Source organism: Actinoplanes sandaracinus (assembly GCF_030009775.1).
In the GTDB taxonomy this organism is placed as follows: Bacteria; Actinomycetota; Actinomycetes; order Mycobacteriales; family Micromonosporaceae; genus Actinoplanes; species Actinoplanes sandaracinus.
The window spans coordinates 56,064-151,005 of record NZ_JASCTH010000010.1; the positions used below are offsets into that span (position 1 = coordinate 56,064).

At 70.9% G+C, this 94,942-nt stretch carries 87 protein-coding genes (1 of these 87 running past the window's edge); 44 read left to right on the plus strand and 43 right to left on the minus strand.

Annotated elements, in window-relative coordinates; translation table 11 throughout:
• From mptB to QLQ12_RS16685, 4 genes are all read left to right on the plus strand, one after another.
• Positions 1–461 carry the 3' end of a polyprenol phosphomannose-dependent alpha 1,6 mannosyltransferase MptB gene (gene mptB, locus QLQ12_RS16670; protein WP_282760913.1) on the plus strand. The gene continues 958 nt to the left of window position 1, outside the view, so 461 of the gene's 1,419 nt are visible here — the last part of the coding sequence; the start codon falls outside the window, past its left edge; it ends in the stop codon at positions 459–461.
• 147 nt (positions 462–608) lie between these two features.
• Positions 609–2,024, plus strand: coding sequence for a CotH kinase family protein (locus QLQ12_RS16675; RefSeq protein ID WP_282760915.1), 1,416 nt, complete (start codon positions 609–611; stop codon positions 2,022–2,024).
• A 36-nt stretch (positions 2,025–2,060) separates the two neighbouring features.
• Positions 2,061–2,858: a nucleotidyltransferase domain-containing protein gene (locus tag QLQ12_RS16680; protein ID WP_282760917.1), complete on the plus strand. Its 798-nt coding sequence runs from the start codon at positions 2,061–2,063 to the stop codon at positions 2,856–2,858.
• Positions 2,840–3,763, plus strand: coding sequence for an NAD(P)-dependent oxidoreductase (locus QLQ12_RS16685; protein WP_282760919.1), 924 nt, complete (start codon positions 2,840–2,842; stop codon positions 3,761–3,763). The genes QLQ12_RS16680 and QLQ12_RS16685 overlap by 19 nt, the downstream gene beginning before the upstream one ends.
• Here QLQ12_RS16685 and QLQ12_RS16690 read toward each other — a convergent pair.
• Positions 3,706–4,599 (minus strand): DMT family transporter, encoded by an 894-nt coding sequence (locus tag QLQ12_RS16690; RefSeq protein ID WP_282761237.1) that lies wholly within the window; start codon positions 4,597–4,599, stop codon positions 3,706–3,708. The two genes, QLQ12_RS16685 and QLQ12_RS16690, sit on opposite strands and share 58 nt — an antisense overlap.
• A gap of 75 nt (positions 4,600–4,674) precedes the next feature.
• On the opposite strand from QLQ12_RS16690, the gene QLQ12_RS16695 reads away from it, so the two are divergent.
• Positions 4,675–5,562 (plus strand): LysR family transcriptional regulator, encoded by an 888-nt coding sequence (locus QLQ12_RS16695; RefSeq protein WP_282760920.1) that lies wholly within the window; start codon positions 4,675–4,677, stop codon positions 5,560–5,562.
• A 107-nt stretch (positions 5,563–5,669) separates the two neighbouring features.
• Here the strand turns inward: QLQ12_RS16695 and QLQ12_RS16700 are convergent, their stop codons facing one another.
• The gene (locus QLQ12_RS16700; protein ID WP_282760922.1) at positions 5,670–6,578 is read right to left on the minus strand and encodes a LysR family transcriptional regulator; all 909 of its coding nucleotides are present in this window, start codon (positions 6,576–6,578) and stop codon (positions 5,670–5,672) included.
• Positions 6,579–6,649: 71 nt separating this feature from the next.
• On the opposite strand from QLQ12_RS16700, the gene QLQ12_RS16705 reads away from it, so the two are divergent.
• Positions 6,650–7,498 (plus strand): dihydrodipicolinate synthase family protein, encoded by an 849-nt coding sequence (locus QLQ12_RS16705; protein ID WP_282760924.1) that lies wholly within the window; start codon positions 6,650–6,652, stop codon positions 7,496–7,498.
• On the opposite strand, the gene QLQ12_RS16710 is transcribed toward QLQ12_RS16705, so the two are convergent.
• Positions 7,458–8,129 (minus strand): class I SAM-dependent methyltransferase, encoded by a 672-nt coding sequence (locus tag QLQ12_RS16710; protein WP_282760925.1) that lies wholly within the window; start codon positions 8,127–8,129, stop codon positions 7,458–7,460. The genes QLQ12_RS16705 and QLQ12_RS16710 overlap by 41 nt on opposite strands.
• Before the next feature lie 154 nt (positions 8,130–8,283).
• A complete protein-coding gene (locus QLQ12_RS16715) occupies positions 8,284–9,201 on the minus strand; it encodes a LysR family transcriptional regulator (RefSeq protein WP_282760926.1) in 918 nt (305 codons plus the stop codon).
• 72 nt (positions 9,202–9,273) lie between these two features.
• Here QLQ12_RS16715 and QLQ12_RS16720 point away from each other — a divergent pair, with 72 nt between their 5' ends.
• Positions 9,274–10,152 carry a DMT family transporter gene (locus QLQ12_RS16720; protein WP_282760928.1) on the plus strand — a complete coding sequence of 293 codons (879 nt, stop codon included), beginning with the start codon at positions 9,274–9,276 and terminating at the stop codon, positions 10,150–10,152.
• A 52-nt stretch (positions 10,153–10,204) separates the two neighbouring features.
• On the opposite strand, the gene QLQ12_RS16725 is transcribed toward QLQ12_RS16720, so the two are convergent.
• Complete coding sequence (locus QLQ12_RS16725; protein ID WP_282760929.1) at positions 10,205–11,926, minus strand: ABC transporter ATP-binding protein; 1,722 nt, start codon at positions 11,924–11,926, stop codon at positions 10,205–10,207.
• Between the two features lie 52 nt (positions 11,927–11,978).
• Between QLQ12_RS16725 and QLQ12_RS16730 the strand changes: the two genes are divergently transcribed.
• The gene (locus tag QLQ12_RS16730; RefSeq protein WP_282760930.1) at positions 11,979–12,533 is read left to right on the plus strand and encodes a TetR/AcrR family transcriptional regulator; all 555 of its coding nucleotides are present in this window, start codon (positions 11,979–11,981) and stop codon (positions 12,531–12,533) included.
• A 99-nt stretch (positions 12,534–12,632) separates the two neighbouring features.
• Here QLQ12_RS16730 and QLQ12_RS16735 read toward each other — a convergent pair whose 3' ends face one another.
• On the minus strand, positions 12,633–13,535 hold the full coding sequence (locus QLQ12_RS16735; protein WP_282760931.1) for an aminoglycoside phosphotransferase family protein: 903 nt from the start codon (positions 13,533–13,535) through the stop codon (positions 12,633–12,635).
• Between the two features lie 127 nt (positions 13,536–13,662).
• Here QLQ12_RS16735 and QLQ12_RS16740 point away from each other — a divergent pair, with 127 nt between their 5' ends.
• From QLQ12_RS16740 to QLQ12_RS16750, 3 genes are all read left to right on the plus strand, one after another.
• Entirely contained in the window at positions 13,663–14,808 is a 1,146-nt protein-coding gene (locus tag QLQ12_RS16740) for a sensor histidine kinase (protein ID WP_282760933.1), read from the plus strand.
• Positions 14,805–15,479 carry a response regulator gene (locus tag QLQ12_RS16745; RefSeq protein ID WP_282760935.1) on the plus strand — a complete coding sequence of 225 codons (675 nt, stop codon included), beginning with the start codon at positions 14,805–14,807 and terminating at the stop codon, positions 15,477–15,479. Before QLQ12_RS16740 ends, QLQ12_RS16745 begins: the two co-directional genes overlap by 4 nt.
• Before the next feature lie 76 nt (positions 15,480–15,555).
• A complete protein-coding gene (locus QLQ12_RS16750) occupies positions 15,556–16,908 on the plus strand; it encodes an alpha/beta hydrolase family protein (protein ID WP_282760936.1) in 1,353 nt (450 codons plus the stop codon).
• A gap of 643 nt (positions 16,909–17,551) precedes the next feature.
• Here QLQ12_RS16750 and QLQ12_RS16755 read toward each other — a convergent pair.
• The 3 genes from QLQ12_RS16755 to QLQ12_RS16765 form a co-directional block, all read right to left on the minus strand.
• The gene (locus tag QLQ12_RS16755; RefSeq protein ID WP_282760938.1) at positions 17,552–17,746 is read right to left on the minus strand and encodes a hypothetical protein; all 195 of its coding nucleotides are present in this window, start codon (positions 17,744–17,746) and stop codon (positions 17,552–17,554) included.
• Positions 17,747–17,800: 54 nt separating this feature from the next.
• Positions 17,801–19,375 carry an FMN-binding glutamate synthase family protein gene (locus QLQ12_RS16760; protein WP_282760939.1) on the minus strand — a complete coding sequence of 525 codons (1,575 nt, stop codon included), beginning with the start codon at positions 19,373–19,375 and terminating at the stop codon, positions 17,801–17,803.
• A 78-nt stretch (positions 19,376–19,453) separates the two neighbouring features.
• Positions 19,454–20,824: a SpoIIE family protein phosphatase gene (locus QLQ12_RS16765; RefSeq protein WP_282761239.1), complete on the minus strand. Its 1,371-nt coding sequence runs from the start codon at positions 20,822–20,824 to the stop codon at positions 19,454–19,456.
• Positions 20,825–20,956: 132 nt separating this feature from the next.
• On the opposite strand from QLQ12_RS16765, the gene QLQ12_RS16770 reads away from it, so the two are divergent.
• A complete protein-coding gene (locus tag QLQ12_RS16770) occupies positions 20,957–21,568 on the plus strand; it encodes a M23 family metallopeptidase (RefSeq protein WP_407651494.1) in 612 nt (203 codons plus the stop codon).
• 116 nt (positions 21,569–21,684) lie between these two features.
• Here the strand turns inward: QLQ12_RS16770 and QLQ12_RS16775 are convergent, their stop codons facing one another.
• The 3 genes from QLQ12_RS16775 to QLQ12_RS16785 form a co-directional block, all read right to left on the minus strand.
• Positions 21,685–22,077 carry a nuclear transport factor 2 family protein gene (locus QLQ12_RS16775; protein ID WP_282760941.1) on the minus strand — a complete coding sequence of 131 codons (393 nt, stop codon included), beginning with the start codon at positions 22,075–22,077 and terminating at the stop codon, positions 21,685–21,687.
• A 141-nt stretch (positions 22,078–22,218) separates the two neighbouring features.
• Positions 22,219–24,132 (minus strand): 5'-methylthioadenosine/S-adenosylhomocysteine nucleosidase family protein, encoded by a 1,914-nt coding sequence (locus QLQ12_RS16780; protein WP_282760944.1) that lies wholly within the window; start codon positions 24,130–24,132, stop codon positions 22,219–22,221.
• A 111-nt stretch (positions 24,133–24,243) separates the two neighbouring features.
• Positions 24,244–24,375 carry a hypothetical protein gene (locus tag QLQ12_RS16785; protein WP_282760945.1) on the minus strand — a complete coding sequence of 44 codons (132 nt, stop codon included), beginning with the start codon at positions 24,373–24,375 and terminating at the stop codon, positions 24,244–24,246.
• A 158-nt stretch (positions 24,376–24,533) separates the two neighbouring features.
• On the opposite strand from QLQ12_RS16785, the gene QLQ12_RS16790 reads away from it, so the two are divergent.
• The gene (locus tag QLQ12_RS16790; RefSeq protein ID WP_282760946.1) at positions 24,534–25,529 is read left to right on the plus strand and encodes a macro domain-containing protein; all 996 of its coding nucleotides are present in this window, start codon (positions 24,534–24,536) and stop codon (positions 25,527–25,529) included.
• Positions 25,530–25,587: 58 nt separating this feature from the next.
• On the opposite strand, the gene QLQ12_RS16795 is transcribed toward QLQ12_RS16790, so the two are convergent.
• Together QLQ12_RS16795 and QLQ12_RS16800 are read right to left on the minus strand one after the other, a co-directional pair.
• A complete protein-coding gene (locus QLQ12_RS16795) occupies positions 25,588–26,667 on the minus strand; it encodes a 5'-methylthioadenosine/S-adenosylhomocysteine nucleosidase family protein (RefSeq protein ID WP_282760948.1) in 1,080 nt (359 codons plus the stop codon).
• 3 nt (positions 26,668–26,670) lie between these two features.
• On the minus strand, positions 26,671–28,287 hold the full coding sequence (locus QLQ12_RS16800) for a hypothetical protein (protein WP_282760950.1): 1,617 nt from the start codon (positions 28,285–28,287) through the stop codon (positions 26,671–26,673).
• 344 nt (positions 28,288–28,631) lie between these two features.
• On the opposite strand from QLQ12_RS16800, the gene QLQ12_RS16805 reads away from it, so the two are divergent.
• A complete protein-coding gene (locus QLQ12_RS16805) occupies positions 28,632–29,687 on the plus strand; it encodes a macro domain-containing protein (RefSeq protein ID WP_282760951.1) in 1,056 nt (351 codons plus the stop codon).
• A gap of 93 nt (positions 29,688–29,780) precedes the next feature.
• On the opposite strand, the gene QLQ12_RS16810 is transcribed toward QLQ12_RS16805, so the two are convergent.
• Positions 29,781–30,392, minus strand: a complete 612-nt coding sequence (locus QLQ12_RS16810) for a TetR/AcrR family transcriptional regulator (RefSeq protein ID WP_282760953.1) — start codon at positions 30,390–30,392, stop codon at positions 29,781–29,783.
• 89 nt (positions 30,393–30,481) lie between these two features.
• On the opposite strand from QLQ12_RS16810, the gene QLQ12_RS16815 reads away from it, so the two are divergent.
• From QLQ12_RS16815 to QLQ12_RS16825, 3 genes are read left to right on the plus strand one after another with little or no spacing between them, the layout of a single operon-like run.
• The gene (locus tag QLQ12_RS16815; RefSeq protein WP_282760955.1) at positions 30,482–31,402 is read left to right on the plus strand and encodes a nitrilase-related carbon-nitrogen hydrolase; all 921 of its coding nucleotides are present in this window, start codon (positions 30,482–30,484) and stop codon (positions 31,400–31,402) included.
• Positions 31,399–32,391 carry an agmatine deiminase family protein gene (locus tag QLQ12_RS16820; protein ID WP_282760956.1) on the plus strand — a complete coding sequence of 331 codons (993 nt, stop codon included), beginning with the start codon at positions 31,399–31,401 and terminating at the stop codon, positions 32,389–32,391. The genes QLQ12_RS16815 and QLQ12_RS16820 overlap by 4 nt, the downstream gene beginning before the upstream one ends.
• Positions 32,388–33,740, plus strand: a complete 1,353-nt coding sequence (locus QLQ12_RS16825) for a flavin monoamine oxidase family protein (RefSeq protein WP_282760958.1) — start codon at positions 32,388–32,390, stop codon at positions 33,738–33,740. Before QLQ12_RS16820 ends, QLQ12_RS16825 begins: the two co-directional genes overlap by 4 nt.
• 48 nt (positions 33,741–33,788) lie before the next feature.
• Here the strand turns inward: QLQ12_RS16825 and QLQ12_RS16830 are convergent, their stop codons facing one another.
• The 3 genes from QLQ12_RS16830 to QLQ12_RS16840 all read right to left on the minus strand — a co-directional run bounded on the left by QLQ12_RS16830 (position 33,789) and on the right by QLQ12_RS16840 (position 37,141).
• The gene (locus tag QLQ12_RS16830) at positions 33,789–35,249 is read right to left on the minus strand and encodes a multicopper oxidase family protein (RefSeq protein WP_282760960.1); all 1,461 of its coding nucleotides are present in this window, start codon (positions 35,247–35,249) and stop codon (positions 33,789–33,791) included.
• A gap of 111 nt (positions 35,250–35,360) precedes the next feature.
• Positions 35,361–36,023, minus strand: coding sequence for a response regulator (locus tag QLQ12_RS16835; protein ID WP_282760962.1), 663 nt, complete (start codon positions 36,021–36,023; stop codon positions 35,361–35,363).
• Positions 36,020–37,141 (minus strand): sensor histidine kinase, encoded by a 1,122-nt coding sequence (locus QLQ12_RS16840; protein ID WP_282760964.1) that lies wholly within the window; start codon positions 37,139–37,141, stop codon positions 36,020–36,022. Before QLQ12_RS16840 ends, QLQ12_RS16835 begins: the two co-directional genes overlap by 4 nt.
• 76 nt (positions 37,142–37,217) lie before the next feature.
• Between QLQ12_RS16840 and QLQ12_RS16845 the strand changes: the two genes are divergently transcribed.
• On the plus strand, positions 37,218–37,847 hold the full coding sequence (locus tag QLQ12_RS16845; protein ID WP_282760966.1) for a TetR/AcrR family transcriptional regulator: 630 nt from the start codon (positions 37,218–37,220) through the stop codon (positions 37,845–37,847).
• Positions 37,848–37,944: 97 nt separating this feature from the next.
• Positions 37,945–38,223 (plus strand): hypothetical protein, encoded by a 279-nt coding sequence (locus tag QLQ12_RS16850; RefSeq protein ID WP_282760968.1) that lies wholly within the window; start codon positions 37,945–37,947, stop codon positions 38,221–38,223.
• On the opposite strand, the gene QLQ12_RS16855 is transcribed toward QLQ12_RS16850, so the two are convergent.
• The 3 genes from QLQ12_RS16855 to QLQ12_RS16865 form a co-directional block, all read right to left on the minus strand.
• Positions 38,212–39,291: a hemolysin family protein gene (locus QLQ12_RS16855; RefSeq protein WP_282760970.1), complete on the minus strand. Its 1,080-nt coding sequence runs from the start codon at positions 39,289–39,291 to the stop codon at positions 38,212–38,214. The genes QLQ12_RS16850 and QLQ12_RS16855 overlap by 12 nt on opposite strands.
• Entirely contained in the window at positions 39,288–40,631 is a 1,344-nt protein-coding gene (locus QLQ12_RS16860; RefSeq protein WP_282760972.1) for a hemolysin family protein, read from the minus strand. Before QLQ12_RS16860 ends, QLQ12_RS16855 begins: the two co-directional genes overlap by 4 nt.
• A 294-nt stretch (positions 40,632–40,925) precedes the next feature.
• Complete coding sequence (locus tag QLQ12_RS16865) at positions 40,926–41,561, minus strand: FMN-dependent NADH-azoreductase (protein WP_282760974.1); 636 nt, start codon at positions 41,559–41,561, stop codon at positions 40,926–40,928.
• Positions 41,562–41,648: 87 nt separating this feature from the next.
• On the opposite strand from QLQ12_RS16865, the gene QLQ12_RS16870 reads away from it, so the two are divergent.
• From QLQ12_RS16870 to QLQ12_RS16880, 3 genes are all read left to right on the plus strand, one after another.
• A complete protein-coding gene (locus QLQ12_RS16870; protein WP_282760975.1) occupies positions 41,649–42,134 on the plus strand; it encodes a MarR family winged helix-turn-helix transcriptional regulator in 486 nt (161 codons plus the stop codon).
• 522 nt (positions 42,135–42,656) lie between these two features.
• Positions 42,657–43,628 (plus strand): LacI family DNA-binding transcriptional regulator, encoded by a 972-nt coding sequence (locus QLQ12_RS16875; RefSeq protein WP_282760976.1) that lies wholly within the window; start codon positions 42,657–42,659, stop codon positions 43,626–43,628.
• A 194-nt stretch (positions 43,629–43,822) separates the two neighbouring features.
• The gene (locus tag QLQ12_RS16880) at positions 43,823–44,593 is read left to right on the plus strand and encodes a phosphotransferase (protein ID WP_282760978.1); all 771 of its coding nucleotides are present in this window, start codon (positions 43,823–43,825) and stop codon (positions 44,591–44,593) included.
• Positions 44,594–45,228: 635 nt separating this feature from the next.
• On the opposite strand, the gene QLQ12_RS16885 is transcribed toward QLQ12_RS16880, so the two are convergent.
• Positions 45,229–45,912 carry an ABC transporter permease gene (locus QLQ12_RS16885; protein ID WP_282760979.1) on the minus strand — a complete coding sequence of 228 codons (684 nt, stop codon included), beginning with the start codon at positions 45,910–45,912 and terminating at the stop codon, positions 45,229–45,231.
• 371 nt (positions 45,913–46,283) lie between these two features.
• Positions 46,284–47,027: an ABC transporter ATP-binding protein gene (locus tag QLQ12_RS16890; RefSeq protein ID WP_282760981.1), complete on the minus strand. Its 744-nt coding sequence runs from the start codon at positions 47,025–47,027 to the stop codon at positions 46,284–46,286.
• Positions 47,028–47,153: 126 nt separating this feature from the next.
• Between QLQ12_RS16890 and QLQ12_RS16895 the strand changes: the two genes are divergently transcribed.
• Both QLQ12_RS16895 and QLQ12_RS16900 read left to right on the plus strand, forming a co-directional pair.
• Positions 47,154–48,287 (plus strand): sensor histidine kinase, encoded by a 1,134-nt coding sequence (locus tag QLQ12_RS16895; protein WP_282760983.1) that lies wholly within the window; start codon positions 47,154–47,156, stop codon positions 48,285–48,287.
• Positions 48,260–48,886 (plus strand): response regulator transcription factor, encoded by a 627-nt coding sequence (locus QLQ12_RS16900; RefSeq protein WP_407651495.1) that lies wholly within the window; start codon positions 48,260–48,262, stop codon positions 48,884–48,886. Before QLQ12_RS16895 ends, QLQ12_RS16900 begins: the two co-directional genes overlap by 28 nt.
• Positions 48,887–49,505: 619 nt before the next feature.
• Here QLQ12_RS16900 and QLQ12_RS16905 read toward each other — a convergent pair.
• Entirely contained in the window at positions 49,506–49,997 is a 492-nt protein-coding gene (locus QLQ12_RS16905; protein WP_282760984.1) for a CAP domain-containing protein, read from the minus strand.
• A 432-nt stretch (positions 49,998–50,429) separates the two neighbouring features.
• On the opposite strand from QLQ12_RS16905, the gene QLQ12_RS16910 reads away from it, so the two are divergent.
• A complete protein-coding gene (locus QLQ12_RS16910; RefSeq protein ID WP_282760985.1) occupies positions 50,430–50,918 on the plus strand; it encodes an NUDIX domain-containing protein in 489 nt (162 codons plus the stop codon).
• A 265-nt stretch (positions 50,919–51,183) separates the two neighbouring features.
• Here the strand turns inward: QLQ12_RS16910 and QLQ12_RS16915 are convergent, their stop codons facing one another.
• The 3 genes from QLQ12_RS16915 to mmsA are packed head-to-tail and all read right to left on the minus strand — an operon-like array spanning position 51,184 to position 55,141.
• Positions 51,184–52,263, minus strand: a complete 1,080-nt coding sequence (locus QLQ12_RS16915) for a substrate-binding domain-containing protein (RefSeq protein WP_282760986.1) — start codon at positions 52,261–52,263, stop codon at positions 51,184–51,186.
• A 59-nt stretch (positions 52,264–52,322) separates the two neighbouring features.
• Positions 52,323–53,624, minus strand: a complete 1,302-nt coding sequence (gene mmsB / locus QLQ12_RS16920; RefSeq protein WP_282760987.1) for a multiple monosaccharide ABC transporter permease — start codon at positions 53,622–53,624, stop codon at positions 52,323–52,325.
• Positions 53,621–55,141, minus strand: a complete 1,521-nt coding sequence (gene mmsA / locus QLQ12_RS16925; protein ID WP_282761244.1) for a multiple monosaccharide ABC transporter ATP-binding protein — start codon at positions 55,139–55,141, stop codon at positions 53,621–53,623. The genes mmsB and mmsA overlap by 4 nt, the downstream gene beginning before the upstream one ends.
• A 603-nt stretch (positions 55,142–55,744) precedes the next feature.
• Between mmsA and QLQ12_RS16930 the strand changes: the two genes are divergently transcribed.
• Positions 55,745–56,923 carry a cytochrome P450 gene (locus QLQ12_RS16930; RefSeq protein ID WP_282760988.1) on the plus strand — a complete coding sequence of 393 codons (1,179 nt, stop codon included), beginning with the start codon at positions 55,745–55,747 and terminating at the stop codon, positions 56,921–56,923.
• Between the two features lie 592 nt (positions 56,924–57,515).
• The gene (locus QLQ12_RS16935; RefSeq protein ID WP_282760989.1) at positions 57,516–58,049 is read left to right on the plus strand and encodes a hypothetical protein; all 534 of its coding nucleotides are present in this window, start codon (positions 57,516–57,518) and stop codon (positions 58,047–58,049) included.
• A gap of 133 nt (positions 58,050–58,182) precedes the next feature.
• Here the strand turns inward: QLQ12_RS16935 and QLQ12_RS16940 are convergent, their stop codons facing one another.
• Complete coding sequence (locus QLQ12_RS16940; protein ID WP_282760991.1) at positions 58,183–58,704, minus strand: anthrone oxygenase family protein; 522 nt, start codon at positions 58,702–58,704, stop codon at positions 58,183–58,185.
• A 53-nt stretch (positions 58,705–58,757) separates the two neighbouring features.
• Here QLQ12_RS16940 and QLQ12_RS16945 point away from each other — a divergent pair, with 53 nt between their 5' ends.
• The 3 genes from QLQ12_RS16945 (at position 58,758) to QLQ12_RS16955 (ending at position 61,519) form a co-directional block, all read left to right on the plus strand.
• A complete protein-coding gene (locus tag QLQ12_RS16945; protein ID WP_282760993.1) occupies positions 58,758–59,333 on the plus strand; it encodes a hypothetical protein in 576 nt (191 codons plus the stop codon).
• 69 nt (positions 59,334–59,402) lie between these two features.
• Entirely contained in the window at positions 59,403–60,035 is a 633-nt protein-coding gene (locus QLQ12_RS16950) for a TetR/AcrR family transcriptional regulator (RefSeq protein ID WP_282760995.1), read from the plus strand.
• An 896-nt stretch (positions 60,036–60,931) separates the two neighbouring features.
• Positions 60,932–61,519: a hypothetical protein gene (locus tag QLQ12_RS16955; protein WP_282760996.1), complete on the plus strand. Its 588-nt coding sequence runs from the start codon at positions 60,932–60,934 to the stop codon at positions 61,517–61,519.
• Here the strand turns inward: QLQ12_RS16955 and QLQ12_RS16960 are convergent.
• Positions 61,503–62,096, minus strand: coding sequence for a TetR/AcrR family transcriptional regulator (locus tag QLQ12_RS16960; RefSeq protein ID WP_282760998.1), 594 nt, complete (start codon positions 62,094–62,096; stop codon positions 61,503–61,505). The two genes, QLQ12_RS16955 and QLQ12_RS16960, sit on opposite strands and share 17 nt — an antisense overlap.
• 19 nt (positions 62,097–62,115) lie before the next feature.
• Positions 62,116–62,967 (minus strand): oxidoreductase, encoded by an 852-nt coding sequence (locus QLQ12_RS16965; RefSeq protein WP_282761001.1) that lies wholly within the window; start codon positions 62,965–62,967, stop codon positions 62,116–62,118.
• Between the two features lie 356 nt (positions 62,968–63,323).
• Between QLQ12_RS16965 and QLQ12_RS16970 the strand changes: the two genes are divergently transcribed.
• Entirely contained in the window at positions 63,324–64,709 is a 1,386-nt protein-coding gene (locus tag QLQ12_RS16970) for an SGNH/GDSL hydrolase family protein (protein ID WP_282761002.1), read from the plus strand.
• 224 nt (positions 64,710–64,933) lie between these two features.
• Here QLQ12_RS16970 and QLQ12_RS16975 read toward each other — a convergent pair whose 3' ends face one another.
• Positions 64,934–65,599, minus strand: coding sequence for a CGNR zinc finger domain-containing protein (locus tag QLQ12_RS16975; protein WP_282761003.1), 666 nt, complete (start codon positions 65,597–65,599; stop codon positions 64,934–64,936).
• 62 nt (positions 65,600–65,661) lie between these two features.
• Between QLQ12_RS16975 and QLQ12_RS16980 the strand changes: the two genes are divergently transcribed.
• The gene (locus QLQ12_RS16980; protein ID WP_282761004.1) at positions 65,662–66,399 is read left to right on the plus strand and encodes a metallophosphoesterase; all 738 of its coding nucleotides are present in this window, start codon (positions 65,662–65,664) and stop codon (positions 66,397–66,399) included.
• Positions 66,396–67,016 (plus strand): LysE family translocator, encoded by a 621-nt coding sequence (locus QLQ12_RS16985; protein WP_282761005.1) that lies wholly within the window; start codon positions 66,396–66,398, stop codon positions 67,014–67,016. Before QLQ12_RS16980 ends, QLQ12_RS16985 begins: the two co-directional genes overlap by 4 nt.
• A gap of 71 nt (positions 67,017–67,087) precedes the next feature.
• Here QLQ12_RS16985 and QLQ12_RS16990 read toward each other — a convergent pair whose 3' ends face one another.
• From QLQ12_RS16990 to QLQ12_RS17000, 3 genes are all read right to left on the minus strand, one after another.
• Positions 67,088–67,576 carry an AAA family ATPase gene (locus tag QLQ12_RS16990; protein ID WP_282761006.1) on the minus strand — a complete coding sequence of 163 codons (489 nt, stop codon included), beginning with the start codon at positions 67,574–67,576 and terminating at the stop codon, positions 67,088–67,090.
• 228 nt (positions 67,577–67,804) lie between these two features.
• A complete protein-coding gene (locus QLQ12_RS16995; protein WP_282761008.1) occupies positions 67,805–68,110 on the minus strand; it encodes a hypothetical protein in 306 nt (101 codons plus the stop codon).
• 155 nt (positions 68,111–68,265) lie between these two features.
• Positions 68,266–69,120, minus strand: coding sequence for an EamA family transporter (locus QLQ12_RS17000; RefSeq protein WP_282761246.1), 855 nt, complete (start codon positions 69,118–69,120; stop codon positions 68,266–68,268).
• A 79-nt stretch (positions 69,121–69,199) separates the two neighbouring features.
• Between QLQ12_RS17000 and QLQ12_RS17005 the strand changes: the two genes are divergently transcribed.
• From QLQ12_RS17005 to QLQ12_RS17015, 3 genes are all read left to right on the plus strand, one after another.
• Entirely contained in the window at positions 69,200–70,057 is an 858-nt protein-coding gene (locus QLQ12_RS17005) for a LysR family transcriptional regulator (RefSeq protein WP_282761010.1), read from the plus strand.
• Positions 70,058–70,077: 20 nt separating this feature from the next.
• Positions 70,078–70,650 carry a chloramphenicol phosphotransferase CPT family protein gene (locus QLQ12_RS17010; protein ID WP_282761011.1) on the plus strand — a complete coding sequence of 191 codons (573 nt, stop codon included), beginning with the start codon at positions 70,078–70,080 and terminating at the stop codon, positions 70,648–70,650.
• 162 nt (positions 70,651–70,812) lie between these two features.
• A complete protein-coding gene (locus QLQ12_RS17015) occupies positions 70,813–71,775 on the plus strand; it encodes an ABC transporter substrate-binding protein (protein ID WP_282761013.1) in 963 nt (320 codons plus the stop codon).
• A gap of 78 nt (positions 71,776–71,853) precedes the next feature.
• Here QLQ12_RS17015 and QLQ12_RS17020 read toward each other — a convergent pair whose 3' ends face one another.
• Together QLQ12_RS17020 and QLQ12_RS17025 are read right to left on the minus strand one after the other, a co-directional pair.
• A complete protein-coding gene (locus tag QLQ12_RS17020; RefSeq protein ID WP_282761014.1) occupies positions 71,854–73,137 on the minus strand; it encodes an NAD(P)/FAD-dependent oxidoreductase in 1,284 nt (427 codons plus the stop codon).
• Positions 73,134–73,736, minus strand: coding sequence for a TetR/AcrR family transcriptional regulator (locus tag QLQ12_RS17025; RefSeq protein WP_282761016.1), 603 nt, complete (start codon positions 73,734–73,736; stop codon positions 73,134–73,136). Before QLQ12_RS17025 ends, QLQ12_RS17020 begins: the two co-directional genes overlap by 4 nt.
• A 70-nt stretch (positions 73,737–73,806) precedes the next feature.
• Between QLQ12_RS17025 and QLQ12_RS17030 the strand changes: the two genes are divergently transcribed.
• Positions 73,807–74,238, plus strand: coding sequence for an LIC_13387 family protein (locus QLQ12_RS17030; protein ID WP_282761018.1), 432 nt, complete (start codon positions 73,807–73,809; stop codon positions 74,236–74,238).
• Between the two features lie 182 nt (positions 74,239–74,420).
• Here the strand turns inward: QLQ12_RS17030 and QLQ12_RS17035 are convergent, their stop codons facing one another.
• The gene (locus QLQ12_RS17035; protein WP_282761019.1) at positions 74,421–75,983 is read right to left on the minus strand and encodes a pectate lyase family protein; all 1,563 of its coding nucleotides are present in this window, start codon (positions 75,981–75,983) and stop codon (positions 74,421–74,423) included.
• A 360-nt stretch (positions 75,984–76,343) separates the two neighbouring features.
• Positions 76,344–76,835: a CAP domain-containing protein gene (locus tag QLQ12_RS17040; RefSeq protein ID WP_282761021.1), complete on the minus strand. Its 492-nt coding sequence runs from the start codon at positions 76,833–76,835 to the stop codon at positions 76,344–76,346.
• A gap of 236 nt (positions 76,836–77,071) precedes the next feature.
• Here QLQ12_RS17040 and QLQ12_RS17045 point away from each other — a divergent pair, with 236 nt between their 5' ends.
• Positions 77,072–78,586, plus strand: a complete 1,515-nt coding sequence (locus QLQ12_RS17045; RefSeq protein ID WP_282761022.1) for a Re/Si-specific NAD(P)(+) transhydrogenase subunit alpha — start codon at positions 77,072–77,074, stop codon at positions 78,584–78,586.
• 4 nt (positions 78,587–78,590) lie between these two features.
• The gene (gene pntB, locus QLQ12_RS17050) at positions 78,591–80,030 is read left to right on the plus strand and encodes a Re/Si-specific NAD(P)(+) transhydrogenase subunit beta (RefSeq protein ID WP_282761024.1); all 1,440 of its coding nucleotides are present in this window, start codon (positions 78,591–78,593) and stop codon (positions 80,028–80,030) included.
• A gap of 59 nt (positions 80,031–80,089) precedes the next feature.
• Here the strand turns inward: pntB and QLQ12_RS17055 are convergent, their stop codons facing one another.
• Positions 80,090–80,581, minus strand: coding sequence for a CAP domain-containing protein (locus tag QLQ12_RS17055; protein WP_282761026.1), 492 nt, complete (start codon positions 80,579–80,581; stop codon positions 80,090–80,092).
• A gap of 297 nt (positions 80,582–80,878) precedes the next feature.
• Between QLQ12_RS17055 and QLQ12_RS17060 the strand changes: the two genes are divergently transcribed.
• Positions 80,879–82,729: an AAA family ATPase gene (locus QLQ12_RS17060; protein ID WP_282761028.1), complete on the plus strand. Its 1,851-nt coding sequence runs from the start codon at positions 80,879–80,881 to the stop codon at positions 82,727–82,729.
• A 153-nt stretch (positions 82,730–82,882) separates the two neighbouring features.
• Here QLQ12_RS17060 and QLQ12_RS17065 read toward each other — a convergent pair whose 3' ends face one another.
• Positions 82,883–83,992, minus strand: a complete 1,110-nt coding sequence (locus tag QLQ12_RS17065) for a hypothetical protein (protein ID WP_282761029.1) — start codon at positions 83,990–83,992, stop codon at positions 82,883–82,885.
• A gap of 894 nt (positions 83,993–84,886) precedes the next feature.
• On the opposite strand from QLQ12_RS17065, the gene QLQ12_RS17070 reads away from it, so the two are divergent.
• Positions 84,887–85,330 carry a PRC-barrel domain-containing protein gene (locus QLQ12_RS17070; RefSeq protein ID WP_282761031.1) on the plus strand — a complete coding sequence of 148 codons (444 nt, stop codon included), beginning with the start codon at positions 84,887–84,889 and terminating at the stop codon, positions 85,328–85,330.
• Between the two features lie 274 nt (positions 85,331–85,604).
• Here QLQ12_RS17070 and QLQ12_RS17075 read toward each other — a convergent pair whose 3' ends face one another.
• Positions 85,605–86,096 carry a hypothetical protein gene (locus QLQ12_RS17075; RefSeq protein ID WP_282761032.1) on the minus strand — a complete coding sequence of 164 codons (492 nt, stop codon included), beginning with the start codon at positions 86,094–86,096 and terminating at the stop codon, positions 85,605–85,607.
• Between the two features lie 334 nt (positions 86,097–86,430).
• Here QLQ12_RS17075 and QLQ12_RS17080 point away from each other — a divergent pair, with 334 nt between their 5' ends.
• Positions 86,431–87,405, plus strand: coding sequence for a S1 family peptidase (locus tag QLQ12_RS17080; RefSeq protein WP_282761034.1), 975 nt, complete (start codon positions 86,431–86,433; stop codon positions 87,403–87,405).
• A gap of 377 nt (positions 87,406–87,782) precedes the next feature.
• Positions 87,783–92,285, plus strand: a complete 4,503-nt coding sequence (locus QLQ12_RS17085; protein ID WP_282761036.1) for a glycoside hydrolase family 2 TIM barrel-domain containing protein — start codon at positions 87,783–87,785, stop codon at positions 92,283–92,285.
• A gap of 58 nt (positions 92,286–92,343) precedes the next feature.
• Here the strand turns inward: QLQ12_RS17085 and QLQ12_RS17090 are convergent, their stop codons facing one another.
• Positions 92,344–93,033, minus strand: coding sequence for an AbfB domain-containing protein (locus QLQ12_RS17090; protein WP_282761038.1), 690 nt, complete (start codon positions 93,031–93,033; stop codon positions 92,344–92,346).
• 116 nt (positions 93,034–93,149) lie between these two features.
• Positions 93,150–94,166, minus strand: coding sequence for a cation diffusion facilitator family transporter (locus QLQ12_RS17095; protein ID WP_282761040.1), 1,017 nt, complete (start codon positions 94,164–94,166; stop codon positions 93,150–93,152).
• A gap of 174 nt (positions 94,167–94,340) precedes the next feature.
• Between QLQ12_RS17095 and QLQ12_RS17100 the strand changes: the two genes are divergently transcribed.
• Positions 94,341–94,835: a lamin tail domain-containing protein gene (locus QLQ12_RS17100; protein ID WP_282761041.1), complete on the plus strand. Its 495-nt coding sequence runs from the start codon at positions 94,341–94,343 to the stop codon at positions 94,833–94,835.
• Positions 94,836–94,942: the final 107 nt, after the last annotated feature.

Below are 94,942 nucleotides of genomic sequence, written 5' to 3' on the forward strand. Positions count from 1 at the left end.
CCCCGCCGACCGCCGTCGGCATGACCCTCACCTATGCCGGGCAGCTCATCCATCCCGGCTTCGACGCGGTCCCGGCGGTGCGGGCGCTGGCGCTGGTGGCGCTCGCCGCCGTACTCCTCATGCTGGTGATCCGCGCCCTGCGCGCCGCGGACCGGGAGAAGTCGGCGCTGCAGGGCGCCGCGCTGGGGCTGGCCGCCTTCGTCGTGCTGTCGCCCGTCTTCCACGCGTGGTACGCCCTGTGGGCGCTGACGCTGCTCGCCGCCACCACGCTGCGCACGAACGCGTTCATGCTGATCAGCATCGCCGCGGCCTTCCTGGTCCTGCCGGACGGCGGCGGACTGCCCCGCTTCGTCAAGTTCCCCGGCGCCCCCCTGATGACCGTCTTCCTGGTGGTCCTGCTGGTCCGATACGTTCGGCGCCGCCGGGCCGAGGCCCACCCGCAACCCGCGACGGCCGCCTGAAGGCTCCGCCACGTGATCAGTCCCGGGCACGCGCGGTCCCAAGCGCGCCCGGACTGACAGGACAGGCACAGGTGGAGCACAAGGCGGTCCTCGGTAGCGGAGGTTCTCTGGGAGGAACCAGCCGCACCGCTACGAAGGGCCACCTCGATGCCTCCTCACACCCTGTCCCGCCGGTCGTTCGCAGCGGCGCTCGCCGGAACCCTCGGCGTGGCCGTCCTCGGCGCGTGCGGCAGCGACGGACCGTCCCCGGCCACCGGTCCGGCGACGGCGACGGCCGGCAGCGGGCTGTTCGACGCCAGCGTGGTGCACGACATCGACGTCACGTTCGCGCGGGCCCACTACGACGCGATGATCGACGCCTATCTCAAGGACGAGACGAAGAACTGGATCGAGGCGACGGTCACCGTCGACGGGACGACGTTCGAGAAGGCGGGGCTGCGGCTCAAGGGGAACTCGTCGCTGCGCGGGCTGACGAAGTCCGGCACGGCCGGCGCGGACCAGGGCGGTGGCGGGCCCGGTGGCGGCGGCCCGGGCGGCAGTGTCTCCGCCGAGAACCCGCAGGACCTGCCGTGGCTGGTGCGGCTCGACAAGTTCGTGGACGGGCAGGCGCTCGGCGGCTGGACCGAGTTCGTCGTCCGGTCGAACAACTCCGGCAGCGCCCTCAACGAGGCCGTCGCGCTGGAACTGCTCGGCCTCGCCGGGCTGGCCACCCAGAGATCCGTCTCGGCCCGGCTCGCCGTCAACGGCGGCGCCGAGGTGCTGCGCCTGGTCATCGAGAACCCGGGCGACAAGTGGGACGCCGACAACTTCAGCGCGGCCGGCATCCTCTACAAGGCCGAGGCCGGTGGCGACTACAGCTACCGGGGTGACGACGCCGCCGCGTACGAGGACGTCTTCGACCAGGAGACCGACACCGGCAATCCGAACCTGGCGCCGCTCACCGCGTTCCTCAAGTTCGTCAACGAGTCCGACGACGCCAGCTTCCGCGCCGACCTGGGCAGGCACCTGGACGTCGCGGCGTTCGCGAACTATCTGGCCGTCCAGGAGCTGGTCAAGAACTCCGACGACATCGACGGGCCGGGCAACAACTCCTACCTGCGCTACACCACCGGCGCCGGCCGGTTCACCGTCGTCGCCTGGGACCACAACCTCGCCTTCAGCAGCATGGGCGGACGCGGCGGCAACCGTGGCGCCGTGCCGGGCGGCGACAACGGCGGCGCCGTGCCGGGCGGCGGCGTCGCGCCGGGCGGCGGCGTCGCGCCGGGCGGCGGCGTCGCGCCGGGCGGCGGCGTCGCGCCGGGCGGCGGCGACATCGGCGGCCGGCCGAAAACCCGGATGGGCGGCCGCGCCAACATCCTCGTCGAGCGGTTCAACGCCGACACCACCTTCAAGGCGTCGTACGAGAAGGCGCTCACCGACCTCAGGGCCCGCCTCTACACCAGCGGCAAGGCGGCCGAGATCCTGCGGGCCCGGGCCGCCGTGCTGACCGCCCAGACGAGCGACCTGATCAGCGCCGACACCGTCGCCACGGAGTCCGCCGCCATCGAGGCCCACTTCGTCTGAGGCCGGCGTGGACCACCGTTGCTAGCGTCGGCGGGCATGACGCGGACGGACGTGGTGCAGGCGACGACCGGGCGGTACCTCGCCGCGATCGACGACGCCCTGCCCGGATTCGTGGAGATGCTGTTCGTGACGGGGTCGGCCGCCCTCGGCGCGTTCGAGCCGGGCGCCAGCGACATCGACACCATGATCGTGACCGCCCGGCCGCCCGGCCCGGCCGACCTCGCCGCCATGGCCGAGGTGCACGCGGCGATGCCGCGTCGCCCGCACTTCGACGGCGTCTACCTGGACCGGGACACGTTCCGCCGGCAGCCGGCCGACCAGCGGCCGACACCGTTCGTCGTGAACGGGGAGTTCCGGGCGGACCAGCCGTGCGGTGAGCTGCACCCGGTGCTGTGGCTGCTCCTGAGCCGTTACGGCAGGACGGTCCGCGGGCCCGCCGTCGCCGATCTCGGCCTGACCGTCGATGCCACGGCCCTGCGCCGGTACAACCTGGACAACCTGAAGACGTACTGGGCGCATCTCGCGGCCGAGGGCCGCCGGACCCTCGCCACGATGCCCGCCGAGGCGGCGGTGGACGCTGAACCTGTCGCCTGGGCGGTGCTCGGGCCGGCGCGACTGCATTTCACGCTGGCACACGAGGACATCGTCTCCAAGGCCGGGGCCGGCGAATACCTGGCCGACCACTTCCCGCGGTACGCCTGCTTGGCGGACCGCGCGGTGCGATCACGCCGGGGCGAGCAGGTCGCGTTCACCGTCGCCGACGGGCGGGCGGGCGCGGACTCCATCGACGCCGTGATCGAGGACGCCTGGCGCCGGTGGGGCCACCTCTGCTGAATTGGCCCGGAGCGGCGGGGCCGGCAGTCCGTAACGTCGCGGCCATGACCGTGGGATTCGTCGGGCTCGGCGTGATGGGACAGCCGATGGCCCTCAACCTGGCCCGAGCCGGGACCGAACTGATCGTCTGGAACCGCACACCCGAGCGGGCCGGGCCGCTGCGTGCCGCGGGAGCGACCGTGGCCGCCGATGTGGCGGGGGTGTTCGCCGAGGCGCAGACCGTCATCATGATGCTGGCGAACGACCAGGTCATCGACAGTGTCCTCGGGCGGGGGACCGACGGCTTCGCGAAGCTGGTGGCCGGGCGGAGGGTCGTGCACATGGGGACGACCGCGCCCGCGTACTCGGGCGGTCTCGCCGCTGATGTCACGGCCGCCGGTGGGTCGTACGCCGAAGCCCCGGTCTCGGGATCTCGCGGCCCGGCGGAGACGGGCGACCTGGTGGTGATGATCGCCGGCGGCGATCCCGGGCTGGAGGACCTGCTGCGGCCGATGTGCCGGGAGATCGTGCGGTGCGGCGCCGTGCCCGGGGCTCTGCTGATGAAGCTGGCGGTCAACACGTTCCTGATCAGCATGGTCACCGGGCTGGCCGAGGCGTTCCACTTCGCCGGGCGGCACGGCCTCGACCCGGGGACGCTGCTGACCGCCCTGGACGCCGGGCCGATGGCCAGCACCGTGTCCCGGGTGAAGGGGCGCAAGCTGCGCGACCAGGACTTCGAGGTGCAGGCCGCGCTCCGCGACGTGCTCTACAACAGCGAGCTCGTGGTGGACGCGGCGCGCCGGGCAGGGATCGCGTCGCCGCTGCTGGACGCGTGCCGGGAGCTGTACGCCGAGGCGGCCGCGGCGGGTTACAGCGGTGCGGACATGGCCGCGGTGGTGCGCGCCTTCGACGCCAGAAGCCGGTGATCGCGTTCCACCCGCCGGCCCCCGAACGTGCCGGCCAGCACGAGGGCGATTCCGGCGATCGCCAGGACGGTCAGGTGCTCGCCGCCGACGCCGACGCCGATCAGGACCGCCCACACCGGCTCGGTGCCGAGCAGCAGGCTGGCCCGCGCGGCGGACGTGCGGCGGATCGCCCACAGCTGCACCAGGAACGCGAACACGCTGCAGCCGAGCGCGAGATACAGCACGCCGAGCCATTCGGTGGCCCCGAAGGAGGCGGCCGTGGGCAGCAACGCCGGCCCCGCGGCGACCGTGAAGACGACGGTCCCGGTCACCAGTTGCAGCGTCGTCAGGGTGACGGTGTCGTGCTGCCGCGCCAGCCGTCCGGAGAGGGTGACGTGCGCGGCGCGGACCACGGCGGCGGCCAGCATGAGGGCGTCACCGGCCGACGGCGCGCGCAGCCCGGGCCCCGCCACCAGCAGCGCCACCCCGGCCGTCGCGACACCGGCGGCCAGGAAGAACCGTCCCGGCAGCCACCGGCGCCGGACCGCGCACTCCAGGATCGGGGTGAGCAGGATCGTCAGGCTGATCAGCACCCCGGCGTTGGTGGCGCTGGTGAGCGACACCCCGTACGTCTCCAGCACCAGCACCGACGCCTGCGTGCACCCGAGCAGGACGCCCACGCCGGTTTCCCGCCGGGTCGGCCGGCGGCGGACCATCAGCGGCAGCATGGCGGCGGTCGACACCAGATAGCGCAGCGCCAGCACCACCAGCACCCCGCCGGTCACCACCAGGGTCTTGGCCGCCAGATAGCTGCTGCCCCACACCAGGGCCACGGCCAGCAGCAGAAGGTCTCCCATCACACCGGGAAGCCTGCGGCCCGCCGATGCGGTAGACAAGACGCGTACCTCTGAACCGACGATGTAGTGGAGCTAATGGATCCGCATCACCTGAGACTGCTGCGTGAGCTCGGCGAGCGGGGCAGCGTCGCCGCGGTGGCCCACGCCCTGCACATCACGCCGTCGGCGGTGTCCCAGCAGTTGAACACACTGCAGCGCTCGGCCCGAGTGCCGTTGACCGAGCGCAGCGGCCGGCGGCTGGTGCTGACCGAGGCGGGCCGGGCCCTGGCGGCCGCCGCGGTGGAGGTGATGACCGCGCTGGACCGGGCGTCCCGGGCGGTCGGCGACTATCTCGACGATCCCGGCACGCCGGTCCGGGTGGCCGCGTTCCACAGCGCCGGCCTGACCTGGTTCGCGCCGTTGATCAACAAGCTGGCGGAGACCGGCGGGCCGCCGGTGCGCTGCGCCGACGAGGACGTGGCGCACGCCGACTTCCCCGCCCTGGTCGGCGACCACGATCTGGTGCTGGCGCACCGGCTCGCGCACAGCCCGCCGTGGCCGGCCGACCGGCTCGCCGTGGTGCCGCTGATCTGGGAACCGCTCTACGTCGCCATGCCGGCCGGCCATCCGCTCGCCGGGCGGGATCCGCTCACCGCCTCGGACGTGGCCGGGGCGCCGTGGATCAGCGTCCACCGGGGATTTCCGCTGGAGGGCGTGCTCACGGCGATCGCGGCGGCGGCCGGGCGGCCGTTGGACATCACGCACCGGATCAACGAGTTCACCGTGGCGGCGTCGGTGGTCGCGTCCGGGGCGGCGCTGGCGCTGCTGCCGGGACGGACCACCGTGCCGGACCCGAGGCTGGTGTTGCGGCCGCTCGCCGATCTGCCGGCCGGCCGTTACATCGACGTGCTGGCCCGGCCGGAGACCCTGCACCGGGCCGCGGTCCGGACCGTTCTGGAGACGCTGCGCACGATCGCCGGCTAGCCCACCGCCCGCCGGCATCTGTCGTGTCCGGCGCTCGCCGCGAGTGCCTGAGGCAGAAGGTAGGGGCCGCGCGTGTGTCTGTCGTCCGCCGTGATGAGGACGGCGTCTCACCCGCGGGACGGAGACGTGGTGGGGTCGGTCTGGGGGAGGGCGGACAGGAAGGCGGCGACGGCGGGATGGCCGGCGGCGCCCTGCCGGAAGGCGGCGCGGGTGCGGCGGCGGGTGGGCAGCGGCAGCAGCCGGACGCCCTCAGGGGTCCGGCCGGTGGCCAGTTGCGGGACCACCGCGACGCCCTGTCCGGCGGCGACCAGGGCGAGGACCGTGCCGAAGTCGTCGATCCGGTGCCGGGCCTTCGGGGTGAACCCGGACGAGCGGCAGATCTGCAGAGTGGCGGTGTGACAGAGCGTGCCGGGCGTGGCGAGGATCCAGTCCGCGTCCCGGAAGTCTCGCAGCGTGCCCGAGTCCCGCGGAGTGGTCGGAGCCGGCGATCCGACGGCCAGGTGTACCGCCTCGTCCAGCAGCGGCACGCTGTCCAAGCCCTGGTCGACGTCGAGCGGGACGACGTCGTAGTCCTGGATCAGGCCGACGTCGAGACGCCGGTCCAGCAGCGCGGCCGGGACCTCGGCCGGATCGAGTTCGGTGACCATCAGGTCCAGGGCGGCGTGCTGCTCACCCAGCGTCACCAGGGCGGGGGTGAGCAGGGTGCGGATCGCGGACGGGAACGCGCCGATGCGCAACTCGCCGGAGACGCCGGTGCGGACGGCGGCGAGCGCGGCGCCGGTGCGTTCCAGGGCGGCCAGGACCACCTCGGCGTGCTGCACCAGGAGCCGTCCGGCGGCGGTCAGGGCGACCCGGCGGCCGGTGCGTTCCAGCAGGGGCACGCCGGCCTCGCGCTCCAGCGCGGACAGTTGCTGGGAGACCGCCGACGGGGTGTACGTGTGTGCCGCCGCGACGGCGGCGATCGTCTGAAGGCGGGCCAGGTCGCACAGCAGGCGCAGGCGGCGGACGTCGAGCATCAGTTCAGCTTACGTGTCACGGTAGGAATGTGAACTGGACCTGATGCTCGGTGCGGCGCAGGCTGATGGGCATGACCTTGACCGGGATCTTCGTACCACTGATCACGCCCTTCGCCGCCGACGGCGCCGTGGCCCTCGACGTGCTGGCCCGCCTCGGCCACGAGGTCCTCGACGACGGCGCGGCCGGGCTGGTGGCCCTCGGCACGACCGGGGAGCCGGCCTCGCTGACACCCGCCGAGCAGGAGGCCGTCGTCGACGTGATCGCCGGCGTCAGCCGGGAACGCGGGACACCGCTGCTGGTCGGCGCACGGATGGACCTCGCCGCCCGGCCCGGCGTCACCGCCGCGCTCAGCCTGGTGCCGCCGTTCGTGCGGCCGGGCGAGGCCGGGGTGATCGCCCACTTCGAGACGCTGGCCGGAACGGTGCCGCTGGTGATCTACCACGTGCCGTACCGGACCGGGCAGGACCTGACGCCCGCCACGATCCGACGGCTGGCCGCCATCCCCGGCGTGATCGGCATGAAGTACGCCACCGGGTCGGTCGATGCCGGGACCGTCGACCTGCTCGGCGACCTGCCGGACGGGTTCGCGCTGCTCGGCGGGGACGATCCGGTGATCTCGCCGCTGCTCGCCCTCGGAGCGCCCGGCGGCATCTTGGCGTCGGCCCACCTGGAGACCCGGTCGTTCGCCGAGCTGGCGTCAGCCTGGCGGGCCGGGGACGCCGAACGGGCCCGGGCCCTCGGCAACCGGCTCGCGGGACTCTCCCGTGCCCTGTTCGCCGAGCCCAACCCCACCGTGATCAAGGCGGTGCTGCACGATCACGGCCGCATTCCCACGGCGGCGGTACGGCTGCCGCTCCTGCAGGCCGCGGCCGGGCGGCTCAGCGGGCTGACGCCGGGCCGAGCACCGACACCTCGGTGAGCTGCATGTCCTCGGCGGCGCCCAGCCCGAACACGCGGTAACTGGTCAGCACCTCCAACTGCCCGCCCGGAAGATGACCGCGGTCCGGGTCGCCGACCAGGAAATACGCGCCGCGGGCAGCGGCCCGGCGCAGGAAGCCCTGCATGCGTTCGGCCAGGCCGACGGCGTAGAAACCGTCGCCGACCAGGATCACCTCGGCGTCACCGCCGTCGCCGTCGAGGAGCTCGTCCTGGTCGAGCCGCACCGTGACCGCGTTGGCCTGGGCGTTCATCGTGACCGCCGCCAGCGCGTTCGGGTCGATGTCGTTCGCGGTCACCGACGTGGCGCCGGCCCGGGCCGCGGCGATGGCAGCCAGCCCGCAGCCGGAGGCGACGTCGAGCACCGAACGGCCGGCCACCACCTCGGGGTGGTCCAGGACGTACCTGGCCAGCGCCTGGCCCCCGGCCCAGGCGTTGGTCCAGAACGGGTTCAGCACCGGGCCGAACCGGTTCTCCAGTCGCGCCTGGAAAACGGTCGCGTCGTCGGCCAGATAGAGCCGGATCTCGGGTACGAACGAGGGGCGCACGAGGCGCAGGCCGTCGTATTCGTCGGCGCGCGAGGTGATGAACGGGGCGAGGGGAGTTTCGGTCAATGCAGGCAGGATGTGCTCCGTTCATAAACGGCTGCCTGTGACGGCGGCCTGAAGATCAGCCGCCACGTGAAATAGGCCCCCGCGATGGCGGAGACGTGGGTCAACTTTTCACGATTCCGGATTCGACCCTAGCACGCCGGAATTTGCCGGAACTTCAGTCCTTGAGGGATTTAGCCCGATCGGTAACCGCGGCGCGGAACGCGGTGAGCGCCGGTGACGACGGTCCGTCGCGGGTGATGGTGAACAGCCGGCGGCCCAGAGCGGCCTCGGCGACCTCGCGGTAGGCCAGTGCCGGATCGGGCGGCGGCAGCGTCAGCTCGGGCAGCAGAGCCACCGCACCGGTCCGGCGGACCAGTTCCAGCTGCACGTCGGCGTCGTTGGAGCGATGCCACACGGCCGGCTCGTAACCGCCGATCGCCCGGCACCGCCCGACGATCATGGCGTAGTGGCCGGTGCTCTCGTGCGAGGACACCCAGACCTCGTCACGCAACCCGGCCAGCGCGACCGGGCCACCCGGGGCGGCCAGCGGGTGGGCGGCCGGCAGCACCACCCACAGGCGCTCGGAGAGCAGTGGCTCGAACCGGGTGCCGGACGGCCGCGGGCGGGGATGGCCGTCGTACTCGTCGCTGACCACCAGGTCCACCGAACCCAGCCGCAGCTCGGGCAGAGCCTGCTCCAGCTCCCATTCGGAGATCTCCACCCGGGCCGCCGGATGCTCGGTCATCACCCGGGCCGCCGCGGGGACGAGCAGGCGGCGGGCCGCCGACTGGAGACCGCACGCGCGGACCGTCCCCCGCACCTCGCCGCTGAGCGCGGCCAGATCGGTGGTCGCCGCCTCGGCGGCGGTGAGCAGCACCCGCGCGTGCCGGGCCAGCAGTCGGCCGGCGTCGGTCAGCCGCACCCCGCGCCCGGCCTTCTCCAGCAGCACGGCGGCGACCTCCTTCTCCAGCACGGTGAGCTGCTGAGAGACGGCGGACGGGCTGTAGCCGAGGGCGGTGGCGACCGCGCCCAGAGTGCCACGCTCCTCGAACTCCCGCAGGAAGCGGAGACGGCGCAGATCGAGCACGACCATGCACTGATGCTAACCAATCAGCTCCATGAATCATCACTGGACCTTCAGATTGCGAGCGTCGATGCTCGGGTCATGGGTCCGCTCCTGTGTCTTCTCTCCGCCGCCTGCTTCGGGGCCATGGGGATCTTCGGCAAATTCGCGTACGACGCCGGTGTCTCGCCGTCCGCCCTGCTCCTGGTGCGGTTCAGCATGGCGGCGGTGGTCCTCGCCGGACTGCTGGCGCTGCGGCCGGTGGCCCGCCCGCCCCGCGGGGCCGTGCTCACGGCGCTCGCGCTCGGGGCGGTCGGGTTCGCCACCCAGGCGACGCTCTACTTCGAGGCGCTGCGGGTGATGGACGCCTCGCTGCTGTCGCTGATCCTCTACACGTACCCGCTGATGGTGACCGCCGCGGCGGTCCTGCTCGGCCGCGACCGGATGACCCGCGGCCGGGGGATCGCGCTGGCCGTCGCGTCCGCCGGCACGCTCCTGGTGCTCCTCGGCGCCGGCGGTGGAGCGGTCAGCCCGCTCGGCGCGGTGCTGGGATTCGGATCCGCGATCACCTACACGGTCTACATCCTCACCTCGGACCGGGTCGTCCACCGTGTGCCGCCGGTGCTGCTGTCGGCGCTGGTGATGGCCGGGGCGGCCGTCGCCCTGACCGGGAAGTCACTGGTCACCGGGGGAGTGGACCTCGCCTTCGGCCCGGCCGGCTGGCTGTGGGTGTCCGGCATCGTGCTCGTCTCCACGGTGCTGGCGACGCTGACGTTCTTCGCCGGGCTGCGACGGACCGGCCCGTCCACCGCGGCGATCCTGTCCACCGTGGAGCCCGTGATCACCACCGCCCTGGCCGCCGTCACGCTGGGCGAGCTCCTGACGCCCGCCCAGCTCTCCGGCGGGCTGCTGGTGCTCTCCTCGGTCGCGGTGCTCCAGATCCGCCCGGCCGGCAAGGCCGAGCCGGCGCTGGTCGCCTGACGGCCCCTCCACCGGCCGACAGCGGGCCGGCCGTGCGGCCGGCGCCGGGTTCTCAGGCGACGGCCGGGTCGGCGGCGATGCGCAGCGCCTCGACCAGGCGGCGGTACAGGTCGTCGGTGGCGTAGAGCTCGGCGTGCGTGCCCTGGGTGCGGACCCGGCCGTCCTCCAGGACCACGATGCGGTCGGCGTCGAGCACCGTGGAGAGCCGGTGCGCGATGGTCACCACCGCGCCCACGGCCGCCCGCTCACGGATGCAGTCCTGCACCGCGGCCTCGGTGAGGCCGTCGACCTGGGCGGTGGCCTCGTCGAGCAGGAGCACGTCCGGCGTACGCAGCAGGGCACGGGCCAGCGCGATCCGCTGCCGCTGCCCGCCGGAGACGTCGGTCGCGTTGGCCGTGGTGTCGAGGCCGTCGAGCCGGACCGCCGCCAGCACCGCCCGCAACTCCTCGTCGCTCGCGTCGGGATGGGTGAACCGCAGGTTGTCGGCGATGTCGCCGGGCACCACCGGGGTCTCCTGCTCGACGTAGGCGAGCCGGGCCCGCACCTGGTCGTGGGTCCACTCGGAATACGGCCGGCCGTCCAGCAGGATCCGGCCGTGTTCCGGTTCGAGGAACCGCAGCAGCAGCGAGAACAGGGTGGTCTTGCCGGCGCCGGACGGGCCGACGATCGCGGTGTGACCGCGGCGGGGGATCTCCAGATCGATGCCGTTGACCGCGGGCTTCGCGTCCGGGCCGTATCGCGCGGTGACACCGCGCAGCACCAGCACTGGAGCGGCGTCCGCGGACCGGGCCGGGTCGTGCGGCTCGCGCGGCTCGCTCGGCGGCTCCAGGCCGATGCTCTCCAGTTCGTTGATCCGCCCGGCGGCGGCGATGCCGGCCTGCAGCGCCGTCAGGTTCTGCGTCAGCTCGCTGATCGGCCCCATCAGCTGGAACACGTAGAGCAGGAAGGCGACCAGGGTGGACACTTCGAGCAGGCCCTGGTGCGCGCGCCACGCGCCGACCGCGAGGATCACGATCACCGACAGGTTGATGCCGGACCACGAGATCGTCCACACGGTGGCGCTGATCTTCGCGGCCCGCACGCTGTGCGCCGCGGCGTCGCGGGCCGCGCCGATGATCTGATCGCTCTGGCGCGTCTCGGCCCGGCTCGCCTTCACCGTCCGGATCGCGCGCAGCGACCCCTCGAGGTGTGCCCCGAGCCGCCCCACGGCCTCCTGGGCGGCCGTCTGCGCGACCCCGATCCGGGGGAGCAGCCAGGACATCAGCAGGCTGACCACGACGACCGCGGCCAGCGTGCACCCGAGCAGCGTCAGGTCGAGCACGGCCATCAGGATCAGCGTCCCGATCAGCCCGACACCGGCGTTGATCAGGCCGACCAGACTGCCGGAGGCCTCGTGCAGCAGACCGGTGTCGGAGGTGACCCGGGTGACCAGCTCGCCGGTGGGGCGGCGCTGCAGGTCGAGGACACGGGCCTGGAAGTAGCGGCGGATGATCGACGTGCGTGCGTCCAGCACGATCCGCTCGGCGAGGGTGCCCATCAGAATCCACTGCCACAGCCCGATCGCGGCGCCCACGACGAGCAGGCCGGCCAGCGCGGCGACCGGGCCGGTGAGGTCCACGCCGTCGTCGAAGGTGTCGAGGACCCACTTGGTGACCAGGGGAGTGGCCAGGGCGACGCCGTTGGCGGCGAGGCCGAGAACCAGGCCGAGCAGCATGGTCCGGCGGTGTGGACGGAGCACGGTGAGCAGAGTTCGCAGTCTCGTGGTATCCGGCATTCCCGCAATGGAACACGACTGTTCCGAATTGGGCAAGTGATATTCTGCCGCGGTGACCACCACCCCGACCGGCAGCCGCGCCCGCACCCGGCAGGCGATCCTCGACGCCGCCATCGAGGTCATGGCCCGCAATCCGGCCGCCACCCTCGGTGACGTGGCCCTCGCCGCCGACGTCGGGCGCACCACCCTGCACCGCTACTTCCCGGAGCGTGTCGACCTGCTCACCGCGCTGCGCGCCGAAGCGGCGGCTCGGCTCGACCTGGCCCGCGCCCGCGCGCGGATGGGCGACGACACCGGCGCGGACGCCATCCGCCGACTGTGCCAGGAATATTTCGACCTCGGTGACGTGCTCTTGCTGCTCTTCCGCGAGCAGGTCACCCTCGAGGACACGCCGGGCGGCTGCGACGACGAGTTCGAGGCCATGATCCGGCGCGGGCACGCCGACGGCAGCATCGACCCGGAGCTGCCGGCCGGCTGGGTCCAGAGCCTGATGTGGTCGCAGCTCTACGCGGGCTGGAGTTACCTGGCCGAACACCACGCCTCCCGCCACGACACCCTGCGCCTGGTGCTGCGCTGTGTCGCCGGCGCGGTTCGCCCACAGCGATAGGCGTGCCGGGCCGCTGTCAGCCTGCCGTGCGGCCTCCGGCTCCCACCCGGTGACGCCGCCCGCCGGCGCGCGGGCAGAGTGGAGACCGAGCGCGCGTTGTCACGTCAGCTCGGCGATCACCGCGCGGGCCATGCGGCGGCCGTGCTCGGCCATGCGGGGGAAGGTGTTCCGGTAGTAGTCGATGCCGGTCAGTGACGGTGCGAGGGCCCAGCCGCAGGCACGGCGCCAGGTGGCGTCGTCGTAGCCGACGGCCTCCCGGTAGGCATCGCGGGCCGCGCCGGTGAAGGTCCACAGCGCCGGAGCGACGTCAGGCGCCGGATCACCGATGCCGAGCGCGCCGAAGTCGATGACCGCGGTGAGCCGGCTCCCGTTGGTGATCAGGTTGCCGGGCTGCAGATCACCGTGGATCCACACGGGGGCTCGGTCCCAGTCAGGGGTGGCCAGGCAGGCGCCCCAGGCCGCCTTCGCGGCGTCCAGGTCGAAGCCGTCGTCATGGCCGGCGAGGCGGGGCAGCACCCGGCGCACGCCCTCGTCGGCGTGGCGCAGGGCGGATCCCCGCGAACCCGGCGGCTTGACCGGACCGTCGGCCGGATCGACCAGGTGCAAGGCACGGACGAAGGCAGCCAGTTCGCGGGCCAGCGCCACGTCGTCGCAGCCGAGCCGGGGAGGCGTGGTACCCGGGACCCACGGCGCCACGGTCCATCGCCACGGATATCCGGCACCAGGTTCGCCCACGTGCAGTGGCACAGGGATCCGTACGGGAAGCCGGGACGCGAGCATGGGCAGCCACCGTGCGTCAGAATCGGCCTGGTCGGCCGCCCCGGCGATCTTGGGCATGCGGGCGACGAGCGCGTCACCGACCCGGAAGAGCACGTGGTCGGTGCCCTCCAGATCCTCGGGCACGGGCGTCACGGGGAGGTCGGCCCACTCCGGGCGTTGGTCCGCCACGAGGCGGCGCACCTGCTCGACGGTGGCTCGGACTTCATCATCATGGATGGGCACGACCGGCACGGTAAAGCGGCCGGGCGATGTGGCTCCACCGGTTTAGACCGCATCTCGTTTGGGTGAGTCCGGCTCCCCGCATCCCCGGCCGCATCCGCTGGGCGCCACCCGCCGTAGCATCACGATCATGGATTTCGTCGCGCTGTCCCGCCGGCTGCCGGCCGTGCCGCCCCGGGTCGCCGACGTCCTACTCACCCTGGTGGCGCTCGCCGCTCAGCTGGCCCCGTTCGTCTCCACCGAGCCCAGTGCCGGTGTCGGGCACTGGCCCTGGCAGATGTATCTGCCGCCGATCGCTGTCAGTCTGCCGGTGCTCTGGCGTCGCCACGCGCCGTTTCTCATGCTGATCGCCTGCTTCGCCGGATCGCTGACCTACAACGCCTTTCCGCTCGGCCCGCCTCAGGCGATCTGGTACGGCGCCCTGCTCGGCGTCTTCACGGTGGCCGAGCGGGGCCGGCCGTGGCAGCGGGCGGTGCTACTCGGCGGCTTGGCGATCAGCGCCGTGACGCTGTCCGGCTCGCTGGCCACCACCACCCGCGGCCTGGTGACGAACCTGGCCGTGTACGCCCTGGGCCGCGCCCTGGCGACGCACCGAACGCGTATCGACCTGCTCGCCGAGCGTGCCCAGCACCTGGAGCGGGAGAACGCGCTCGCGGTCGAGGTCGAGCGGGGCCGGATCGCCCGCGACCTGCACGACATTCTGGCGCACGGGCTGACCGTGATGGTGGCGCAGGCCCAGGCTGGCGTGGCCGACGTGCGGCGTAACCCGCAACGGGCCGAGGCGTCGTTCGACACCATCACCACGGTGGGCCGCGAGGCGATGGCGCAGCTTCGCCGGGTGGTCGCCGGAACCCGGCCGGCAGGCGCGCCTACCGTGGGGCCCCGGCTCGCCGATCTCGCCGAGTTGACCGAACGGGTGTCGGAGGCGGGCCCGCGGGTCACCGTCACGCAGCGCGGTGAGCCGCTGCTACTGGCCCCGGACGCCGAGGTGGCCGCGTACCGGATCGTGCAGGAAGCCTTGACGAACGCGGTCCGGCACGCCGGGGCGACCGCGGTGGGGGTACGGCTGAGCTGGCATGCGGGGCAGTTGCGGGTGACCGTCGAGGACGACGGCCGGGGCGCGTCCGGCGAACCGGCCGGGCACGGCCTGATCGGGATGCAGGAGCGTGCCCGCGCGTGCGGGGGCACGGTGTCGGCCGGGCCGGGCGCGTTCGGCCGGGGCTTCCGGGTGGACGCCCGGCTGCCGGCCGGCGTCGCCGCGGGGTGGCCGGCGTGAGCATCCGCGTGGCGATCGCCGACGATCAGGAGCTGATCCGCGATGCGTTCGCCCGGATCCTGGACGCTGAGCCGGATATCGACGTGGTGGCCGAGGCGGCCAACGGCGCGCAGGCCGTGGACGCGGTGCACGCCCACCGGCCCGACTTGCTGCTGCTGGACATCCGGATGCCGGTGCTGGACGGCATCGCGGCGGCCCGGCGGGTGTGCGCGGACACCGCCACCCGGGTGCTGATGCTGACCACCTTCGACGAGGACGAATACGTCTTCGAGTCGTTGCGGGCCGGAGCGAGCGGCTTCCTGCTCAAGGACGTACGCGGCCCGCAGCTCGTCGACGCCGTCCGGGTGGTGGCAGCCGGCGAGTCGCTGCTCGCTCCGGCGGTGACCACCCGGCTGGTTCAGCAGGTGATCAGTCAGCGCCCGGCGGCAGGGCCGCAAGCGTACGCGCTGAGCGCGCTCACCGCCCGCGAGGTCGAGGTGCTGCGGCACCTGGGACGCGGCCGGTCCAATGCGGAGATCGCTGCGGCCTTGGTGCTCAGCGAGCACACCGTGAAGACCCACGTCAGCAACGTGCTGACCAAGCTGGGACTGCGTGACCGGGCGCAGAGCGTCGTCTTCGCGTACGAGAGCGGGCTGATCCGCCCCGGCGGACTCACCGATCCCGACCGCTGAAAGATCCCTCGCAAGAGGGATGCGACTGGTTCTCCACGGCGATGTGCTGGCCGCCCGGCGTCCGCAGGATGTCCGTGTGAGACCACTTCGATGCCTGTTCGCTGCCGCGCTCGCCACGCTGCCCCTGCTAGCTGCGGTGCCAGCCCGCGCCGACGTCCCCGACGTCGTCACCTCCCCGGCCGACTTCACCACCGACAGCGGTGAGACGTTGCGCGGCCTGGTCTACACTCCGCGCGACGCCGCCGGCCCGCTGCCAGGCATGGTGCTGCTCGGCGGTTCCGGCCCGGTCAAGCACGGGGCGCTCGTCGCCGAAGCGAAGGCGTTCGCCGCGCAGGGCATCGCCGTGTTCGCTCACGACAAGCGGACCCGCGGTTACTCGGCGAGCCACCGCGACTACGCGGCGCTGGCCGACGACGCGGTCCGGGCCGTGGCGATGCTGCGTGGCCGGCCGGGCGTGGACCCGCGGCACGTCGGGATCTGGGGGATCAGCGAGGGCGGCTGGGTAGCCCCGCTGGCCGGTGCCAGGTCCGCGCAGGTGGCCTTCCTGGTGCTGGCCTCGGCTCCCGCGCTGACCCCGATGCGGACCGAGAACTGGAACACCCGCAACAAGATTCATGCGGCCGGTGTGCGGGGACCGCTGGTCAGCGTCCTCTCCGACCGGCCGCTGCGGATCCTCGAGGACGCCGGGACGTTCGCCGAGTCCCGCTACGACCCCCGGCCGGTCCTAGCCTCGGTGACTCAGCCGGTGCTCGCCGTCTACGGCAGCCGGGACGTGCAGGTGCCGGCCGCGGAGAGCGCGAAGGCGCTGACCGAGACCATCGGCGGGCACGTCAGCGTCCGGATCATGGCGGGCGGCGACCACCTGCTGCGGGAGGGCGCAGCGATCCTTCCGGGCTATCCCGAGGTGGTGGGCGGGTGGGTGCGGGGCGTCGCCTCCGGCCGCACGCCGGCGCCGGTCGTCGACGCCCTGCCGGATCAGCGCGCGCAGAGCAGCACGGTCGCGCTCGCGGCGCCGTGGGAGCGGTGGCGGGTGCAGCTCGCCGTGTTCGTGCTGATCGTGCTGTTGCCGGTGGCGTACCCGATCGGGGCCTTGATCCGGTGGTTGCGCCGCCGGCCGGTTGCCGGGCACACCGCCGCCCGGACCCTCGCCGTGCTGGTGCCGCTGACCGCACTGAGTGCGTTGACCTATCTGTACGTAGTGCTGACCGGCTCTGACTACCGCGGGATCTACCCCGGCCCGGTGCTCGCCGGTCGGCCGGTGGTGTGGCTGATCCTTCAGACGATGGCGGTGGCGACGGTGGTGGCCACCGTGTTAACCGCCCGGCAGGTGGGGCGCGAACGGGCGGACCGGGCGCGACTCGGGGTGCTGCTCGGCGGGGCGGCACTGTTCGTGGTGTGGGCGCTCTACTGGGGACTGCTGCTCCCGTGAACCGCGCTCCCGCGCCGCCCTCGCCATCGAGTCTCGTCGGCTGATGGGCAAGCGAATCCAGCACGGCGCCCAAGAAGCCCGATGGGGTGCACTCCCGAACTACTTGGCGTATATGCGCACGTGGCAGGCCCATGGTGGTTCGCGCATACGTCGGCTGATTTCCGAGTCGCGATGGCGCTTAAGGCTATGGCGGCCGTTCTAGCCTCGTGCGCCAGAAGGCGGGATGCCGGTTCGGGTGCTCGGGCCGGGATCGGGTCGCTCCATGACCGTGGCCGCCAATTCGGGGGTCGCCTCCGTCAGGAAGCGCATGGCCTGCGCGGCGCTCATGTCCGGGGATCCGTAGTGGCGGGCGCCCGCCGCCGTCGCCACGCCGACGCTCATCCGGCCGCCCCACCGTTGCAGGAGGGACTGTTCGACCGTCCAGCCGATCACGGCCCGGCGTCGCGCCGAAGCAGCTGCCGGCGACCAGCGGCCACACCGGATCGTCGCGGACCGCCACACCCAGATAGCCGGCGGGCAACGAGAACGCCAACCGGATCAGTCCCTGGTAGACGAGCCGGATGTGGAGGCGCTGCCACGAGCCGTCGTTCACGTGGCGTCCCCGGTGGTACCGCCACGTCGGCATGATCGTGATGTTGACGGCCTAGAGCGCACCGGCGACGAGCAGGACCGGGCCCAGCCACGGGCGGGTGATCTCGGCGAACCAGAAGACGGCCGTGAGAGTGCCCATCACCCCGGCGCACCAGAAGGCGGCCTGCGACGTCCGCCAGAGGACGAAGCGGCGGTCCAGACGGTTGCGCGGCGGCCGCAGGCGCGGCGCGGCGGAGGTCTCGGGCATGCCGACATGGTGCCCGGAGCTCGCCAACATCCTCGATGAAGGGCGCCGGCCGGGTCACTGGGCCGACGCGGACGGGGGAGCGCTGCCGCCCTGCGGCTCGGTGGCGGTCATCAGGTCGATGACGGCGTCCCGGTCGGCCTTCGAGGGCAGGCCCCAGCCGGGCCGGTAGTCGTACACCTGGTCCAGCCCGGTGGCGGCGGTACGGCCGGCCAGGATCTCCACCGAGGATGTCTCGATCAGGCCCGGATGCTCCACCCCGCACGCCTCGGCGACCTTCACCAGGTCCCGTCGCAGCGTCTTGACGTAGTTGGCGGCGCGCACCGACTTCAGGGCCGGGTCGAGTCCCCGGGTCAGCCACCTGTTCTGAGTGGCGACGCCGGTCGGGCAGGTGTCGGTGTGGCACTTCTGGGCCTGGATGCAGCCGATCGCCAGCATCGCCTCCCGCGCCACGGCGACCATGTCGCAGCCCAGCGCGAACGCGACGACCGCGTTGTCGGGCAGCCCGAGCTTGCCGGCGCCGATGAACACCACCCGCTCGTGCAGGCCGCGTTCGGCGAACATCCGGTACACCCGGGCGAACCCGACCTGGAACGGCAACGACACGGTGTCGGTGAAGATCAGCGGCGCGGCGCCGGTGCCGCCCTCGCCGCCGTCGATGGTCACGAAGTCGACGCCGCGGCCGGTGGTCGCCATCAGGCTGGTCAGCTCGTCCCAGAAGTCCAGGTCGCCGACGGCCGACTTGATGCCGACCGGCAGGCCGGTCTCGGCGGCCAGCAACTCCACCCAGTCGAGCAGGCTGTCGGTGTCGGTGAACTCGGCGTGCCGCGACGGGCTCACACAGTCCACACCCTGCGGGATGCCGCGGGTCGCGGCGATCTCCGCCGACACCTTCGCGGCCGGCAGCAGCCCGCCGAGGCTCGGCTTGGCCCCCTGACTGAGTTTGATCTCCAGAGCCCGCACCGGGTTCGACGCCACCACGTCCTTGAGCCGCCGCAGATCGAACCGGCCCTGCTCGTCACGGCACCCGAAATACGAGGTGCCGATCTGGAAGATCAGTTCCCCGCCGTGCCGGTGATGGGGCGACAGGGCGCCCTCGCCGGTGTTGTGCAGGCAGCCGGCCAGCGCCGCGCCCCGGTTCAGGGCTTCCACCGCCGCCCCGGACAGCGAACCGAAACTCATGCCCGAGATGTTCACCACCGAGTCCGGGCGGAACGCCTTCGCCCGCCCCCGCGCGGCGCCCATCACCTTCGCGCACGGCACCCGGACCTCGTAGCCGGCGGACGGGTTCGAGAGGGGCACCGCCCGGCCGAACGTGCGGTGCTTGATGATCGGATACCCGGCCGTGTACTCGAGGTCGTTGTCGGTGCCGAACCCGAAGTAATTGTTCTCCATCTTCGCCGAGGCGTAGACCCATCGCCGCTGGTCCCGGGTGAACGGCCGCTCCTCGTTGTTGCCGGCCACCACGTATTGCCGCAGTTCCGGCCCGATCGCCTCGATCAGGTACCGGCCGTGGCCGATCACCGGGAAGTTGCGCAGCAGCGCATGCTTACGCTGCGTCAGATCCCGCACGGCGACCGCTGCCACCGCGGACACCGCGGCGGCAGCGGCCGCCTGAAATCCCCGCTTCATGAGGTTCACCTTTAGCCGCCGGGCCGCTCGCCAAAACAAAACACCACGATTTCGTACGGCCACGCCGCCCGTGGCCGCTCAAGAGGCGGCCGGCGGCACCCGCAGAGCGAGCAGGGCCGTGTCGTCGCTGGCCCAGCCGCCGTGGTGGGCCAGCAGGACCGCCGCGATGTGCCCGATGGTCGCGGTCGCGTCCCACCCGTGGGTGCCGGCGAGCGTCCGGGCCAGCGCCGGCTCGTCGAACATCTCGCGCGGTGGCCCGGGTTTGCGCGGATCGGGACGGGCCTCGCAGGCGCCGTCGGTGTAGAGCAGCAGCAGATCGCCGGGACTCATCCGGAACCGGGTGTCGGTCAGCCGCACCGTGTCGAAGGCGCCGAGCAGGGTGCCGTTGAGGCCGACCTGCTGGACGCGCCCGTCGGCCCGGCGGATGAGCGCGGGCAGGTGCCCGGCCAGGCACAGCCGTCCGGCCAGCCCGGCGGCGGTGGTCCGGAACGTGGCCTGCACCGCGGTGAGGAACCGCGGGGCGCGCTGGGCGCGCATCGCGGTGTTCAGCCGTTGCAGGACCACCGCCGGTGACAGGTGCTCCCCGGCGTCCGCCCGCAGCGTGTAGCGGGCCAGAGCGGTCACCTTCGCCGCCTCCGTGCCCTTGCCGCACACGTCGCCCATCAGGGCCGTCCACCACGGCCCGCGGCTCTGGAAGAGGTCGTAGAAGTCGCCGCCCACCGTGGCGTCCCCGGTGGCCGGCAGATAGCGGGCGGCGGCGTCCAGTCCCGGCACCGGGCGCAGCAGCGGCGGCAGCAGGCTGTCCTGAAGGCTGCGGGCCAGCTCGCTGGCCTTGGCGAGAGCGCCCTGGCTGGTCTCCAGCGCGGTGCGGGCGGCCCGCATCGAGACGCGGTGGTTGATCTCGCTGGAGACGGCCCGCGCGAGGATCGCCATGGTCTCCAGGTCGCCGGATCGCCACGTCCGGGGCTCGGGGTCGATGACGCACATCGTCCCGATCGCGTGCCCGTCGGCGCTCAGGATGGGAAAGCCGGCCCACGCGCCGACACCCCACGGCCCGATCGCCGGGTGACCCGCCGTCCGGGGGTCCTTCTCGGCGTCCTCGACGATGAACGGCTCCCCGGCGCCGATCGCGAAGTAGCAGAAGCTGTCACCCACCGCGTTCTGCCAGGCCTCGGCGCCGCCGTAGGGCAGGTGCGGCACCGACTTCCAGTAGGTGCGCGTCTCGCCGACGAACGTGATCGCGGAGATGGCACAGCCGGTGACCCGCACGGCGAGCCGGGTCAGGTCGTCGAACACCTGCTCCGGGCCGCTGTCGGTCTGGCCGCTGGCCGCCAGCGCGGCGAGACGGTCCGGGTCCGACAGCACCGCGGGCAACCCGTCCGCCCGCAGACCTCCGGGTGGTTCTTCCACTGCTTCCGCCACAACCCCGTCCAGCCTGTCGGCGACCATGCGCACCGATACGGCGATTCTATGGACCGCCGAGCACGGCCCGCCGATCAGCGTGCGGGCGCGATACCCGCGGGCCGCGATGATCAACCGTCGGTGCCGTACCCCCTTGCGCCGCTCTGCCAAGATCGGGCGGTGACCGCCCGCACCGCCAGGATCCTCGCCGGCATCGCTGTGGCCGTCGTCCTTCTCGTCGTCGCGGCCGTCGTCGTCGTGCCCCGGCTGCGGCCGCCCGGCCCGCGTCCCGCGTTCCAGCTGCCGGTGGCCTGCGGGGAGACCTGGATCCTCGGCACCTATCCCGGTCACGACGACTACGACATCGACTTCTTTCCGACGAGCGGCTCGGCGTGGGGACGCCCGGTCCTCGCCTCCTACGCCGGCACCGTCACCGAGGCCGGCGTCAACGGGACCCTCGGCTCACGGACGCCGCAGAACCCGGAGGGCCCGCACGGCACCGGCGCCGGATACTGGGTCGAGATCGACCACGGCGGCCGCTGGGAGACGCAGTACCTTCACCTGCTGGAACCGCCGTCGGTCAAGGCCGGCGACCGGGTCGAGCAGGGCCACCAGATCGGGCGGATCGGCAGCACCGGCAAGTCCGGCGCCCCGCACCTGCACTACGAGCAGCGCCGGGCCGGTGAGAAGGTGGAGAGCCACTTCGACGGCGTCCCGGCCGGCATCACCACCGACGACCGGGAGTACGAGGTCCGCCACACCAGCCGCAACTGCCGTGCCGCGCCGGACTGACCGTTCATTCTGCTGGAGCCACCCTGCCTGGGGCGCGCCGCGCGTGAGGCCTTCTGCCGGAACGGCCGCGTGGAGGGTGACCCGGGAACGGCCGACCCTGAACGCCGGGTGGTCGCCTAGCCCGCGGTGGCCTCCCGCTGGATCTGCTCGAACTGGGCGGCCATCGCGGCGGCCAGCGCCTGTGCGGCGGAGAGCGGGCGAACCATGACCGTGAACTCGTCGATCAGGCCGTGTTCGTCCAGGTGCAGGAAGTCGCAGCCTTCGACGGCGACATCGCCGATCCGGGCCTCGAAGACCAGCGCGTGATCGCGGCCGTCGTCGCCGTTGAGCTCACGCACGTACCGGAAATTCTCGAAGACCCTCAGCACGCCGCGGAGGATCGCTGCGGTGATCGGCTTGCCCGCGTAGGGCTTGAACGCCACCGGGCTGCGGAACACCACGTTGTCGGCCAGGGTCGCCGCGATGGCGTCGGGGTCACGTGCTTCCACCGCGGTGCGAAAGTCGATCACCACGCCAGCCTACGGGGTTCCCCTCCGGCCGGCGGCGCTCACCCTTGACCGGCAGTGGTCCGGCCATCGGGCCCGCGTCACGTTGGCAGTCCCGGCCTCCGGCCGCGTTCCCGGGCCGGCCCGGCGTCACCACCTACGGTGTTACCGCCGCTTCGGTATGTCGTCGAAGGCGCCGAGGGCGACCGCGTGCGCCACGAAATCGGCGGCGTTCGCGGCGGCCGCGTCGGGTTCGTAGTGCTTGTCGCGGTCCACACCCCAGTCGGAGATCGACTTGACGACGATCCACGGGACGTCGGCGTCGGCGGCGGCCGCGTAGAGGCCGTGCCCCTCCATTTCTCCGCCGAGGGCGCGGGTGCGGTCCTTCTTCAGCTGGTCACGGCGCTCCCGGGAGTCGTACAGCGTCTGTGCCGACAGGAGTGGGCCGAACCAGACCTTGGCGGTGCGCCAGTCGGTCGATGCCGCCTGGAGCCGGCTCACGATCGCGGACCTCGTGCTCACCCGGTCACCGAAGGGCTCGGTGTGGCCGTCGTGCTCGATCCGCCTGTCGAGATCTTCGATCGTGGTGGCGACGATGACGTCGGCGAGCTGCTGGGGTGGTGTCCAGTCCTCGCGGAGCCCGTAGCAGATGCCCACCATGATGACGAGGTGCGGCTTCCACTGCCGGATGGCCTCGGTGGCGGTGGACTGCGCCCCGCCGGGACCGCCGGCGCCCTGCCGGGCGCATTGAGCGAGGCCCAGCGTCGTCGGCCCGATCGCGCCCAGATCGTAGGTGACGACCTTTCCGGCGAACGATCGCACCGGCTCCTGCCCGGTGACGGGACGGGCGGCCCGCAGCACCGCGTCCCGTTCGGCGTCCGTGACGGTCAGCAGGAGGACCCGGGTGTTGGGCAGGTCGGCGGCCAGGGCTCGGAAATCGGCGAGCATCTCCCTGTGGCGGTCGACGGCCAGTTTGGCGGAGACCCATGCGACGGCGATGGTCATCAGCCCGACGATGCTGAGCAGCCAGCCGAAGATCTGCGTCTGCACGGTGGCGGAACCGATGCCGGGGGCGCTCTGCCACACCAGCCGCCAGGCCAGCCACTGCAGCGCGGTGAGGTAGGTCGCGGGCCGTCCTTCGCACGAGTCGCCGCAGGCCTGGCCCTCGACCGAGGCGACGAACGAGGCGAGGATGGCCACGACGACGGCGACGCCGCCCACCCAGATGAAGAAGAATCCGCCGCCGGCTTTCACCGGCTCACGGTAAGCGGTGACCGGTCCGAGAGGCCGGCGCAGCGCCACCCGGCTATCCGGGCCGTACGGCAGGCGCATCCTCGCCGCCACGACGCGCCGCATCGCCGCGGTGCTCACGCCCCGGGTCAGGCAGACCAGCACCTCCCGAACCCGGCCCTCCGCGATCTCCAGACCGCCGGCCCTCGCCTCGGCGGCGGCATGGCGTTTCACCAGATCCTCCATCCGGCTGGACGCGAGCCGCACCAGCCCGCCGCCGTCGCCCGTACCGGCGTGGTGGCACAGTGGCATCGACCAGTTGAAGCCCGGAAGCGACTCGGCCGCCAGCTCGTCCGCGGCCTTGCCGCCGAGCGTTCGCCGCAGCCACGCCGATTCGGTCACCACCTGGGCCAGCATGAACACCGCCACGTAGGCCGTCGCGAACAGGGCAAGCCACACGATCGCCAGCGACGGCCGCGTGTCCCGCACGACCGATATGAGCGCCAGCGTGGCCGCCACCGTGAGTGCGAACGCCGGCGGCCCCGCGAACACCAGCATGTCCCAGCGCCGGTCGAGCAGCCGGAGGAGCCGCAGACCGGCCCCACCGCGCGCCGACGGGGGCAGGCGCATGAACTGCGGGCGTTCCAGCAGCGCGAAGCTCTCCGGTCCGAGCCGCACCAGGCGGTCCTCGGCGTCCGCTACGCGAAGCATGACGCTCAGCGGCCCGCGCGAGCGCACGATGCCGAGAACGCTGCGCGGCCGGGCGACCCGGATGGCCTCCCGGCCGAACTCGGCGTCCCGGACCGCTCGCGCCGCGGCGCGACAGTGGGCGTAGGTCATCGGCGTCATGGCGTCATGGTCTCCGAACAGTCGGCGGACCGCATCCGCGGTGCGGCGAACACGGTCACCCGATGGGGCCCGCCCGTCCTGCCCCGCCGCCAGGGTGTCTTCCTGGCATGGTCAGCCTGCGAGGTGGTCGGCCAGAAGCACGATCAGCCAGCGGACGACCGCATCCAGCACGGACATCGCCGTCACCGTCCACGTCGTCGCGTGGTTGTCGTTCTCGTCGCGCGTGCATCGCTGGTGTCGCATGACGACCGCCTCTCCTGCTCCGCAAGCTCCTGATGCGATGAGCATGCGGGCGTGCGAGCGGCCGATCGGCCGATTCCGGCTGTCCGCGGTCGTCCGCATCTGTCCGTGTGGCGGGAGCCGATGACAATGGACGCGGGACCCTTCACCCGGGAGGCATCATGGCTGGCGGCGCAACCGTCCCGGACCCGGCTGGGATACACACGCTCCGGGACCTGGCGGACGCGTTCACCCGGCTGCGCCGGCGGGCGGCGCGGAAGGGCCAGGTGCAGCTCTCGGTGCGTGATCTCGCCACCCGCGTCCAGCGGGCACCCAGCACCCTCGACCCCTATCTGCGCGGTGTACGGCTGTGCCCGGCCGACGTCTACGAGGGCATCCTGCGCGAGCTCGGTGTCCATCCCCAGCATCTGCGCCCATGGCTGGACGCGTGGGAGCGGATCGCCGACGGCGCGACGGCGCGGCCCGCCGCTCCCGTCACCGCCGACCGGTCGGCGATCCTGCCGTACAGCGAGACGTTCCCCTACCGGATCCGCGGCGCGAGCACCGGCATCACCCTCGTCACCGGTGACATCCGCCGGGTGACGTTCGCCGACGTGTGGGTGAACTCGGAGAACACCGAGATGCGCATGTCCCGCTTCGAGGAGAACTCCATCTCCGCGATCATCCGCTTCGAGGGCGCTCTCCGCGACGGCACGGGCCGGGTCGTCGAGGACGTCGTCGCCGACGCCCTGGAGCGGGCGGTCGCCGACCGGCGGCCGGTCCCCGCCGGGGCCGCCGTCATCACCGGCCCGGGCGGTCTGGCGGCAGGCCGGGGGGTACGGCACATCGTGCACGTAGCGGCCGTGCGCGGGGAGCCGGGGGAGGGCTATCGGCCGGTCGCCGACATCGGCGGATGCGTGACGAACGCGCTGCTCGCGACCGAGGGCCTGGACGGGGTGGCGACCATCCTGTTCCCGCTGCTGGGCGCGGGTGCGGCCGGTGCCGCCGCCGGTCCGACAGCACAGACGATGATCGGCGCGATGCTCGACCATGTCGCCGGCGGACGGCACAGCCGATTGCGTACGATCTACCTGCTCGCGAGCACCGCCGATGAACGTGACGACTGTCGCCGGGTCATGGACGGCACGCCGCTGCTGTCGGCCGGCGCCGCGGCGTAGCGCCTGTCCCGGAGGTCGACCGGGCCGCGGCGTGGCCGGGAGCACGTGGGGTGTCCGCTCATCGTCCGCCCGTTCGTTCAGGCCGTGTGCCACCGCTGGCGTGCGGGTGGCCACCGCGGGGGCTCAACGGTGGGCACTCGGCGATGAGCGCGCGGACATAGGCGGCGGCGACGACGGACGCGTAGCCCCGCCACCGCTGACCCGTGTGCATGTCACCGTAGTCGCTGACTCCGCGGACCACGAACCACTCCAGTCCGCCGGCGAATCCGGCTCGGCCGATGCCCTTGCCTTCCATCTCGAAGGCGATCAGCTCGTCCGCCGCCAGTTCGTCGCGGGCTCGCGCACTGCGCAGCGACCGGTCGGCGCTACCGATGAGACCGTGGTGGACCTTCGGCCACCCGGTGCGATGGCCGGTGAGGGCGGGGGACGGATGGGGAATCACACGGCCCGGGTCGTCAGGCGCGTGGATGCGGTCGGTCGAGTCGGCGGGCCGGGCATAGGCGGTGAGGACGGCCAGCCCTTCGGTGATCCACTTTTCCCACGGTCGTTCGCCGGAGATCTCTACCGCGGCCAGGTAGCGCGCCAGCCGTACGAGCATGGGCGACGGTGCGGGAAAGGGCTGCCGTGACCGGCGGCCGTCGTCGGTCTCCACCACGTGGTCGTAGTCGGCGATTCCCCATGTCGCGACCACGATGTCGCCCAGGCGTACGTGGCGTTCGGGACGCCCGGGGCTCGGCACGCCGCACGCGATCCCGCACATGATGACGTTGTCCACGCTGGGGAAGCTCCGGATCAGGTTGGCGCACGCTTCCGCAGCGGCGCCGTTACCGGTTTCGCCGAGCAGAGTGAGCACCACCTGGTGCGGGCGGCCCTCGTCGCGGCTGGGCATGGTGCCCAGGAGGTAGAGGGCCCGGTCCCCGGCGATCGTCCACGGCTGTCCCGCATCGTCGAGGAGGACGCGGACGGCCGCGAACTCTTCGGGGAGGGCGGTGACGATGCCGAACACCGGCTCCGGGGCGGACCCGGACGGCACGCTCTCGTACCCGGCGGAGGACACGGGTCCCCGTAGGTCGTTGTGGTTGCCGATGGCGAGCTTCCCCGCGGAGGCGGCACCGATCCAGAAGTTCTGGTTGCCCATCGTCTACTCCTCGCCGCCGGCGTCCCTGCCCGGGCTGCCGAAAGTGTTGTTGTTTCCGAAACCGACCATGTCGGCCCGCACGTTGCCGACGTTCCAGTTCTGGATCTGCGTGATCCGCACGTCCGCATCGAGCTGGCCGGTGTCGATGCCGCGGTCGCGCAGATACGCCTTGATCGACGTGACGAGCCGGTCCCTCAGGTGATCGTTGATGCGGATCAGGTCCTGGATCACGAAGTGATCGAACTCGTCCGGTTCCCGCCAGCACACCCCTTCCCGGACGGACATCACAGCGCCGAGGTCGTAGTGCCAGCCGTATCGGGCGGCGAGCCGCCACCGGGCCCGGCCGGACAGCTTCGCCATCCATCCGAGGAGCCGCTTGGCGCACCGTCCGGGCGCACCGAACACGGTTGAGGCCAAGTGGGGGGTCCACGTCCTGACGGCGCGACCGAAATGGTCGCGCGTGCTGGCCGGAAGCTCTGCGATCAGCGCCTCCACGTCGGGGTGCACCGGTGGGAGGACCAGCGGAACGAACTCGATCGAGAGGCTGCCACCCTGAACCAGCGGGCGGACCAGCGTGCAGATCCCGATCGCACCATCCCGGCAGACTTCCTGCAGGTAGAAATAGACCCGTTGGTCGTCGGCCCGTTCCCCGTGCCGCAACTCCGCGGCCAGGTGGTCCCAGTCCACGGTGCTCACCGGACGGCCGTCGCGAAGCAAGGGGGACCGCCAGCCGAGCTTCCTGCCGTCCACGTAGAGCCGGTGTCCCGCGGTCAGCCGCCGTGACGCCGTGCTCTCGACGGCGGTCTCGAGCTGAAAGTGACTATCGAGCCACTCGTGGAAGGCGATGACGTCGAAGATCTCGAACGCTCCCGCATTCCGGTCGTCCGCGTCCGGTGCCCGGCGATGGATGTCGATGTCCATCTTCCAGGGCCGGACGATGAACCCGTTGCCGACGAACGGGGCAGAGGCCCGCGACTCCGCGTAGGCGATGACGTTGGCCCCGATCAGGCCGGCGGCTCGCCGCTCCTGGTCCTTGCCGGCCGGCCGGGCCAGGCGCCGTGGGTCGGGGGCGCCCTCGGCGAGAATCGCTGCCGCTCGCCGGTGCGCCAGCACGGACTCGGCGACGACGACCACCCAGCCGACGGCGAGTCCGGCCAGCACGACCGCGACACAGTGCCAGAGCACCGGTTGGCGCAGCAGGACGACGGCGGCGAGCAGAGCAGCGCAGGCGACACCCGCTACCCATCGGAGCGGGCCCGGCTGGCGGCGATCCCATTTGCTCCGCCACGCCCAGGCGCACCATGTCCGCAGCGCGTGCCGGATCCGCTGCCGCAACCGCCACCCCGCGATGAGCGCAACAACCGTGACGACTGCCGGCGGGTGGCCGAGGGGATCGGCGAGCCGGCCCACCACGGTGGCGAATATCGCCACAGCGACGAGCGCGCACACGACGTCTCGGTAGGAGCGCGACCGTTTGGCGGTGACGGCGTGGCGCAGCAGCGCCACCGGATCCTCGGTGATGTACGGCGCGCCCCCGCGCGGGCCACCGTCGAAGATGTGTGCGGTGTAGTCCGCGAAACCCTCCGTCACGTGCGTCGCCGCGCACAGCGTCTGGTTCACGCTCCGCCGGGGTATCGGTTCCGCATTCGTCAGTTGCTGGCGCGGAGGAGCAAGAGCGGTGGTCACATGTTCTCCTTCAGCCGACCGGTGGTGTGCCCGAGGCGGCTCATCCCCTTCACTCACGCCCTGACGGACGCGCGCCGTTCCGACTTGACCGGCGGGAAGCCGAAGGGGTGTGGTTGGCACGAAACCGCTGAGCCGCTGATCAGTCGCGAGCCCGTAATGAGATTCGGTGCACAGGCGAGAGCAGACAAGTCCAACAGACTGATTGCGGACACGGCATGTCCCTGCGCCCGCATACAGTGGGTCCGGTGTTGTCCGGCAGCGGACGATAGGGAGGCCGGATGACTCTTGGCGTCTCGGACAGTGACCCGGGCAGTGCTCTGCGTGATTTCTGCGGAATGCTGCGGGACCTGAGGAAGACGGCGGGCGGCCCGACCGTGGAGTCACTCGACGCGGACAGGTCGTTCCCTCTGCGCCGCGCCCACATCTACGCGACCCTGGCTGGAAAGATCGCCAAGCCTCCCGGCTGGAGGTTCGTCGAGGCCTTCGTCCGAAAATGTGTGGCCCACGCGGCCGCCAATGGCGTCGAGCTGGACATCTCCGGCGACCTCAAAGAGTGGGAGCGCGAGTACAAGAAGCTCACCCAGCTCTGGGAACGGTTCGCACGGGAGCAGCATTCCGTCGACTCCTTCGCCGATCGGCACGGGAAGGCGCGCGCACAGGTACTCACCGTTCAGGACACCACATGCTATGTCGTACGCAGTGGAGACGGGACGGTCCGCCGGGTCGGCGTCATCACCGGCGACATTCGGCAGGTTCGCTGCGCCAACGTCTGGGTCAACTCCGAGAACACCGAGATGGAGATGGCTCGCGTACACGAGTTCTCCATCTCGGCCATCGTCCGTTACGAGGGGGCTCGGCACGACGGGCGCGGCCGGGTCGCCGAGGACGTGATCGCCGACGAACTGGCGGCCAAGGTCTTGGGTCATCGCCCTGTTGAACCGGGTTCGGTGCTGGTGACCGACGCCGGGGAATTGCGGCGGCGCAACGGTGTGCGGTACGTCATTCACGTCGCGGCGGTGCACGGCGAGCCGGGCTCCGGCTTTCACCCGATGCGCGAGATCGGCAGGTGTGTGACCAACGCCTTGTCCGCTGCCGAACACGTGGAGATGCCGGGCGACGAGCCGATCACCGTGCTGTTCCCGCTGCTGGGCACCGGTGGCGCCGGTGGTGACGTCTTCCGGACAGCGGCGATTCTCATCCACGCCGCCCGGAACTATCTCCGTGCGGCACCAACCACGCGGATCGCCACCGTTCTCTTTCTCGCCTACTCCGACCGGGACCTGAGGGCATGTCAGAACGCGTTGCGTTCGGCAGGTCTGCGTTCCGAGTCCTGAGGCGCCGCTCGCAGGCGCCCGTCTCCGGCCGTCAGAAGCGGGCGACATGGAAATGTCCGCCTGCGGGGCCGGGTGAGGAGCCCACCGGCCCTGTCAGGAAGTGCGGGCCGGAAGGGTGGCCAGGGCGCCGAGGATCAGGCCGAGGCCGAGCTCGAACGCCCGGTCCGCACGTTCCCGCCCCTGACCCGCGGCCTCGATCGCGGCGACGAGGACCGGCGTCCGGGCGTGGGTCGGGTCCCACACCTGGTCGGGTGCGGCGATGTCCAGGGCCGAGCCGATGACGAAGCTGTCCAGCACCGTGATCACGTCGAGGAGCTGAGCGGTCGGGATGCCGGCGGAGTGCAGGACCGTGGCGATGTCGTCGTACATGTGCACGACGTCGGGGGAGGAGACGGTGTGCGCGGTGAGCATCGGGATCAGGCGGGGATGGCGCGCGAACGCGTCGCGATAGCGGCGTAGCAGGGCTCGCAGCGCGTCGTCCCAGTCGTGCGGCAGCGCCGCGGCGGGGTCCTCGGTGAAGATCAGGGCGCGCATCGCCTCGATGATCTCGGTCCGCCCGGTGACGTGGTTGTAGATCGAGGACGGGCGCACCGACAGCGCCGCCGCGACCTCACCGAGAGTGAAATCGCCCTTGCTGTCGACGATGGCGAGCGCGGCCCCGGCGATCTTCTCGACCGACAGTTTCGGTGTGGCGGGTCGGGCCACCGGCGAACCCCCTTGCGTTCGGGTGAGGAGGACCACCATAGTAAAACGAATGCCGTTCGTTAAAGTGCGGCGCCGGCGAGCCTTCGAGGATGACCATGGAACTGATCCGGTCCGCGGCCTATGACTCGCCCGCTCGTGTCGAGGAGCCGGCCCGTCCGCCGCTGCGCGTGGGCCTGGTCCAGCACCGCTGGCGGGAGGACGCCGCTGAGCTGCGCGAAGTGCTCTTCGACGGGATCGCGCGGGCGGCCGGAGCCGGCGCACGGGCCGTCTTCCTGCCGGAGCTGACGCTGTCGAGGTACCCGGCATTCGAGGCCCCCGCCGGCCGGCCGGCCGAAGCCGCCGAGGACATCGAGACCGGCCCGACCGTGGCGTTCGCGGCCGAGGCGGCGAAGCGGCACGGCATCCTGGTGCACGCCTCGCTCTACGAGCGGACCGACCTGGGCGACGGTCTCGGCTACAACACCGCGGTGCTGGTCGACCCGGCCGGCGCCGTCATCGCGAAGACGCGCAAGACACACATTCCGGTCACTGAGGGTTACGTCGAGGACAAGTACTTCCGGCCGGGCCCGGCCGACGGCGCCTACCCGGTGCACGAGGCCCTGGAGGCGCGGTTCGGGCTGCCGACCTGCTGGGACCAATGGTTCCCCGAGGTCGCCCGTCTGTACGCGCTCGGTGGCGCCGACATCCTCGTCTATCCGACGGCGATCGGCTCGGAGCCCGACCACCCCGATTTCGACACCCAGCCGCTGTGGCAGCAGGTGATCATCGGGAACGCGATCGCGAACGGCCTCTTCATGGTGGTCCCGAACCGCACCGGTGACGAAGGGCTGATCAGCTTCTACGGTTCGTCGTTCATCGCCGACCCGTACGGGCGGGTGCTCGCCCAGGCGCCCCGCGACGCCGAGGCCGTGCTCGTCGCCGACCTCGACCTCGACCAGCGCGGGGACTGGCTGACCCTGTTCCCGTTCCTGCGCACCCGCCGCCCCGACACCTACGGTGGCCTGGCATGACGTGGCGGATGCCCGCGGAGACCGCACCGCACACCTGCACCTGGATGGCGTGGCCGTCGTCCGGATACGCCGACGGCGACGACGCCCGCGAGGCCTGGGCCGCGGTCGCTCTCACGGTCGCCGAGTTCGAGCCGGTCCGCATGGTCGTCGACCCGGCCGCGGTCAAGGACGCCCGCGACTGGCTGGGCGGCGCCGTCGAATACTTCGCGGCGCCCCTCGACGACGCCTGGATGCGCGACATCGGCCCGACCTTCGTCGTCGGCCCGGCCGGTCTCGGCGCCGTCGACTGGGTGTTCAACGGCTGGGGCGGCCAGAGCTGGGCCACCTGGGAGAAGGACGCGAGGATCGCCCGGCAGGTCGCCGAGTGGGCCGGCGCGACCGTCATCGGCTCCGAGATGGTCAACGAGGGCGGCGGCATCCACGTCGACGGCCACGGCGCCGTGCTGGTCACCGAGACGGTGCAGCTCGACCCGGGCCGCAATCCGGGCTGGACCAGAGCGCGGGTGGAGGGTGAGCTGCGCCGCACCCTCGGCGTCCGCGAGGTGGTGTGGCTGCCGCGCGGCCTGACCCGCGACTACGGCGAGTTCGGCACCCGCGGCCACGTCGACATCGTCGCGACGCTGACCGCCCCGGAGACCGTGCTGTTGCACGTCCAGCCGGATCCCCGGCACCCGGATCACGCGGTCACGGCGCAGATCAGGGACGCCCTGCCCGCGAACTGGACGGTCGTCGACCTGCCCGGGCCGGAGGGACTGGTGGACGAGCGCGGGCCAGTTGATCACTCGTACGTCAATCACCTAGTGTGCAACGCCGGTGTCGTCGCCTGCACGTTCGACGATCCCCGCGACGCCGCAGCGCTGGACGTCCTGGCCGCCGCCTACCCCGGCCGCCGGGTGATCGGCGTCGACGCCCGGGCGATCTTCGCCCGTGGTGGCGGCATCCACTGCATCACCCAGCAGGAACCCGCTATACCTGGAGGACTTTCGTGACCGACTTCGACGTGGTGGTGGTCGGCGCCGGCGTCACCGGGCTGACCGCTGCCACCCGCCTGCACGCGGCGGGCCGCACGGTGATGGTCATCGAGGCCCGTGACCGGGTCGGTGGCCGCCTGCTGACCGAGGACGTCGAGGGTGTCCGCCTCGAGGTCGGCGGCCAGTGGGTCTCCCCGGACCAGACCGCCCTGCTGGCCCTGATCGACGACCTGGGCCTGGAGATGTACCCCCGCTACCGGGCCGGTGACTCGGTGTACATCGGCGCCGACGGGGTGCGCCGCACCTTCTCCGGCGAGCACTTCCCGGTCTCCGCGGCCACCACCGCCGAGATGGAGCGCCTCACCAAGGAGCTCGACGGTCTCGCCGCCCAGATGGACCCGCTGGAACCGTGGAACCATCCGGACGCCGAGGCCCTGGACCGGATCTCGTTCGCCGCCTGGCTCGCCGAGCAGACCGACGACGCCGAGGCCCGCGACAACATCGGCCTCTACATCGGCCCGGCCATGCTCACGAAGCCCGCGCACTCGTTCTCCGCCCTGTCGGCGGTGTTGATGGCGGCCAGCGCCGGCGGGTTCAGCCATCTCGTCGACGCCGACTTCATCCTGGACCGCCGGGTCGTCGGCGGGCTCCAGCGGGTGCCGATCAGCCTCGCCGGCCGTCTGCCCGAGGGCACGGTTCGGCTCGGCGAAGCGGTCACGAAGGTCGAGTGGTCCTCCGAAGGCGGCACGGTCCACACCGACCAGGGCAGTTACCGTGGCCGCAACGTCGTGATGGCCGTGCCGCCGACCCTGGTCAGCCGGGTGCAGTACGTCCCGGCGCTGCCGCCGGTGCAGGCGCAGATGCGTCAGCACATCTCGTTCGGCCTGGTGATCAAGCTGCACATCACCTACGACACCCCGTTCTGGCGCGACCTCGGCCTGTCCGGGACGGCGTTCAGCCCGTACGCGCTGGTCCATGAGGCCTACGACAACACCAACGAGGACGTCGAGGGCGAGACCCGCGGCACGCTCGTCGGGTTCGTCTCCGACGTCAAGGCCGACCGCATCCTGGCCCTCTCCCCGGAGGCGCGCCGCGAGCAGGTTTTGGAGTCGCTCGCCGGCTACTACGGCGAGCAGGCCCGGCACCCGGTGCACTACTACGAGAGCCCGTGGGTGGCCGACGAGTGGACCGTCGGCGCCTTCGGCACCAGCTTCGACATCGGCTCGCTCACCCGTTACGGCCGCCACCTGCGCGCCGACGTCGGCCCGCTGGCCTTCGCCAGCAGCGACATCGCAGGCCTCGGCTTCCAGCACGTCGACGGCGCCATCCGGATGGGCGAGGCGGTCGCCGCCCGCCTCCTCGCTTGAGAACACCACGGTGGTACGGCTGGTAGGAGCACCGCGCGTCGCGGCGGTTCAGCCGTGATGATGCCCGGCCCGGATGGTGCGGGGGACCAGGTTCTCGGTGCCGGGTTCGACGATCACGAACTGGCCCATCATGCCCTTGTCCTCGTGCCGTAGCAGGTGGCAGTGGTACATGTACGGCGTCAGCGGGTCGACGAAGCCGCCGAACCGGACGAGCAGGCGGGCCTTCGCCTCCTTGGGGAGGAAGACGGTGTCCTTGGGCCCGGCCTGGTAGGCGGGCGGCGGGGCGCCGTTGATCTCCAGGATCCGGAACGCGACCTCGTGGATGTGGAAGTTGTGGGCGTACGTCGTGTTGTCGATCTCCCAGATCTCGGTGGCGCCCGCCGGAACGACCTCGTCGATCCGGGTCATGTCCATGTCGTGACCGTTGATCTCCGACCCGGAGAGCGAGAACCGCCGGACCCGGGCCCCGGCCGGCGGTGTCTCCGGCCCGGGTCCGCTGAGCGTGGCGGGCAGCCCGGGTGAGGCCTTGAGCGCGGCCGCAGCCACGATCTTCAGCAGCTGGAAGTCGTCCTCCTCGATGTCGTTGGCGGTCTTGCGGGGCTCGCCGCGGCTGTCCATGACGACGGTCTCGCCGGGGGAGAAGCGGACCACGATCTCCACCCGCTCCCCGGGGCTGATCTTGACCCGGTCCACCCGGACCGGGCGCTCCAGCAGCCCCGCGTCGCCACCGATGACCTCGAAGGCGCGGCCGTCGGCGAACCCGATCCGGTAGACGCGGGCGTTCGACGCGTTGAGCAGCCGGAACCGCACCGCCTCGGTGGTGACGTCGACGAACGGGTCATAGGTGCCGTTGACCAGGATCGTCGGTCCCAGCAGCCCGAACGTGCCCCGGTCGACTCCGCTGGTCTCCAGTTCGCCGGCATCGTCGATCTCCTTGTCCTGGACGATCAACGGCAGGTCGTCGACGCCGTACTCGTCCGGCAGCGGCGGGCCGTCCGGGTCGTCGATGAGGAAAAGGCCGGCCAGGCCCCGGTAGACGTGCATCGCGGTCTTCTCATGCAGGTGCGGGTGGAACCAGGAGGTGGCGGCGGGCTGATCGACGGTCCACTCCGGGGTCCAGGTGGCGCCCGGTTCGATCATCTGGTGCGGGCCGCCGTCCATCCGGGCGGGCAGCCGCATGCCGTGCCAGTGCAGGGTGGTCGTCTCCGGAAGACTGTTGGTGACGGCCATCCGGACCTTGTCGCCGCGAGAGGCCCGGACCGTCGGCCCCAGATAGGCGCCGTTGACACCCCACGTGTTCTCGGTGATCCGCCCGGGAAGAAATTCCGACCGGCCGGCCCGCAGATCGAGGGAGAACCGTTTCGCGCCGTCCGCGTCGATCACCGGTTCGGCCGGCGGAGGAATGCGCAGCCGGTTGCTGAAATTCGGGTCGGGCTGCTTTTCGAGGGTGCTGGAGCAGCCGGCGACAATGGACAGGGCGGCCAGAGAAAGAAGACTTCTGCGTTTCACGAATACCATCGTGACGGTTCTTCACAGTGCACCGTAATCCGTTGTTTCCCTCAACCGGAAATGATTCCCGAGATGTATTCCGGGGCATGGCGTCTACATCCCGGGATGTAGTCAGGGCAGCCAGCCGGGCAGGGCGCGGCCGGACTCGTAGGCCCAGACGACCAGCTGCGCGCGGTCCCGCAGGCCCAGTTTCGCGAGGATCCGGCTGACATGAGTCTTCGTGGTCGCATAGCTGATCACCAGCCGGGCGGCGATCTCCTCGTTGGACAGGCCGGCCGCGACCAGGTCCAGGATCTCGGTCTCGCGGGCGGTCAGGGCCGCCAGCTCGGGGGCGGGCGGCGGTTTGAGGCGGGCGGCCATCTCGGCGATCAGGCGGCGGGTCACCGACGGGGCGAGCAGCGCGTCACCGCGGGCCACCACCCGTACGGCGTGGATCAGCTCGGCCGGTTCGATGTCCTTGAGCAGGAAACCGCTGGCCCCGGCCCGGATGGCGCCGTAGACGTACTCGTCGGACTCGAACGTCGTCAGGATGACCACCTTGACGTCGCCGAGGGTCGTGTCGCCGCAGATCTCCCGGGTGGCGGCCAGCCCATCGGCGACCGGCATGCGGATGTCCATCAGCAGCACGTCTGGTCTGACCTCGCGGGCCAGCCGGACCGCCTGCTCGCCGTCGGCGGCCTCGCCGGCGACGGTCATGTCCGGTTCGCCGGACAGGATGGCGCGGAAGCCCGCGCGTACCAGCGCCTGATCGTCGGCCAGGGCGAGGGTGATCATCGGGTCCCGTTCTCGTCGGTGGTGACGGCCAGTGGCAGACCGGCATGGACGCGGAATCCGCCGCCCGGCCGCGGCCCGGCCTGAAGGGTGCCGCCGACCGAGGCGGCGCGTTCGGCCATCCCGCGCAGACCGCTGCCGGGTACGGGCGCCGGCACCTCGTCGCCGTCGTTCTCGACGGTGACGAGGACCCGGTCGCCGCACCGCCGGATGCCGACGTCGGCACGGGTCGCGGCCCCGTGCCGGACCGCGTTGGTGAGCGCCTCCTGCACGATCCGGTAGGCGGCCCGCTGCACCTCGGCCGGAATTGCCGGCGGCGGCACGTCGACCGTGGGCCGGACCGTCAGCCCGGCCGCCGACGTGCGGCCGAACAGCTCGGGCAGCGCGGACAGATCCGGCTGGACGGGCTCGCGGAGCACACCCAGCACCTCACGCATCTCCCGCAGCGCGTCCTTGCTGGCGGTGCGGATCGCCCGCAGCGCCTCGAACGCGCTGTCCGGTTCGCGGGTGTGCAGGGCGGCCGCCGCCTGCACGCTGATCAGCGACAGCTGGTGGCCGAGAGCGTCGTGCATCTCCCGGGCGATGCGCAGCCGTTCCTCGGCGGCCCGCCGCAGGGCCTCGCTCTCACGCGACGCCTCGGCGAGGGCCCGGGACGACTCGGCCAGCGCGGCCCGCTCCTCGGCCTGTGTGGTCTGCCGGGCCCGGCCGCGGGCGAACTCGCCGAGCACCACCGGCAGCGCCAGGACGGGGGCGACGCCGATCACGGTCGGCCACGGCTCACCGCTGGTGGCGGCGACGAGCACGAGCAGGATTGCGGTGGCCCCGGCCGACCAGGCCGGGCCACGCCTGCGGCCGACCGTGTAGAGGGCGACGGCCAGGTTCAGAACGATCGCCGTGTCGGGGAAGCCGGCGGGGTAGTAGGCCACCGTGGTGGCGCTGGTGATCGCCAGGACGGTGAGCGGGAACCGCTGCCGCCCGAGCAGGGCCGCCGACGAGAGCACGAGCAGCGCCCAGCCGAGTGGCATCATCGGCCGGTCGGCGCCGCCGGTGTCGAGCCCGGCGGTGACGGCGTTGAGGGCGAGCACTCCGACCGCCAGGGCCGCGTCCCCCCGGATGCGCATGCCCCACTCTAGAACCTGAGCGATCGCGCGGGCCGGGGCGCTCCTCGCCTGCCGCGCTCCGGCAGAATGACCGCCCATGAGCGACACCAAGCAGCGCCTGCTCGACGGAGCCCTCGCCGCGTTGCGGGAGCACGGTGTCACCGGCGTCTCGGCACGGACCATCGCGGCCGCGGCCGGGGTCAATCAGGCGCTGGTCTTCTACCACTACGGGTCCGTCGACGAGCTGCTCGGCGCGGCCTGCATGGCGACGACCCGACGGCGGGTGGCCGCCTACGCGGACCGGTTCGCCGCCGTCGGTTCGCTGCGCGAACTGCTCCAGGTCGGCCGCGAGCTGCACGCCTCCGAACGGGAACAGGGCAACGTGTCGGTGCTCGCGCAACTGCTCGCGGCCGCGCAGAGCGGCGACCGCCTGGCCGCGCCGACCGCGGCGGCTCTGGAGCTGTGGACCGAGGAGATCGAGGCGGTGCTGCGCCGGCTGATGGAGTCCTCGCCGGTGGCCGAGGTCGCCGACCTTCCCGGGCTGGCCCGGGCGGTGTCGGCGGCGTTCGTCGGGCTGGAACTCTACGAGGGCGTCGACCCGGTCGGCGCCGAGCGGGCGATGGCCGCGCTCGACCAGCTCGCGGTGCTGGTCGAGGTGGTCGACGAGCTGGGGCCGCTGGCACGGCGGGCGCTGCGCTCGAAGATCCGTGGTCGCCGGGATTCGTGATCACCGGAACGGGTGATGACGGGAACTGATCACCACCCACCAGCGACCATGGAGTGTGTCTCTTCCTGATTTGGCCACATATGTTCCGCATCGATCGATGCCCGACGCGGAGTTCGAGGGCGTCGCCGTGCCCGGTCTGCGCGCCGACTTCTACCGACGTCCCGACGGTGATCGCATCGCCTCCGTCGGCCGGTACTCCTATCAGGGCCGCACCGTGCTGATGGCCTGGGGTTACGTCGACGAGGAGCACTGCCGCCAGCACGCCATCCACGACCCGCGGGCCGGGTGGCACGCGGTGGTGGACGGCTGCCCCGACGTCCGGCTCGCCGGCGGTTTCGAGGTGCGGACCCCGGACGGGCGGTGGCTACGCGCCTGACCGGGATTTGCGGCCGGCCCGGCGGGCCGCGTCGATCACCGGGTCGGTCTCGTCGTCGAACTGGCCGATCACCTGCTCCAGCAGGTCCTCCAGCGCGACCAGGCCGACCACCGCGCCCGCCTCGGTGACCAGCGCGACCTGGTTGCGCCGCTGCCGCATGGCCGCGATCGCGTCCAGCCCACTGGTCGCCGCCGGCAGCCGCAGCGGTGTGGCCATCAACCCTCCGGCGGTGGCGTCCGAGCCGGCGTCGACCGCCTTGGCCGCCTCCCGCACGTGCACGATCCCCGCGATCGTCCCCTCGGTGTCCGTGACCGCCAACCGGGACCGCCCCGACTCGATGCTGCGCAACTCCACGTCACGCGGCGCGGCGTCGGAGGGCACCGCGACGATCCGTGCGGTCGGGGTCATCACGTCGCGGACCGTCGTGGACTCCACCGCGAGCATCGCGGTCAGCAGTTCGTGCTCCGCGTCCGGGAGCGTCCCGTGCTCCTTCGACGTCTCCAGCAGCATCCGCAGTTGCTCGGCGCTGTGCACTTGGGCCAGCTCGTCCTGGGGCGTCACCTTGACCAGGCGCAGGCTGGCGTTGGCCAGCCCGTTCAGCGCCATCAGCACCGGGCGCAGCACCGTGGTGAACCCGACGAACGGGATCGCCAGCAGCGTCGCCGACTTCTCCGGGTGACTGATCGCCCACGACTTCGGGGCCATCTCACCGACCACCACGTGCAGGAACCCCACCAGGGCGACGGACAGTACGAACGCCACCACGTACGCGGCGTCCTCCGGCAGCCCGGTCGTGGTGAACACCGGCTTCAGCAGGCGCGCGACCGTCGGCTTGGCCAGAGCGCCCAGCCCGAGCGTGCACAGAGTGATGCCGAGCTGCGCGCCGGCCAGCATCAACGACAGCCGCCGGGTGCCGGCCAGCGCGGCCCGAGCGCCACGGGACCCCTCCGTGGCGGCCGTCTCCAGCCGGTGCCGTTTCGCCGCGACCAGCGCGAACTCGGCAGCCACGAAGAACCCGTTGAGCGCCAGCAGCACCAGCGAGACCAGCAGGGCGGGGATGGTGCTCATGCCTCGTCCTTCACGGTCAGGGCGATCCGTTCCGGCACGCGCCGCCGAACCTCCAGCACGGTCAGCCGCGCGACCCCCTGCGGCAGGGGTTCTCCGTCGTCGTCCAGCAGCGGCCGCAGGGCCAGGTCGATGCTCTCCCGCGCGGCCGGCAGCCGGCCCAGCCGAGCCATCACCAGGCCCGACACCGTGTCGTACAACTCGTCCTCGGGCAGCCGCACCCCGGTCGCCTCGGCGACCTCGTCGATCCGGGACCGGCCCGGCACCAGCCACGTGCCGTCGCCGCCGCGCTCGATCACCGGCTCCGGCAGGTCGTCCTCGTCGCGGATCTCACCGACCAGTTCCTCGGCCACATCCTCCAGGGTGATGATCCCGGCGAACCCGCCGAACTCGTCGACCACCACCGCCATCTGCCGGTGCGCCGCCTTGAGCCGGTCCAGCACCTGCGGCAGCGTGCAGGACTCGGGCAGCACCACCGGGGTGGTCGCCAGGGCACTGACCGGGGTGGTGGCGCGCGCCGACGGCTCCACGGTGATCACATCGTTGATGGAGACCAGTCCGATCACATCGTCGTATCCGTCCCCGATCACCGGGAACCGGGAATGCCCGGTGTCCAGCAGGTCGACCACCCGGGACGCCGGCTCGGCCGCACCGATCGACGTCACGTCCACCCGCGGGCGCATCACCTCGGCGGCCGTGCGGCTCCGGAAGTCCAGCCCGTGGTCCAGCAGGCGGGCCGCCCGCGCGTCCAGGGCGCCGTGCGCGCTCGACGTCTCGATGATCCGGTCCAGGTCCTCAGGGGTCGCGCCCTGCGGCAGCTCCTCCACCGGCTCGATACCGACCGTGCGCAGCAGCCGGTTCGCGGTGGCGTCGAACACCCGGATCACCGGCCCCACCACGGTCAGATAGATCACCGTGGACCGCGACAGCGCCCGCGCCACCGCCTCGGGGCGGGCGATCGCCAGGTTCTTCGGGGCCAGCTCGCCGAGAACCATCTGCACCACCGTCGCGAACAGCAGCGCCACCACCATCGAGATCGAGGTGGTCACACCCTCCGGCAGGCCGGTCGCCCCGAGCAGCTGCGCGGTGCCCCGGCCCAGGAACGGCTCGGCGACGTAACCGGCCAGCAGCGCGGTCACGGTGATGCCGACCTGGGAGCCGGACAGCACGAACGACAGTTTCTGGGTGACGTCGAGGGCCCGGCGTGCGGCCGCGTCGCCCTCGTCGGCCAGCACCCGCAGCCGCTCGCGGTCGACCGCCACATAGGCGAACTCCTGGGCCACGAAATAGCCGGTCGCGACGGTCAGCAGCACAATGGCGAGGATGCCGATCGTGATCAGCACGCAGAGTCACCGTATTTACGATCGAACACGTGCCAGGGATCCGCACGTGCAACTGGATGTGGGCGTCTCTGAGCGGCCTGCAGCGTCTCGGCGAACCCGCCGCTCAGGCCGGTGTCTGTACCCACGCCGTCGATTGCTACACCTGGCCGGGCCGGTCGCGCCGGTCCGGTCTGGGGTGTTACGGACCGCCGCTGCGGGCGCGCCAAGGCCGGTGGAGTCCCGGACGCGCCCGTACGAGTGACGGCGCTCGGCCGCCCCTTGATCGTCTTCAGCCGGTCCTTCTTCAGTGCCGGGTCAGGGCGCCGCGGTCAGGAGCTTGGCGACGTCGCGGGCGCGGGCGTGGGCCTCGCGGCGGGCGGTCTCCGCGTCCTCGGTGACGAGGTTGGGGCGGAAATGGACCGGGCTGATGTCGGTCACGCCGGTCCAGCGGAGCCAGTCCTCGAGATAGGGGGCCTGGAAATCGGCGCCGAACGCGGGGCCGCGCTCCGGCCCGTACACCGCACTGGTGTAGACGACGGCGGCGCGCTTGCCGCGCAGCAACCCCGAGTAGCCGTGCCGCGGGTCGAAGCCGAAGGCGAGGCCCGGCTGGCTGATCACGTCGATGAACTGCTTGAGGATGTAGGGCACGCCGGCGTTCCACATCGGCACGCTGAACAGGTAGGTGTCGGCGGCGTCGAAGCGGCGGAACGTGGCGACCGCGGCGTCCCAGGCGCGGGCGGCGTCACCCTCCGGCTGCGAGCCCGCGAAGACGGCCATCTTCGCGGCGACCGCGTCAGGGCCGAAGGCGGGGAGGGTGCCGTCCCACAGGTCCCACTCGTCGATCGGCAAGGCCGGGTTCACCTCGCGGACGGTGTCGACAAACGTGGTGGCGACGGCCAGTGACTCGGAGAGCGGGCCACGAGGCGAGGCGGAGATGTGCAGAAGCGTCACGGTGATCCTCCTGGAATTTGAATGCGTGCGCACGCACATTTCTACTCTGGTGCGTGCGCACGCACAAGAATTCGCTAGGATCAGGTGATGAGCGACACCGACGTGGCCGCCTGGGCCACCCTGCTGCGGGTGCACGCGGCGCTGGTCCCCGTCCTCGACCGGGAACTCCAGGCCGCCTGTGCGCTACCGCTGACCTGGTACGACGTATTGCTGGAACTCAACTACGCGCCGGATTGCCGGCTCAGCATGGGTGAACTCGGCCAGAAGGCGGTGGTCAGCCGGACTCGGGTCAGCCGGGTCGTCGACGCCCTCGCCGCGGCCGGGCTGGTGACCCGGGAGAGCAACCCGGACGACCGGCGGTCCGCCTACGCGACCCTCACCGACGCCGGGCGGGAACGCTTCCGGGCCGCGGCGCCGATCTATCTGGACGGGATTCGGCGGCATTTCACCGACCGGATGACGGCGGGTGAGTCGCGTACGATCGCCGGCGCCCTCGCCAAGGTCCTCGCCGCCGTCCCGCCGGGTGGCGCCGTCCCGCCGGGCGGTGCTGTCCCTCCCGCCGTGACCGGCTGAAACGTCGTGGGCGGGCATCGATGATCTGCTACCTTGCGACGCTCAGCGAGGTGGACCGAAGGATTGATGTGCGTCGTACTGCTTTCAGTGTTTCTGCTTTGCCGGCCATCGCGACGATGGCTCTCACCGGTTGCGGCGAGCCGGAGAAAGTCGGCGGGGCACGTCGGGGTCGGCGCCGCATATCTGGCCGGTTCCGCCGACCTGTCCGCCCACTCGCGCGGCGTCACGGACCCCAGGATCAGGGACGCGGCGGGTAAGGTTGGCGACGAAATGACCGCGCTCGATGCGGCCTGGCAGAAGAAACCGGGCAAGAAGCCCAGCGAGAAGGCCCTCAACAGCGCCATCGCCGAGCTGAAGACAGCCTGCCCCGCCGGTTAGCCGCAGCCCGTGCCCAGTCCGGCGGCCGTCCCCGCCGGCCGGGCCCGCGGGCCCGGAAACGGCCACCGGGTCGCGGGACGGCTCCGGGCGTACGGGGAAAGGGGTGTGGGAGCGGTGAGCCCCGACAGTGGTGACCGGGCGACCATGGCTGAAGTCGCACACGCCGCCGGGGTCTCCCTGGCGACCGTGTCGAAAGTGTGGAACGGGCGCGCGGACGTCTCCGACAGCACCCGGCAGCGGGTCGAGGAACTGCTGCGCCAGCAGGGGTACCGAGGCCGCCGTGCCTGGCGGCAGGAGGCCGCCGGGGTGATCGACGTGATCTTCTCGGAGATCGACTGCGCGTGGGAGGGCGAGCATCTGCGCGGCATCGAGGCCGCCGTCCACGAGGCGGGTGTGCGACTCGTCGTGTCGTCTCTGGAACGTGGCGAGACCGCCCGGCGACAGCTCCTCCAGCGGCTCCGCGCCGGCCGCACCGACGGAGCGATCCTCGCGACGATGACCGCCTCCGGGCCCCTGCCCGCCGCTCTGACCAGGCTCAACGTTCCGATCGTGGCCCTCGACCCGGTTCGGCGGACAGCGGACCTGCCCCGGGTTGACGCCGCGAACTTCGACGGGGCGCGAGCCGCGACCGCGCACCTGCTCGGCCTCGGGCACCGCCGGATCGGCCTGGTCACCGGCCTCGGCGAACTGGTGTGCAGCCGCGCCCGGCTGGACGGGTTCGTCGCCGCGCACGAGGAAGCCGGCGTTCCGCTCCATCGCGACCTGGTCGAGCAGGGCGACTTCGACTTCCCGTCCGGAGTGGTGGCCGGCGGCAGGCTGCTGGACCGGCGCCACCCGCCGACGGCGATCTTCGCGACCAGTGACCTGATGGCGCTCGGCGTCTACGAAGCGGCCCGGCTGCGCCACGTGTCCATTCCTGATCGGCTCAGCGTCGTCGGTTTCGACGACCTGCCGAGTGCCCGCTGGGCGGCGCCGCCCCTGACCACGGTGCGGCAGCCGCTGCGCGAGATGGGCCGGCTCGCGGCTCGGACGGTGCTGGGCCTGGCCGATGGCGGCAGGCTCGACACCCAGCTCGTGGTGCGCGACAGCACGGCCGTGTGCCGGGACGCCGCCTAGGCCGGCCGCCCAGAGGGCTGGCTGGCGTCGGTGGACACCACGATGGGGTATGCCGCGGTGTCTATCCCGAGGACGTCATCGCGCACCACCGGGACGCGCACCGGAGGCCAGTCCTTGAACCCCACCGCCAACGAGCGGATGTGCGGTCAGCGGCGAGCGTGCGGCGTTCCTGATCGATGCACCAGGATGGGGAGATGGATGAAGAACATCGTCTTCCTGGCGGAAACACCGGTGGAGCGGTTCGGATTGGCGACACCGTGCGGCGCGTGCCGGGTCGCTGGACACCGTCGGTGCATGCGGTGCTCCGGCATCTGGAAGCTGCCGGCTTCGACGGCGCGCCTCGGGCCCTTGGTTTCGACGACCAAGGCCGAGAAATCCTGTCGTATCTACCCGGCGACGTCGTGGGCGACACGCGACCGTGGCCCATTTGGGTCCACAGCGACGAGGCGTTACGCCAGGTCGCCGGCTGGCTGCGGGACCTGCACGGCGCCGTGGCGAGCTTCACGCCCCCCTCCGATGCGACCTGGCGTGAGGGCGGGACCTGGCGTCCCGGTCTGATCATCGGCCACAACGACGCGGCACCCTACAACGCCACCTGGCAAGACGGACGCCTGGTGGGCTTCTTCGACTGGGACTTCGCCGCCCCGGTCACACCCGAGTGGGATCTGGCCTTCACGGCCTTCGCCTGGGTGCCGCTTCACGCTCGCCACGTCGTGGCGGCGGAAGGATTCACCGCGTTCGCACAGCGTCCCCGGCGATTGCGGTTGTTCCTCGACGCCTACGGGTGGAGCGGACCCCTTGAACAGTTCATCGACATCGTGCGCCAACGGGTGACCGCCTCCGCCCAGGGCATCCGTCGGAGCGCCGCCGCCGGTGATCCCGCCTACCAGAACATGATCAAGAATGGCGTCGATACAGCACTGGAGACGGCCGTGAACGAACTGGCCGACTTCCCGCACCACTAACCCGGAACGCCTGCCTGGAGACAAGCGCCACGCGGATTTGCCGCTGCCTCAGCGGTCGCCCGCTCGGCCCGGCGGTGGTCATCCCACTTAACCAACGTGAGCGTCTCGGCATCAACGTGAGCGTCTAAGCGTCGAAGACGGCCCACAGCGGGTCGACGTCGTCGTTCATGCCGGCCGACCTCAGCGCACCGCCGCCGTCGCCCCGTTACTCCCCGGGCAGTCATCGAAGCACGGGCCGCTGTGCTCGTTCTGCACAGTGGACTCGTTCTGCACAGTGGACCAGTCACCCGCGCCGCTGGTGACCCGCCACGGCTGCACGGCCCTCCCGATTCATAGCCTCTGCTGGTTCATAGCCTCTGCTGGACTACCGAATCCTGCCCCGCTGGCCCTCCCTTGTCGTTCAGGCACAGTAACGAGCGGCCTGGCCATCGTGTTTCTGACGGTGCTGGCCCGTCCGCCGTCCGCCGTCCGCCGTCAGCTGTCTGCCGTCTGCCGCTGGTGGGTCGGGGCCACCCGGCACCGGCAGTCGTTCGCCGTTCGGGTTTCGGCGTCCGGTCGTTGCGGTGGTTGCGTTCGGCGGGTGTTCGGGTTCGACAGCCGGGTGTTCGGGTTCGGCGGCCGGCCCTTTGCCGTGGTCACCGACGCAGGTCCCAGGTGAACACTCGACTCGCCGTTCCGACGGCGGCGACGGCCGCCAGGGCCAGCGGCACGACCGCCGGCAGCAGACCGCCGGCCCCCGGCTCCTGCCAGGCGATCCGGGCCAATTGGGTCACCGCGGCACCGGGTAGCGACAACATCATCCAGGTCACCTCGCCCGGCGGAGTCTGCGCCGTCCACAGCGCACCACCCAGGAACGCCAGTGCGATCGGTGTGGTGGTGAGCTGCGCCAACTCCGGTGCTGAGGTGAAGGCGGCGGTCAGCGCGGCGAAAGCGCAGGCGACCGCGGTGCCGGTCATGACCGCGAGCACGAGGGGCACGGCAGCGACCCCGCCGAGACCGTCGGCTGCGGCCACGACGCCGAGCAGCACCACTGTCTGTGCCACGGACAGCATCGCCGACGGCACCAGGGTGCCCGTCAGGATCGCGGTGTCGGACGCCCCGCTGTTTCGTAACCGCCGCAGAACGGACTGCTGACGGCGCGCTGCCAGAGTGGTGGTCGCGGACACGTAGGCCGTCAACGCCATCAGCGTGGACAGAAGCAGGCCGACGGCCACACCTGGGCCGGCCCGGCCGGTGTCTGCCTCCGCCCACAGGATCAGCAACCCGAGAGCGACCGGCAGAACAACGCCCAGCGCCACCGTGAGCCCACTCCGGCGCAACAGCGTGAACTCCGCCCCCGCGATGAGCAACCAGGCCGGTCGGCCGGAACTCCGCCTCGTCGGTTCGGGATCGGGCTTGGCTGCCTGGGGGTCCGGGTTTGTCGGTTCGGGATCGGGCTTGGCTGCCTGGGGGTCCGGCCTCGTCCGCTCGGGATCGGGCTTGGCTGCCTGGGGGTCCGGCCTCGTCCGCTCGGGATCGGGCTTGGCTGCCTGGAGGTCCGGCCTCGTCCGCTCGGGGACCGGTCTCGCTGCCTCGGGATCAGGCCTCACCAGACCGAGGCCTGGCCTCGTCACCTCGGGATCAGGCCCGGTTGGGTTTCGACCAGTGGTTGCCTGGCAGGTCTCCTGCCCTTCTGGCGTCTCTCGGCGTTTCATCGGCTCTGCTCCGTTGCGTCAGGGGAGAGCGGTGGGCCGCCGGCTATCCGGTGGAAGGCGGCGGCGAGCGCTCCCGGCCCACCCGCATCGGCGACCGTGCCCGTGAACGCCACTCGGCCCCGGTCCATGATCACCACACGGTCGGCTAGCGCCTCCGCCTCCTCGAAGAAGTGAGTGGTCAGCAGAATCGTCGTGCCCTGCCGGCGGCGTTCGCGTAGCAGCGCCCACGTGCGCTGCCGCGACTCCGGGTCGAGACCGGTGGACGGCTCGTCGAGCACCAGGAGCCGAGGAACGCCGCAGAGGGCGACGGCCAGATCGAGCCGGCGCCGCTCACCGCCCGAAAGCTGCCGCACCCGAACCGCGGCGCGGTGCTCCAGATCCAGTTCACCGAGCAACTCGGCCGACACCGGGCCGACACGGTCGCGCCGGTGCAGGCGGAGCCAGAGCCGCACCGTCTCGGCGACCGTCAGATCCGGCGCCAACCCGCTCTCCTGCGGGACCACTCCCACCTCGGCGGCAAGCCGGCGCCGCTCAGCGAACGGATCGCGGCCCAGCAGACGGACTCTGCCGCCGGCCGGGCGGCGCTGCCCCAGCAACACTTCCAGGGTGGTGGTCTTGCCCGCTCCGTTCGTGCCGAGCAGCGCCAGCAACTCACCCTGCCCGACTTCCAGATCAACGCCGCACACCACTTCGGACCGGCCGTACGTGAAACGCACGCCCTGACATGTGATCGCCTTCATGCCGTTGAGTTTCGGCTCAGATCGGACGCTGCCGTAGTGCCATTCGTGCACCAGCTTCGATGACAGATGTCATCAATCCGCGTCGCGGTTCCCCGGCGCCGTCGTCCGGCCCCGCATCATGGTGACGTGAACGCAACGACCGAACACTCCACCGGCCTGGCAGCCCTGCACCGGCTCACCTGGTGGACCCTCGTCGGCTGCCTGATCGGCGTGGTGGCGATCATCGCCTTCGAGCCGCCGACGCCGGCCGCCAAGAGCGTGGTGTTCGCCGTGCTGCTGCCGGTGTGCGCGGTTGCCGGCCGGCTCTTCGCCGTAGCGGTTCTGGGCACACCGCCGCCTCCGACAGCGGTCACCGTGGTGGCCGCCATCGGCGCGGCCGGCATCCTGCTGTATTCCGGTGCGGTCGGCTACGGCGGATTCCCCTGGGCGTTGCCGCTGGCCGTGCTGCTCGCCGCGGTGCACGCCGGAGCCCGGTGGCCCGCCGTGGTGGTGTGGCCGTCCGGGGTGGCCATCGCCTTCGGCGCGTCACTGGCCGGCTCCTGGTCGATCGGCCCGGCCGCCGTCTCCGACGCCCTGACCGACGCCGGCATCACCGCGCTCTGTGCCGTCTCGCTGTATGCGCAGGTTTGGATGGCGACCGTCGCCGAGCGCCTCGACCAGGCGAGGACCACCGCTGTCACCGGTGAGCGGCAGCGCTTCGCCGCCGAGCTGCACGACATTCAGGGGCACAACCTCCAGGTCATCGCTCTCAAGAGCGAGCTGGCCGAGCGGCTGGCCGGCACCGACCCGGCGCAGGCCGTCGCTCTGATGCGCGACGTGCAGGAGCTGGCCCGGCAGGCCCTCGGCGACACCCGCGCGCTCGTCCGCGGCTATCGCGCGGTGTCCCTCGACACCGAGATCGCCAACTCCGCCCGGGTGCTCGACGCCGCCGGGATCGAGTCGTCCATCTCGCCGGCCGGCGAGCGACCATCCCTGTCGCCGGCGGTGACGAACCTGCTCGGCCTCGTCGTCCGGGAGTGCACCACCAACGTGCTGCGGCACAGCACCGCCCGCCGATGCGAGATCTCACTGAGCTCCGAGGCCGGCACCGCGGTGCTGCGCTTCGTCAACGACGCACCGCTGGAGGGCCCGGCCGGCCCCACCGGAGGATTGGCCACGCTGCGAGACCGTTTGGAGTCTGCCGGGGGGAGCCTTCGGTCCACCGGTACCGCCGACAGTTTCACCGTCACCGCGTGTTTGCCCCTGGCGGCCGCCCGATGATCCGGCTGATGCTCGCCGACGACGAAGACCTGATCCGTGGTGCGCTGGCCGCATTACTGGAGCTGGAGTCCGACCTGACGGTCGTGGGAGAGGCGCGGGACAGCGTGGCCGCGGTCGCGGTGGCCGTCGGGCGGCGCCCTGACCTGGCAGTGCTCGACCTGGAGATGCCGCCGGGCGACGGCCTGCGCGCCGCCACCGAGATTCGGGCCGCGTTGGGCATTCCCGTCGTCCTGGTCACCCGGCACGCCCGCCCAGCGGTGCTGCGCCGGGCGCTGGCCGCGGGGGTCGGTGGTTTCGTCCCGAAAACTACGCCGGCCTCCCGGCTTGCCGCGATCATCCGAACCGTGCACGCGGGTCGGCGCTATGTCGACCCAGAGATCGCCGCGAGCGCCCTGACCGAAAACGAATGCCCACTGACCGCTCGGGAACTGGAGATCCTGTCGGTCGTCCGCAGCGGCGCCCCCATCCTCGACGTCGCCGCCGCCGTGCACCTGGCGCCAGGCACGGTTCGCAACTACCTCTCCGCGGCGATGGCCAAACTCGGCGCCGACACCCGGCATGCGGCCGCCCGCCAGGCTTGGGAACAGGGCTGGATTTGACCCATCCCACGAAGCGTCACGCTCGGGGGCGTCAGGACCGGCATGGAAATGGGGCCGCGCTCAAGCAGCAGCGGACCAGCTCGGCCACAGCCATGTCCCGCTCGGCGGGCGACGGCTCGGCCAGGGCCTGCTCCGGGCGGCGGGAACGGCTTGGCCATGTCCCGGTCGGCGGGGTCGGCTCGGCGACGGCCATGCGTCGGGCGGCGGGGACGGCTCGGCGACGGGCGTCGGGCGACGAGGACGGCTCGGCTACAGCGATGCGACGGGCGTCGGGCGACGAGGACGGCTCGGCTACAGCGATGCGACGGGCGTCGGGCGACGAGGACGGCTCGGCTACAGCGACGCGACGGGCGGCGGGGAGGACTCGGCTGTGGCCATGCCGAATCGAAGGGGACAACTCGGCCACGGGATGTGTCCTGTGGCCGCGGGGTCGCTCGGATGGTGGAGTCCAGTGGAGAGGAGATCCGGGGGCATGGCGAGACTTCCGCGGCGGGCGGACCGGCTCGGGCATGGCGACGCCCCAGCCGCAGGGGGATCGGCTGGGGCGTCGCTGTGCGGAAGCGGGGGCTTCCGTGGTTCTGCGCGGAAGCGGGGGCTTCCGTGGTTCGGGTACCGAAGGTCAGTAGCCGAAGTTCTGGGTGTAGTAGGGGGTGCCGCTGGCGGTGTAGACGACGCCGACACCGACGGTCTTCGACTTGCAGTTGAGGATGTTGGCGCGGTGGCCCGGGCTCTTCATCCAGCCGTCGACGACCGCGGAGGCGCTGCGGTAACCCCAGGCGATGTTCTCGGCGGACGGCTTGGTGTAGCCGGCAGCCTTGACCCGGGTGACGAAGCTGGAGCCGCTACGGCCGGTGTGCGAGAACTTGCCGCTCTGCGCCATCCACCCGCTGTGGCCGCGGGCGGCCTCGGTGAGCTGCGCGTTCACCGCGAGCGCCGGGCAGCCGTGGCTGGTGCGCTCGATGTTGGTCAGGCGGTTGACCTCGGTCTGCAGCGCCTGCTCGCTGGCCTTCGCCGGGGCTGCTTCGGCCGGGGACGCGATCATCGTGGCGGCACCGACGGCCGCGGGAGCGAGGAGGGCGGTCACGGCGAGGCGGCGAAGGAAGGAGCGCAAGAGCAAACCCTTTCGTCGTACGGGGCCCGCCGTTCTGCGGGCTCACCATTGACTTCGGCCCGCGCCCAGCGGCGGTGATCGCCAATGCGGTGCGTGATCGTTTCCGTCCGGTTGCCGGCTCCCGCCGCCACCGCGCCAGGCCACGCCGCGTCGTGCACCTTCTACCGCTGGGTCGCGGCCGGGCGTCCTGCCGGGTGGCGACCGGGCGTCCTGCCGGGTGGCGACCGGGCGTCCTGCCGGGTGGCGACCGGGCGTCCTGCTGGGCGGCGGCCGCGCCTCCCGTTGGGCAGCGACCGGACGTCCTGCTGGGCGGCGGCCGGGCGGGAACCGCAGCAGTCGCGACCTTTGGCCGCGGCAGTTCCGGGCTACCGGTGGCGCCGGCCCGAAGTCGGTGGGGCTTCGTGGCGTTCGGCGATCTGAGATCGTGTCGCGATGACCGAACTGGTGGAACGTGTCGACGATCAGGATCGTGTTGTCGATGTCGTCGGCCGGGATGTCGCGATCCGTCATGGCTGGCTGCACCGCATCGCCACCACCGTCTGCCGTGACGAAAGCGGAAGGTTCCTGGTGTGCCGCCGCGCTCAGGAGCTGTCCCGGTTCCCCGGCTACTACGAGGTGAGCTTCGGCGGGGCCGTGCAGGTCGGTGAGTCCTATCGGGCTGCGGCCGTCCGTGAGGTGGCGGAGGAACTGGGCGTTCACGTTCCGGTGCGCGAGGTGGTCAAGTTCCTGTGCCGGGGGGAGACCGGCTCGTACTGGCTGGGTGTCCACGAAGCGGTCGTCACCGGCGATGTGGTGCCCGATCCCCGAGCGGTGAGCTGGGTGGGTTGGCTGACCGAAGCGGAGCTCGACCGAGCCGTGCAAGCTCACCGGTTCGTTCCGGATGGTCAGGAGGCGCTCCGCCGGTACCGGGGGAGCGAATGACATCTCACCGGCCGCTGTCGGGGGGAGAGAAATGGGTGGCACTCGTGGTGGTCGCGGCCGCACTGACGGGGCCGGCTCCACGACACCGACCGCACCGGCGACCTGGCCCGCGTCATGTCGATCGGCGCGGAGGCGGCCGAATGGGCCGACGTCGTGGGGCGGATGCGGATGCCGCGGCATGTGGCCGTCGCCTACGAGGCGGGCCGGCACGGCATGGAGCGGACTGCCGGCCCGCCGCGATCAACGGCGGGCCGACAGGCGACGGTCACTTCGTCAGCGGTGCCAGTTTCGGGTCGTCGGCGTACGCCGTGGCCGCGTTGTCCTTGGTCACGATGACCGGAGCCAACAGGTACGCCGGCACCACTTTGACGCCGTTGTCGTACGACTTGGTGTCGTTGACCTCCGGCGCGGCCCCCGTCTGCAGTGTCTTCACCATCTTGATGGTCTCGGCGACGAGCTTGCGGGTGTCCTTGTTGATCGTCGAGTACTGCTCCCCGGCCACGATCGATTTGACCGACTCCACCTCGGAGTCCTGCCCGGTCACCACCGGGATCGGCTTCCCGGCGCCCTTGACCGACGTGATGATCGCCCGGGCGAGGGTGTCGTTCGGCGACAGCACCCCGTCCAGGGTCTTGCTGCTGTAGGTGGAGGTCAGCAGCGCGTCCATCCGGCTCTGCGCGTTCTCCGCCTTCCAGCCCTGCGTCGCCGTCTGCTTCACGTCGGTCTGCCCCGAGCCGACGACCACGTCACCTTTGTCGATGGCCGGCTTGAGCACGTCCATCGCGCCGTTGAAGAACACGCCCGAGTTGTTGTCGTCCGGCGAGCCGGAGAACAGCTCGATGGTCCACGGGCCGGTCGGCTTCTTCGCCTTCATGCCGTCGAGCAGCGCCTGCCCCTGCAACTGGCCGACCTTGAAGTTGTCGAACGCGATGTAGTAGTCGACGTCCTTGGTGTTCGTGATCAGCCGGTCGTAGGCGATGACCACCGTCCCGGCCTGCTTGGCCTGCGCGACCTGGGTGGACAGCTGTGCCGCGTCGGTCGCGCCGATCACGATCACCTTGGCGCCCTTGGTCACCATCGCGACGATCTGGGCCTGCTGGTCGGCGACGGTCGTCGACGCCCCCGCGTACTGCACGTCGGACTGGAACCCGGCCGCTTTGAGACCGTTGGTGAACAGATCGCCGGCGAGCACCCAGTTCTCCGACGTCTTCGACGGCAGCGCCACGCCGATCAGCGCGTCGGCCGCGAATCCCTTGGCCGGCGTGCCGGCGGTGCCGCCCTCGCCCTCACGTTCGGAGTTGCAGCCGCTCGCCACGAGCGCCGCCGTGAATCCGACGATCAACACCTTTTTCCATGATGTACGCACTCCGCGATCACCTTTCTCGAAAGAGGAACGGTGGGAGGTCAGCCGGCTGCCGCGGCCTTCGCGTCCGCACGGCTCGGGGTGGCGGGCGCGCCGGGCGGTGCCGGGGGCTCGCGGTGGAACGGGCGCGTCAACGACCCGATGATCGAGAACCGGCCCTGCTTCTTGTTGTAGACGTCGAGCGCGACGGCACCGAGCAGGAACAGGCCCCTGATGATCTGGACCATGTCGGAGCCCGTACCGATGAGCTGAAGTCCGTTGTTGAGGACCGCCACGACCAGGCCGCCGACGATGGACCCGCTGACCGTGCCGAGACCGCCGGAGACCGCCGCGCCGCCGATGAAGACCGCGGCGATCGCGTCGAGTTCCCAGGTGAGCCCGTCCTGCGGCCCGGACGCCGCGGACCGCGCCACGAAGATCATGCCGGCGAGTGCCGACAGCAGCCCCATGTTGGTCATGACCAGGAAGTTGACCCGGCGCAGCCGGACCCCGGACAGTTCGGCGGCCCGCGCGTTGCCGCCGACGGCGTAGATGTGCCGGCCGCCCGCGGTGTTGCGGGTGTAGAACGAGTAGGCGATCACCAGGACCGCGAGGATGATGCCAGAGACCGGGAAGCTGGTGCCGACCCGCCCGCCGGCGAACCGCAGGGTGGCGAAGACGATCACGCTGAGCAGGATCGTGAGCCGCAGCACCGAGATCCACGCCGGGGCCGGCTCGGCGCCCTCCATCTGCTGGCGCACCCGCCGGGACCGCCACTCCCGCCAGATCACCGCCGCGCACAACAGCAGGCCGAGCAGCAGCGTCAGGTTGTTGTACCCGGTGGCGGGGCCGACCTCCGGCAGGTAGCCGGCGCCGATCACCCGGAACCCCTCCGGCACGGGCACCGTGTCCGCGTTGCCGATGTACTGGTTGCCGCCGCGGAACAGCAGCATCCCGGCGAGCGTGACGATGAACGCCGGCACGCCGATGTAGGCGACCCAGAAGCCCTGCCAGGCGCCGATCAGCGCGCCGACGGCGAGACCGAGCAGGATGCCGGCCGGCCACGGCACGTCGTGTTCGGTGACCGCTTTCGCCACCACGATGCCGGTGAACGCGGCGACCGAGCCCACCGACAGGTCGATGTGACCGGCGACGATCACCATCAGCATGCCGATCGACAGGATCGAGATGTACGCGTACTGCTGGGTGAGGGCGATCAGGTTGCCCGAGGTCAGAGTCAGCCCGCCGGTGCGGATCTGGAAGTACAGGACGATCGCCACCAGCGTGAAGATCATTCCGAATTGGCGGGCGTTGGAGGTCGTACCCCCGAAGAGGTTCTTCTGAAGGTCTCTGACGCGGCTCATGGCGTCGGCAGCCTCCTGCTCGAGGTCATCTGTTTCATCAGAAGTTCCGGGTCGGCGTCGCGCCGGGCGACCTCCCCGGTGATGGCGCCCTCGAAGACCGTGTAGATCCGGTCGCAGAGGCCGATCAGCTCCGGCATCTCGGAGGAGATGACGATGACGCCGCGGCCCTCGTCGGCGAGCCGCTGGATGATGCCGTAGATCTCGTACTTCGCGCCCACGTCGATGCCGCGCGTGGGTTCGTCGAGGATGAGCAGGTCCGGGTCGGTGAACATCCACTTCGCCAGGACGACCTTTTGCTGGTTGCCGCCGGAGAGCCTGGTCACCGGCTCGTCGACGGTCGGCGTCTTGATCCGCAGGCTCTTCCGGTAGCTCTCCGCCTCGTGGTACTGGGCGGCCTCGTCCAGCACTCCCCGGCGTGTGATCTTGGAGAGTTTGGCGGCGACCACCGACGTCTTCACGTCGTCGAGCAGGTTCAGGCCGATCGCCTTGCGGTCCTCGCTGACATAGGCCAGACCGTGCGCGATCGCGTCCGCCACCGACCTGATCTCGACCTCCCGGCCGTCCTTGAAGATCTTTCCATCGAGGTGTACGCCGTACGAGCGACCGAAGATGCTCATCGCCAGCTCGGTGCGCCCGGCACCCATCAGCCCGGCGAACCCGACGATCTCGCCGCGCCGGACCGTGAACGCGGAGTTCTTGCAGACCAACCGGTCCGCCGAGATCGGATGCCGGACCGTCCAGTCCCGGACCTCGAAGAACACCTCGCCGATCCTGGGCACGTGCTCGGGGAACCGGCTCTCCAGATCACGGCCGACCATTCCCCGTACGATCCGGTCCTCGTCGACCTCGCCCGAGGCGACCGTGATCGTCTCGATGGTCCGCCCGTCCCGCAGGATGGTGATCGCGTCGGCGATCGCCTCCACCTCGTTCAGCTTGTGCGAGATCATGATCGAGGTGATGCCGCGCTGTTTGAACCCGCGCAGCAGATCGAGCAGGTGCCGCGAGTCGGTCTCGTTGAGCGCGGCCGTCGGCTCGTCCAGGATCAGCAGCTTCACGTCCTTCGCGAACGCCTTGGCGATCTCCACGAGCTGCTGCTTGCCGACGCCGATGTCCTTCACCAGCGTGTCCGGGTCCTCCTTCAGCCCGACGAGGCTCATCAACTCGAGGGCCCGGTGGTTGGCGGCCTTCCAGTCGATGCGTCCCCACCGGCGCGGCTCGTTGCCGAGAAAGATGTTCTCGGTGATCGACATCCCCGGGACCAGCGCCAGCTCCTGATGGATGATCACGATGCCGGCGTGCTCGCTGGCCCGGATGTCGCCGAATCGGCACTCCCGGCCCTGATAGAAGATGTCGCCGTCATAGGTTCCGTACGGGTGCACCCCACTGAGGACCTTCATCAGGGTGGACTTGCCGGCCCCGTTCTCCCCGCAGATCGCGTGGATCTCGCCGGCCGCGACGACCAGGCTCACATCGGACAGCGCCCGGACGCCCGGGAACTCCTTGGTGATCGCGCGCATCTCCAACAGGGCGTTGCCCACGGGAACCTCCGGCGCGCTTGTCCACAAGATCGTCACGGATTGCGTGTGCGTGTTTTCGCACTGTAAATCCAAGTGACAGAAGCCGCCATCCCTGAACGCCCCCACCCGGTTCCGGAACTCGATACCCCCGCCGCCGCCCGCCCCGCTGTCCCGCCCCCGCCCTCGTTCGTGGCGCCCCGCCGCCCATCTGCGCCGCCCATCTGTGCCGTCCGTGCCGTCCGTGCCGTCCGTGCCGTCCGTGCCGTCCGTGCCGTCCGTGCCGTCCGGCCTGGCCCTGTCGGCCAGAGGCGCACGACGGCCGGAAGCCACACCTGGAATGCCGCCGGGCGGCGCCACCCGTACCCCAGCCGTAGTTCGTCTGTGGTTTGCCGTGGGGGTGGGGTCGGTGGGCTACGGCTGGTGGGTTGGGCCGTAGCGGAGGCGCGGTATTTCATGGGGGTGGGGTGTGTGGGCTACGGCTGGCGGGCTGGGTCCTGGCTGGGGTGCGGTAGGCGGTGGGGTGGTAGGGGCGTCGCTGGGCGAATCGGGCTGCGAGTGGGTGATCGGGCAGCGGCCGGGGCGGCACCGGGCGAGGATGACGGGATGCTGGATACCGCCCGCCGCCACGAGTTCTGTGTCCTCGCCGCGGCCAAGCCGGCCCTGCCCGTCCTGCTCACCGCCGGCCGGCTCGCGGGCCGGCTGCGTCGGGTGCCGCGGATCGGGTGGGTGGTCTCCGACCCGGTCGTCGCCAGGCGGATCCTCAACGACCCGGCCCACTTCACCCTTCTGGGCGAGGGCGGCGTCGGGCACATGTGGGCGCAGGTGCTCGGCGACTGGGTCAACGACATCTTCGACGGCCCCGGCCACCACCAGCTCCGGTCCCGCACCCGGGACCTGTTCACCGACGACAACGCCCGGCAGCTCACCGCCAGGGTGATCGGGCCACGGCTGGCACAGGCCGGAGCCGCGCTGGACGCCGGTCAGGCCGTCGACGTCGCCGACCTGGGCCGGGTACTGGTCGGGCGGATCGTCGCGGACCTGCTGCAACTGCGCGTCGAGGACCGCGACGAGGCGTACCGGGAGATCTTCGCGACCGGTGAGGAACTCGCCGCCCTGGCGCTCGGCACCACCACCTCCACCCACCTCGCGCCGGAGACGATCTCCCGTGCCAAGGCGATCGTCGCCCGCCTGACCGTCAACGTGGCCGAGGCCTGGCGGACCGCGGCGCCGGAGACGGTGCTCGGCCGCTGCCGTGACCTCGGGCTCGAACAACGCCAGGCGGAAGGCCTGGCGACCCTGCTCATGGTCGCCGGGACGGAGACGGCGGCGAGCGCGATGGCTCGTACCGTGGCGATCCTGCATGACACCGGTGCGCAGCACCGGCTCCGCGGCGACCCGTCGCTGCTGCCCGACGCCGTCCGCGAGGGTCTGCGGGTCACCTCGCCGGCTCCGCTGATCGGCCGTGCGGTCGCCGCCGACGTCACCGTGGAGGGCCGGCGGCTCCGCGCGGGCGAGCGGGTCCTGATGTTGACCTGGACGGCCAACAACGCGGCCGGACCCTTCGATCTGGACCGTGGCTACCTGCCGGAGCACCGCCAGTTGTGGTTCGGCGCCGGCCGCCACCTGTGCCTGGGCGCGCCGCTCGCCCGGGCCGAGATCACCGTCCTGCTGCAGACCCTGCTGGCGAGCGGCCGGGCATGGCGCATCAGTCACCGCAGCTATCGCCGCAAGGTTTTGATTCCTTCGTACGCCCACCTGCCGCTCCGCCTCGCCCGCCACTGACGTGTCACCGCGAAGCTCGCCGCAGGCAGCCGCGATCTTGATGCGGTAACCACCGGTTCCGGTGGCCATCGCACCAAGGTCGCCAAGGGGGCCGCATCGAGGTCGCGGGGAGGTCGTTATTGCGTCAAGGTCGTCGAGGGACAACGCGTCGAGGTCGTCGAAGGTCAGCGCGTCTCGGTTGCTGGAGGTGGTCACCGGATTGAGGGGCGGGGAGGTCGCGGCACCGAGATGCGGAGGTTGGCAGTCGCGGGGACGGGGTTGCTCGCGCCGACCGTCGCTCGTTGCGGGCAGCCGGGATCTTAGTGCGGTAGCCACCGATTCTGGTGGCCATCGCACCAAGGTTCCACGGGTGCGCCGCATCGGGGTCGGGAGAGGGCGTCAGCGCACCGGAAATGCGAGGAGTGGTCACCGCTCCGAGGTTCCGGGGAGGTGGCCAGCGCGCACAGGTCTCCGAGGGACACGCGTCGAGGTCGCGGGAAAGGGGCACCGCACTGAGGGCGAGGGAAAGCGGTCACCGCACCGAGACTGCGGAGGCTGTCAGGTCGCGGGAATCGGCTTCGCGGTCCGGGCGGTCCACAAGAGGAGCGCGGGCGTGGCACCGAGGAGCCGTGAGCGGGGCCGCTTTGTCGATGGCGATTACGGTGACGAGGTGAAGAAGATCGATTTCGGGGTGATCGGCAGAACGATCGCCGTCGGCAGTGCGACGGGGGCGATCACCGGGTTCGTGGTCATGATCGTGCTCCTGTTCCGAATGGTGATCGCTGAGGAGCACATGAATCCCAACCCGAACATGGGCGGGTTCGTGCTGGCAGCGATCGTCGGTGCTCTGGTCGGGCTGATCACGGGCTTCGTGGCCGGTCTTCTCCTGCTGCCGGCGTCCCTGGTGCGCGACCGTCCCGTGCTGGGCGCATTGGCCTGCGCGGTGGCGTGTGGTGGAACGCTGAGTTCGCCTTTCCTCGTCGTGGGCTTCGGGTGGGACAACTGGCCCGAGACGCCCTGGGGCTGGGCGGTGGCCGGTCTGGTCGCCTTCACTGCCGCGGTCGGCGCCTGGAAGAGCCGGTACATCCTGCGAGGGCGGCCAGCGGCCAGTTCCGATCAATCGCGGACTGCGCCGGCTGATTCGTAGGCCATGGCCTCGGCCTTGCCGGGAGTGAGCGGGCCTGGTCTTGCGGTTGGATGTGCGCCGTCGGTGCGTGGGTGGGTGGGTGCATGGTGGTGGGTGAGCGCATGGTGGTGGCTACGGTTCGGGTGATCTCGGGTCATTCGCGGAGTGCACCGGCTGATGTGTAGGCCATGGCCTCGGTCTTGCCGGGTGTGACCGGAGCCGGACCTCGCAGCCGGGCGTGCACCATCAGTGCCCGGGCAAGGCAGGCGAGGGCCACGGTCGAGGCTATGGTCCGGACGATGTTCCAGTTGACCCAGACGTCCTCATATGCGGCGCGCACGGCGGCCGGGTCGGTGATCGCGTCGGCCGGCCCGGCAGCGGCGAGGGTCTCGTTGAGGGGCACGCTGATGCCGAGCGTGACGGCGAACGCGGACGCGTAGGAGAAGAGGGCGGCGATCGCCCACGGCAGGACGGCTCTGGCGCCGCGGCGCAGATGCAGGACCACCGTGAGGGCAGTCAGTGGCAGGGCGCCGAAGAAGCTGGCCGCGAACCAGCCGTTGCGGACCGTCGCGTTGATCCACTGCATCGTGGTGATGAAGGTGCGGTCGTCCACCTCGGTCAATCCGATCATGACCGAGCAGGCGTAGGCGTAGAAGAAGCCGGCGATGAGTCCCATCACGACCGTGGCAGCGACCAAAATCGATGCGCCCGTGCGCGAACCTGCGGGCGATGGCGGACCCGAGGGCGAAGGCTGAAGCGGGCTCGAAGGTGGATTCGAAGAGGGATCCGGCGGCGGACCTGAGGGCGAAGGCTGAAGCGGGCTCGAAGGTGGATTCGAAGAGGGATCCGGCGGCGGACCTGAGGGCGAAGGCTGAAGCGGGCTCGAAGGTGGATTCGAAGAGGGATCCGGCGGCGGACCTGAGGGCGAAGGCTGAAGCGGGCTCGAAGGTGGATTCGAAGAGGGATCCGGCGGCGGACCTGAGGGCGAAGGCTGAAGCGGGCTCGAAGGTGGATTCGAAGAGGGATCCGGCGGCGGACCTGAGGGCGAAGGCTGAAGCGGGCTCGAAGGTGGATTCGAAGAGGGATCCGGCGGCGGACCTGAGGGCGAAGGCGGACCCGAGAGTGGGCCGGAGGGCGATGGCGGACCTGAGGGCGGAGGAGGTCCCGAGGGTGAAGGCGGACCGGAGAGCGAAGGCGGACCCGAGAGCGGAGCTGAGGGTGAAGGTGGAGCTGAGGGTGCCGGTGTCAGCGCGGGTGGAAGGGCGGGCGTGGGCATGGCGAACCTCCGGGAAGGGCGGACGCTAAAATCGAACCAGCGAGTACGATTAAACCGTACCCGCCGGTTCGATTAATTGCCAGACCCTTGGAGGCGCCTTGTCCGGTCCGACCCGTCGTGGCCGTCCCCGCGCCGGCGAGCAGGTGGCCCGCCGCCACGCCGCCCTCGATGCCGCTCTCGCCGAACTGGTCGCGCACGGTCCCGAGCGCACCACCATGCAGTCCGTCGCCGTCCGCGCCGGTTGCTCCAAGGAGAGCCTCTATGCCTGGTTCGCCAACCGTGACGGGCTCCTCGCCGCACTGGTTGAACGGCAGTCCGAGCAGGTCAACACAGCGGTGTCGGCGGCGCTGACCGGTGCGGCACCGCCCCGCGAGACCCTGACCGCGATAGCTGAGAACCTCCTTCGATTGCTCACCAGCGAGACGTCGCTGGCGCTGAACCGGGCGGCGATGACCTCGACCGACCTCGCCGCACTGCTGCTGCGGCACGGCCGGCACACCACGGGCCCCCTGATCGAGGCGTTCCTGAGCCGGCTGGCCGACCAGGGGGAGCTTCGCGTCGACGACCCGGCCGACGCGTTCCAGTTGTTCTACGGGCTGGTGGTCCGCGACGTACAGATCAGGGCTCTGCTCGGTGAGGCGCCCGCCGCCGGGGACGCCCGTGCCGCCGCGAGGGTGGCGGTCGACCGCTTCCTCACCCTGCTTGCCCACCGGCCGGCTGACAGCGGTTAGAAGTGCGGACGGCGGTTAGAAGTCCAGTTCCGCGACGGGCCGCCATTCCACGGCCCCGCTGGTCGCCGTCGCGCAGGTCCGCATCGAGGTTTCTCCGCAGGTGTCGTCGTCGAGGGGTGAGTGCGGGGTTCGGGAACGCCGGGAGGCCGGCCCCGGCCGGCTCCTCGGAGCTCGGGGGCTCGCCCAGGGCGCGCCGGCCTTCGATGCCCATCCACCGGTCGCTGAGAGCCGTGGCGGTCGAAAGCGGCCGGCATTCGGGTGGCCGTCGCAGACCCTGAAAGTGGCCGGGTATCCGGGTGGCCGGCGCAGGGCCCTGAAAATGGCCGGCATTCGGGCGGCAGGCATAGGACCGCGTCGGTCGTGCCGTCCGCGAGCAGCCACCCCTGCCGCAGATCCTCGGGCAGCGGCATGCCGGCCTCGCGGTCGGCATGGGCGATCGCCCGCGGACTCGCCGGCGGCGCGATGTGCGGGATCGCCTGCGGCGCGTCACCGACAGTCACCGACGGTCACCGAAGGCTGCGTGTCAGGAGTCCTCCACGCTTGCCGCCATGAAACGATTCTGCGGCGCGCGGCCGCGAGGCGCGGTGCGGCCAGCAGTATCTGGGCTGGTCGTCGCGGGGGTGCGCGCGGTGAGGGACGACATTCAGGCGCGGGGGGCTCCTCGGCCGGGAGTTCGACACGGCTGGCGCTTTCGGCGCGAGTCTCGCAGCCCTGCCCAGCCGCCGAAGCAGCCCGTCCGGCCGCCGAAGCAGCCCGTCCGGCCGCCGAAGCAGCCCCGTCCGGCCGCCGAAGGAGGGCCGTCCGGAGGGACGTGCCACCCTCGATATTCGTCAGTGTGGTGATCCACACCCGGTCCGGGACTGCGCTGGCTTTTTGGTACCGCTAACATCCCCGCCGTGATCTACACTGTACGGCCCGTGATCGCCGTCACACTGCTCAGCGTCGCCCTGCTCAGCGCCTGCGACAGTGGCGACTCGAAGGGCCCGGACGCGAGCTCCAGTTCCAGTTCCAGCGCGAAGCCTCGCTGGCAGAAACTGGCCGCCGAATGTCCGGCGTTCGCCGGCGACGCCGCCACCGGCGTCGAGCCTGTCGACAAAGCGTTCCGCCCGTTCAACGGCAAGAAGCTCTACGCCGTGGGCTGCGACTACCGGGCCAGCGAGTCCCGCGGGTGGAAGGTCATGCTCAACGTGACCCTCTACCGGACCCCGGTCGGGGAACGGACGCCCGATGCGCTCGCCGCGCGGGAACTGGACCGGAACCGGCGCGCCGCCGAGCAGTACGCGACCGAGGGTGCCAAGAGCGAGGTGGTGACGGGTGTCGGCGACAGCGCCTTCGCCCGTCTGGTGCCCGGCCGTGGCGTGCGTGTGTACGTGCAGACCGCCAACGCCATGGTCCAGCTCGATTACGCCGACCCAGGCGACAGCCGCAAGGCGCTCGCCAAGGCCACCGACCTGACCCGGCAGACGCTCAGCGTCCTGCGCTGACCAGCATCGGCCACAGGATGTCGTCAACGACGTGGGCCACCCACGCCTCGTCGAGGGGGTGGCCGGTCAGCAGCAGCCGGTGCCACAGCAGCGCCTTGCACACCTCGACGACGGCGGCCGCGTTCGGGCCGGGGAGCAGCTCGCCCCGGCCCACGGCCCGCTCGAAGACGATCCCCACATCGGCGGTCCCGGTCGCCAGGACGTGGTCGTTCAGGAGCCGGCCCAGGGCGGGATCGGACCGGATCGCCCCCAGCAGGCTCAGCACGATCGGGTGCTTGCGCTCGTAGAGGCGGCAGAACGTGTCGAGGGCGGCGATCAGGTCACCGCGCAGCGAGCCGGTGTCGGGCAGGGGTGGGTGCTCCACCATCAGGCCGTGCAGCGCGGCTGACACCATGTCGGGCTTGCCGGACCATCGGCGGTAGATGGTCGCCTTGCTGGCCCGGGCCCGCCGGGCCACCTCGTCGATGGACAGCCGGTCATAGCCGACCTCGGTCAGCAGATCACGGACAGTGGAGAGGATGGCCTGCTCCCGGCCCGGGTCCAGCCGGTATTGGGTCGTGGCCGGTGATCGCGCCATCCGGCCCTCCGCGTGAACGTCACTGTGCTCCGGCGAAAGTACCGTATCGCACCCCGGTCAGGTCCTCGGAGATCGCCCACAGCCGCCGGGCGTCGTCCTCGTCACGGCCGCGGCCGGACACCTCGACCCGCGTCGGGTACCCGCGGCGCTCGGCGATGCCGTCCGGACCGTACGCCTCCCCGGTCGTGACCTCCGGATGGGTCGCGGCATGGAGCGAGGGGAGCGCGCCGGCCGCGGCGGACTGCGCCGACAGGCGCGCGAGAGCGATGAGCGCCGCCCGCACCGGGCTGGGCGTCCGGGCGAGCCCGGTGTGCGCGACGCCGGGATGGGCGAGAACGCTGGTCAGCGGCGTGCGGCGACCCAGTTCGAGGGCGAAGAGCACATTGGCCAGCTTGGACTGGGCGTAGGCGCCCAACTGCCGGTAGCGACGGTCACCCATCAGGTCGTCGAAGTCGATCCGTCCGCGTTTATGCAGGCTGCTGGTGACGGTGACCACCCGGGCGCCCACCGGCAGCACCGGCAGCAGCAGGCCGGTGAGCGCGAAGTGGCCGAGGTGGTTCACCCCGAACTGGCGCTCGAAGCCGTCCGCGGTCAGCTCCCGTCGCGGCACGGCCATCACCCCGGCGTTGTTCACCAGCAGGTCCAACCGGTCGTGCGCCTCGAGGAACCGCTGCGTGAACCGCCGGACCGAGCCGAGGTCGGCGAGATCGAGCTCCTGCCAGGCGGCCTTCGGGATGCGGGCCGCGGCCGCCTCGCCACGGTCTCGCTCCCGGGAGGCGACGACCACTCTCATGCCCTGTCTCGCCAGCTCCAGCGCCGTGTGGAAGCCGATGCCGCCGGACGCTCCGGTGATGATCGCGATGCCCGCCATGTCTTCTCCCGACCGAGGTGGTGTACGAAACGGTACCGTACACCGAGCGCTGGCGTCCGTCGATAGACGCGACCCGCCACGGACCGGCCGGGCAGCTCGGTGAGCGGAATCAGGACGGCGGGAACGGCCGCCCAGCGCGGAACGGGCGTCTTCTGTGGAATCTCCATGCCCCGAGTCTTTCCGCAGGCACCCCAGGGCATATGCCGGACCACCCGGATTGCCGCCGCGCGGGGGTGCCGATCGGCGCGGTCCACAGTCGGCTCCGGCATCCCTCGGCAGCCTTCCCCGCGCCCGGTTACTCCCGGGTAAATCGATGTTAGTCTCCGTGTGCGGTGATGTCTGACGGGGGAGATGCGGTGTCGCAACGTCTGTCGCGCCTGCTGGGCGCAGTTCTGGTGGCGACTCTGGTCGCCCTGTTCCCTTCGGTGCCGGCCTCCGCCGCCACCACGAAGATCATGATCGTCGGTGACTCCATCAGTCAGGGGGCCGAAGGCGACTACACCTGGCGCTACCGGTTCGCGCAGCACCTGGCCTCGTCCGGCGTCGCCGCCGACTTCGTCGGCCCGTGGACCGGCACCCGGGTCCTCGACGCCGACCACGCCAACCCGATGGTGTCGCACTCGGGCGCCTACCGGCCCGGCATCAGCTTCGACAGCGCCAACCTCGCCCAGTGGGGCTGGCGGATGGACCAGGCCAAGGACGTGATCGGCGCCAACGTCAGCGGCCACACGCCCGACTACCTGCTGGTCGAGCTCGGCTTCAACGACCTCGGCTGGGGAGTCAGCGACGCGCCCGGGCTGATCAGCCACTTCGAGACGTTCGTCGCCAACGCCCGCGCCGCCAAGCCGAACATCCGGATCGTCATCGGGAACGTGCCGCACCGCACCCCGCTCGACGTCAACCCCGGACTTCCGGCCCTGATCTCGCAGTACAACGCGCTCCTCGCGGCCCGGGTGCCGCAACTGTCCACGAGCGCCTCGCCGATCGTGCTGGCCGACATCGACGGCCCGTTCAACGAGAACACCGACACCTACGACGGACTGCACCCCAACGTGCGTGGCGAATACGTCATCGCCAAGGCCTTCGCCGACCGGGTCTCCGGCAGCTTCGGGCTCGGCGGGGCGTACGGCGCGATCCCCACGTCGCTGCCCGCCGGGCTGACCCCGGCCGCACCCACGTCGATCACCGCCGTCCGAGTCGCCGACAAGCTGAAGGTGAGCTGGTCGCACTCGTTCGGGGCCACCGGGTACCAGTTCTGGAAACGGGACGTGACCACGGGCGGCGCCTGGGAGAAAGGCCTGTACGAGATCGGCGCGGACAGTTGGACCGACGACTGGCTGCCGGCCGGGCACCGCATGGAGTACCAGGTGCGGGCCACCCGTGGCTCGTCCTGGACGAGCCCGGCGTCGCCCACCGCGTCGGCGGTCGTGCGGCCCATGCCCGACGTGCCGAACGTGACGGTCGTGGCGAACCCCGACCGGCCGTACACCCTGACCGTCCGGTGGAGCGCCGTCGCGGACGCGCACGATTACCACGTCTACGCGGCGCCCGGCTGCGACTCGACCGTGCCGGCGCCCAGCGCCTTCACCGAACAGCAGTGGGGGCTCGCCGGGAAGACCAGCTGGACCCAGGAACTGGTCTTCGAGCAGTGCCGCAACTACAAGGTCGTGGCGTCCCGCTGGGGTGGGCACGGCTCTCTCGCCACGGCTACGACGGTCCGGGCGTACCCGTACCGGACGTAGGCGCGCCCCGAGAGCCGCCATCCGCCCGGCCGTAGCCCAGCTCGGGGGTGCCGGGGCTACGGCTGGCTCGCCGCCCGTCCAGCCGTAGCTCGGCCGGGGGTCGCCGGGGCCATTGCGTGGCTCGGCTACGGCCGGACCGTCAGGGACCGTTCGGCCGTAGCGCAGCCCGGTCACGGAAGGGCGGAGACGTTGGCGGGCTACGGCCGGGGGCGCGGGGTGTGGCGTCAGGGCTGGGCGGGGTGGTGGCGCTGGTAGTGGCGGGCGGCCCGGGCACGATTGCCGCACGACGCCTTGCAGAACTCCTGCCGGCCGTGCTCGCGAACGAAGTAGCGGACGCAACGCGGCGCGGAACAGGCGCGCAGGTTCGCGCGGTGCGGACCGGTCAGGAAGGCGATCGCCGCGCGGGCCAGGGCGCCGGTCAGGGCCGCCTCCGGCGTCGACGGCGCGGTGACGGTTCTGGCGAGCGGTTCGGTTTCGGTCGACTCCCATTCCAGTTCGAGGGTCACCGGTACGGCGGAGGCCGCACCGTTGACCCGTCGCAGCGCCTCGTCGAGGGGGAGGAGACGGCCGGCGTCGGCTCTGCTGGGTGGGGTGGGGCTTACGGCGTACCCGAAAAGGCTCCGGATCGCCGCACGCAGACCGAGGACCGCACGGTGGGATGCCTCGTCGGCGTCGAAGTCGCCCGCCCAGCCCTCGGCCCGGTCGGTGAGGGAGCCGTCGGGCCGGTCCCCGGCCCGGTCGCCGAGCAGGGCGGCGCGGTCGTTGAACAGGGCGGCTCGGTCGCGCACCCATGCGGTGAGGGCGGCAGGTGAGGTGAGGTCGTCGGCGACGCCGCCGTGCCCGTCGTGATGGATGGTGCCCGCCAGCTCGAACGCCAGGTCGGAGATCACGTGATGAGACTACCGCCCGCCCGCCTAACGGAAAACGTGTACTTTGCCGTTAGATTGATGTGATGGGAGACCCCGTGGTTCTGCTGGCTCAGATCAGTGACCTGCACCTCGACGGCACGGCGCGCACCAGTGAGCGGGCCGCCCGCACCGTCGGCTATCTGCGTTCGCTGCCGCGGCCACCGGACGCGCTGCTCGTCACCGGCGACGTCGCCGACCATGCGGCCGTCGCCGAGTACGAGGAGGCGGCGAAACTCCTCGACCTGCCGTTCCCGGTGCTCACCGCGCCCGGCAACCATGACCGGCGTGGCCCCTGGCGCGAGGTGCTGCTCCGCGAGACGGCCGCGGAGACCCCGGTCAACCGTGCCGCCGACATCGGCGGGATCAGCATCCTGATGTGCGACTCCACCATTCCCGGTGCGGACGACGGACTGCTCGCCCCGGAGACCCTCGACTGGATCGAGGCGACCCTCACCGGCCGGCCCGCGGTGCTGGCCTTCCACCATCCGCCGGTGGACGTGCACCATCCGCTGCCCGACTCGTACCCCCTCGGCGGCCGCCCCGCGCTGGCCGCCCTCCTCGACCGGCACCCGCAGGTCATCGCCCTGATCACCGGCCACGCCCATACCGCGGCCGCCGCGACCTTCGCCGGCCGCCCGGTGATCGTCGGGCCGGCCGTCACCTGGACGCTGCGGATGCCCTGGGAGGGCCGGGAGATCGCCGACCTCGGCCAGCCACCGGGTGTCGCCTTCCACCTCGTCCACGAGCGGAGCATCGTGACGCACTTCCGTAACGTCCTGTGACGGCCGGGCTGGTCGCCGGGTTCCTGGTAGCGGTCTTTCCGATGATCGCCACGCCAGGAGCCAGTTTCACCCTGCTGGTCCGGCACGTGACCGGCGGCGCGGGCGCGCCGGCCGCCGTGCCGGTGATCCTCGGGACCGTCACCGGGTTGCAGGTCCACGCCACGCTGGCCGCGGCCGGGCTGTCCGCCGTGATCCTGCACGCGGGGTGGGCGTTCACCGCGCTGCGGATCGCCGGGGCGGCCTATCTGATCGGGCTGGGCCTGTGGACCTGGCGTGCCGCGGGAGCCTCCGGCCGCACCGTGGAACGTGCCCCGGCGCAGGTGGCCGGCCGTGGCGCCTTCCTGCAGGCGTTGCTCGGCAACGTTCTCAACCCGAAAGCGGCGCTGATCTTCGTGACCCTGGTGCCGCAGTTCGTGCACCCCGGCCGGGCACTGTGGCCCCAGATCCTGACGCTGGCGCTGGCGCAGTCCCTGCTGGTCGCCGTCTGGTTGGGCGGCTGGGCCGTCGTGATCACCCGGGCCGGGCCCGCCCGGCTCACCGCCCGCTTCACGCGCACGATGCGGCGGATCACCGCCGCCACCCTTATCACCCTGGGGGTACGGACGGCGCTGAGCTGAACGGTTTCGCCCGCCATCACGGCGGCGGGTCGAAAACCGGGCGGCGCTGAGTTGAACGGTTTCGCCCGCCATCACGGCGGCGGGTCGAAAAGCTCCAGCTCAGGCGGGGTCGGCCGGTGCTGGCGGAAGAACTCCCAGGCCTGCTCGAACTCGTCCGCGCCGATCCGGAAAGCGCCGGCCGGCAGTGCCGCGTTCCGCCGCGCGATCCTGGCGAGCAGCTCCTCTTTCGACGGTTCGAGCAGGCACAGCACCACCCGGGCGCCGATCTGCCGGGCCTCGGTGCGGTAGCGGTCACGTTCCTCCCGGGCCCAGAGCCCCCAGTCGAGCACGACGTTGCGGCCCATCGACAGCACCCGTAGCGCGGTCGCCCACTGGAGTGACTCCATCCGGTCCCGCAGCAGGTCCAGCTCGGACTCGGCGAGCTCCGGATGCAGCCATCGGAGCCATTCGTCGGCGGTCAGCCGCAGGGCCCCGTGCCGCTCCTCCAGCTCCCGCGCCAGTGTCGTCTTGCCACTGCCCGGCAGACCGCACGTCAGAAAGAGGACCGCCGGCTCACTCACGCCGCACATCGTAGGGCGAGGCCCGGTCAGTGCTCGTTCCGGCGCGGCAGCCGGCGGAGGCGAGACGCACGACCCCGTGCCGCGGAGGTGAGGGCCACGACCCGGCGTGACGAAGGCGCGGTGCACGACCCGGTGCTGCGGCGGGGTCTGGCTGGGCCCCTACCCCCGGGGGGTGTTCTAGCGGCTCGGAAGTGGGATGGGTGCGGGACCACCGCGGGGTCCTCTCGGTCATCGGCGGGCCGGGAAGAGGGTGAGTTGCTCGCTGAGCGAAAGGCCGACGGCCTCGTCGGCGCCCTGGCGCCGCAGGCAGCGGCGGCAGGTCACCGGGGCGGTGGTGGGACGCAGAGCGGCGAGCTCGCCGCCGCTGACCCCGACGTGACACAGCGGAGCCGGCACCTCGAACTCACCGAGCCATCGCACGGTCGCGACCGCGTGGACCGCGCTGCCGCCGCGCACGAACGCGTTGTGACCCGCGAAATCGGCCACGGCACGCGCCACGACGGCGGCGAGGAGGTCACCAGCGGAAGCTGTCACGCCGACATCGTGCCTCCGGGGTATGACACTTTCGCCGTCCCGGCGATCGGAACCGCAGCGACCGTGGCGTCATGCGGTCGGCCGGGCAAGGCGCGATCACACGGCCCGGGTGGGCGCCGGGCTCTCGCCGTCGCGGGGCCGATTCCGCGCCGGGCTCACGCCGTCACGGGGATGGTCCGCGCCGGCGCCGGGCCTGCGGCGCCGTGGACCGCCCCCGCGCTGGCGACGATCACGAGGGCGACGGCCAGCAGTTCCAGCGGGGTGAGCCGCTGGTCGAGGACGGCGAAGCCGGCGAGCACGGCGACGGCCGGCCCCAGGCTCATCAGCACGGCGAACGTCGACGTCGGGATCCGCCGCAGCGCCAGCAGCTCGAACGTGTACGGCACCACCGACGACATGGTCGCCACGACGGCGCCGAGGCCGAGGACGACCGGGTCCAGCAGGGCGGCGCCGGCGTCGACCACGCCCAGCGGCAGCGTGAGCACCGCGCTGACGGCCATCGCGAGGGCGAGCCCGTCGGCCTTCGGGAAGCGGCGGCCGGTGCGGGCGCTGAACACGATGTACGCCGCCCACATCAGGCCCGCGGCCAGCGCGAAGCCCGCCCCGGCGAGGTTGAGCCGGTCGAAGCCCTGGTAGCCCAGCAGCATCACTCCGGCCAGCGCGAGCGCCGCCCACAGCCAGCTCACCGCCCGGCGAGCGGTGAGCACCGACAGAGTCAGCGGGCCGAGCACTTCGAGGGTGACCGCCGGGCCGAGCGGAATCCGGTCGATGGCCTGGTAGAACAGCGTGTTCATGCCGGCCATCGCGGCCCCGAGCCCGGCGACCGCGAGCCAGTCGTCGCGCCGGTGACCGCGCAGCCGCGGCCGGCACACCAGCAGCAGCACGATCGCGGCGATCGTGAGCCGCAGCGTGACGACCCCGGCCGCCCCGGCACGCGGGAACAGCAGCGCCGCCACCGCCGACCCGAACTGCACCGACAGGGCGGCGCCGAGGACCAGTCCGCTACCCATCGACGTCACGGCCCGACGCTAACCGGCCGGTGATCCGGCGTGGAAATGCCAGAACCGGCTGTGGTTATGCTCGCCGGTCATGACCGTCGAGTTGCGGCACCTCCGCGCGTTCCTGGCGATCGCCGCCGAGGGCAGCATCACCCGCGCGGCGGTCCGGCTGCACGTGACGCAGCCCGCCCTGTCGCGCACTCTCCGGCAGTTGGAGACCCACCTCGGCGTCGGTCTGGCCGACCGCTCGACCCACCATCTGCGGCTCACCCCGGCGGGCATCGCGTTCCGGGACCGCGCGGCCGCCGCGGTGGCGGCCGTCGACGACGTCCTCGACCCGGCGCGGGCCGGCGCCGGGCCGCTGCGCCTGGGGCACGCCTGGTCGGCGCTGGGCGAGCACACCGGCCGCCTGCTGCGGGCCTGGGACCGGACCCACCCGGACATCCCGCTGCGCCTGCTCCGGGTCGATGACCGCACAGGAGGTCTGAGCAGCGGAAAGACCGACGCCGCCATACTTCGCGACCCGGGCCGGATCGCGGGCGCGCAGACCGAACTGCTGGTCACCGAGGCGCGGGTGGCCGCCGTGCCGGCCGACAGCGATCTCGCCCGCCGTCCCCGCGTCGCCCTCGCCGACCTGGCCGGATGGCCCATCGCGATCAACACGGTGACGGGCACCACCGGCCTGGACCTCTGGCCGGCGGACGCCGCGCCGGCCGGCACGGTCGAGGTGGCCAACACCGACGACTGGCTCGCCGCCGTGACGGCCGGGCGCGCGGTCGGCGTCACCAGCGTCGCGACCGCCGCCATGTACCCGCATCCGGCGGTCACCTACGTCCCGCTGACCGACGCCGAGCCGCTCGGCCTGCACATCGCCTGGCGTTCCCCGCCGACCCACCCCGCCGTCGGTGAACTGGTCCGCCTGCTGCGCTCCCTGCTAACCGCGCCGTGAGGTCTCGCTAGGGTGCGGGCGTGGATTCTGACCGAGACGGCCGGATCATCCTGCTCAACGGCGCCTCGAGCTCCGGCAAGAGCAGCATCGGCCTGGCCCTGCTCCCGCTGCTCGCCGACCCGTGGTTCTTCTTCCCCGTCGACGGTCTCGGGGCGATGCGCTCCACCGTCCACACCCGGGTGCTCGACGACGCCGGTATCGACGACATGCTCCGACGCACGAGGGCCGGCTACCACCGTGCCGTGGCCGGGCTGGCCTCCGCGGGCAACGACGTGATCATGGATTACCCGCTGAGCGAGCGGTGGCGTCTGGACGACCTGCTGCGAACCCTCGCGGGGTACGACGTGACGCTCGTCGAGGTCCGGTGTTCGCCGGCGGAACTGGATCGCCGGGAACGCGCCCGCGGCGACCGGCCGGTCGGGCTCGCCCGCTCGCAGGGACTCGTCTACGCGCACGGCGACCGCGACATCGCCGTGGACACCACCACCGCCACTCCGGCCGAGTGTGCGCTGACCATCGTGAATGCGCTGGACGGGGTCTCGTCGCCCAAGGCGTTCGACCGGCTGCGCGATAGCCTACCGTCGATCACGTAGATTGCCCGCAGCGTGGGCCGGCGCGGATGCCGGTGACCATAGCCACAAGATCACGACCCCGCTGTTCGGTGCGGCGCGGAGCGTACGACAATCTCCGCATTGACGTACGCGAATGGCGCGTCTACGTTGCGGTGAGGTTGACCGGGGGAATGGGGTTCCGAAATGCGACGATCGCGCCTGCTCGCGGCACTGGCCGGAGTGCTGCTGCTGGTCGCCGGGTGCACTGATGATCCGGGTGCCAAGTCCAAACGCGGGGCGGGCGAGCTCGACAGGGTCAGCGCCGGCGTCATCGCGATCGTCGACGTCGCGCCCATCTACCTCGGCAAGGACAAGGGCTTCTTCAAGGCGGAGGGCATCGACCTCTCGCTGAACACCGCACAGGGCGGCGCGGCCATCGTGCCGGGCGTGCTCAGCGCGGAGTATCAGTTCGGGTTCAGCAACAGCATCTCGCTGATGCTCGCCGCCGCCCGCGACGTGCCGATCAAGGTCGTCTCGAACGGCAACAACTCGACCGGGGTCGACGGCAAGGACTTCGCCGGGCTCTTCGTCCGCGCCGACAGCCCGATCAAGTCGCCGAAGGACCTGGCCGGGCGCACGGTCGCCGCGAACACCCTGAAGAACATCGTCGAGACGACGGTGCGGGAATCGGTCCGCAAGGACGGCGGTGACGCCGCCCAGGTCAAGTTCACCGAGCTGGGATTCCCCGAGCAGGTGCCGGCGCTGCAGGAGAGCCGGGTCGACGCGATCTTCGTGGTCGAGCCGTTCCAGCAGTCCGCGGTCGCCGCCGGGTTCCGCAAGATCGCGTCCAGCTATGTCGACACCGCGCCCGAACTCACCGTCGCGATGTACTTCACCTCGAAGAACCTGGTCGCCAGCGACCCCGACCTGGTCCGGCGTTTCACCGTGGCGCTGAAGAAGTCCCTGGCGTACGCCGACGCTCACCCGGACGAGGTCCGCACCGTCCTCAGCACCTACACCAAGATCGAGCCCGAGGTCCGGGAAGGCCTCGTCCTGCCGAAGTGGCCGGCCGAGATCAACCGCCCCTCGGTCGAGAAGCTCGCGGACCTGGCCGTCACCGACGGCCTGCTGCCCAAGAAGCCCGACCTGGCCGCCCTGCTGCCTTGACCCCGCCCCGGTCGCTGCCCGCGTGATCCTCCACCGGGCGCCGGGCAGCGACCGAAACCATCGGACGGCCTCGTCGGCTCAGCGGGTGTCGGCTCGGTGTGGCCCGGCGAGCGCGGCCCCCCTGATGACGGCCGCGACACGCTCCGCTGTGGCGGCGTCGGGGCCGGTCCACAACTCGTCCAGCCATGGGCCGGCGAACAGCCCGACCAGGGTCGGGCGGCCGTCGGCCGCGGTGGCGTCGAGCCACTCGCTGACGCAGTTCTCCCGTGGCCCGTGCACCCGGAGATAGCCGGCCGGGTGCTCCGGCCAGAAACGGCGGTCGAAGCGGAGCACCGCTTTCTCCACCCGCCCCATGCCGAGCCGTGACAGGGCGTCACGATGGGGTGCCGGCAGCGGTGGCTCGAACGTGATCCCACCCCCGGAGAGCACACCCAGAGGCGCTGTCACGATCACCGCGTCGGCGCGCTGCGGGTTCCCGTCGCCGGTCAGGGTCACCCCGTCGACGTCGACGCTGATGCCGCGCACCGGGCGGCCGAGCCGCACGTCGAGGCCCTCGGCGAGATGCTCGGCCAGCAGCCGGTAACCGCCGACGATCCACCGGTCGCCCTCACCGACGCCGGGCTCGAAACCGTGGCGGGCGCTGAGCCACGACAGCGGTGCGCCGGAGTCCATCACGATCTCGGCGTCCACGAACCGGCGGACCGCCTCGGCATCCGACGACTCCAGGTCCCGCAGCCAGACGTCGAGCACCTCCGCGATGCCGGCCCCGACCGGCGAGGCATCGAGTCGTGCCCGCAACTCGATCTCGATGGCCCTCGGCGTCAGAGGACCGCCCGGGGCGATGGGAACGGGGCCGCCCAGCACCAGTGGATCGTGGAAATCGGTCGGCACCGTCCGCAGGCCGAGGGATTCGGCGAGGCGGGCCAGGACGTTGTCGTCGTACTGCTGGAGCCAGTTGGCCCCCAGGTCGAAGGCGGCGCCCGCAACGTCGACGCCGGCGGTGCGCCCGCCGATCCGGTCGCGGGCCTCCCGGATCCGCACCTGCACGCCGCGGCCGGCGAGGGTTCGGGCGGCGGCGAGGCCGGCCATGCCGGCGCCGACCACGGCGACGCGGGAATGCCCGAGGTCCGCGGCCCAGAGAGCGGCGGCGACGCCTTGTTCGTACGCGCCATGGGTCATGCCGGCCCGTGTCGGATGGGTCGCCTCGCCGGCGATCAGCAGGCGATCGCCGACGGGTGTCCCGAGGTTCACCCGGTCCTGCGGGGTGCCGTCGCGCCCGATCAGGCTCCACGAGCCCCGCGCCCACGGATCGTCGCCCCAGTGGGAGACCGCGAAACCGGTCAGCCGTGGCGAGGCGGTCATGTCTGCGGTAGCGGGGTGGCGCGCTGGTCGGGCGCTGGGCGGAGGGCCAGCCCGACGATCGCGCCGAAGCGGGCACGGAGGCGCCGGGTGTCGACGGGCTCGCGGCCGTGAGTGAGCTCGTCGACGACGATGCCGTCGACGAGCGCGATCAGCATGCTGCCGTGTTCGGGGTCGCCGAAGACGGCCGTCGCCAGGGCTTCGAGGTCGGCGGCGATGGCCGCGGCGGTCGCCGTGGTCAGTTCCCGGGTCTGCGGGTCGAGCATCAGGAGCATTCTGGCCCGGCTGCGGGCTCGGGCGGGGCCGAGCCAGTGGGCGAGCATGCGGGTGCCGTCTTCGATCAGGGCGGCGGCGTCGAAGTCGGTGACCGTGCGGCCGGCCAGCGCCGCGTCGAGGTCGGCCCGGTCGAGCTCGGCGATCCGGTGTAGGACGGCGGCCAGTAGCGCCTGACGGGTGGGGTAGTGGTAGCTGCAGGTGCCGGAAGGTAGGCCGGCGGCGACGTCGACGGCCCGGTGGGTGAGCGCCCGCAGCCCTGTCTCGCCGACGATGCCGAACGCGGCGTCGGTCAGGGCCTGTTTGCGAGCGGGGTCACGTGCACTCATATGGCCAGATGCTACACCTGTAGTGTTTACTACGCCTGCATTTGTCGTCGGCAGTCAACGGAGTCTCGCCATGCAGTCAGCCCTCGCGTTTCGCATCGGAGCCTGGTCGTGGATCGTCTGCGGCACGGGCCACAGCATCTTGGACGTCGCGATGCGACTGTCCCCGAGCCTCGAAGAGGAGCGCGTCGACGCCGTGCTCCGGGGCCAGGTCATGAACCTCGGCGGGGTCTCGCGGACCAGTTACGAGGTGATGCAGGGCATCAGCCTGGCGATGGGGGCGGCGATCGTGACGGTCGGGGTGCTGCTGCTGTACATCGGGCGGCTCTCGTCGTCCACGGGACGGACCCGCCCCGCGGTCCTGATCGGCCTGGTCGCGTCCGTGCTGATGCTCGGGCTGGCGGTGGCGCTGCTGCCATCGCCGCCGATCGTGTTGTTCTCGGTGGCCACCGCGGCGTTCGGGTTCGCGCTGGTTCGCGAAGGCCGTGCGGCCACCGCTGGCTGAGCCGGAGACGAGACGGCGGGTGGCAGCCGGGAGTCGCCGTGCTCGGTGGTCACTGCCGGGCCGGTCTCTGCTGCGGCGGGCGCGGCGCGCCGCCCGGACCGTGGAAGACCGGGCGGCGCGCGGATCAGGCGGTCTGGTTCACGTGGGAGGAACCACGCGGCGGGAAGTGCGGGCGGCCGGGGTCAGGAGGCGTAGGTCTCGAACTCGGCGATCTTCGGCGTACCGGAGGAGGCCGTGATCTTGAAGGTGATCTTGGTTGTCGAGGTGGCCGGGAAGCTGATCACACCGCCGCCGGTGCCGGAGGCCAGCACCGCGCCGGTGGCGCCGTTGAGGACCTGGTAGGAGCCGATCGACGAGCCGGACGCCTCGCGGATGTTGATCTTCGCAACCCGGGTTGCCGCGCTCCACTTGATCGAGATGTCGCCGGTCGCGCCGTTCGGGGACCAGATCGTGGAGAGGCTGCCGTCCTTCACGTTGCCGTAACTGGTGCCGCTGGCCTTGCTGGACCCGTCAGCGCCCGCCCCGATGCTCAGGTTGGCGCCGGAGGGCTGACTGGCCGACGGGGAGGGGCTGGCCGGAGTGGACGGGCCGGCCGATGTGGACGGGCTGGTCGACGGGCCGCCGGTAGGGCCGGCGGTCGCCGAGCAACTGCCGTTCGACACGGCGAGGCCCTTGTTGGCGCCGGCGGTCGCGGCGACGAGGGCGGGCACGCAGGACGCGCCGTCCAAGCTGAACGCGTAGGGGATGCTGACGGTGGTGTTCGACGTGACGTTCGGGCCTGCCGGCTTGTTGTCGGTGCCGGGCGCCGACCAGGTCACGTTGTCGAAGACGTTGCCGGAGACCTGCCAGTACCCTGCCGCGTCGGTGTAGAAGGTGCCGAGGACGTCCTTGGAGTCCTCGAAGTAGTTGTTGTCCACCTTGGCCTTGGCGCCGGCGCGCGAGTTGATGCCCGACTCTCTGAGGTTGAAGTAGTGGTTGTTGTACATGTGAGCGGTGGCCCCGCGGAGCAACGGCGTCCGCGAGTCGATGTTCTCGTATCTGTTGTGGTGGAACGTGAGGAAGTTGTTGCCGGTGTCGGTCTCGCTCGACCCGACCAGCCCGCCACGGCCGGAGTTGCGCAGGATGCTGTAGGACAGCGTCACGTACTCGACGTCGTTCTTCATGTCGAACAGGCCGTCGAAGCCCGCGGACTCGCCGCCGGACGCCTCCAGGGTGGCGTGGTCGACCCAGACGTTGCGGACGGTGCTCTCCATGCCGATCGCGTCGCCGCCGTTGGAGAGCGGGGAGCCCGACTTCTTGACGTTCTTGACCGTCACGTTCTGAATGATGATGTTGCTGGAGTCCCGGATGTGGATGCCCAGCTGGTCGAAGGTCGCGCCGCTGCCGACGCCGACGATCGTGACGTTGCTGATGCTCTTGAGCTCGATCACGTCGGCGGCGGTGTTGCAGCTGCTGCCAGACACCTTGGTGGTGTTGCCGTGGTTGATCGTGCCCTGGACCTCGATGATGATCGGCGTGCTGGTGGCGGCCCGGTTGCACAGGGCGGCGTGGATCTGGGTGCCGGTGCTGGCCCGGACCGTGGCTCCGCCGGCGCCGCCGGTGGTTCCGCCGTTCTGGGTGGCGTACCCGGTGACGCCACCGGCCGCGGCTGAGGCCTCCTGCTGGGGCAGGCCGAGGGCGATCGCCCCGGCCACGCCGGCGACGCCGGCCACTGCGGAGAGTCGCAGTGCGACTGATCGTCTCATCTCGCTTCACCTGTTTTCGTCTCGCGCATCGGGGTGCGCGCATGGGGACGGCCGGCGGTCGGATTCGGGGATGACCGCCGTCGAGATGCAGGAAAGCGCTTTCCTCCTGCTTGAGTTTGGAGGATAGAGCGACGGTGGCGAATGAGGCAAGCGATGGACGATCGTGTTAAGGATCGATGTATTGGATCGATCATGGTCACTCGCGACGGGGCGCCAGCCGAGCGCGGACATGACGATGCCCCAGCCGCAGGGGGATCGGCTGGGGCATCGCGGTCATCGGCTCGGAGCCGGGAAGGGCGTCACCGGCTCACGAGCTGGCGAGGGGGGTCGCCCGCTCGGAGCTGACGAGGGTTCGTCGGCTCAGTAGCCGAAGATCTGGGTGTAGTACGCGGTTCCGTCGACGGCGTAGACCGCGCCGACCCCGACGGTGGTGGACCGGCAGTTGACGATGTTGGCGCGGTGGCCCGGGCTGCCCATCCAGCCGTTGACGAGCTGGGCGGCGTCGCGGTAACCGAAGGCGACGTTCTCACCCGACGCGCTGGCGTAACCGGCGGCCTGTGCCCGGGTGGTGAAGGTTGAGCCGCCGCTGCCGGTGTGCGAGAAGGTGCCGGTCTGCGCCATCCAGCCACTGTGGCCGCGGGCGGCCTGGGTGAGCTGCGCGTTCACGGTGACGGCCGGGCAGCCGTGCTTGGTCCGCTCGATGTTGGTGAGGCGGTTGACCTCGGTCTGCAGGACCTCCTCGGAGACCTTCGCCCGCGCTGCTTCGGCCGGGGACGCGATCATCGAGGCGGCGCCGACGGCCGCGGGAGCGAGGATGGCGGCGACGGCGATGCGGCGGATGAAGGAGCGCAAGAGCAGACCCTTTCGTCGTACGAGGCCCGCGGTGCCGCGGGCTCACTGTTCTCTTCGACCGGCCCCCGGTAGCGGTGATCGCCGATGCGGTGCGTGATGGTGGCGGGCGGGTTGCCGTGAGACGGTGTGGGAAGACCCTGGATATCTGCGTACTGGTGAGTAACAATCACCCGGCGTATTGAACCGGCGGCCCCGCCCCGCCGTTTCCATGGTCAACATCTACCGAGGAGTCGACGGTGATCATCGGTGTACTGAGGGACCCGGATCCGGGTGAGCGACGCGTGGCTGCCACGCCCGCCACCGTGGAGCAGTTGGCCAAACTGGGATATCAGGTAGTGGTGGAGGCCGGCGCCGGTGCCGAGTCCTCGTTCTCCGACGAGGCCTATGCCCAGGCCGGCGCGACGATCGGTGATCCGCTCGCGGCCGACGTCGTGTTCTCGATCAACCCGCCACCGGCGGAACAGCTCGGCAAACTGGCCGAGGGCACCACGCTGATCGGCATGCTCAACCCGCGCCTGGACCCGGAACTGGTCGAGGACCTGGCCCGCCGTCCGATCACCGCGCTGTCGATGGACGCGGTGCCCCGGATCTCCCGGGCCCAGTCACTCGACGTGCTGTCGTCGATGGCCAACATCGCCGGGTACCGCGCGGTCGTCGAGGCCGCGCACGCCTTCGGCCGGTTCTTCACCGGTCAGGTGACCGCCGCCGGCAAGGTCCCGCCCGCGAAGGTGCTGGTCGCGGGCGCCGGTGTGGCCGGTCTCGCGGCCATCGGCGCGGCCGGTAGCCTTGGCGCGATCGTCCGGGCCACCGACCCCCGGCCGGAGGTCGCCGACCAGGTCCGGTCACTCGGCGGTGAGTACCTCTCGGTCGAGGCCGCCGACGTGGAGGTCTCGGCCACGGGCTACGCCAAGGAGATGTCCGACGACTACAACGACCGGGCCGCGCGGCTCTACGCCGACCAGGCCCGCGACGTCGACATCATCATCACCACCGCGCTGATCCCCGGCCGGCCGGCCCCGCGACTGATCACCGCAGACATGGTGGCCAGCATGCGGGCGGGCAGCGTGATCGTCGACATGGCCGCCGCCAACGGGGGCAACGTCGAGGGCACGGTCGCCGGCGAGGTGGTCGTCACCGCGAACGGCGTCACCATCATCGGCTACACCGACCTGCCCGGGCGCCTGCCCGCCCAGGCCTCACAGCTCTACGGCACCAACCTGGTGAACCTGATGAAGCTGCTGACGCCGGGCAAGGACGGCCAACTCGTGCTCGACTTCGACGACGTGGTGCAGCGCGGGATCACCGTGGTCCGCGACGGCGAACTCACCTGGCCGCCGCCCCAGGTCGCGGTGTCCGCGGCGCCCGTGGCCGAGAAACCGGTGACGGCGCCGCCGAAGCCGGAGACGAAGAAGCGGAACCCGCTCGTCGCGATCGGCGCCGGAGCGGCCGCGCTCTTCCTGCTCACGGCCCTGGCGCCGGAAGCGCTGCGCGGGCACCTGACGGTCTTCGCGCTGGCCATCGTGATCGGCTACTACGTGATCGGGCACGTGCACCACGCCCTGCACACCCCGCTGATGTCGGTCACCAACGCGATCTCCGGGATCATCGTGGTCGGCGCCCTGCTCCAGCTCGGGCACAGCGACAACCTGGTGACCGGGCTCAGCTTCGTGGCGATCCTGCTGGCCAGCATCAACGTCTTCGGTGGCTTCGCGGTCACGCGCCGCATGCTCGCCATGTTCTCGAGGAGCTGACCGGATGACCATCGAAACGGCGGCGCAGGCCGCGTACATCGTCGCTGCCCTGCTCTTCATCCTGGCGCTGGCCGGCCTGTCGAGGCACGAGACCGCGAAGTCGGGCAACACGTTCGGCATCGCCGGCATGGCGGTGGCCCTGGTGGCGACCGTGGCGCTGGCGATCGACAACAAGATCAGCGGCATCGGTCTGGCCCTGCTCGTCGTGGCCACCCTGATCGGGGCCGCGATCGGCCTCTACCGGGCCGCGAAGGTCGAGATGACCGGAATGCCGGAGCTGATCGCCCTGCTGCACAGCTTCGTCGGCCTGGCCGCGGTGCTGGTCGGCTGGAACGGGTACCTGCACGTCGAGGCGCATCCCGGCGGCGCCGAGGCGGCTCTGCTGGACGGCCAGCGCATGCTCGGCATCCACAGCGCCGAGGTGTTCATCGGCGTCTTCATCGGCGCGGTGACGTTCACCGGCTCGATCGTCGCGTACCTCAAACTCTCCGCGAAGATCAAGTCGAGCCCGCTGATGCTGCCCGGCAAGAACCTGCTCAACCTGGGCGCGCTCGCGGTCTTCGCGGTGCTCACCGCCTGGTTCGTGATCGACCCGCACCTGTGGCTGCTCATCGCCGTCACGGTGGTGGCCCTGGCCCTGGGCTGGCATCTGGTCGCCTCGATCGGCGGCGGCGACATGCCGGTGGTGGTGTCGATGCTCAACAGCTACTCCGGCTGGGCCGCCGCGGCCGCCGGATTCCTGCTGGAGAACGACCTGCTCATCGTCACCGGGGCGCTGGTCGGCTCCTCGGGCGCCTACCTGTCGTACGTCATGTGCAAGGCGATGAACCGGTCCTTCATCTCGGTGATCGCCGGCGGGTTCGGCATCGAGGCCGGGCCGGCCGAGGACAAGGAGTACGGCGACCACCGGGAGATCAACGCCGAAGGCGTCGCCGACCTGCTCGCCAACGCCGACTCGGTGGTCATCACGCCGGGGTACGGGATGGCGGTCGCCCAGGCGCAGTACGGCGTCGCCGAACTCACCCGGGTGCTGCGCGACCGTGGCGTGAACGTCCGGTTCGGCATCCACCCGGTCGCAGGCCGGCTGCCCGGGCACATGAACGTGCTGCTCGCCGAGGCGCGGGTGCCGTACGACATCGTCCTGGAGATGGACGAGGTCAACGACGATCTGTCCGGCACCTCGGTGGTGCTGGTGATCGGCGCGAACGACACGGTCAACCCGGCCGCCACCGAGGACCCGGGAAGCCCCATCGCCGGCATGCCGGTGCTGAAGGTGTGGGAGGCCGACCACGTGGTCGTCTTCAAGCGGTCGATGGCCTCGGGTTACGCCGGGGTGCAGAACCCGCTGTTCTTCAAGGAGAACACCGCCATGCTCTTCGGTGACGCCAAGGACCGCGTCGAGGACATCCTGCGCGCCTTCGCGGACGTGCGCACGCCCGCCTGACAGCGAGAACACGCGACGCCCCAGCCGGGCCGGCTGGGGCGTCGCGCTGTGCACAGGGCTCAGAAACCGAAGTTCTGGGTGTAGTACGGGGTGCCGTTCGCGGAGAAGACCGCGCCCACGCCGACCGTCTTGGACTTGCAGTTGAGGATGTTGGCGCGGTGCCCCGGGCTCTTCATCCAGCCGTCGACCACCGCCGACGCGGTCTGGTAACCGAAGGCGATGTTCTCGCTGGACGGCTTCGCGTAGCCGGCGGCCTTCACCCGCGCCACGAACCGCGAACCACCGCGGCCGGTGTGCGAGAAGCTGCCGGTCTGCGCCATGTGCCCGCTGTGGCCGCGAGCCGCCTTGGTGAGTGCCGCGTTCACCGTCACGGCCGGGCAGCCGTTGCTGGTCCGCTCGATGTTGGTGAGCCGGTTGATCTCGGTCTGCAGGGCCTGCTCGGACGCCTTCGCCGGTGCGGCTTCGGCCGGGGTCGCGATCATCGTCATGGCGCCGGCGGCGGCGGGGGCGAGGAGGGCGGTCACGGCGAGGCGGCGAAGGAAGGAGCGCAAGAGCAAACCCTTTCGAAGTACGGGGCCCGCGGTGCCGCGGGCTCACCATGCACTTCGGCCCGCCCCCGGCGCCGGTGATGGCCAATACGGTGCGTGAGAGTTTCCGTCCGGTTGCCACCGGCGCTGTCGCTGCGTTGATCGGCGGGCGACGGACCATCCCACTCGCGGCAGTCGGCCGACTCGCCGAAAAAGGGACTTGACTCTTCTGCTATGAGGGGATGGGATCGTGTGGATGCGCCTCCAACTTGACGTTCCAGGATGCTATCTACAGGACCTGCCCTGACAGAGGAGAGCGCTGTGGCGTCGACAGGACATGGAGCTGGCAAAGCCTTCTACGGAATCCAGATCAGGGAATTCAGAAACCTGGACGAGGTGACCGCGAGGCTCAGCCCGATCAACGTCTTCGTCGGCCGAAATAACGCGGGAAAGACGAACCTGATCTCGGCTGTTGCGATCCTGGATCCAACGTTGTTCCTTCGAGTCGTCAGGCGCGCACTTCTCAGTCACCGCGGCGATGCATCCTTGTCTAGCCCCATAAAATCCTTCGTCCGGGGCTCGGCCGCCAAAAGCGTCTACGGAACTGTAGTCGGCGTGCGGACCACGCAGGGAAAGGCAATCATCCTTGACCTGGAGCCGTGCTCCGACGGCTTATCGGCCACGTGGTCAGAAAATGATGCTGCCATAGCGAGATTTCAAGTATCAGGTCACTTGAATTCGTATGTAGTGCAGTATGGGGATGCCATCACCAAGTTTGATCGCCGACGACATCGGCGGAAGAGCGTCGCGCTGGCAGAATCGGAGCTGGCAGTTCTGAGAGAGCGGTTGTTCGGCCACGTTCGGGTCTCGCTGCATGGCGAATGGGACCTGTCGGACCCATCGATCAACGATCTTGAGCGCGACATGTTGGCGAACCGAGAGATCGTGGGCGTGGACCAGTTTATCGACCAAATGGTCAGCTATTTCGACTTGCCAACGATGAAATTTGCCCCGGTCTACGGACTACCTATGCAGATCTTGCCGTCGGCTGCCGAGTATCGTCGCCATCAATTGCGGGTTTCGCGCCTTAAAGCCATCAAGAGGGCGATTGAGGGTACCCTTGATGAAACGAAGACCGTCGGAAGGGAGCTGTTAGGTTACATAGATGAATTGATTCCCCCGGAAAAGCCGATGAAGGAACATCGCGAGTTGCTCGGCGGTGCCCTCCAGCTTGAGCGGCAATGGCTGCCGGCGAAGACTCTCGGCGCAGGGTATCGCTCGCTGCTATCGATATGCCACAAGATTCTCGTCAGCGATGTCTGCCTTATTGACGAACCAGAAGCCTATCTCCATCCATCGCTACAGGAGCGGCTGGCCACGTTCATGGTCGAGCAGAGCTCGCGGTGCCAGATGATCATAACTACGCATTCGCATGTGATGATCAATGCACTCTTCGAGCGTGGGGCGGCAGTGTTCGAAATAGCAGACAGGCCGTCGGAAGTAAATGGAAACATTAGGCCGATCGAGCAAAGAGGCCTTGGTCCGCTGCTCGATGAACTGGGCCTGCGCGCGAGTCACCTCCTGCAGACCAACGCTGTAATTTGGACTGAGGGGCAAAGTGACAGGCTGTACCTTCGCAGGTGGATCGACCTGTGGTCCAATGGCCGGCTTGTGTATGGAAGGGACTTCGTAGTCGTTTCCTATGGCGGGAGTCAGCTTTCGCACCTTGCTACGAACGTCCGTTCGGCGCATTCGGCGGCGGAGTCGTTGAGACGTATCGCTCGGCATTCGATATATGTGATGGATAGCGACAAGGATCGTCGTGGCAGCCCGATCGACGAAAGGAAGCTGCACTTACTGAAAAGAGCTGAACATGACGGCGACATTGGCTGGATAACGACTGGCCGCGAGTTGGAGAACTACATCCCGCTGAGGATTCTGAAGGCGTGGGGTTACGCTGGCACGGAGCGCGATCTGCTCTATGCTGATGTACCGCGCTTGATCGCCGATCTCAACTCAGACTTTCGGCGAAAGAACAACAAGATGGCTATTGCCCGCCAGGTGGTGCCACAAATCGATCTGGAAGATATCGTCTACACATTTGATCTTGGTACACACGTGGATCGGTTATGCGCCAAACTCTGGGAATGGTCTGGCAGGGGCGCGCGCTAGGCCCTGAGCAGGGGACCGCGGAGCTGACGAGGCAGAAGAGCGCACGGATGGTTTGCGGTAGGGCGTCGTCGGGCCACAGCCCAGGCAGTCACCCGCAAGGGTGGACGCCGCCAGAATCAGCGCCGCGAGTTGGCCCGCTCCGGAAATCCGGTGTCAAATGCCAAGCGCGCCCTTTATCGCTGCTGCCGCTACCGCTATTCCGGTGGCCTCCGCCGCCTTCAATACCCAGCGACCGCAGCGCGCCAAGTTGCGCCGTACGCCTTCTGCGTCCCCATTGCGTGCGGCTGCCTCAGCGTCGAGAAGTGCCGCCTCGGCTTCTGCGGAGTCGGATTGCCTGTCAGGGGATGTCGCGATCGTCGAACGAAGCCGAGAAAGTTCCGCAACCAAATCGAATTGATCCACGGTCTGGCCGCCGATGGCAATCGGATTGTGGGCGGCCTGTTGAACGAAGTTGCTTGCCTGTGCATTATCTCCGGCGGCGCCGATATTTGAGCCGTGCATGTCGTAGTTGGACACCCTGGCACCCTTCTCATAGATGTGCAAGACGTTTCCGCGGTCTCTTGAGTCCCGCAATATCATCTCAACCCGAGCTCTGTCAGACTCTTCGGCGAGGAATTCTCCAAGTTCCTTCAGCAGCGCCGGCCTGGCCGCGCCGAGAAGACGCTCCTCTAGCACCGTGAGTGACCGGTCACTTAAGAACTCATGAGCGTAAAATGCCCCGGACAGTAAGTTGTCGGCTGATCCGACGCCAGGAACCCGTATGCGTCGGAGTTTCTTCAACATCTCTAAGATGGATAGTTGAAGGCGGTCGAATGCGGGGCCAGGGGATGTGGCGAATGGAGAGTTCCTGGCAGTGTAGCCCCACGTAGTCCAAATCAAGCGCCTCAGAAATTCGCCGATCGAAGCGAGTCGAAGGATGTGAATGCGCAGCTCACGCGCGATGGATCGCGCCTGGCTCGACTCCTCCATCGCGACGATCCAGTAGTGCCGCGGCGCCCACATCCCCCTCTTCCCCGTGCGGAAGGAAAGAACCTCCACCGGCCCGACGACGTAGCGGTCCATCGGAATTGGAAGATCAAACATCGGAATGATGCCGGTGACTTCGACGGCAACGACGGCCGAGCCTGCGTGGACCATGTCCGAGCCGACATCCCGAGAATGGCTCGTTGCCGCTGCGAAATGCCTCGCAATGTGGCCCGACGAATTCGCCAATGGCGTCACGGGTCGATAGTTTGCATCTTTCGCGATTTCGCCGACCGTCACGGGAAGGGCTGGTATCTCCATGATAGGTCGCAGGAGGCGGCTGAGGGGGACGCCCGTTGCTGGACGGCGACCACCCCTGTTTCGCCTGTTACCGCTGACGGGTGGGTTCAATGGAACCACTACGTCGAAGTCGAATATGCAGTTTGTGCGAGGAAAGGCTGACCAAAGTCGCCGCTTTACTGCCGGGATGCGGAACGGCGCGATCTGCGCATTCAGTTCAGATAGCGCGTTGGGGGCGAGTCTCATTGTCCTCGAGTAGTCCACGAAGCATCGCTCGGCCGGCCATTCCGCAGCCGACCGCCCGGGCCGGCGCCTGACAGGACCTGTGCTCCGAACGAACTCTCCCTCTGTCCATGCATGCGGGAGGCGAATCGATTCCGCAACGGACTCGTCCTTCGCGAAGGCTCTCATGTCCAGAATCGGAAGCCGAACGGTAACGAGCACGAGCAGATTGTAGCGCAGACCTTCCCCATCGCTCGAAGACCAGAGGAAGGTGGTTGGCCCTGTTGAACTACGCCGATGCAAGATCGGGGTGCCAACTCGATCACCATAGTTTAGGTGCGGTCAAAGCCAGCCAACCTGGTGAGGCCGAGCCGGTGCATCCTCAGTGCAGCTGGCATAAGCACTCGCCCACGCCCGTTTAAGGGTCGCTGCTACACCATACCCGTCCGGCAATGTTCGGTGCCATCCTTGTCGGATTGTGGCTCGCCGGATGCCCAGGTCGCATGACACTCTTCCCGGCTACGTGCCACCTGCGCCTGGTCGGTGCCACCTGTGCCGCGTGCGACCACCGGCCGCACGGGTGGCGTACCACCAGGAATGTGCTTTGATCGCCCGGCGGGACATGAATGCCGCTCGGTCCGGGTATGCGATGCGGTGAGGAGGTGGCTGAAAATGGGAGAGTCTTTCGGCAATCTGACGCCGCTGAGTGAGACCAACCGGCTGGTGGCCGACCCCGCCCAGGACATTCGGGGCCGCTCCGTGGTCGACAGCGCGGGGGAGAAGATCGGGACCGTCGCGGACCTGCTGGTGGACACCGACACGAACCATGTGCGGATCCTGCGGGTCGAGCACGGCGGGATCCTCGGGTTCGGGGCGTCGTCGTCGTACATTCCGGTCGAGGCGGTCATGCGCGTCACCGACGACGAGGTGCACGTGTCGTCATCGAAGGACCATGTGGCCGGGGGACCGCCGTACGATCCCGATCTGGCCGACCAGCGCGACTACTACGAGCAGCTCCACGGGCACTACGGGCAGCAGCCCGAATACGCGCCGGGGTCGCTCTTCCCCGGAGCCTCCGGGCTGACCGGCGGCATCGGCCTGCCGCCGGTCCGGTGAGCCCCGGCTCACCGCCGGCGTCGCGGATCGCGGCGAGCGGCTCCCGCAGGGGCTTGCCGCGGGCGGTGAGGCGCGCTCGACGTGTCGCGGCGGGTTCTCCGGGAGGACCCGCCGCCGCACGACGCCGTGTCGGGAATCCCGGCCCGCGTCAGTGATGGCGCCCGCGGTGCCTGCGGGGGTACCAGCGGCCCTCCACCAGCGCCAGCACCAGGACGGTGAGAACGCCGATCGAGCTGACCGTCCAGACGACGACGTCCATGAGCCACCTCCGGTTTCAGTGCGCGACGACGGGTGAGCCGACCAGGTCGATCCGCTTGTCGCCCTCGCCGTCGCGATCGAGGTTGTAGATGATGTACCCGTCGGTGCTCCAGCCACCCCTGCGCGACGACTCCCGGTAGGCGGTGTCGCACATGAACTGATCGCTCTTGCTGCTGTTCACCCGCATGGTCAGATCGCACGACCCGGCCGTCACGGTGCCGTCGAACTGCTGCAACTGGTAGTGGATCATCAGCAGGTCGAACTTGCGGTGGTTGTCCTCGACGTCGTCGCCGCCGTTCTCCCAGGACGTCTGGGCGTAGGCGCCGCGCGTCGGAGAACCGTGGTAGATGCAGAGCCGCACCCGCAGATCGGTGTTGAAGCCCGACGTGTCGAACTCGTGCTCCTGCGCCGCGCTGCACGTGCTGTCGGCCTGCGCCGGCGACCCCACCGCGGCGGCGGCGCCCATGCCCAACACCGCCGCCGTCAGCAGGCATGCTGTCTTCCTCATGACCCGAACCCCCGTGTGGTGATGATGTCCCCACCCCCAGGCGTTCCCTCTGCTGAGCGGGGAAAACCCGCAGATATGCTTCCTGATCAGGGAAAAACGGACTCTTAGCTGCTCATCGGGCTAAACCGGTGGGAGACCGGCGGCTCGTGGCTTCTCCCCGTCGAGTCGCGGCCGATCCCGCTCCATGCTGAACGGACGGCACTCGGTTCGCGTACCCCAGGGTGTGGTGCAACCTTCCCGTCGCCGAAGTCGTCAATACAGGGGAAACGGGGAGGGGTGTTCGTTCATGTCCGGGGTTGCCGGCGTCGCCTACGATTCACACCCGTTGAAGACGATGGGAAAGTCATTCGTGTTGCTGGCCGCACTGATCGCCGGGGTGCTGGCCGGTGCGCCCGCGCATGCCATCGCCAACGGTGAGGCCGTCCCGGACGGGCGGTACCCGTTCGCGGTGAAGATCGCGTCGCTGGGCATCCCGACCGCCGACGGCGGCACGCGGGACAGCTCGTGCACGGGTGGCCTGGTCTCGCCGAGCTGGGTGATCACCGCCGCGCACTGCTTCCGGGACGTGAACGACAACCGGGTGGCCCGCACGGTGGCCGAGCAGACCGTCGCGACGGTGGGGCGGACCGACCTCACCGGCGAGGGCGGCTTCGCCGCGGACGTGGTGGAGGTGCGCCAGCACGGGGAGGCCGACGTCGCCCTGGTCCGGCTGGACAAGCCGGTCACCGGCATCGCCCCGCTGCGGCTGGGCGGCAAGGCTCCGGCCGAGGGCCAGAAGGCGCGACTCGTCGGGTACGGGTTCATCCGCCCCGACGACGAGCGGACACCGGACCGGCTGCGCACCGGGCGGTTCGAGGTCACCTCGGTCGCGGCGACCGAGATGGGACTGTCCGGCATTGCGCCGCGCCGGAACACCAGCCCGTGCGAGCGGGACTCGGGCGGGCCGTACTTCACCGAGGGCGCCGACGGCACGGCCACGCTGATCGGGGTGGTCAGCCGAGGGCCGGCCTGCCCGCACACCGGGCCGGACATCGCCACCCGGGCGGACGTGGTGGCCAAGTGGGTCCGGTCGGTCATCGGCGACGACGTGGCGCCTCCGCCCTCGTCGGCGGCGCCGGGGAGCGCGGGGTCACGTACCTCCGACGCCCTCGACTCGGCGGCGGAGGCCGCCGGGCCCCGCACGTCGGCCGCCGGCCTCATCGCGCCGATCGCTCTCGCGGGGATCCCCGCGGTGGCCGTCGGTTTCGTCGCGCTGCTGGTCACCGGCAGCCGTCGCCGGCGTCGCGCCGGTCACCGCCGGAGAAGGTGAGCCGGACCGGCCGACGGGTGCTCCGTCGAGCCTGGTGAAGAAGCGGCGGGCCCCTTTTCGGGCCCCTTCGCCGTGGGTTTCCTCCGATGCTGATGCGCCGCCGGTGCCGTCATCGACGCTGTTCCATGTCGGCGATGTTTCTTGTAATGTCGCAATGGCTTCGAACATGTTCAGTTTTGGTCGAGCATGTTCTGGGCGTGCCCGCAGATCTGCTTCCCGAGCGGAGTCGCCATGTTCGGACGTGTTGCCCACCGTCTTTCGGCCAGTACCGGTCCCCGCTGTCGGCAGCCCACTTTCGCGAGGTGGGGGACCAGCCGCTTCCGGTGCGCCGCCACCACCGCCGGTGAGGTCGAGAACTTCGTGAAGGAGGGCCCGGCATGAGAATCCGATTCGGCGCCGCCGCCTGCACCGCCCTCGTGGCACTGCTCGGCTTGGCCGTTCCGGCGCCCGCGGCCGCGACGAGCAAGGGGGCGGCGGCGACCGCGCGAGTGCCCGGCGGCCCGCAGTCCGTCGAGGACGTGTACCGGTACCTGGAGAACCCGCAGATGACCGGCGAGGGCCAGGAGCCGCCGCACGCCGACCTGCGGCCCACCGGTTCGAGCCTCAGCCTGAACGGCGGCTGGCGGATGAAACTGTTCGATCGGCCCGACGACGTTCCGGCCGGATTCTCCGCGGCGGGCTTCGACGGGTCGGCCTGGCCCAAGGTGACCGTGCCGCACACCTGGCAGTCCGACTTCATCGACCACCCGATGTTCCGCAACATCCCGGAGGAGGTCTGGCCGGACAACCCGCCGTTCGTGCCGCGTGACGTCAACCCGACCGGCGCCTACCTGAAGACGTTCGACGTGCCGAAGAACTGGGCCGGTGGCCGGGAGTTCCTCCGCTTCGAAGGCGTGACCAGCGGGTACTTCGTCTGGGTCAACGGCGCGTACGCCGGGTACGACCAGGGTGGCTACACCCCGGCCGAGTTCGACGTGACCGATCTGCTGCGGCCGGGCCGCAACACGGTCGCCGTGCAGGTGCACCGCTGGGGCTCCGGTTCCTATCTGGAGGACTTCGACCAGTGGCGGTACAGCGGCATCTTCCGTGACGTGTCGATCTACCGGACCGGACAGGTGCGGCTGCGGGACGCGTACATCACCACCGATCTCGACGCCGGCTACCGGGACGCGGCCCTCACCGCCCGGGTCGATGTGGCGGGCACCGCCGACGGCCACACCGTGCGCGGCACGCTGCGTGACGCCAAGGGCAAGACCGTGGTCACGGTGAGCGGCCCGGTCTCCGCCGGCCAGGTCACCCTGACGACGACGGTGCCCGCTCCGGCGAAGTGGACGGCCGAGGAACCCAACCTCTACACGCTCGGACTGGAACTGATCGCCCCGGACGGACGCGCCGCACACGTCACCTCGCAGCCGGTCGGTTTCCGTGACATCGAGATCCGCGACAAGCAGCTTCTGGTCAACGGCCAACGCATCCTGGTGAAGGGCGTGAACCGGGCCGAGACCGACCCGGACACCGGCCGCCACGTCACCCGCGAGGCGCAGCGCCAGGACGTCCTCCTGATGAAGAAGCTGCACATCAACGCGGTACGCACCTCCCACTACCCGTCGGACCCGTACTTCTACGACCTCGCCGACAAGTACGGTCTGTGGCTGGCCGACGAGGTCGACATCGAGACGCACTCACGGGAGAACTGCCCGAGCAACTGTCTCGCGTCGAAACCGGAGTGGCAGGCCGCGTTCGCCGACCGGTTCGCCGCGATGGTGGCCCGCGACAAGAACCGCCCCAGCGTGCTGATGTGGGACACCGGCAACGAGGCCGGCCTCGGCGCCGCCCACCACGCGATGGCGCAGTGGGCCGACACGAACGAGCCGACCCGCCCGCTCTACCACCAGTCGAACTCGCCCGACGGGGACGCGCCGTTCGCCGACATCAGCGGGCCCCGCTATCCCACGCCCGCCTCGCTGGAGAACAAGGCCCGGACCGGCACCAAGCCGATCATCATGGGTGAGTACGCCCACGCGATGGGCAACAGCATGGGCAACTTCGACGAGTTCTGGGCGATCGCCCGGCGTCAGCCGTCGATGCAGGGCGGCTTCGTCTGGGATTGGGCCGAACAGGACCTGCGCCAGCCGCTGGTCCTCACCCCCGACTCGTCGCGCAACCGGATCCAGGCGTTCCTGGTCGGCAAACCGGCGCTGGTCGCCGGGCACCGCGGCCAGGCGATCAGCCTGTCCAGCCTCGACGACTTCGTCGACGTCTTCCGGGACCGGCGCCTCGACGTGACGACGGCCGTCACCCTCGACGCGTGGGTGAAGCCGGGCCAGTGGGCCGGCAGCTTCCCGATCGTCACCAAGGGCCGGGCCTACGCCATGCAGATGCGCGACCAGGACACTCTCGAACTGGTGGTGAACTCGGGTTCCGTCGCCGCGGACGTACCGGCGAATTGGTATGACAACTGGCATCGGGTGACCGGCACCTATGACGGCGCCGAGATGCGGCTCTACATCGACGGCGTCCAGGTCGCCGCCGTCGCCCGGACCGGCGCCATCGACCCCGGCCTCTACGAGGTCAACATCGGCCGCAACGCGGAGACCCAGCAGGACGATCTCCGGGTACGGACCGGGCGCGGCCTGGTCGACGACGTGCGGATCTACGGTTCGGCGCTCACCGCGGGGCAACTCGCTGCCGACCCGTCGGTGGACGCGGTGCTCGCGCTGGACTTCGACCGGTCCGAACGTCGCGGCGACTTCCTCAGCCTCGGGCTCAGCCTCTCCGGCACCGACGGCATGGTCAGCTCCGACCGGGTGCTCCAGCCGGAGACGGAGGAGGTGGCTTGGGCGCACTCGCCGGTGCGGTTCACCGCCGTCGACGCGGCCGCCGGCCGGGTGCGGGTCACCAACGAGCAGACCGCCGGAACCCTGCGGCTGCGCCTCGACTGGTCGCTGACCGAGGTGGACCGGCGGCTGCGCGGGGGCGACCGGAAGCTCACCCTCGCACCGGGGGAGACGGTGGACCTCGCGCTGGGCGCGGCGCCGGCCAATCCGCACGACCGGGAGCGATGGCTGAACCTGTCCGTCTCGACCACCGAGGACCTGCCCTGGGCGAAACGCGGCTGGGTCTTCGCCCGCGATCAGTTCTCCGCCGGTGGACGGGTGGTGCCGGGGATCCTGCCCGCGCCGGCCGCCGTGGGCGCGCCGGTCGTGACCAGGAACGGCTCGACCGTCACGGTCCGTGGCAAGGGCTGGAAGTATCGGTTCGAGAACGGCGCTCTCACCTCGCTGGCCGCCGACGGCCGGGAACTGCTCAAGGCCGGACCGGAACTGGACGTCTACCGGCCACCGACCAGCAACGAGATCTACGGATGGGGCACCGCCGACCGGGAGATCTGGCACGAGGTCGGCCTGGACCGGCTCCAGACGACGGTCGAGGACGTGTCGTCCACGGTCACCGGCGCGGCGGTGGAGATCACGGTCCGTAGCACGGCGGCCGCTCCCGGGCTCGCCGACGCCTTCGCGATCGGCCAGACCCTGCGGTACCGCATCGACGGGCAGGGCACCCTCACCCTCGGACACTCGGTGCGGGCCCGCGGCAGCCGCGCGGGTTCCCTGCCCTACCTGCCGCGGGTCGGCGTGAAGATGCGGGTGCCGGCGTCGATGGACGACTTCACCTGGTACGGGACCGGACCGCACGAGACGTACAACGACCGTTCCAGCGGCGCGACCGTCGGGGTGTGGCGCAGCGACGTCGACGACCAGTACGTGCCCTACGCCCGGCCGCAGGCGGGCGGCAACCACACCGGCACCCGCTGGGCTGCCCTCAGCGACGGCAAGCGCGGCGGAATCCTGGTCGGCAGCCCGGTCGGCGAGGATCTCGACGTCAGCGTCAGCCAGTACGACGACCTGGACCGGGCCGAGTACGCCCACCAGCTCCCCCTGGTCCGTAACAACGGCTGGGTGACCCTGCACGCCGCGACCGGCGAGACCGGCATGGGGGAGACACCCAACTCGGTGCTCGCGCCCTACCGGCTGTCACCCACCCGGGCCTACGACTACGAGCTGGTGCTGCGGCCGCTCGACCGGCTGCCGGACGCCTCGGCGGCGGCGCCGTGCCCGCCGGACGTCACCCTCGACACGGACGGCTCGATCACGGCCGGTGTCGCGGAACGGGTGTCGGTGCGGGTGGACGCCCGCTGCGCGGCCGGTCTGCGGGACGTGACCGCGACCCTGGAGGTGCCGTCCGGCTGGCAGGTCACGCCGGCGTCCGCCGCCCTCGGATCGGTCGCCGCCGGAACTCCGGCCGTGGCCGAGTTCACGGTGACCGCGCCGGCCGGCACCGACTGGGGGCAGCATCAGCTCACGGCGGCGGTCACCTCGGCGACGCCGGACGGGTTCCGCAGCACGGTGGGGGCCGCGGCCACCGTCCGTACCCCGCTGCCGGACGGCTCGTCGTGGGTGAGCGACCTGCCGTTCGTGCAGGCCACCAACGGCTGGGGCCCGGTCGAACGTGACCGCAGCAACGCCGAGCAGGCCGCCGGTGACGGACGGCCGCTCACTCTCGGCGGCGTCGCCTACGACAAGGGCATCGGCGTGCACGCCGTCTCGGCGGTGACCGTCGACCTGACCGGGCGGGGCTGCACGACGTTCCGCGCCGACACCGGAGTCGACGACGAGATGGGCAACTCCGGGTCGGTCGTGTTCGAGGTGTGGGTGGACGGCGTGCTCAAGGCGTCGTCGGGCCGGCTCACCGGCTCGGCGGACGCCCGGCCGATCGAGGCGGACGTGACCGGCGGCTCTCGTCTCGAACTGCGGGTCACCGACGCCGGCGACGGCGTCGGCGCCGACCATGGAGACTGGGCCGCCGCCCGCCTCCTCTGCTGAACCACCGGGTGGGTGGAGTCGGGGCGCATGGCGCGCCCGGATTTCACCCGCCCGGATTTCACCCGCCCGGCTGAACCATGAACGAGAACCCGTCGGCGGCGCCGGCCGGTTTGTCGATGTGCAGTGAGTCGTCGTCGCGGCGGTGCAGCGCGTAGTCGGGGTAGTTCTTCGAGCGCAGCCGCACCGTGCCGGCGCCGGCTCCCGCCTCCTGGCAGAAGGTGGCGTCGGCGCGGAACAGATCCGAGTCGTCCGACTCGTCGGCGCGCAGCCGGTAGTCGAAATGGCGCAGGTAGCGGTCTTCGTCGACGCGGAACGAGAAACACGTGTCGTCGGCCAGCCCGGTGACGACGGTCAGTGTCACCGGGTCGGCCGGGGACATCTTGGCGAAGTCGCCGTTCACCGTCAGATAGGTGTCCAGGTCGCCGAGCGGGGACAGCAGCCACGTTCCGGTGGCCAGTGACGCCGGCGCCGGGCTCGGCGAGCCTGTCCCGGCGCCGCCGCCGGCCGGAGCCCGCGAACCGGCGGCCGATGACACCGGCGCGGCGACCGCGGCCGACGGCTCGTCCCCGTCGCCCCCGGTGCTGCTCCACGCCGCGTACCCGAGCGCGAGCACGGCGACGATCCCGATCCCGACGGTGATGGGCACCGCCCGCGGCAGCCGGGCCGGCACATCCTCCCCGGCGCCGGCGCCACCACGCCCGTAGACGGTGCCGCCCGGGCGGGGCGGATCAGGGACCTGGTGGGTCATCGGTGCGCTCCCTTCCATCCGGACGCCGCACGAGAGGCGACCGGCTTTCCGGCCCGGAAGATTACCCGGGTGCCGTCAGCGCGGGGAGCGGACCTCCACTCACGCGGGCCGGTGGGTCAGCTCGCGCCGGCGAGACGGATCCGGCGGTGGTGGGAGAGGTCGCCGTGATGACTGTCGCCGGGGTGGCTGTCCGGGTCGACGTGCACGGTCGCCGACGTCAGCCGCGGCACGTGATGGGTGAGCCGGTGCTCGGCGTCGGCGGCGATCTCGTGCGCGGCCAGCAGGCTGAGCCGCGCGTCGACGACGATGCCGGCCTCGGCGTGCAGATGGTGGCCGATCCAGCGCAGCCGCAGCCCGGACACGTCCCGGATCCCCTCGACCTGCTGCAACTGCTGCTCGGCACGGTCGACCAGGCCCGGATCGACCCGGTCCATCAGGCGGTGGTAGACCTGCCGGCCGGCGTCCTTGAGCACGAACACGATCGCCACGGTGATCGCGATCCCGGCGACCGGGTCGGCCCAGCCCCAGCCCAGCCAGGCGCCGCCCGCGGCGAGGACCACGGCGAGCGAGGTGAAGCCGTCGGTGCGCGCGTGCAACCCGTCGGCGACCAGCGCGGCCGAGCCGATCCGCCGGCCGACCGCGATCCGGTACCGCGCCACGAGCTCGTTGCCGGCGAAACCGGCCAGGCCCGCGGCGAACACCCACGGCAGATGCGTGATCTCGCGCGGTTCCAGCAGGCGGCCGACGGCGAACCAGGCGGCGGCGACCGCGGACGCCGCGATCACCGCCACGATGAGCACTCCGGCGAGATCCTCGGCGCGCCCGAAACCATAGGTGTACGCCCTGGTCGCGGCCCGCCGCCCGAGCCAGAAGGCGATGCCGAGGGGTACGGCGGTGAGCGCGTCGGCCACGTTGTGGACGGTGTCGCCGAGCAGCGCCACCGAACCGGACATCGCCACGATCACCGCCTGGACCGCGGCCGTGAGCCCCAGCCCGGCCAGCGAGATCCACAGGGCGCGCATCCCGTCGCGTGACGACTCCAGGGCGCTGTCGACCTTGTCGGCGGTGTCGTGCGAGTGCGGGGTCAGCAGGTGCCGCACCCCATGACGGTGGTGGTGCTGATGGTCGGCCACCCTGTCACCATAGGCGCGACCCTAGCGGTGCGACAACGTTGCAAACGCCAAGGACCAGCAAGAACGTAGTTGTGGCGACGCTTTTCATGGCTGACCGGTCGTCCGAACGGCCGACCGCTGACGCCTGACATGACCGGGAATCGGGAGGTACGACTGCGTTCGGGCGGAAGAATTATGATTCGTTATCATCTGCTCGACAAGGAGATCGCGTCCATGCGCCGCACATCGCCGGGGATCGTCACCGCGCTCGCCACCACAGGCGTCACCCTGATGGTCGCCGTCCCCGCCGGGGCCGCCGAACCCACACCCCGATTCCTCGACACCCAGTACGACTCGCCCGGCAGCGACACCCGCACCAACGACAGCCTCAACGCCGAATGGATCTCCCTGGTCAACGACGGCGCCTCGGCGGTGAATCTGAGCGGCTGGAAGATCGTCGACGCCTCGCGGGCCTACACGTTCGGCAACGTCACGATCGCGGGCCGGGGTGGCAAGGTCCGGCTGCACACCGGTAAGGGGACGAATTCGTCGACCGACCTGTACTGGGGTTCCGGCAACTACGTCTGGAACAACACCGGTGACACGGCGACCCTGCTCACCAGGACGGGCAGGATCCATGACACCTGCACCTGGACGCAGCGATCCGGGCGTGCCACGGTCGCCTGCTGAGCTCGTACCCCCGCCGATGTCGTGAAAAAGCGGACCGGGGGGGGGGGGGGGGGCCCCCCCCCGGGGCGGCGGCGCGGGGGGCCGGGGGGGAGTAAGACAAGGAGTGT

Bases quoted from the DNA above. Each gene is read 5' to 3' on its own strand.
- QLQ12_RS16675 (WP_282760915.1), top strand. From the start codon at position 609: ATGCCTCCTCACACCCTGTCCCGCCGGTCGTTCGCAGCGGCGCTCGCC.
- QLQ12_RS16680 (WP_282760917.1), top strand. From the start codon at position 2,061: ATGACGCGGACGGACGTGGTGCAGGCGACGACCGGGCGGTACCTCGCC.
- QLQ12_RS16690 (WP_282761237.1), bottom strand. From the start codon at position 4,599: ATGGGAGACCTTCTGCTGCTGGCCGTGGCCCTGGTGTGGGGCAGCAGC.
- QLQ12_RS16695 (WP_282760920.1), top strand. From the start codon at position 4,675: ATGGATCCGCATCACCTGAGACTGCTGCGTGAGCTCGGCGAGCGGGGC.
- QLQ12_RS16700 (WP_282760922.1), bottom strand. From the start codon at position 6,578: ATGCTCGACGTCCGCCGCCTGCGCCTGCTGTGCGACCTGGCCCGCCTT.
- QLQ12_RS16705 (WP_282760924.1), top strand. From the start codon at position 6,650: ATGACCTTGACCGGGATCTTCGTACCACTGATCACGCCCTTCGCCGCC.
- QLQ12_RS16715 (WP_282760926.1), bottom strand. From the start codon at position 9,201: ATGGTCGTGCTCGATCTGCGCCGTCTCCGCTTCCTGCGGGAGTTCGAG.
- QLQ12_RS16720 (WP_282760928.1), top strand. From the start codon at position 9,274: ATGGGTCCGCTCCTGTGTCTTCTCTCCGCCGCCTGCTTCGGGGCCATG.
- QLQ12_RS16725 (WP_282760929.1), bottom strand. From the start codon at position 11,926: ATGCCGGATACCACGAGACTGCGAACTCTGCTCACCGTGCTCCGTCCA.
- QLQ12_RS16740 (WP_282760933.1), top strand. From the start codon at position 13,663: ATGGATTTCGTCGCGCTGTCCCGCCGGCTGCCGGCCGTGCCGCCCCGG.
- QLQ12_RS16755 (WP_282760938.1), bottom strand. From the start codon at position 17,746: ATGCCCGAGACCTCCGCCGCGCCGCGCCTGCGGCCGCCGCGCAACCGT.
- QLQ12_RS16760 (WP_282760939.1), bottom strand. From the start codon at position 19,375: ATGAAGCGGGGATTTCAGGCGGCCGCTGCCGCCGCGGTGTCCGCGGTG.
- QLQ12_RS16765 (WP_282761239.1), bottom strand. From the start codon at position 20,824: ATGGTCGCCGACAGGCTGGACGGGGTTGTGGCGGAAGCAGTGGAAGAA.
- QLQ12_RS16780 (WP_282760944.1), bottom strand. From the start codon at position 24,132: ATGACGCCGATGACCTACGCCCACTGTCGCGCCGCGGCGCGAGCGGTC.
- QLQ12_RS16785 (WP_282760945.1), bottom strand. From the start codon at position 24,375: ATGCGACACCAGCGATGCACGCGCGACGAGAACGACAACCACGCGACG.
- QLQ12_RS16790 (WP_282760946.1), top strand. From the start codon at position 24,534: ATGGCTGGCGGCGCAACCGTCCCGGACCCGGCTGGGATACACACGCTC.
- QLQ12_RS16795 (WP_282760948.1), bottom strand. From the start codon at position 26,667: ATGGGCAACCAGAACTTCTGGATCGGTGCCGCCTCCGCGGGGAAGCTC.
- QLQ12_RS16805 (WP_282760951.1), top strand. From the start codon at position 28,632: ATGACTCTTGGCGTCTCGGACAGTGACCCGGGCAGTGCTCTGCGTGAT.
- QLQ12_RS16815 (WP_282760955.1), top strand. From the start codon at position 30,482: ATGACCATGGAACTGATCCGGTCCGCGGCCTATGACTCGCCCGCTCGT.
- QLQ12_RS16820 (WP_282760956.1), top strand. From the start codon at position 31,399: ATGACGTGGCGGATGCCCGCGGAGACCGCACCGCACACCTGCACCTGG.
- QLQ12_RS16835 (WP_282760962.1), bottom strand. From the start codon at position 36,023: ATGATCACCCTCGCCCTGGCCGACGATCAGGCGCTGGTACGCGCGGGC.
- QLQ12_RS16840 (WP_282760964.1), bottom strand. From the start codon at position 37,141: ATGCGCATCCGGGGGGACGCGGCCCTGGCGGTCGGAGTGCTCGCCCTC.
- QLQ12_RS16845 (WP_282760966.1), top strand. From the start codon at position 37,218: ATGAGCGACACCAAGCAGCGCCTGCTCGACGGAGCCCTCGCCGCGTTG.
- QLQ12_RS16850 (WP_282760968.1), top strand. From the start codon at position 37,945: ATGCCCGACGCGGAGTTCGAGGGCGTCGCCGTGCCCGGTCTGCGCGCC.
- QLQ12_RS16855 (WP_282760970.1), bottom strand. From the start codon at position 39,291: ATGAGCACCATCCCCGCCCTGCTGGTCTCGCTGGTGCTGCTGGCGCTC.
- QLQ12_RS16870 (WP_282760975.1), top strand. From the start codon at position 41,649: ATGAGCGACACCGACGTGGCCGCCTGGGCCACCCTGCTGCGGGTGCAC.
- QLQ12_RS16875 (WP_282760976.1), top strand. From the start codon at position 42,657: ATGGCTGAAGTCGCACACGCCGCCGGGGTCTCCCTGGCGACCGTGTCG.
- QLQ12_RS16880 (WP_282760978.1), top strand. From the start codon at position 43,823: ATGGATGAAGAACATCGTCTTCCTGGCGGAAACACCGGTGGAGCGGTT.
- QLQ12_RS16890 (WP_282760981.1), bottom strand. From the start codon at position 47,027: ATGAAGGCGATCACATGTCAGGGCGTGCGTTTCACGTACGGCCGGTCC.
- QLQ12_RS16910 (WP_282760985.1), top strand. From the start codon at position 50,430: ATGACCGAACTGGTGGAACGTGTCGACGATCAGGATCGTGTTGTCGAT.
- mmsB (WP_282760987.1), bottom strand. From the start codon at position 53,624: ATGAGCCGCGTCAGAGACCTTCAGAAGAACCTCTTCGGGGGTACGACC.
- mmsA (WP_282761244.1), bottom strand. From the start codon at position 55,141: ATGCGCGCGATCACCAAGGAGTTCCCGGGCGTCCGGGCGCTGTCCGAT.
- QLQ12_RS16930 (WP_282760988.1), top strand. From the start codon at position 55,745: ATGCTGGATACCGCCCGCCGCCACGAGTTCTGTGTCCTCGCCGCGGCC.
- QLQ12_RS16940 (WP_282760991.1), bottom strand. From the start codon at position 58,704: ATGGGACTCATCGCCGGCTTCTTCTACGCCTACGCCTGCTCGGTCATG.
- QLQ12_RS16945 (WP_282760993.1), top strand. From the start codon at position 58,758: ATGGCGGACCCGAGGGCGAAGGCTGAAGCGGGCTCGAAGGTGGATTCG.
- QLQ12_RS16960 (WP_282760998.1), bottom strand. From the start codon at position 62,096: ATGGCGCGATCACCGGCCACGACCCAATACCGGCTGGACCCGGGCCGG.
- QLQ12_RS16965 (WP_282761001.1), bottom strand. From the start codon at position 62,967: ATGGCGGGCATCGCGATCATCACCGGAGCGTCCGGCGGCATCGGCTTC.
- QLQ12_RS16980 (WP_282761004.1), top strand. From the start codon at position 65,662: ATGGGAGACCCCGTGGTTCTGCTGGCTCAGATCAGTGACCTGCACCTC.
- QLQ12_RS17000 (WP_282761246.1), bottom strand. From the start codon at position 69,120: ATGGGTAGCGGACTGGTCCTCGGCGCCGCCCTGTCGGTGCAGTTCGGG.
- QLQ12_RS17005 (WP_282761010.1), top strand. From the start codon at position 69,200: ATGACCGTCGAGTTGCGGCACCTCCGCGCGTTCCTGGCGATCGCCGCC.
- QLQ12_RS17015 (WP_282761013.1), top strand. From the start codon at position 70,813: ATGCGACGATCGCGCCTGCTCGCGGCACTGGCCGGAGTGCTGCTGCTG.
- QLQ12_RS17020 (WP_282761014.1), bottom strand. From the start codon at position 73,137: ATGACCGCCTCGCCACGGCTGACCGGTTTCGCGGTCTCCCACTGGGGC.
- QLQ12_RS17025 (WP_282761016.1), bottom strand. From the start codon at position 73,736: ATGAGTGCACGTGACCCCGCTCGCAAACAGGCCCTGACCGACGCCGCG.
- QLQ12_RS17030 (WP_282761018.1), top strand. From the start codon at position 73,807: ATGCAGTCAGCCCTCGCGTTTCGCATCGGAGCCTGGTCGTGGATCGTC.
- QLQ12_RS17035 (WP_282761019.1), bottom strand. From the start codon at position 75,983: ATGAGACGATCAGTCGCACTGCGACTCTCCGCAGTGGCCGGCGTCGCC.
- pntB (WP_282761024.1), top strand. From the start codon at position 78,591: ATGACCATCGAAACGGCGGCGCAGGCCGCGTACATCGTCGCTGCCCTG.
- QLQ12_RS17070 (WP_282761031.1), top strand. From the start codon at position 84,887: ATGGGAGAGTCTTTCGGCAATCTGACGCCGCTGAGTGAGACCAACCGG.
- QLQ12_RS17075 (WP_282761032.1), bottom strand. From the start codon at position 86,096: ATGAGGAAGACAGCATGCCTGCTGACGGCGGCGGTGTTGGGCATGGGC.
- QLQ12_RS17080 (WP_282761034.1), top strand. From the start codon at position 86,431: ATGGGAAAGTCATTCGTGTTGCTGGCCGCACTGATCGCCGGGGTGCTG.
- QLQ12_RS17085 (WP_282761036.1), top strand. From the start codon at position 87,783: ATGAGAATCCGATTCGGCGCCGCCGCCTGCACCGCCCTCGTGGCACTG.
- QLQ12_RS17090 (WP_282761038.1), bottom strand. From the start codon at position 93,033: ATGACCCACCAGGTCCCTGATCCGCCCCGCCCGGGCGGCACCGTCTAC.
- QLQ12_RS17100 (WP_282761041.1), top strand. From the start codon at position 94,341: ATGATTCGTTATCATCTGCTCGACAAGGAGATCGCGTCCATGCGCCGC.